Origin of the sequence: Salipaludibacillus agaradhaerens (assembly GCF_002019735.1) — a bacterium.
GTDB classification, from domain to species: domain Bacteria; phylum Bacillota; class Bacilli; order Bacillales; family Salisediminibacteriaceae; genus Salipaludibacillus; species Salipaludibacillus agaradhaerens.
In genome coordinates, this window is record NZ_KV917378.1 from 519043 (window position 1) to 615858 (window position 96816).

The following is a 96816-nucleotide window of genomic DNA, read 5'->3' on the forward strand; positions in this document are numbered from 1 at the left end:
ACAAAAGGAGACGATTCTTCATCCGCTCGATTTATTTTACGAAACAGCTAACACGTATCAACAACTTATTCTGGCATGTGACGAAGCTAATATAACGTCCATTCATCATCACCTTTTTCAGGAGAGTCAACGATTTAAAGCAGCGGGATTAAAACATCTAGAAGAACAGGGCGGGCGGCGTCCTGTCACCCCATCTTACTCACATGAAGGAATTAGAGTCATAAGTGCCGTGAATCGACGAGGTGAAGTGGAAAAGGTAGCGAGAGAAATTAAATCGTTAGTGCGTGATCATGGATGGCGGTATAAACAAATTGCCATTTTACTTAGAAATCCAGTTGATTATATAGATCATTTTGAGACCGTATTTTCGGATGAGAAAATTCCTTTTTTTATGGATCAAAAACGCTCAGTGCTTAATCATCCTCTAATTGAATTTATTCGTTCTGCATTAGAAGTCATTCAGAAAAATTGGCGATATGAGACTGTTTTCCGCATGTTAAAAACAGAGTTTTTATTTCCATTAGACTCTTCAGTTCGAGAGAAAGTTGACCAGTTAGAAAACTATGTCTTAGCATACGGCATCCAAGGGAGAAAATGGTATAGTGGTGACGTGTGGAGATATAGGAAAATGGCTACGACCGCAGAATACGAGTTAGATAAATCTGATGATGAAGTTACTATTGAAAAGGAATTAAACGAGTTAAAAAATAACTTATTAAGTCCTGTATTTTCATTTCAGGAGCGTCTTAAAAAAGCGAGTACGGTAGAAGATTATTGTCGACTTATTTTTAATTTACTTGAAGATATAAAGGCGGCAGACAAGCTCGAACAGCTTCGTCATATAGCTGTTTCAGAAGATCATTTACGTGATGCTCGAGAACATGATCAACTATGGGGAACACTTTTAAGTATTCTTGATCAAATGGTGGAAATGAGTGGGGAAGAAGACGTTCCTTTCGACTTGTTTATAAAAATGCTCGAGACTGGTTTTGAAGCGATGGAATTTACGATTATTCCGCCAGCATTTGACCAAGTAATGATTGCTAATATGGAAACGTCTCGACTAAATGACATAGACTGTGCCTTTATAGTTGGCACAAATGATGGGGTTATACCAGCTAAACCCGATGAAGGAAGTATGATATCTGAGGAAGAACGGGAGAACCTCGAAAAAACAGGTATGAAGCTAGCACCGGGTGCTAAGCGACAGTTAATAAATGAGAATTTCCTCATGTATTTAGCTCAAGCTATCCCTTCGTCTAAGTTGTATATTACCTATCCAATTGCTGATGAAGAAGGAAGAAGTATGCAGCCGTCCATGTATCTCAATTACGTGATGCAAACTTTTCCAAATCTTATAACTGAAATGGCATTTAACACGCCAATAGATGTTGAAGCAGAAGAGGAATTATCGTTTATTTCTCATCCTGATCGAACGTTAACACATCTTGCTTTTCAATTACAGCAATGGCGTAAAGGTTACAATATAACGCCCATTTGGTGGGATGCGTATAATTGGTTCGTTAAAAGCGACCAGTGGCATGATAAAGCAGCACGTATTCTTTCAAGCTTGACTTATGAGAATAAGCCGACACGTCTTTCAAAAGATTTAGCAGTCAAACTGTATGGTGATTCGTTGAAAACAAGTGTGTCTAGACTTGAACAATATAATGCTTGCCCGTTTTCACAGTTTGCTAATTACGGACTTAAGCTGAAAGAGCGGGAAACATTTAAATTGGAAGCTCCGGATATTGGAACATTATTTCACGCAGCTCTTAAGGAAATGGCAGAATTGTTAAGGCGTGAAGGGAAAGATTTTTCCACATTATCAAAAGATGAAGCCATAATTAAAGCAAAAACGATTGTTGAACAGCTGGCTCCTAAAATTCAACGGGAAATTTTACTAAGCTCAAGCCGATTTAAATATATCCAGCAAAAGCTTGAAGAAGTCGTGGCAACTGCCTCAACGATCCTAGCTGAGCATGCGAAAAAAACAGGATTTTCACCTGCTGGTTTAGAAGTAGGATTTGGTCCAGGGCAACAATTACCCCCATTAACTTTTAAATTAGATAACGGAGGTACTGTTGAGCTTATCGGTAGAATAGACAGAGTTGACCAAGCTAAAGATGAGTCAGGTGTTTACGTACGCATCATTGATTATAAATCGAGTAGTAAAGATATTAAACTTGATGAGGTTTATTACGGGTTAGCCTTACAAATGCTCATCTATTTAGACGTCGTAGTAAGCTTTGCATCCGATTGGTTAGGGACAGAAGTCTCACCGGCAGGCGTTTTATATTTTCATGTTCACAACCCAATTATCCAAACAGATCAAAAATTATCTCTAGAACAAATTGAATCAAAGATAATAAAAGAGTTTAAAATGAAAGGCTTGTTGTCATCACAACCTGAAGCGATTAAACAAATGGATACATCGTTAGAAAGCGGACGTTCAGATATAGTACCGGTCGGTTTTAAGAAAGATGGCGAAGTGTACTCAGATTCCAAAGTGGTGACACCTGACGATTACGAACACTTAAGGACTTATCTTAGACAACATGTAAAGCAAATAGGGGAGGCCATTTTAACAGGTGACTTAGCTATCTCGCCTTATATGAAAAACGGAAAGATTCCTTGCCAATTCTGTTCGTATAAAGCATTATGTCAGTTTGATGCATCGCTTGAGACAAATGATTATAGGTGGTTACCATCACAATCTAAAGAAACAATGATCGCTACAATACGTGAGAAAGGGGGCCATCGTTATGGAGATATCACCTAAACCTCCTGAGGCTTTTTGGACGGAAGATCAATGGAAAGCTATTGCTGCTGAAGGAAACAATATTCTTGTAGCTGCTGCTGCAGGCAGTGGAAAAACAGCTGTGCTAGTAGAACGAATCATTCGAAAAATTGGCGATGTGAATGAGCCGTGTGATGTGGACAGGCTCCTCGTTGTGACGTTTACCAATGCTGCGGCAGCCGAAATGCGCCAACGTATCGGAGAAGCGATTGAAAAAAAGTTAGAGGACAACCCGCGGTCTTTACATTTCCAACGCCAATTATCGTTACTTCATCGTGCACAAATTTCTACATTGCACGCTTTTTGTATGAATGTCATTCGCAAATATTATTATTTAGTAGATATAGACCCTAATTTTAGAATTCTTGATGATACAGAAGGTGAATTAATAAAAGAAGAAATACTAGATGACTTATTTGAAGAAGAATACGGGAAAGATCACAATCAATCCTTTTTTCGATTAGTGGATCAATATAGCGGTGACCGCAGTGATGATAAGCTAAAACAGTTATTACTGAACTTATATACCTTCTCACGGTCCCATCCGCAGCCATTTAATTGGCTGGAGGAAATAGCAAATAATTATCAAGTGACTGATGTGGCAAGTATTGACGACGTTTATTGGGTCCAAGAAGCTATGACACATGTGAAGCGTCAAGTCACTTTTGCAAAACAGTTACTGAATAAAGCTAAGTCTCTTACAGAAGCCGTTGATGGACCGGAAAAATATATGGCGCTCATAACGAATGAATTGGCACAAATTGAAAAGCTTAATGCCTGTGACACGTGGCAATCGCTATATGATATGTTTCAACACGTCACCTTTTCTCGCTTGCCTTCTATTACAAAAAAAGAGGCAGTAGATCCACTTCTGAAGGAAAAAGCAAAAGAGTTACGTGATGAAGCTAAAAAGGTCATCAGTGATTTACAAACAGCTTACTTCATGCAATCACCAGCAGACGTTATGGAGGATTTGCAAGCAATGGCGCCCTCGATGGATACGTTAACAAAGCTTGTAAAAGAGTTCTCCCTCCGGTTTTCCTATGAAAAAAAGGAAAAAGGCGTTCTAGACTTTGCCGATTTAGAGCATATTTGTTTAAAAATTTTTATTAACGAAGAGACGAGTACAACTAACAAATTATACCCATCAGAGGCCGCCTTAGATTACGTTCATTATTTTTCAGAAATTTTAATAGATGAATATCAAGATACAAATCTCGTACAAGAGACAATACTCATGTTAATTTCTAATGGTCACAATGCTTTTATGGTTGGAGATGTCAAACAATCAATTTACAGGTTTAGACTAGCAGAGCCAGCTCTCTTTATGCAAAAATATAAGGCATTTGATTTAACTGGGGACCAAGCGGGCTTACGTATTGATTTAGCTAAAAATTTCCGAAGCCGGAAAGAGATTCTGTCCGGGACGAACTTTATTTTTAAACAACTTATGGATGAAGATGTTGCCCATATTGCTTATGATGATGCAGCGGAGTTGAAGCTAGGAAATACGTCATATCCTGATTTAGAAGGTTATGAGACAGAGCTCATTTTAGTTAATAAAGGTGAATCAGTAGCTAATACGAGTGTAAGTAACTCAAGAGATACTGACCTTGATACAGAAGAAGATATAGAGACATCGCGCTTAGAAGCGAGAGCGATGATAAAAGAAATTAAGGAGCTAATAACGACTTCATACCCCATTTTCGATAAAGCATTGAACACCACTCGTCCAGTCACCTATCGAGATATCGTCATATTAATGAGATCGATGCCATGGGCAGATACGATTATGGAAGAGTTTAAGAAATCTGGTATCCCGGTTTACGCCGAACTTTCAACTGGTTATTTTGAAGCAGTTGAGATAAAAATGATGATGTCGTTGCTTAAGACGATCGACAATCCGTACCAAGATATTCCATTGGCGGCGTTGCTTAGATCTCCCCTTATTAATATGACAGAATCTGAATTAGCTATCATACGTCTTCATAATGAAAAAGGCAGCTATTATGAAGCATTGAAAGAAGTCATAAAAGAGAAGGATCAAGAACACCAAGCATTAAAGAAGAAATGCGAAGATTTTATCATTAATTTAACTGCTTGGCGTAATAAAGCACGAACAGGCTCTGTATCTGAACTCATATGGCAATTGTGGCAAGATACCGGATTTTTTGATTATGCAGGAGGAATGCCTGGAGGGAAACAGCGCCAAGCTAACTTGCGTTCATTTTATGACAGAGCAAGAGCATATGAAAAAACGTCTTTTCGTGGACTATTTCGGTTTTTAAGATTTATTGAAAGAATGCAAGAACGAGGGGATGATCTCGGTATTGCTAGAGCCCTCGGAGAACAAGAAGATGTTGTAAGAATAATGACCATTCATAAAAGTAAAGGACTTGAATTCCCTGTCGTATTTGTTGCTGGAATGAATAAAGCCTTCAATCGTCAAGATTTACGAGGAGATTACTTACTTCATAAAACATTAGGATTAGGTTCTAAAAGAATTGATCCTGATTTGCGGATCGCTTATCCAACAGTGCAGCAGCAAGTCATTAAACAACGTATTGCCTCGGAATCGTTAGCGGAAGAGATGAGGGTGTTGTATGTGGCTTTAACGCGAGCAAAAGAGAAGTTGATTTTAATCGGTACTGTTAAGGATGCAGATAAGGCGTTAACTAAATGGATGGAAAACAGTGAAACTTCCGACTGGCTTTTACCTGCTATAACCCGTGAAAAAGCGGCTAGTTTCTTAGATTGGGTGGCACCTGCTGTTTGTCGTCATCATCACGCTTATTCATTTTTAGTAGCTATGGGCTATGAGCCGTTTAGTCATGCGTCGGCTGAGGTAGCTAACGATCATTCAAAATGGCAACTTAAGCTTCTCAATAAAGAGGAAATAGGTGGCGTGGAAAGTGATACGTCATCTCAGGAGCATGATTTTAACGCTCTTGTGAATCATTTTAAAGCCGTTCCCGTAAAGTCAGAGGACCATTCTCACGTTATTAGTCAGCTAGAATGGACTTATCCATTTAGAGATGGCACAATCCATAAAGCAAAGCAGTCAGTCAGTGAGCTGAAACGCCTTTTGCAAGATGATTATAGTGAAGCCGTTATGTCAACAGGTTTTCAATCCAAATATGCAGAGCGTCCAAAATTTTTACAAAGAAAAAGCTTAAGACCAGCTGAATTAGGGACGATCATGCATACTGTGATGCAACATTTAACGTTTTCGCCTCATGCTGACAGAGACATGGTGATCAGTGATTTAGAACGAATGGTAGCCATAAATATGTTAACGACTGAAGAGGCTGAACAGGTGAATGTAGAGTGGATCTTAACATTTTTACAGTCAGATATTGGTACAAAGTTATGTCATTCCTCAGACATATATCGTGAGGTTCCTTTTAGTTATGGTTTGGCAGCATCTGAAGCTTACCATACATGGACTGAACAAGAAGATGCCATCGTGTTTGTCCAAGGTATGATTGATGTTATCTTTCGGGATGATGACGGCGAATTAATTGTGTTAGATTATAAGACTGATCGTATAGGCAAACGTTTTACGCATCTATCAGATGAACAGATTATCAACCATTTTAAAGAACGCTATCGTTACCAAATAGATTTATACAGTCGTGCACTAGCTGATACGTGGAGAGAACCCATTAAAGCCAGTTACTTGTACTTATTCGATGGCAATTACAGTGTTCCAATGTGAGGAGTGTAAGACAATGCGTTTACTTCATACAGCTGATTGGCATATTGGGCGAACAATCGAAGGAAGAGATCGTCTCCCTGAACATGAGGCTTTTTTTGATGAATTAATACAAATAACAAAAGACGAATCGATTGATGCTGTATTGATGGCTGGAGATGTGTTTGACTCGGTCAACCCGCCTGCAAAAGGAGAGGAATTATTTTATGAAAGCATGGCTCGTTTAGCGGACGGAGGTAACATACCGATCATCATTATCGCAGGAAATCATGACCATCCTGAACGGCTTTCAGCTGCTAGAACATTATTAAGGAAGCAAGAAATTTATATTCAAGGTTATCCAACATTGACACCACTTCGTGTTCCGGTACGACATAAGGATACGTATTTAAATATAGCAGCATTGCCTTACCCGTCAGAATCTAGACTTAAAGAAAGTTTCTCTCATGAAGAGGATGAGCTTGTTCATAGAGATGCTTATGATGCTAAAATACATCACCTTTTTAACACTTTAACACGCTCATTTTCATCAGATGAGATAGCGATTGCCATGAGTCACCTATTTGTAGCCGGAGGTTCAGGTACAGACTCGGAGCGACCGATAGAAGTGGGAGGTGCATATACTGTCCGAGCAACTCAGTTGCCAGATAACGTGCAATACACAGCTCTCGGTCACCTTCATCGACCTCAGAATATAAAGCATGCAAAAGCACCAGCCCGCTATGCAGGTTCACCATTAGCATTCAGTTTTTCAGAAACTGGTTATGCTAAATCAGTGTCTATCATCGACGTTGAACCGGGAAAAACTGCTACTATCAATGAAGTCCATTTAAGTGCAGGAAAGCCACTGGTTAAATGGCATGCTGAAGAGGGCCTTTCCCAAGTGCACCAATGGATGGCTGAAAAGAAAGATGCGAACGCATGGATTGAGCTTGAAGTACACGTAACGGATAGTTTAACAATGGAAGAAATCTATGAAATAAAAAAATCCTATCCTGGTATACTGACGGTTCGTCCAATCTTCCCTGAATTTGAATATGAGTATACAGTTAATCGGAAGCATGTGCCTATTGAAGAACTATTTAGCCAATTTTACAAACGGCAAACAGGGGGAGCTATGCCTGATGAAGCAGTCAGACGTCTATTCCTTGAGCTTCTTAATGAAGAAGGAGGCGAGCCTTCGTGAAACCTTTAGAGTTAACAATCCAAGGGTTGCATAGCTTTCGTGAAAAGCAGACAGTCGATTTTGAAACGTTATGTAAGAGCGGTGTATTTGGCATTTTTGGGCCGACAGGAAGTGGAAAATCGTCCATATTAGATGCCATGACATTATCTTTATATGGAAAAGTTGAAAGAGCTCCTAGTAATACACAAGGTATACTGAATCATGCCGAAAACCAATTGGCCGTATCTTTTACTTTTTCTCTAGGTAAACATGGTGTAGAGAGTATTTTTAAAGCAGAAAGAACATTTAAACGCACCAAGGATAATAGTTTACGTCAAGCAACAGCAAGACTGATTGACCTCACAAATGACTCTGTTGTTATCGCTGATAAAGCGCAAGATGTCACAAAAGAGGTAGAGAAGCTTTTAGGCCTTTCGATAGATGATTTCACAAGAGCTGTTGTGCTCCCGCAAGGTAAATTCTCAGAATTTCTGTCTTTAAAAGGAACAGAAAGGCGGAAAATGCTCCAACGTTTGTTCCACTTAGAAAAATACGGTGACGAACTAAATCATAAGTTGAAACAACGTTTAACAAATGAAAATCATAAGAAAGAACTAATTGAAGCAGAACAAACAGCTCTTGGGGATGCTTCTAAAGAAGCTGTTGAGAAAGCGAAAGAGCAGGTGGATATCCTTGATAAACAGATCGAGCTCGAAAAACACGCGTTAACAAAAGCTGAAAAAGAATATGATACGGCTAAAAAGTTGAAAGAACAATTTGAACAATTAACAGAAATTAAAGAAGAAAGAAACAAGCTTGAAGAGCGACAAGGTTATTATGAACAATTAAAATTAACAATATTATCGGCAAAGGAAGCTAATATCCTTTATCCTTATGTAAAAGAAGTTAAGGAAAGTCATCATATATTAAAAGGAATCCAGGCTGAGTTAGAGACAGTTAAAGAAGAAGCAGACACGCTTAAGCTACGAATGGATAAATGTCAACAAGCGTATGATGCTGCCTTGACATATCAGCAAAAAGAAGAGTTTTCTTTAAAAATGAAACTTGAAAATATGAAAACTTTATCTCGCAAGGTTGATCATTTAAATGAGCGTATATCTGAAAACAATCAATTAAGTTCAGAGATTAACGAGTTAGTACAGCAGGAAAAAAGTTGGCGCACAACGTTAGAGACGATGAAAAGTAAAAAAACGACCTATGAAAAAGCACAAGATGCATTAAAACAGGAGTTATCCACCACTAGACCGACTAGTGAGGAAAAGCGAGTTCTTTATAAAGCTAAAGATGCTAAACAGAGATTGAACTATTTAAAAGAACAATTAAACGAGTCCTTGTTAGAGCTAAATGAAAAGGTGGATCAGCAAAAACAGGCCGATAAAGAGAAGACAGAAACTGAAAAAAAAGCATTAGACTTAACAAACGAGTTAAGTGAGAGTTTTAAACAATTGCGTTTTTGGTATGATCAATCGCGAGATAAGAAAAAACAAACGGATACAATCATACAGCAAATTGAAGATTTGGAGCGATCAGTAAAAGATAAGCAACAAACTGAAGCTATAAAAGCACTTAGAAACACATTAGAAGAGGGACAAGCTTGCCCGGTTTGTGGCTCTCTCCATCACACGATTAACACCCAAAAGTTCGATGAGATTGCAGTAACTACAGACGTTTCTACCACACACGACATAGAAGTTGTTAAAAGGGATGTCAATCAAATAGAAAAACAACTAAATGAGTATTGCTGGTCACTAGATAAAGCCGCTCAACAATCACCGATTGTTCCTTCCCAGGAAGTCACTGACTATTATGAGAGTGGTCATGAAAATAAAACATTGCCGCATGTTAACGATCGAGCGTTTAATGATCAGTGGTCCCAATGGAAGAAGAGATGGGGAAGTGAGCAGGAAGCAATCGAACATGTGTTGCATCGTTGGCAGGAGAATTTAAATAAATTTACTTCTTATCACGAAAAGCTATCTGCCTACAACCAGCTACTTAACCAGTTCAATACTCAAGTGTTGGAGGCTCAGGAAAAAGTAGCTGACAAACGATCAGCATACGAAGAAGACATGCATGCGTGGGAAACAATATATCCACAGATCGTATTTACCGAGGTTGAGACAGAATTTCAAAAACTGCAAGAGCGCGAAGAACAGGCAGAAGTGATTCGTCAACGGCTTGATAAGAGTGTTTCACTTCTTGAAAAACTGCAAGAAGACATAGAGGAAACTTCAGATAAATTGCAACATGTGACAATTGAATTATCAAAAAAACAATCTATTCAAGAAGAAAAAAAGGCGTTGATTAAAGAAATAACAAATGAAATTGATATAGCAACTGGTGGAAAAGATGTGAAGGATCTGATTAAACGATATGAAGAAGACTTACACCAGATTGAACGGGCTACCATTATAGCAAAAGAAAATATGGATGAAGCGACTAAATTACATCAAAAAACGGTGGAAAAGGTCACACAGTTAACCCATTCGATTGAAGAGGCTAATAATCGTTTCGAACGCGCCAATGTCAACATTGAAAGGCAGTTAGAAGAATCGTCATTCGCAAAAGTTGAAGAGGTTGATAAGCATCTACGTGATAATTCTGCTATACATCATATGGAAGGCGAATTGTCCACTTACGAGCATAAACAGAGAGATTTACAGTTACAAGAAAAGCAAATCCAAGAAAAAATAAAAGACAAGCGATTTTCTCATGACACATTTCGCCTCTTAGAGGAACAATGTGCTGAATTAAAACAACGGCTAGAAGATTCTCGAACGGCTTATGGAGCAGCTAAGCATCATTTACAAGAACTGACTGACAAAATGGTTCGGTTTCAATCGTTGGAAACAAAACGGCAAGAAACTAGTGAGCTAGTAGAACAGCTTACAAAACTGGACAAAGTATTTCGAGGAAAGGAATTTGTTGAATTTATAGCAGAAGAACAACTTATCCAAGTTAGTAGACTTGCTTCAGAACGTTTAAAAACTTTGACACGTGGTCGATATGCGATAGAAGTAGATTCCACTGGTGGTTTTATTATGCGGGATGATTTAAATGGGGGCGTAAAACGTCCAGTTACATCGTTATCAGGTGGGGAAACTTTTTTAACCTCTCTTGCTTTAGCATTATCTCTGTCTGCTTCTATTCAATTAAAAGGTGAGCATAATCTTGAGTTTTTCTTTTTAGATGAAGGCTTTGGAACACTAGACCCTCATTTACTAGAAACGGTAGTCACAGCCCTGGAACAGCTGCATACAACACACTTATCAGTAGGCGTTATAAGTCATGTTCCGGAACTAAAAGAAAGATTGCCGCGTAAATTAATTGTCACTTCCGCTGAACCAGGTGGATCTGGTAGTAAGGTGAAAATTGAGAATTTATAAAACGAAGCTTCAATTAGTGAACGTTGAGTGTGAATCAGGACATTAGCCTCTGCTATCTCCAACCTAAATAGATTTGGTTTTTGGTGCTGTTCTCAATTTTGAGGCTGGGATTTTCGGACGGTTATCTATGATAAACAGCTTACACTAAATAGGGATCAGTTATAAGCACTTGTTCTTACCTACATCAATGATGAATTGTCATGTGATTGCCACTATTTTTGATCGAAAATTCGTTATAATAGTAGAAAAAGGGAACCTTGGTTAGTAATGCGAGGGGGAACGACCAATGATCTATTATCTTATAACTAAAGAAGAATGGGAATATGCCAAACAGGATGGAGAGTATTGGCCGTCTGACTTTGATGACAGAGGCTATATTCCATGTGCTGATTCAGGCCAAACAGAACAACTTGTAGAAGAACTAAATTTGCAAGGTGAGTCATTGATTCTTTTGTCAATAGACACACAAAAGCTGGAAAGTGTTGTTATTTATGAAGATGTGGCAGAAAGTGGACGGATGTCCCCACATGTATATGGTTATATTAATATTGATGCTGTCCAATGTGTGGATGAATATGACACTTTTCCTGTTACAAGTTAATTGGCTATACGCCGTTAGAAAAGGCAGTTGATAACACAAGACCCCGGGCTAAAAATGCCCGGGGTCTTCGATTACTTAGCCTGAGTTTTTAATGCAATGTACTCATCATATGTCATGTCTTTGTCGAAGACACTATCTTCACGAATTTCTATAATTCGATTCGCGATGGATTGGTTAAATTGATGGTCATGTGACGTAAAAATAACAGAACCTTTAAAGTTAATGAGACCGTTATTTAGTGCCGTAATAGATTCTAAATCTAAGTGGTTGGTTGGTTCATCTAGTAATAAGACATTTGCGCCGCTTAGCATCATTTTAGACAACATGCAACGAACCTTTTCTCCTCCAGATAGAACGCTCGCTTTCTTTTTTGCCTCTTCTCCAGAAAAGAGCATGCGTCCGAGGAAACCACGTAAAAATGTTTCAGTTTCATCTTCAGGTGAATATTGTCTTAACCAGTCGATCAAAGATAACTCACAGCCTTCAAAATAAGCAGAGTTATCTTTAGGGAAATACGATTGAGACGTCGTAATACCCCATTTGAATGTGCCACTATCTGGTTCTACCTCTCCCATGAGAATTTGCATTAACAATGTATTTGCATTTTCATTTGGTCCTACGAGAGCTACTTTATCATCTTTCTTTAAAGTGAAGCTGACATTATTTAATAAGGTGACACCATCCACTGATTTTGTAAGTCCTTCAACAGTCAGCAAATCATTTCCAATTTCCCGTTCTGATTTAAAAGCCACATACGGATATTTTCGGGACGATGGTCTTATATCATCCAATTCGATTTTATCAAGCAGCTTTTTTCTCGATGTAGCTTGCTTCGATTTAGAGGCGTTTGCACTAAAACGCGCCACAAAGTTTTGGAGCTCTTTAATTTTTTCTTCTTTCTTTTTATTTTGTTCTTGAGCCATCTTTAAGGCAAGCTGACTAGATTCGTACCAAAAATCATAATTCCCAACGTAAATTTGAATTTTACCAAAGTCCACATCAGCAATATGTGTACACACATTATTAAGAAAATGACGGTCATGGGACACGACAATAACAGTGTTATCGAAGTTAATTAAAAAATCTTCCAGCCACTGAATAGCTTCTATATCAAGTCCGTTAGTCGGCTCATCAAGAAGAAGAACATCTGGGTTTCCAAATAATGCTTGAGCAAGTAAAACTTTTACTTTCTCCCCACCAGTAAGATCAGCCATTTTTTTACTGTGTAAATCTTCATGAATACCTAATCCTTTAAGAAGCACAGCCGCATCAGATTCAGCTTCATAACCATTCATTTCGGCAAATTCCCCTTCAAGTTCAGCAGCTTTCATGCCATCCTCATCGGTAAAATCAGCTTTCATGTAAATAGCATCTTTTTCTTTCATCACAGCAAATAAACGTTCATATCCCATCATCACCACATCTAGGACAATCTCTTCTTCAAATGCAAAATGATCTTGTTTCAGGACTGCTAAGCGGTGATCTGGTGGAAGGTGTACATGGCCTGATTGAGCTTCCACTTCGCCGGATAATATTTTTAGGAAAGTAGATTTTCCAGCCCCGTTAGCCCCAATCAACCCATAGCAATTACCAGGTATAAATTTAATATTAACATCTTCAAACAGCTTTTTATCGCCATAGCGTAAGCTGACATCTGTAACATTTATCATGTATTATCCATCCTCTACGTTAAATTACGAAGAAAATTATAACATTTAAAGCGCTAAATTACGAGTACCTGAATTTTTTTCTTCTGAAAACAAAGATGCTGCATAAGCTATATAGTGTGATATTTTTGTTAACGCACGTTTGTTCGTCTAAATGTAAGGTGGCTTGAATGTCATGAATCACTCATTTATTTGGGAGGGAGTTAGTTGAAAAGCGAGATGGATCATCATTTCATTATACGTGTTGTCCATCCACTTAACCTCTTGTTTAAAGAATATGAACAAGATTTTAAGTGTGCCATTTTTAGTTAGTGATGAGGATGCTTAAATGGTAGTTAGAAACTATCTACATCGCTGGTGAAAGTAAATGGTTTATATTTTATGAAAGAAGGCTATTAAACATAATGGGTTGATCAAGATCCCACATAAGAAAGGAAGTTATCATGACAACCTTGGATAAAACACTATTTTTACTTAAAAAATATCCCGAAATAATGGACGATTCTTTTATTTTTATAAGTGCTCATACGTCCTTAAAAGATAACTATACAAGGTTAATTTTTGAAAATGACATGAGCGAATATTATTACGTCTACTTTTTCCATTCAGAACTTGCTCCAGCTGATGTAGGAGCATTTTTTGATGAGATGGCTAAAGAATTGAAACAAAAGGTTAATGCGCTTAATTTTATTTTAGCTTCATCTCATTTAAAAGATCGCTATAAACAACTTTGCGACCAATTGAATATACGGTGGTTTGAAATAAATGATAACCGATTGAAAAAATGGTTGCACGTAAATAATTTAAATCAAGGAAATGTTGGAAAAGGGGAGGGTATGCTTTATGACGACCTGCTTATGTTGGCAGAGGACATTTTAAGAATGGATTTAAACAGTAGCTGGGCTGACTTTTCTCTCTTAGTTGGGACACAAGAGACGGCAGTTGCACCACAAGATAATGTAATGAAAAAACAGCGGCTTATACAAGTTTATTACAGGCAACGTTTAACGTACGAAGGAGTCATTCAATTAGAATATGAAAAAGATAGGATAAATCGTCAATGGCCACGCTGGCTGTCAGTCACAGTGAATGATATATCGACAAATAGAAGAGAAACAGCAGAACCATTTACGCATAGTGTGGATTTATTTGATAATTTAGACTGGACAACTGGGAAGATGTACCTTGACATACCGATAAACCGTGATGATCTCGAGATGAATGACATAGAAAAAGTGTATTTTCTTTTGGAGAAGTGGGGGTTTTCCCAAAAACATTCTTGCCACATTCGCTCTTTTACAGCAGAAAATAGGGATTACTTTATAACAAAATTAGTCTCTTTAACAATCCTATTAAAGACAGTAAATAAAGTACCAAATAAGGCGGGGAAAGTAATTATTTAGTAAACACATTTTATCACAAATAACTGTCCGTAAAAATTTCGCGTCAAAATAGAGAGAAGAGGTAAATCTATTAGGCGGGAGTACAGGACGTCTATGTCCTGATTGGAGATTCGTATTATGTGTTTGTTGAACACTACTTTGCCAGTAGGAGTGATTCAGGAAGAAGCGATGGAAAGGTATTGTGCTTTACAGATTGATAAGTTTTATCGCATCTCATCTATTAGGAGGGGAAGTAAAGGGGAATTAGGATTTATTGTCGTGGTAGTGACCTACAAAGTAAACCACCTTTGCTTGCAGATAGTTGGGCAATAAAATATTAAAAGGGCTAACTAAGAAAGTTCCGACCACCAAAGATTGATGGTCGGAACCTTATTGATAATTATTTAGCATCTAAATGCCATCTTCAATTGTGTTTCTTCTTATAAGAAGAACAAGCCAGTGGCCACTCCTATAAGCCCAATAAAGAATAATGTGTAAACAGGTTTGACAGGCATGTGGCCATCCATCTCCATAGCCTTCCCGAACATAAAGAATACGAGAGGGTGAACGAGAAATGGCATAGAAAAAATAAACGGTATTAAAGCAGCAGCTTCTGTCCCAAACATACCACCTTGAATGGCTGCAAAAAGACCGAAATGAGAAATAGCGCTTGTTTGAGCCATAGCGCCATAGTCCATCGGAATAGTAGCGAGACTAAGAAGGACTAACCCACCAAATACGGCACAAATCTGCCAGCCAAAAGAAAACTGCATGAGGGCATTAACTTCTTTTCTATCGCTTCCATCTGCCCGGCGAAGTTGTCGAAGTGAAAAAATAGTCAATATAATGCCTACTGAGACTAATATTAAAGTAGGGAAGATCCAAAGCTCACCACGTTCAGCACTAATAGCTAAAATTGAGAAAACAAAAATGTGTCCAAAAAATGGGATGTTAATCATAATAGGAGCCCGTCTTGCGGCTATATCTCCAAAGTCACCAGCTGTACATGCTCCTGTTAAACCGGAGTGGGACAGTGCACCTGCCATCCCCGGCGCCAAGTTTCGAGTATGATTTGTTCGCGAAAAGAACATTAGTAGTGCGATACCACCGAACATCCACATTAACTGTCCGAAGAAGCCGTAAACTAAGACTGAGTTTATCCCATCAATAGTAAACGCTTCACCAATTCGCGATCCACCGATCATGAAGTTTCCAGCTAAAACGACAGGAATACCTCCGAATAAAAGTGCTCTAATAGTTGGACCAAATGACCAACGATACATTATGGCACCTAACCCGGCAGCAATCATCATAGCAAAGAAAATTTGTGGTAAAGCAATAAGCGGCTGGATAATTTGAGCTATATGATAGGAAAGAATAAGAACGACAAATATTCCTGCAATCTCTATAATCCCTTTGCTCATATAGTGACGCTTATTCATGACAATGGCCTTCGTATCAATGCATATAAGAGCGCCAACAAGACCTATATACCCAATAAGAGGGTAATATTTACTTAACGGTGCTTCTACCCCTGTCCCTAAAATAAGGCGTGTCAAACCTTCTAAACCAAGTAATAAAAAGAATGATCTTACAATAAAAATGAGCTGAGTACGATTTGTACCTAAGACTGTTTCTTCCTCAGAAGGAACGATTGATAATTCCGTGTCATCTTCTTTATTGCTGAGTATCTTCCTTAGCTCCTGCCCACCAACAAAGAAAGACACAGTTAGGGCAATAATTGTTGTCCCCGCCATTAAACTAACGAATGGGAATTCAGCTAAACCAGGAGTTGCCACATCACTGACAACTAAAATATATCCCATTGCTAAACCAAAAATAACAATAATTAAAATAGGAGAATACCGTGTTCCAGCAACGATCGTTCTAGAAATAAGGATCATTGGAATAAGAAAAAACAGTAAAATCCAAAACTGATTAAAAAGTTGAACATTCATCATTTGATCTGCCATTTACTAACCCCTTATCATTTATGTGTTATATACCTCGTAAAATATTACCCTATTTCATACTATTTCACAATATGAGCCAGTACAATTTTAACAGGTCGACAGTTTAAACTGGTTAAAATCAAGGCATAAAAATATTTTGTCATAAAAAAGTCAAAATGAATACGCTGTCATTGTGAATGTGAAATACTTCACAATTTGTTCATTTAAATTTTTGTCGTGAGAGGCTATAATCAAAGTGTAATATAAATTAAATAAGCGCTTAAAAAATTTAAAAACTCATGTGAATATTTTCACATATTGAAGGAGGCATTTATCATGGCTGTTGAAGAAAAGAAGTTAAAGAAAGTTAATGACACAACAAAAATGATTAACACGCTAGTTGAGCAAGGAAAGAAGGCCCATCAAACATTGTTGACCTTCGATCAGGAGCAAATTAACTCGATCGTACATGAAATGGCCCTTGCTGGTTTAGATCAGCACATGCCGTTAGCAAAAATGGCTGTTGAAGAAACAGGCAGAGGTGTTTACGAAGATAAGATTATCAAAAATATCTTCGCGACAGAATATGTTCACAATGCTATTAAGTATGATAAAACAATCGGCGTCATCAACGAGAATGAACACGAAGAAATGATTGAAATTGCTGAACCAGTAGGTGTAGTTGCAGGTGTAACTCCTGTGACAAATCCAACTTCAACAACGATGTTCAAAGCACTTATTTCTATTAAAACAGGTAATCCCATCATTTTTGCTTTTCATCCATCCGCACAAAAATGTAGTGCGAAAGCCGCGGACGTGTTACACCAAGCAGCGGTGAAGGCTGGTGCACCTGAAGGTTGTATCCAATGGATTGAAGCACCATCTATTGAAGCCACTCAGCAATTAATGAACCATCCAGGTGTTGCAGTTGTTCTGGCTACTGGCGGAGCTGGAATGGTTAAATCGGCTTATAGTACAGGTAAACCGGCGTTAGGCGTGGGTCCAGGGAACGTGCCTTGTTACATTGAAAAAACAGCTAACGTTAAGCAAGCAGTAAATGATCTCATTCTTTCGAAAACATTTGATAACGGGATGATTTGTGCTTCTGAACAAGCAGTTATTATTGATAAAGAAATTTACGAAGAAACGAAAGCGTTATTAATTGATAATAAGTGTCACTTCTTAAGTGATGAAGAACGTAAAAAAGTTGAAAAGCTTGTTATTAATGAAGATACGTGTGCCGTTAATCCACAGATCGTTGGTAAGCCAGCTGCTGAAATTGCGAAACTTGCTGGAGTAACAGTACCTCAAGAAACGAAGATACTTATTGCAGAACTGAAAACTGTAGGACCAGAGTCTCCGTTATCACGAGAGAAATTAAGCCCAGTACTTGCTTGCTATAAAGTTAAAAATCACGAAGAAGGCTTTAAGCGCGCTGAGGAAATGCTTGAGTTTGGTGGGCTTGGTCACTCTGCGGTTATCCATTCCGACAATGACGATCTTATTAGAGAATATGGATTAAGAATGAAAGCTGGCCGTGTTATCGCTAATTCGCCATCTTCCCAAGGTGCAATCGGAGATATCTACAATGGCTACATCCCATCTTTAACGTTAGGTTGTGGTTCATATGGTAGAAACTCTGTCTCTCAAAATGTTGGAACAGTTAATCTTGTAAACGTCAAAAAAATAGGGAAGAGAAAAAATAATATGCAATGGTTTAAAATTCCACCAAAAGTGTATTTCGAAAAAAATGCGACTCAATATTTAGAAAAAATGCCTAACATCTCACGAGCGATGATAATTACTGACCCAATGATGGTGAAAGTAGGTTATGTTGATAAAGTTCTTTATTATTTAAATAAACGACAAGATAAAGTTCAATACGATGTGTTCTCTGACGTAGAACCAGATCCATCTATCGAAACCGTTATGGCAGGGGCAGAAAGAATGAGAGCATTCGAGCCAGATGTCATTATCACCCTTGGCGGAGGTTCAGCGATGGATGCTGCAAAAGGTATGTGGGTTTTCTATGAGCATCCAGATTTGGAGTTCCATGGCCTTAAACAAAAATTCTTAGATATTCGTAAACGTGTATTTAAATATCCTAAGCTAGGCAATAAAGCCCAGTTTGTTGCAATACCGACTACTTCAGGTACAGGTTCTGAGGTAACATCTTTCTCAGTTATTACTGATAAAGAGAATAACGTCAAGTATCCGTTAGCTGATTATGAGTTAACGCCAGATGTGGCAATCATTGATCCGATCTACGTTAAAACAGTTCCACCTTCAGTGACTGCCGATACAGGTATGGATGTTCTCACTCATGCTATTGAATCTTATGTTTCTGTGATGGCTAATGATTATACTGATGGCCTGGCGATGAAAGCTATTCAACTGGTGTTCGAATACCTACCTAAAGCATACAAAAATGGTAATGATGAGTTAGCACGTGAAAAAATGCATAACGCTTCAACAATTGCCGGTATGGCGTTTGCGAATGCTTTCTTAGGTATTAATCACAGCTTAGCCCATAAATTAGGGGCAGAGTTCCATATTGCACATGGACGTGCTAACACTATTTTAATGCCACACGTTATTCGTTATAATGCTAAAAAACCGACTAAATTTACTAGCTTCCCTAAGTATAATCACTTCCGAGCTGATGAGCGTTATGCGGAAATTGCTAGAATGCTTGGATTGCCAGCTAAAGATACAGAGCTAGGTGTGGAAAGTCTTGCACAAGCTATCATAAAATTAGCAAAAGAACTCAATATTCCAATGAGTATCGAAGCATGCGGAATAGATAAAAAAGATTTTGAAGCGAAAGTTGATTTACTTGCTGACAGAGCATTTGAAGATCAATGTACAACAGCTAATCCTAAGTTGCCACTCGTGACTGAATTAGCAGAGATCTATCGTTTAGCCTATAAAGGTGTTTAAATCCTCACAAAAAACTTCTGTGGACCATCCACAGAAGTTTTTTACTTTACAGCACGCCCCATAGAGTGGTACATAAAATATTAAAGATTAAGCCTCCTTTTCGTGAAACGAATGACATGACAAGCTCGTAACTATATAAGGGAGGGATGAAGATGAAGAGTTTAAACGAAGAGATAATGGAAGTAAAAGAAAAGTTACGAAAAAAAGAGAAGTGGTCACACCATTTAGAAAGATTGAACGATCAGATACATATAAAAGAACAGAAGGTAGCAGAATTGTCGCAGAGGCTAACTGAAGAAAAAGAGGACGTAGAAAAGCTACACCATTTTTCTATAGAAAATATTTTTTCTACATTGATTGGTAATAAACAAGAAAAACTGCATAAAAGAGAGCAGGAAGTTATCACTGCTAAATTGAATTACCAAGATGCTAATCAAAAGTTACAAGAGTTAAAAAAAGAACATAGTGACTACTCAAACAGGTTAAAAGGGGTCATAAACGCAGGGATAGACTATGAAAACTTGTTTGATAGAAAAGAAAACTTAATCCACGATGAGGGGAGCATATGGAGCGAGGAATTATTTAAGATAACGGAAAAAGAGGCAGACCTTTCTAGTATGTTAGTGGAGTATGAAGAAGCGTTAGCGGCAGGGGATAAAGCTCTTAAAACACTTAAAGAGGCAGCTGTTTCTTTTGATAAAGCTAAAAACTGGTCGACAGTTGATATGATTGGAGGCGGTTTTATCACAACAGCGATCAAGCATAATCATGTAGATGGTGCAAAAGAAAAAATTCATGATGCAGAAGTTCAACTTAGACATTTTAAAGAAGAATTGTTAGACATTCAAAACCAACTAAACATTGAGCTGACAATTGGAGACATGTTAACTTTTGCAGATTATTTCTTTGATGGGCTGATTGTAGATTGGTTAGTGCACGATAAGATTTCTCAAGCTGCAGATCAAATTGAGAAAACAATCAGCTTCGTTGCGGCAACTTTAACTAGCCTTCGCGAAGACAATAAGCGTCATGCAAAAAAATTGCAAGAATTATCTATTAAACGAATAGAGATTATAGAACATGCTTAATTATTAATTTACGATAATTATATTATGTCAACTGAACGAGGAGATATAAAAGATTGATAGCTTTTTTGGAGGGGGATTTTATGCTTGGACATTCATCTGTCGTGTTTGTTTACGGTACGTTACGTGAAGGAGACAGTAATTATCATTATCTAAAAAATTCAGTGAAGCTATTCAACCAAGCGCGGGTAAGGGGCTCGTTATATGACACTGGGAATGGTTATCCAGCTTATATCGAAAAAGGGGAAAAGTGGGTTTATGGAGAACTTTATGCTGTCAGTCCGTGGACCCTGAAACAATTAGATAGATTAGAAGGATATAGTGAAGGGCGACCTGATAATTTATATAATCGCGTAAAGTTACCGATTGAAACAGACATAAGTATTATTGAGGGATGGATCTATACGTTAGATCATCAGCACGAAATATCACTTACTAACGAAATCCATTTCCAAGATTGGAGAGTACATCAATGGTTTAATAACTTTACTGAGGTTAAGTATTTTGCTTACGGTTCATGTATGGACACAGAACGTATTGAAAAAGCAGGTATGTTAACACCTTTTTCTCAGCGAGTCGAGACAGGTAAACTAACAGGGTATAGTATGTGTTATACGCTCCACAGAGAAGATGGGTCTAGAGCAGATATCGTTGAAACAGAAGACCCTTCCTCCTCTGTTGAGGGAATTATCTACACATTACCAAAGGAGGCCATTGACTATTTATTTTCTAGAGAAGGTGTCTTTACTGGCAGTTATCGTGCTACTTTTGTTAAAGTGGAGATAAACGGTGTTCTTCATCAAGATGTCTTAACATTTACCGTCATTAATAAACAAGCTGAGACTTGCCCACCACGTCATTATGGGGAAGAAATCTTGAGAGGGGCAAAAGGAAGATTGTCAGATAACTATTATGAGCAATTACTAACAAAACTGGCATCCTTAGGCTACGATCACATAGATAGAGACGATTAACGGTGTAAGTGATAGAAAGGCCCTCACTGTCTTAAAGAGGGCCTTTCATAACGTAATAGAATAAAAGGCTAAAAAGGCTGCCAATCGATAGTACCTTGCTGATTTTCATAATCGACAGAAACGGTAAAGTCATGTTTTTTATAAAAATGAAGTAAACGCTCGAGATGGTCCCAATCTCTCGGTGAGATATAGCCTGAAATTTTACGCATATTTTGCTCTTCTATATATTGTTTAAAATACGACATACATACAGAGCCAAAGCCTTGATTTTGCTCACCTCTTATATCATCTATTTGAATATGAAAATCTTCTTTGTAAGAAGCGTGAATCGAGAAGTCCCAGGTTCCATTAAATGGCGTTTCACAATCGTGTGCCATAATTTTACATACTTCTCCGTTATCGGAAGCATAAATAATCGTCCACTTTCCTAATTTTGTTTGTTCAATTCCGAGAATCGACCATTTTTTTGCAATCTGTTTCAGGTTTTCTTGCATACGTAATAGTTGGAATTCAAGTTTTTCATACTCGATTTGTAGTGTTTCTTTATTTTTATCCTGCCTCGTAATATAAGATGCAGGGGCAAACATAATAAAACTCCTTTCATCATGCTAAATCTATAAATGACTATGAGTTGGAAGAGGGCATTATAATTTATGAGACTTTACTACATTAATTAAGCAGCCTAACCTTTTAAATACTCACAAGTCCGGTATTTTACTAGAATCAGATAAAATAATCAAGACGTTTTAATAAGAAAAAAAGATTGCATCTTTTAGCAAATAACGTTATGCTAGTAACATCATCATATAGATGGTTCACCGAAAAATAAATCTATATATGGTATATATGATATTAAATTAAGAAAAACAGGTGCTTGTTAATCGAGCTTGAAAGGGAATCCGGTGCAAGTCCGGAACTGTCCCCGCAACTGTAATTTGCTGACGATATGAGAGACCACTGTTGAAGATTATTTTTAAATAGTCTAATATGGGAAGGCTCATAAAGGATGAGGCATAAGTCAGGAGACCTGCCTGTTTTTCTCAAGTTTCTGACCTTCGGGGGGTGAGTGTTTGAAACGGTAGAAGATCCTAGTAGCGATTTGTTAACTATCGTGAACAATGTCGCTTTTAGCTGACGCACTCTGCCGTTTTAACACCTTCCCGACTGGGAGGGTTTTTTTAATGACTAATTTGATTGATGGAAGGATGACAAAAATGACACAAGGGATAGCACAAAAGACAAATGAACATCACGTTAACAACGTCTTGCAAAATCGATTTCCTCATTTAACATGGGAGCCGTATTTAAGACGAATTGAATTGCACAATGACAAAACAGCCCTTATTACTGCAGCGTTAGATCAGCTTACAGCTGAGGAATCCGATTGGACATTCGTTGCGGCAAACTTATATTCTTTGCAGCTTAAAGAGGAAATAGCGAACAATCGAGGTATTCCTGCTTATGAACAATTCGGTTCATTAATTACAAAGCTTGTAAATGATGGTTTTTATCAAAAAGAGCTTCTCAACGTTTACACAACAGAAGATTATGCACTGATGGAAAGCTGGATAGATGAAACTAAAGATCAGCTCTTTACATATATTGGACTCAAAACATTAGCTGATCGTTATCTGGCTCGTTCTCACGATGGCCGTTTACTTGAATTGCCACAAGAGCGATTCATGGTAATTGCTATGAGCCTTATGAAAAACGAAGCTGAAGCTAAGCGACTTGACCTTGTTAAAGAAGCTTACTGGGCCCTGTCTAATCTCTATATGACTGTGGCAACACCGACGTTAGCGAATGCTGGAAAAACACACGGACAGTTGTCAAGTTGTTTTATTGACACAGTCGATGATAGTTTACGAGGTATTTTCGATAGTAATACAGATGCCGCTACAGTGAGTAAAAATGGCGGAGGCTTAGGTATTTATCTAGGTAAAATTAGAGCGAGAGGGTCATCTATTAAAGGGTTTAAAGGAACATCCTCAGGCGTGTTACCATGGATGAAGCAGTTAAACAATACAGCTGTTAGCGTAGATCAATTAGGTCAAAGACAAGGTGCTATTGCGGTTTACTTAGATGTTTGGCATAAAGATATTTTTCCTTTTCTAGACGCTAAATTAAATAATGGTGATGAACGTCAACGAACGCATGATTTGTTCACTGGTGTGTGTCTTCCAGATTTATTTATGGAAAAAGTTGAAGCGCGTGAAGACTGGCATTTGTTTGATCCACATGAAGTTAGAGAAGTTATGGGGTTCTCTCTAGAGGATTTTTATGATGAAGAACAAGGCAAGGGGAGTTTCCGTGAGCATTATGAACAATGTGTAGCGAATGAAGACCTTTCATCAGAGCGTGTTCCTGCCATCGACATTATGAAACGCATTATGATCGCTCAACTTGAAACGGGCACACCTTATATGTTTTATCGGGATACCGTTAATCGGATGAATCCTAACAAACATAAAGGTATGATTTACTCTTCTAATTTGTGTACAGAAATTATGCAAAATATGAGCTCTACTACTGTACAAGAAGAAATTAGTGCTGATGGTGAGATTATTACTAAAAAGCAAGCAGGAGATTACGTGGTGTGTAATTTAAGTTCTATTTCACTGGCTAAAGCAGTAAAGGATGATGTCATTGAAAGGCTTATAAACATACAAGTCCGCATGCTCGATAACGTGATTGAATTGAATACGATTGAAGTTCCACAAGCACAAATAACGAATCAAAAATATCGCGCTATTGGATTAGGCACGTTTGGATGGCATCACTTATTGGCCGACAAAAAAATAGCTTGGGAAACAGAAGAGGCTGTGCAGTATGCTGATGAACTGTACGAAGATATTCATTTTTATACAGTGAAAGCAAGTATGGAACTGGCGAAAGAAAAAGGAGCCTATCCTGCGTTTAAAGGCTCTGACTATGAAACGGGCGAATATTTTACCTCACGGGATTATAAGAGTGACCGTTGGACAAGCTTACAACACGCCGTCAGTGAAAATGGGTTACGGAATGGCTATCTTTTAGCTGTTGCTCCTAATTCAAGTACATCACTTATTGCTGGATCTTCCGCATCAATCGATCCTATTTTTAAGAAGGAATATGCTGAAGAGAAAAAGAATTATAAAATTCCTGTTACAGCACCTGGATTATCTAAAGAAAATACGTGGTATTATAAAGCAGCTCATACGATTGATCAACTTTGGAGCATTAAACAAAATGGAGCTAGGCAAAAACATATTGACCAATCCGTGTCCTTTAATCTATATGTCACGAATAATATCAGGGCTAAAGAATTACTAGAGTTACATGTGAGTGCATGGAAAAACGGTTTAAAAACGACTTACTATGTCAGGTCCACATCAAGTGAACTTGAAGATTGTGAAAGCTGCTCAAGTTAAAGAGAATACTAATAAGGGAGTTATTTGGGGAGGAATAGAGAATGACAAAATTAACAGAAAGAAAATTATATGATGTAACGGCACCTAATGCATCCACTGGGATTATTCTTGGTGAGAGTTCAAACGTATTAAATTGGGATGATGTCAGGTTTTCATGGGCGTATCCGCTATACAAAAATATGCTAGGTAACTTTTGGACACCTTTTGAAATTAATATGAGTTCAGATGTGAAGCAATTTTCCTCATTATCTGAAACAGAAGAAGATGCCTTTAAAAAAATCATGGGATTACTCGCTTTTCTCGACAGCATTCAAACGGATTATGCGATGCATGTATCTAAGTATTTGACAGACTCAAGTCTGAATGCCCTTATGACGGTACTTGCTTTCCAGGAAGTTGTTCATAACCAAAGTTACTCCTATGTGTTGTCAAGTCTCGTTAATAAAGATGAACAAGACCGTATTTTCGAATACTGGAAGCATGACCCTGTTTTAAGAGAAAGAAATGATTTTATTGCAGAGGGTTACGAAGCATTTGTACAAAATCCAACACCTAGAACACTTCTTGAATCAATTGTTTATGATGTGATTTTAGAAGGTCTGAATTTCTATTCTGGATTTAGCTTTTTCTACCATTTAGCACGAAACCAAAAAATGGTTTCTACATCGACGATGATTAACTATATCAATCGAGATGAACAGCTACATGTCTATTTGTTTGCTAACATTTTTAAAGAACTAAGAAACGAATTTCCTGAATTGCAAACACAAGAGGTGGATGAATTCGTACAGCGCACGTTTGTAAAAGCGGCTGAACTTGAAACGAAATGGGCGGAGTATATTATAGGCGATAAAATTCCAGATATACCATTCCAAGATTTAGCAGATTATATTAAATTTATGGCGAATAAACGGGTGAACGAATTGGGGATCGAACGTCCGTTTGAAGGTTACCGATCAAATCCGATGCGTTGGATTAAAGTATATGAAGATATCAACCAAGGAAAAACAGATTTCTTCGAACAAAAATCACGTCAGTATACGAAAGTTTCAGACGATAACGGATTTGACGACTTGTAATCTTTTTTGAGGGGGTATACCGATGAGGGAGTTAATCGAAACATTTGAGGGAATTGAGCAAGTAAGTAGTGAATCATTGAAGGAAAATGCGAATGTGGATGGTCATTCGCCTCTTGGCAAAATGAATACTTTTGCTTCAGAAGTATGTAAGTGGTATACGGATGAGTTTTTATTGTCCGAAAAAGTAAAGGAAGCTTTGGCAGATAATATATTGTATATCCATGATAAAGATTTTTATCCAACTGGAACAACAACTTGCAGCCAAATACCATTGGACAAGCTGTTGAAGAATGGCTTTTATACTGGACACGGCAGAATTCGGCCACCTAAGTCTATTCAAACAGCGTTAGCACTAGCGGCTATTATTCTTCAATCAAATCAAAATAATCAACATGGGGGGCAATCATTTCAAAAGTTTGATTATGACTTAGCCCCTTATGTTAGAAAATCATATGAATCTCATAAACTGCGTCTTACTGAGCTCTATAAAGAGTCATTTACGTCAGAGAAAGAACTGGAGCAAAGGGCATGGGAAGACACCCAGGAAGAGACATTCCAAGCGTGTGAGGCCTTTATCCATAATGCCAATAGTATGCATTCACGTGGTGGTGGTCAGGTACCATTTGTCTCAATAAATTACGGGACGGATACATCACGCGAAGGCCGTTTATTAATTCAAGAATTGTTAAAGGCAACGAAAAAAGGATTAGGCAATGGTGAAACACCCATTTTTCCAATTCAAATATTTAAAGTGAAAGATGGCGTTAATAGTCAAGAGGGTGATCCTAATTATGACTTATTTATTCAAGCGGTAACGACGACCAGTCGCCGTTTATTTCCGAATTTCAGTTTTCTTGATTCCCCATTTAACAGTCAATATGACGATGGGACACCTGAGAGTGAAGTGGCGTATATGGGGTGCCGAACACGGGTGATGGGAAATATTCATGGTGATGATACAACGGTTGGACGAGGTAATATTTCGTTCTCTTCCCTAAATTTAGTCCGTCTAGCTCTTATTTCTGAAGGGGATAGTGAGATATTTTGGCGTAAATTGACGCAATCTTTTCAAATAGCCATTACGCAACTGTTAGAGCGATATGAGTATCAGCGCAAGAAAAAAGCTGCTGAATTTCCATTTTTATTTTCTCAAGGTATTTGGACTGGGGGAGATACATTGCACCCAGATGAAGAGATTGAATCTGTTATAAAGCATGGGAGTCTAAGTGTTGGCTTTATTGGTCTTGCTGAAGCATTAGTCATTTTAACAGGTAAACACCATGGCGAATCAGAGGAATCGTGGGAGCTAGGAAAGCGCATTATTCAATCTATGCGTGACATGGCAGATGAGGCCACGCAAACATATAAAATGAACATCGGTGTGATTGCTACACCTGCAGAGGGCTTATCTGGTAAATTTGTTGGTGCAGATCGTGAAAAATTTGGCACAATTAAAGGAGTTACAGATAAAGACTTTTATACGAATTCATTCCATATCCCTGTCTACTATCCTATATCCATCTATGAAAAGATTCGCCGTGAGGCCCCATTCCATGACATGTGTAATGCTGGTCATATCACATACGTGGAAGTGGATGGAAATGCTAGCCAAAACACCGAGGCGCTCATTCAAATCATTAAACAAATGAAAAAAGAAGGGATTGGCTACGGGTCAATTAATCACCCAGTAGATCAATGTTTAACGTGTGGCTATCAAGGGGTTATGCATCATCAATGTCCTGCTTGCGGTGAAAATGATGAAAACAAGCTTCATAAAATTCGTCGAATCACAGGCTACCTCGTAGGTGATATGAAGCGATGGAATAAAGCTAAACGTCAAGAAGAAGCGAATAGAGTGAAACATGGGCGATGAAGATCCTTTCTCTTATGCACGATTCAATAGTGGATGGACCAGGATTAAGGACAGTCATCTTTTTTGCTGGCTGTCCGCATGCCTGCCCGGGCTGTCATAACCCTGAAAGCTGGTCACAAGCAAATGGACGTGGCTATTCTGTTGATGAGTTAATCACTATTATTGATGACTATCCCATGAACAATATAACGTTTTCTGGTGGCGAACCTATGATTCAAGCGAAAGACATTTTGCCCCTAGCAACATCTCTAAAACTAAGTGGCAAAACGATTTGGTGTTATACTGGCTACACGTATGAATGGCTTGTAGATTATGGAAGCCGTGAGCAACGTGACTTATTAAAACTTGTGGATGTACTCGTTGATGGGCCATTCATAGAACGATTAAAAGATTCGACACTTTTATTTAGAGGTAGCAGTAACCAGCGCCTTTTAACACTTGAAAATGGTGAAATAGGTAAAGTTAATCGTTACGCTTTCACCTAAAGGAGTTTGTTAGCGCCATAGGAAAAGAAGAACCTTCTTTTATGTAGTTCTAAATGCCTGCTACTAAATAAAAGCAATGTATAAGAATTAAAAAATAATTGAAAAAAATCGCCTCTTTTAATGTCTGTTCTAAACGACATTATAAAAGATCCGGCGATTTTTTTTGCTCTTTTCGTTAATATTTTAGGCTCTAAGAGAGCGCATGAGAATCGTTAAATTTCAACAAAAATAAGAAAGTTATTACTATAAAAACTGTTCTAATAGTACAAAAGTACTAGTCTTGATAACGTTTTAAAGGCTGTTAAAGTGGTAAATATTTATATTAATTGTATATTATTGACTATTAAAATAAATAGAGCTAGTATTCTAATAAAGATAAAAATCTCCTCTTATGTTAATTATTTCGCTCCTATTATTCACATCAATAACTCTGCTGGATGATGAATGACAAAATGTACAGTCATTTAACTATTAACATCAAACTTATCAACCTCGTGGTAGCCAACTAACCAAGTCTATTTAATAAGACCTCCTTTGTAGCATAAAAGATACTAGTAGAAGAATTCCCTAACTATATAGGAGAAATTATTGCCCATGAAATTCATCTTATAGGCAAATAACGCCATAGTATTTAAGCTAATAGTTAGGTTTTTAATAGCTTTGACGATAATTTTCTAGCAATCGAAGTAAGGCTGTTTTGTATAGTCATGTCCTATCCAGTCAATATATCTGTCTAAATGTTACTGTGAAGCTGAATAATTATGAAAACCTTTAAAGGAGGGAACTATGAAAACATTCCAGGATGTAAATTCTCTAAAATGTTTACAACAGCCTAGTCGTGACAACCCTTTTTTGCCAAGAGAATGGGTGCAAATGTATCATAAAATTGAAATCAGAAGAGAAAGTGATGGAGCTGCCATTATTGTACCTTGCACATCTGCTAATTTTTTTCTAATGGATTTAAACCCTGTTTGGTATGTTGATCAACTTGTTAAATCTGGCGGAAATACGTTATTTATTTTATATCTTGATACGACAAATTCCTGTACGGATAAATGCCCAATGTGTTTTACTGCATTAACTAGGGGGTTAGAAGGCTTTCAACAAAGTTTACAAGTTGATTTAGCTTTAAAACGTATAAAAGAGTTAAGAATAAGATATCCTTCTACATTTCGTATGGTAAGCCTCGCAGGTCCTGGAGAACCATTAAATCATAAGGATATTCATACTTTAATAAAGGGAGCGCATGATTTAGGGAGTGCCGTAAGAGTTTATACAGCTGGTAAACGACTTATAGACGAAACTATAAGGAGAACATTACTTGATTATACAAAATTAATAAGGGTTAGCATTGATGCTTCTAAAGAAGAAACATACCAAATAACCCACGGTGTAAAAGGCTTAAAAGAAAGGTTAGTAGGTATAGAAAAAATGGTTGAAGAGAAAGTCAGATGTTCAAATGATACTCTTATAGGCATGCATTTTGTCATTCAAAAAGCAAATATGAGTGAGATAGTACCTTTCGCAACACTAGCAAAAAATTTAGGTGTTGATTTTGTTGTTTACAGCCAAGAAACATTTGGAAAGGTAAACGGCGGATTTTCTAAAGATGACTTTGAAAAAGTGGTTCACGATTTAAAAACCGTTGAAATGATGCATTCTTATGAGTTTCGAACGGTTGTTCCTCATCTTGTGCAGCGCCAAACTTATACTGAATTTGATAAAACGTATTATTCAACACCTGATGTATTAAATAATTGTCACAATAGTAAACACAGATTATTTTTTGGTGTTCAAAATGATTTTTCTGCATGTTGGTTAGCAACATTAGATGCAAAATTTAGAAGAGAATCATTTATAGGCATGCTTGATAAAGATGATACGATGGCATCTCTATATAACGTGGTTGAAAATGGTGTGGGGAGTGAATTGACAGATGGAGCACAACTGAGTTGTAAGACGTGTGTGGCAGGTAATTATAATTCAATGATTAATCAAATTACCCACTTTTTAAATAACGAAACTCATTATACAACACGTTTAATAGAACATGCTCCTGGAACTCACAATGATAGCAATTACAAATTTATCTTAAAAAATTAAGGTGTGGTGATCGTGTGCCAAACGGAAAACTAATTGCGCTAGAAGGTTTGGATGGGGGCGGTAAAACCACTCAATGTCATTTATTAGTCGACTATCTAACATTAAACAACATTCCCGTCACTATATATCCATTATATCGTCACGACATTGTGGAAGTCATGCTTGAACGATTAGATGAAACGGATTATATCTCAAATATTGGGAGTCGGTATGCCGTTATTTCAAAAGTGTTATGCCGACAAGAATGGGAAATAAAAAATAAGCTAAGTAAAGGGGAATATGTAATTTTAGACAAGTTCCTATTAACATTTTTTGCGACAGAAATGGTCAGGGGATGTTCACTTGAAGAGTTAATGATGGCGACGAGTGATGTTCTGAGTCCTGATATTACATTTTGCTTTGATATTGATCCAGAAGTTGCTTTGAAAAGGAAAAAGAGAATAGGTTACAGAGAATCTGGATTAGATATAGCTAAGTATAAGGGGGAACGAGTGAATTACTCCCTTTTCAAAGAAAATGGTTACCCAAATGAGTGGTTACAAGAACAATATGTTGATTTTCAAACTAAATTAAGACAAATACTGATGAAATTAATAAATCACAACAAACATAAGTGGGGAAATGTTACTAATTTAGATTGTCATACTGACTCTTTGTTAATACATGAAGCAATTAAAAAGAAAATTATAGCTTTAACATTTAAATGAGAAAGGCCATGATATGAATAGTCAACATACTGAGAGAGATAGAACGTCTATTCAAAAAGAGGTTATTTGGAAAAACAAATCATTTGTATATATGTGGCTAGCAACAATTATGTATGATTTCACCTTTCATGTTTATCTATTAGCGTTACCTTTGATCATTTATGACATGAGCCAATCGACATTGGCTATGAGCACAATGAGAGCACTTGACTTTGCTCCTAATATTATTTTAGGTATTTTCATAGGGGTTATTGTAGATAGGACAAAGCGGAAAAACTTTATGAGGTACTCATTGTTAATGCAAACTCTTCTGCTTATACTATTAGTTATTTTGTTGAAAAACGCTACAATGTCTCTCTGGAATATTTATATTATAGGATTTTTAGTGTCGACATTTGGATACTGCTTTTGGAATGGATTCCACAGCTCATTACCACAAGTTGTCGAGAGAAATCAGTTAACAACAGCTAATTCAGCTATTTCACTAGGGTATCAAATTAACAACACAATAGGTCCAGGGTTAGCGGGTGTATTATTAGTTTCGCTGTCCTATTCTAATGGATTAATTATTACTATTGTTGGGCTTAACATAGTTGTAGGATTAATTAGCTTTTCGCACATTAAAGAAAATCATTTATTAAGAAGAAATGAAAAGTATCATAACTTAAATCCATTTTGGGTGGACATTAAAGAAGGATGGCTAGAAGTTAAACAAAATCATCGATTATTTTCTATGACGATAACGATTTTATGTTTAAATATTGCTTCTGGGGTTTCTAGCGCAGTCATCATTTTTTATGCGTTAGACAAGTTTAAATTAACCTCTGACCAGTTAGGAATGGTGATAGCCAGTACTGCAATTGGTGGTATTTTAGCAGCATTAAGTGCAAAAAAAAGTAGGGAAATGATTAGAAGAGGTAAACTTATTATTTTCGCCATTTGTGTAGGCGCAAGCGGACAGTTTTTATTGTTTGTTTCTTTTCATTGGAACATATTAATAATCGGCATGATGTTAATTGGTTTTTGTAGTGTATTTATTAATGTACATTATCAAACTTTAAGGCAAGAGTCGACTCCTGCACATTTACTTGGGAGAGTCTCTGGTACAACATCGATGTTAATGAAGGTTGCCACCCCAATATCTTTCTTAAGTGCAGGTTTGTTAGGAGAGATGATTGATGTACATTGGATCTTTCTTATGTCGTCTATGATCATGACCGCATTGATGATAGTTCTTATAAAGCTAGATGTTTTAACATTTGCCTAAAGCTTATAAACACTTATTTGTGTTTATAATAAATTATTTATTTAGATAAGGAGGTGTTAACATGGGACAAATGATAACGATAGGAAAAAAAGTAAAAGTTGTGGCCAAAAAAAACAAAAAGTAGCAATATTACAATGATGTATTTAAAACTTTGAAGAGGTGTTCCCTTGGAACTTCCTCTCTTTTTTTCAGAAAGGATTTGGCCCTTTCTATAAGCGATTCCAGTAACGGAAATATCGAGAAATTGATGGGGCCTTGACGTAATCAGATTAAAGTGTCTACCTGCTAGAGGTTGAGGCTGTATCCTTTATAATAAAACATTTAAGAGGAATTTTAGAAGGAGCATTCATATGGGTGATTTAAATAAGAAGCTTTTTTTCTTATGTACTGGCAGAATTGATGCAAAGGAATTTGAAAAATTAGAAGATAAAGCGTTTATTTATAAAAATGCCTTAGAACATAGATTGTTAGATTCTCTACTATCACTCAAACCTATGTTTTTCGATAATGATACATTGACTTCATTAAAAAGTGAAAAGGCAAATAAGCGCAGAAGTTTTCTAGATATTATGAACAGTTTTAATCAAGCAAACATAAATTATGTATGTTTGAAGGGTCTGGCAATGAAAAAATATTATCCGTCACATTTAGAAAGGCAAAGCAATGATTATGATTTATTGCTAAAAGATTTTAAAGACTTTTGGAAAGCTCATGACATTTTATTAGAAAAGGGGTATTCATTAGAGAACTATCCTTATGTAGCAAATCAAAAAAAATGTGGAGGGGCGCTTTACCGAAAAATAACTGACGGTTTAACAGTTGACATTGAAATTAATATCGGAGGATTCCCCTTAAGTGAATGTACGTGGTTAGTTGAACCATTAATATGGTCTACAAAGCAGATAATAGTAGTTGATGATGAACCTATTTATATACCAAGTGATGAATTTAATATGATTATATTAATCGCTGAAGTGGGGACTAATGGAAAAAAGCGTATACGAGATGCAGTGGATTTTTACTATGTATCACAATGCGAATATGATACACAATTTGTAGATACCTATTTAAAAAAACTAAAATTAAAGAAGGCTGAAAAAGTATTACTAAACATGCTCTTTCAATTAGAACAAAATGCATTTAAAAATTCTAAGAGAGGGTTAATAAATGAATTATATTACCGTTTTAGAACAGATCTCTATCATATTATTCCTACTTATAGGTCCAATCATGTCATATCTAGAATTGTCAATCATTATGTAAGATTAGTTTTAATCACTCTTGTTGAAAAAGATATCCTACTAAGTCAACTCATTTATTTTAATAAATTTGTTTCTCCATCTCTCTATTTAAGATTAGGTCTTCCTGTTTATTTAATTCAACTAGATATGAACAAGCATGCGTTTCACTGGCAAACAAAAGGGACAATTTTGATTGTTAAAACGCCTATTGGCACTTTTATGGCGAGTAGTCTGTGTCTAAATAGGGAAGAGGACTTTGAAATTGCACACAATATGGCAAACGCCAATAGTTAAACTTGACTGATTCAAATATAGTATAAACATCCAAGGAAATTTAAACGTCATACCTTAAGTAAAAATGCTACAAAAATGAGCGATGAGTGTTAGCATATCAATATACAATTGAACAAATGTTATCAGATGACATACACCTTTAAAAAAGGTTAAACTATACATCTCCGACGGAGACATCTTCAATCATTAATTATATTTAAAAGTGCTAAAATAAATATAAAAAAAGCTGGGATTTTACGCTGTCCCAGCTTTAGCAATTCTAAAACACCTCTATAGTGTGCGCTTTTGTATTAATCTTCCGGTAAATAAAGGTCAGAAGTACCTTCGGATACGAATCCAGAAAGTTCATAATCTAGTACCATGTAGTACATGTCTTCTTCAGAAAGTCCTACATCTTCGTGAGTGATCTCTTGATTTTCTATTGCTTCCATGAACTCCAACTCTTCATCTGTTAATTCATAATCGAAGAAGTCATCTTCATAATAATCTTCCTCATAATATCCATAATCCATATTTTCCATCAAATAAGTTTCAAACACAGATTGTAATTCAAAAGCTATATTTTCCATATCAGCTTCTGTTAATTCCTCACGATCAGCATTGTAGAAAGCAAACTCAGCATCATCACCGTATGAATAAGTAGAAGAAGTATCACCAGTCAAAGAAATGGAAACGCCATCTTCTGAGAGTGATAATGACATAGTCGATTTACTTTCTACTATTCTATCTTGTTCGATAAGGAAACTTGCTTCAATAGAGAAAGAAAGATTGTCTAAATCGTCTTTAGCGTCGCTTAGTTCCTCGATATGTGTCGCCACTTCTTCTTTGTAAAAATCTTCATATACTTCTTTTGCTTCGCTATCTTTTTCAACTTCTTCCAATCCGTAAATAAAAGCATCAAGTAGAAGATCTTCTCCCACGTTAACAACGATCCACCCGTTTTCTTCTGTTACAACCTCGTCTTCGCTATGTTCATTCAAGTAATCGAACATATGCTCTAATATGAAAATGTTAAGCGCTTTTCCATCTTCTTCATTATCATAAAACAAACTTTCATCAAAATCCATTGGTTCAGTCAGTTTTTTACCAGTAAAACCTTCTTCAATAACAGGGACAACTAAGTTATTAAGTTCATTAGCTAAAAAATCACTCACATCTTCACCGTTTGTATACATGGCGAGGGATTCTTCGGCATCTGGAATATTAGGGACGACGTTATAAGCTAATAGATCAATAACTTCAGGTAAAAATGTGGCATAAGGGTCCAAATCAATACCCATTTCATTTTCCTCTTCATCAAAATATAAGTGGAAAGGAATTTGTAGGTCGATCTCTTCGCCCTGAACATCACCAGTAATACCGAAAGAGGTACCAATTTCCATTACTTTATTTTCATTGTCGACAATTACTGAACTTGTACCTTGAATGTTTTGTAACATATCCATGAGTAAATCCATAGATGCTTGATCTTCATCAGTATAAACGCCTAATAACTCAGGATCAGCATCAATATCGACCGCTAAATTAAAGTCGCTTTCAGTTTGAATAACATCTTCTTCAATCATTTGCTGTAGTGCACTTGCTAGTTTTGCTTCTGGTGATGATAGAAGAGAATACACTAATATCCCTGCTATTACCACAACGGCTAATGCACCGATTCCTAAACCTAACTTAACTTTTTTTTCTTTCATTAGAACTAACCACCCTTAGCTGTAAATTATTTATAAAATCACAGGTATTATTATCGCATAAAAAGACTAGTCATTGAGATGCAATTTTAATAGGGACTTTTGACTTATTTAATTTGGCGAATAATGGTATATTAACGGTTTTATTGAGAAGAATTATTGTCAATTAACGGTTTTTTCTTATTAGGCCTTAAGAATGATGAATTCAAATGATTTATAAAAAAAGTTAAAATGACCCAGTTTTATACAAAAAATATTAAGTGATTTAACAAAATACTTGATAAGCTAGTGAGTATAATGTATGATGGCAAATAAATGACCGGATATTAATTTTAGTCAAGAAAGGAATGCGCATGGTTAAAAATAAGCGTCAAAAAATATTAGATGCGGCTACAGCCACCTTTTCTGAATATGGTTATAAAGGGACGACGATGGATAAAGTAGCAGCAGCAGCCCATATAGGTAAAGGTACAATCTATACAGCATTTAAAAATAAAGAAGAATTATTTAATGCTATTTTACAGAATATTATTGAGGATATGGCATATATATGTCATCAGTATATCGATCCCGCCAAAGGCGTAAAAGAAAATATTAACAATGTATTGTACGAGCTTCTTACCTATCGAAAAAAACATCAATTTTTGCAAAAATTAAGTGAAGAAGTAACTTGGTCAGGTACTATACACGCCCATAATGCTCTTAAAAGGGTGGAGAAGGCAATTGTTGAATATTTAAAACAATTATTAATTCATGCACACACACAGAGGAAAATTTATTTATCAACACCTGAAATTACGGCATTTTTACTGTATAAACAATATATGACTCTAGTAGTCGAATTTGAAAAAGACTATTATTCATTGTCAAAAGAAGAGATTATTCATATTTTTAATAATCATATCCTTTTTTCACTTATTCATAATAAGGAAATCTAGTTATTTAAATTATGTGGAGTTATTTAGTATCGCGCTTTAATTACTAAAATGAGCGTATGTTGGCAAGCTTGGCAACCAGCCAAGTTTTTCTATTTCATTGAAATGACCGGATTTAAATATTGGTCAAAATTTGGAGAGGTGACATGATGGACGGATTAAAGACAGAATTTAATGGTATATTTAAAAATAAAAAATTACTTATCGCACTAATAGGTATATGCCTTATGCCTTTACTTTATGGAGGTGTCTTAATATGGTCATTTTGGGATCCATATGGTCACATTGAAGAGCTTCCAGTGGCTGTCGTGAATAAAGATCAAGGAGCAGAGATTAATGGAGAGATGATTTACGCTGGTAATGATTTTGTTGAAGAATTAAAGAGAACTGAGACTCTTAAATTTAACTTTACGGATGAAGAAACTGCAAGGGCTGGAATGGAAGAGTTAGAGTATTACTTTTATGTAGAAATTCCTGAAGATTTCTCTGAGAATGTGACGTCCATTATAGAGGACAAACCGATTAAAGCGACGCTATATTATGAAGTGAACGCCGAGTACAATTATGTATCATCCCAAATTGCTAAAACGGCCCTTACTAATATGGAAACGAGTCTATCAGAAGCACTCACGCTTGCGTATGCTGAAGTAGGAAATGATACGTTTAGCGATTTTGTTCATGTGATGCTTGATATAGAAGAAGGGGCAGAAAAAGTAGCTAGAGGTAATGAAAATGTTTATACTAATATGTCCTCCTTATCTGATGGGTTGCAAGAACTAGATAATGGAGCCGAGCTATTAACGGCAGGATTGTTAGAGGCTCAAAATGGAACGTCATATTTATATTCGAGCTTAATGGATGCACGTGAAACGATTACGTCATCTGAAGAGTATGAACAAGCGATCCAAGGACATACTCAATTATTATCTTTAGTACAACAAGCTAAAAGGACGATGGATTCAAAAGATTTCAAAGAAGCGACGAAAGTCTTAAATGACATAAACACCATTTTATATGAGACCCATCTGTCGTTAGAGAAGTTAAACAACTATTCTCAAAGTGTTGAAAAAAATATTAAAGTAGTTTCCGATATGGTTATAGAATTAAATCAGGGTACAGAATCATTGTTGGAAGAATTAGAACAATTAGCAGCTAAACTCGATGAGCAAACGTCATTAGAAGAATTAAATATAGATGATGTTGATGAGCAAATTAATGGTGTTCTAAATGAGTTATCAACTTTTGAAGGGGAAGGTGAGCTGGAAAATCAACTAGCTTCTTTACCGCATATGCTCGATAATCTAGATGAAAATTGGGAAGAAAACGAGTCATTAGTAAGATGGGTAAACGAGACGGAAGATCTTATGGAAGATCAATCAACATCTCAACAAGAACTCACTGAATATTTAGAAACGTTTCAAGCTAACTTGCCAGACTATGGAGAGACAGTTGAAACTAATCTTGCCACAGCCTCCCTTGACATCGTGGATTATATCGACATACTCGAAACATCGCTTGCGACATCTGATGAGATTGAACAAGGAATCAAAGAAGATTTGGACTTGCTAAATGAAGCAATGACGGATTTTCAAGAGATGATTGATCATTTTCAAGAAACTGTCCCAGAAGCTATCGATCCTCAACTAGTAGAAAAATTTGAAGACGATATCTATGAGGCATTGAATAATGCGGAAACAAAATTGATAGGCGTGTCAGACGAGTACAAAACAGCTGTCGGAAAGCTTGATGACCTATTTCAAGGTGTCAGAGAGCTAGATGATGGTATGTCAGCGTTATACGAGGGTTCAGGAGAACTGCATGAGGGGATCGAATCAGCCTTGGAAGGAGCTCTTAAACTCACTGACGGCACGTATGAACTTAAAGAAGGATCAGGAGATCTCTTAGAAGGTATCCATCAACTTGCTTCAGTGATCCATGGCATTAACCCGACTCACGCTCATGAATTAATGGTATCTTCGCCTGTAGAAACAGTAGCAAATGATAATAATACGAGTTACTCTTATGGTGAAGGTTTAACACCTTATTTTCTGTCAATTGGCCTTTATGTGGGAGCACTGACATTATCGATCATTTATCCATTTAGAGAACCGTTAGGGGTTCACACGACTAGTAGCGCTTGGTTTACAGGGAAGTTAAGTGTTATTTACAGCATTGGCTTTATTCAGTCATCACTTATCGTTCTTTTTTTGTTGTTAGGTATTGGGCTTGATGTCCAGAACATACCAGGCTTTGTCTTTTTTACGTACTTTACAAGCTTTGTGTTTATCACTCTCATATTTGGTCTTGTAAGTTTGTTAGATAATCCAGGGCGTTTCATAGCGATTATCTTGCTTATTCTTCAATTAGGCGGTTCAGCAGGAACATTTCCTGTAGAACTTCTAGCCTCTCCATTGCAAACGTTACATGGGTGGCTACCAATGACGTATAGTGTTCTAGGGTTTCGCTCTATGATATTCATGAATTCGCCACAGCTGCTGTGGTCAAGTGTCCTTTTTTTATTGATAGTACCTGTTGTATTGCTTAGTGTAACTTTTTATTTTTTCAAACGAAACTATTCATTATATAACACACTGTCCATAGAGGATAAAGCATCGTAAAATTTAGAATCAAGGGATGTAGCCCAAGAGTTATAATAATTATGAATGTTTAATCATAGTATTTGAATGTTTAAAATCTGTCTCAATAGTGAACATAATAAAGGACAAAACTTTTAACACTTTAACAAGGAGGGAACAAAATGGCGGATACCATTTTAACAACTAAGGCAACGGCTTCTGGCGGGAGAGAAGGCCATGTAAAATCAGATAACGGGATCATTGATGTAAATTTATCAATGCCTAAAGGGAAGGATATACCATCAGACGCATCGAATCCTGAACAATTATTTGCAGCTGGTTATGCTGCTTGCTTTGATGGGGCTCTTAATCTGATGGCATCTAAACAGAAAAAAGATATTACGTCTACCATAACAAGTGAAGTTAGCCTTTTAAAAGATACAGAAGATAATGGATTCAAATTAGGTGTTACCCTTCATGCGGAAATTAGCGGTGTTTCGCAAAGTGAAGCTGAAGAACTCGTTCATAAGGCTCACGATTTTTGCCCGTATTCAAAAGCAACTAGAGGGAATGTGGACGTCGAGCTCGTTGTAAAAACAAATTAATTGTTTATAAAGAATCCGGATCGCATTTCTTATCCGGATTCTTTCATTGTGTTTAAATAATCGTCTTTGATATGAAAAGGATGGGAAAACAAGTATAATTAATAATGAATATGAAAGTTTGGTCTAAAAGAGCTGAAAGTACATAAGAAAACCATCATGAACATATTGTCGTCCGATATAAAAGGAGTTGTTAACAATGACAAGAACATATGAGAAAGCCACATTCGCAGGAGGATGCTTTTGGTGCATGGTAAAACCTTTTGATGAACAGCCGGGGATCATCAAAGTTACATCTGGGTATACCGGTGGTGATATCGTGAACCCTTCGTATGAACAAGTAAAAACGGGTGAAACAGGGCATTATGAAGCAGTAGAGATCACATTTGATCCCCAACTTTTTCCGTACGAAAAATTGCTTTCACTATATTGGCCTCAAATTGATCCCACTGATGCAGACGGCCAATTTTTTGATCGTGGCCCCCAATATAGAACAGCTATTTTTTATCATACGGAAGCACAAAAAAAGCAAGCTGAGAAATCGCGGCTTGAAGTTGTGGAAAGTGGTCGCTTTTCAAAGCCAATCGTGACAAAAATCTTACAAGCGGCTCCTTTTTATGAAGCGGAAGAAGAACATCAAACATTTTATAAAAAAAATCCTGTGAAATATAAGCAAGAACAAGAAGAATCAGGTCGTAAAGCATTTATAGAGACCAACTGGACGTAGAAAAAAGGATGAAAATAAAAAATGTCTCATCTATATGTTTTATGACGCCTTAAATGGTGAAGCTAATCATTTAATGAAAGGAAGATATATCATGAAACCTTTGAAAGGTATCCACCATATTTCAGCCATTACAGCTAATGCAAAAGAAAATCTTCGTTTTTATACTGAAATTATCGGGATGAGGCTCGTAAAGAAGACAGTCAATCAAGATGACACAAGCATGTATCATTTATTTTATGCAGATAAACATGGGAATCCAGGAACAGATCTAACATTTTTTGAAATACCGAACGCCGGGAGAACTTACCCAGGAACTCAAAGTATTAGCGAAACATCACTAAGAGTTGCGAATGATGAAGCTTTAAATTATTGGCTAAAACGACTAGCTAAATACGGTGTTTCACACGATAATGTACAAGAAGTCTTCAATCGGAAAGTACTAAAGTTTCGTGATTTTGAAGGCCAGCGTCTTCAATTTGTTTCCGATGAAACTAACGAGGGTGTGGCAGGTGGCGAGCCATGGCCTGATAGTCCAGTACCCGTACATCAGGGAGTTATTGGATTAGGCCCAGTAGAACTAACAGTGCCTCGGCCAGAAAAAACACACCGTGTTTTAACAGAGGTGATGGGGTTTAGAGAGGTAGGGACCTATGAAAATAATGTTGATAAAAAAATAACTGTTTTTGCTACTGGTGAAGGGGGAACGGGCGCTGAAGTGCATGTGAAAGCTAGCCATAATGCCCCTAGAGAACGTCCCGGTCGTGGTAGTGTGCATCACGTTGCTTTCCGTGTAGAATCTGAGGAGGAGTTACATAAATGGGTAGACTATATTAGTTCTCTCGGGATGACGAACTCGGGCTTTGTAGAACGATATTATTTCAAATCATTGTATTTTAGAGAAAGCAATGGGATTCTTTTTGAGCTTGCTACAGACGGCCCGGGATTTGAAACTGATGAGACATTGGAAAACCTTGGTCAATCCTTAGCCTTACCACCTTATCTTGAAAACAAAAGAGAAGAAATTGAATCAACAATAAAACCACTTTAAATTCTATCAACTTGTATAAGGAAGAGATAAACGCTTGTATGAAAATGAGATAGATTACGAATATAGTACTTCTTTTAAGGGGGGAGTTATGGATATTTTATCGCTTCTTCTCATGTTTTTATTCATTTTTAACATTTTATTCGCGAGCATTATAATATTTATCGAACGTAAAGATGCTTCTACCACATGGGCATGGTTGATGATTCTCTTTTTTATCCCATTTATTGGATTCGTCGTTTATTTATTTCTAGGGCAGAATTTGACGAGACGACGATTATTTGATTGGGAAGGGATTCGTAAAGTTGGGATTACTGATATCATCTCTAAACAAATAGCGCAAATTAGAAATCCCGCTTTTTCATTCCACGACGAAAATGTTGATCCTTATCGTGACCTTATTTATATGCATCTTATAAACAACGATGCTATTTTAACGAAAGATAATGAAATCTCCATTTTTACGGACGGTCAGGAAAAATTTGATCAACTATTTCGCGATATTCAACAAGCGAAGGATCATATTCATATTCAATATTATATTTTTAGATATGATGATCTTGGAAAGAAATTAATAGAAGAACTGACTAAAAAAGCAGAAGAAGGGGTTAAAGTTAGAGTTTTATACGATGAACTTGGTTCGCGAAAACTACGATTAAAAAACTTTAACTCATTAATAAAAGCAGGCGGTGAAGTAGGGGTTTTCTTCCCTTCAAAATTCCCTTTAATAAATATCCGTTTAAACTATCGAAACCATCGTAAAATAACGATAATAGATGGTCAAATTGGTTATGTTGGTGGTTTTAATGTAGGAAATGAATATCTAGGTAAGAAGAAAAAATTCGGTTATTGGCGCGATACTCATTTGAGAATATCTGGGAATGCAGTTGATCCGATGCAGACTCGCTTCATTTTAGATTGGAATCAAGCTTCAAAACACTTTACGATTAATTATGAGACACGTTACTTTCCCATGAAGAAAAATGGTGGAAATGCAACTATACAAATCGTCTCCAGTGGACCAGATTCAGAATGGGAACAAATTAAAAATGGCTACATGAAAATGATCATGGATGCAAATGAATCCATCTATATTCAAACACCGTATTTTATTCCAGATCAAAGTCTACTGGATGCTTTAACGGTAGCTTCCCTCTCTGGTAAAGATGTGAGGATCATGATTCCTAATAAACCTGATCACCCATTTATTTATTGGGCGACACTTTCTCATATTGGGAAGTTACTGAGGTCAGGGGCAAGCGTTTATATTTACGAGAATGGGTTTATTCATGCTAAAGCTCTCGTTATCGACCGCAAAATGTGCTCTGTTGGAACTGCTAATATAGATATGAGAAGTTTTAAACTGAATTTTGAAGTAAATGCGTTTATATATGATCAGCAAACAGCTGAAATGATCGCACAATCGTTTGAACAGGACATGCAAAATTCAACACGATTAACTGAAGAACTTTATCAAAAACGTCCGCGTTGGATTCGCTTCAAAGAGTCTATTTCGCGACTGCTGTCACCGATTTTATAATCAAATAGTAATACTATTCTTTAGACTGCTGAGGGGCTATCTCGGTAGTCTTTTTTGTATTCTTTTCTAAAATGTTTTGATTGTAGGTTCGTTTTATTAAATACATCTCTTTTATACATATTACGAAGCCTCTATAACAGTATTTATAAGCACAATTAATAAAATATCGTATAAAAATTAATTTATCTACATAAAAATGTTGCATATATATGTATGAGTGAGTATAATAATTAATTAATTCACCATAGTTCGGAAAGGACGCTGATTGCTTTGAAACAGGTTGCTATTGTTGGAGGGACCGGGTACGGAGCCATAGAGCTCATAAGGCTTCTTCAAGGTCATTCAAAACTCCAGATTACAAAAATAATTTCTCATTCTCAGGAAGGACAAAGATTAGAAGAAACATATCCACATCTCAAATCCTTTGTACCGACCCCTATGGAAGAGTTAAATATTCATGCACTGGATCAAGAAGTAGATATTGTGTTTTTTGCTACGCCACCTGGTGTTAGTAAACAATACATCCCTCATTTACAATCTGTGCAATGCATAGATTTGTCCGGTGATTTGAGGTTAGATTCTCCAGAGACATACAAAATGTGGTATGGACAAGAGGGAGCACCAAAAAGCCTATTAGATGAAGCTGTATATGGGTTAAGTGAGATTTACAGTGAGAAACTATCGACTGCTCGTATTTGTTCTAATCCTGGATGTTTTCCTACAGCTAGCTTACTAGGTTTGATGCCAGCTGTTCATCACGACTTAATTGATTTGTCATCTATTGTTATTGACGGGAAAACGGGTGTCTCGGGGGCGGGGCGTAAACAATCTGCGATGACACATTTTTCAGAAACTAATGAAAATGTAAAACCTTATAAGGTAGGCAAACATCAACATATCCCTGAAATTGAACAATATTTAACGAGAGAAGCTGATCAACAAGCCTATATTAATATGACAACTCATTTAATCCCAATGACACGTGGGCTAATGTGTACGATATATACACATTTAAAAAGTAGTGTTGAGCCCTCATATATTCATGAACTGTATTCAAATTTTTATCAAAATCACCCTTTTGTAAGAGTCAGGCCGCAAGATCATTTTCCAGCCACAAAAGAAGTCGCGGGGAGTAACTTTTGTGATATCGGCGTCCATATAAATGAACGGACTGGACAGCTTACGATTGCTTCTGCAATTGATAATCTCGTTAAAGGGGCAGCAGGTCAAGCGATCCAAAATGCAAATATAATGAATGGCTGGAATGTAGAGGAAGGATTACAGCTGATCCCTATGTTTCCATAAGCGAAAGGAGAAAATAACATGTTGGTGAAAACTAAGAAGCACCATATTGACATAATTGAGAATGGCAATGTAACAAGTCCGAAAGGTTTTTCTGCAGGAGGTGTCCACACAGGCATTAGGAAAGCTAAGCTCGATTTTGGTTGGCTTCATTCTGATGTTCCCGCAACAGCAGCAGGTGTCTATACAGTGAATGCTTTTCAAGCACCACCACTGAAAGTAACGCAGCAAAGTCTTAGTGTCGATCACGCTTTGCAAACAATTGTTGTTAATTCAGGTATTGCCAATGCCTGTACAGGAGAACAAGGCATGGAAGATGCTCTTCAAACACGTAAATGGGTTTCTGAAAAGATGCGAGTCAATGAACACCATGTGGCTGTCGCTTCCACAGGCTTAATTGGCGTCACACTCCCAATGGAAAAAATCGAAGCGGGAGTGGAGGCTATGACCCACAAGGATAACATGTCAAGTGATCGCTTTGAGCAGGCAATCTTAACAACAGATACCGTCACAAAGAAAATTGCTATTAAATTAAAGATTGATGGGAAAGAGATTACGATCGGTGGGGCGGCAAAAGGGTCTGGGATGATTCACCCTAATATGGCCACGATGCTCGCTTATATAACGACAGATGCGAACGTTGAGGCCGAAAGTTTGCAGAAAGCGCTCCGCATCGTAACAGATCATACGTTTAATATGATTACTGTGGACGGCGATAGCAGTACAAATGATACGGTACTAGTACTGGCAAATGGCTTACAAAACAATCATCCTTTAGAAGAAAACCACCCACAATGGCGTTTGTTCGTAGAAGCTTTGCAATTTGTAAGTCAAGAATTGGCTAAACAAATTGCAAGAGATGGGGAAGGCGCTACTAAGCTCATACAGGTTAATGTTAAAGGAGCGCCTACGATTGAAACAGCTAGACACGTCGGTAAGGCTGTTATTTCATCTAATCTTGTTAAGTCCGCTGTTTATGGGGCAGACCCAAACTGGGGGAGAGTAGTATGTGCTGTAGGTTACAGCAACCAGCCAGTTCATCCAGATAAAGTGGATGTTGCATTAGGCGATATTCACGTTGTTAAAGGCGGCTTACCGTTACTTTTTAGTGAAGAAGAAGCAAAAGCCTACTTATCGAATGATGATGTCCACATCACAATTAATTTGAATGATGGAAAAGAATCGTGTGCTGCGTGGGGTTGTGATCTTACGTATGACTACGTCAAAATAAATGCCTCGTATCGAACGTAAGGAGAGAGCGATGAAACACTTAATCTGTAAAATTGGCGGTAGTATCATTCAAAGGTTACCTGATTCATTTTATCGTACTTTCATAGCTTTAAAAGAAGCCGGGTGGCAGCCGATTATCGTTCACGGTGGTGGACCGGAAATTAATGAAGCTTTAGATAAATGGCAGGTTGATACCCAATTTGTTGATGGCTTAAGGGTCACGACACCAGAGGTTCTGCAAGTGGCTGAAACAATCCTAAGCGGAAGCATCAATAAAGTGATCGTTGGAAAATTACTATCAGCAGGTGTACCAGGCATTGGTATTAGTGGCGTGGACGGACAAATACTTAAGGCCTCCCCAATACACAACGATGGAAAGCTTGGGTTCGTCGGTAAAGTAGATAAGGTCAATACCGCTTGGTTAAACGTGATTATGAACGAAGGCGGTATTCCAGTTCTTTCTCCAATCGGTATTGATGACAAAGGGCAAAAATATAACATTAATGCCGATATGGCAGCAGCAGCAGTTGCAAAGACTTTCAAAGGAAATCTTGCTTTTATCAGCGACATACCTGGCGTCATGCAAACAAAAAAATCACAACAGATTATTCATGATAAATTAACGGAACGTCAAATACATTCTCTTATTGATGAAGGGGTTATATATGGCGGAATGATACCGAAAGTGACGGCTGCTATAAATGCATTAAACGAAGGAGTTCATAATCCTGTTATATTAAATGGCTATGAGCCGGAAGAATTACTCCGTTACGTAAAGGGCCAATCGGCAGGTACACAAATCATCAGAGAGAAGGAGGTTTATCATGCCTGATACAACGTCAATGAAAAAACTATCAGCAGTCATGTCTACATATAGTCGTTTTCCCATTACAGTTACAAAGGGCAAAGGAAGTTACATGTGGGACGATGTTGGTGAAAAATATCTTGATTATACCTCAGGAATCGCTACGTGTAATTTAGGTCATTGTCCGGACTCAGTTCAACTAGCATTACATGAGCAAGTAGACCAGCTTTGGCACAGCTCAAATCTTTATCATATCCCGCAACAAACACAGTTAGCAGAAAAGTTGACGGCTGTTAGTTGTTTTGATCAAGCGTTCTTTTGTAATAGTGGTGCTGAAGCAAATGAAGCGGCGATAAAATTAGCTAAAAAATATGCACATGATCACCAGCTGACACATAAAAATCAAATCGTTTCGTTTACTTCTTCTTTCCATGGAAGAACAGGTACGACGATGGCAGCTACTGCACAATCCAAAATTCATCAAGGCTTCGCTCCCTTGACGCCCGGTTTTCATTATTGTGAATTTAATGACCAAGAAGCGATAGAGGGGATCGATTATGATACGACAATAGCCGTGATTTTGGAACTTATTCAAGGAGAAGGTGGTGTACGCCAAGCTAATAAAGAATGGGTACAAACACTCGTCTCAAAATGTAAACAACATAATGTCCTCGTTATTATCGATGAAATTCAGACTGGCATGGGACGAACAGGGGCCATGTTCGCATATGAGCACTATGACATTGAGCCTGATATTATCACGCTTGCTAAAGGGCTTGGCTCAGGGATTCCTGTTGGAGCGATGCTTGCAAAACAACATGTCTCCCAATCTTTCCAGCCGGGCACTCACGGAAGTACGTTTGGAGGTAATCCTTTAGCGATGACAGCTGGCATTGCCACACTTAATACGTTGACAACGGATCATATCTTAGCCAATGTCGTGCAATTAAGCTCGATCCTATTTAAGGAACTTGAAAAAATGAAAAAAAGTATAGATCAAATAGAGGAAGTCCGCGGTCTAGGTTTCCTTATAGGTATTCAATTTTCTCACGAGGTTTCACCCCTCGTTAAAAAATTGCGCGATAAAAATATACTATGTCTTATAGCGGGCCCGAAGGTTTTAAGAATTCTTCCGCCACTTAACACAACGGAAGTAGAAATAAACGTGTTTGTAACTGCATTAAAAAACATTTTGACAGATCAGGAGGATGCATCATGAGTAAAGGCTATCTCATCCTTGAAACAGGAGAAACATTTGAAGGTGATTGGATTGGATCTAAACACGAAATGGCAGGAGAAGTCGTTTTTAACACGAGTATGACTGGTTACCAAGAAATGATGACTGATCCATCCTATGCAGGACAAATATTGACATTTTGCTATCCGATTATCGGTAATTATGGTGTGAACGATGAGGATGATGAAAGCTTTCGGGTATCCGTGTCAGCAGTGATTATAAACGACTTATGCGAAGAGCCAAGTCACTACCAAGCCACAGCAACATTATCTGAACAACTAGAAGGTATAGGCATTCCAGGTCTTAAAAATGTTGATACAAGATCTCTTGTAGCTACTATAAGAAAACACCATACTGTACGAGGCAAACTCGTTAAAAGTGTTGATCATCATAGTCAACGCCATTCGTGGGGGATAGAAGCTGACGGACAGTTAGTTAAACATGTGGCGGTTAAAGACGTGATCAAATATGACAACGATGGGCCACACGTCGTGCTGTTAGATTTTGGCTATAAAAAATCCATATTAAATGCACTACTTAACGAAAAGTGTCAAGTGACAGTAGTGCCTTACGATACACCTCTTGAACAAATAAACAGCTTACAGCCTGATGGGATCCTTATAAGTAACGGACCTGGTGATCCAATGGAAATGAAAGATTATTTTCCAAAAATAAAATCATTGACTAAAAAATATCCAACACTCGGGATTTGCTTAGGTCATCAGCTGATTGCACTTGCTTATGGAGGGAAAACGTCCAAAATGCCGTTTGGTCATCGTGGAGCCAATCATCCTGTCAAAGACGTATTGACAGGAAAAGTAAAAATGACGTCACAAAATCACGGCTACGAGGTGGAAGAAGCGAGCATTGATAGTCATGAATTTCAAATCCTTTTCAGAAATGTGAATGATGGTTCGTTAGAAGGCATGAAGCATCACACATTACCTATCCAATCTGTCCAATTTCATCCTGAAGCACATCCAGGACCTAGTGATACAGAATACATCTTTAGTGAATTTATTAAACAAGTGGTAACTTCAGGAGGGAAGTCGTATGTGGAAGTCTGATGGATTAACGAAAGTGCTTGTCATCGGATCAGGACCTATAGTGATAGGACAGGCAGCTGAGTTTGATTACGCTGGTACACAGGCATGTTTAGCATTAAAAGAGGAGAATATTGAGGTCGTACTCGTTAACAATAACCCGGCAACGATCATGACTGATGATGCCATCGCAGATAAAGTATATATGGAGCCACTAACCGTCGAAACGATCGAGAAAATTATCGTGAAAGAAAAACCTGACGGGATAATCGGTAGCCTTGGTGGCCAAACAGGCTTAAATTTAACAGTGCAACTCTTTGAACAAGGTATACTTGATAAACATGAGGTAAAGATTCTCGGAACGTCGGTAGCGTCTATCCAGAAAGGTGAGGATAGAGAACTTTTCCGTCAGCTTATGAAGGATATTGGTGAACCTGTTCCTGACTCTCATATCGTTGAAACAATGGAAGAAGGACTGGCGTTCATTAAGGAGATTGGTTTTCCGGTTATTTTGCGACCAGCATACACCCTCGGCGGTGGCGGTGGTGGCTTTGCTTATGATGAGGAAGAATTCCGCAATATTTTATATCAAGGTTTGAAACAAAGTCCTATTCATCAAGTACTTGTTGAGAAAAGTATTAAAGGCTGGAAAGAGCTTGAATATGAAGTGATGCGAGATGCTAATGATACATGTATTATCGTCTGTAACATGGAAAATATGGACGCAGTTGGCGTTCATACAGGTGACTCTATCGTCGTAGCACCTTCACAAACGTTATCAGATGTGCAATATCAAATGCTTCGATCAGCTTCGTTAAAAGTCATTAGAGCTTTAGATGTTGTTGGTGGTTGCAATATTCAATTTGCGCTAAATCCTGAGTCTAATGAATACGCCATTATTGAAGTGAATCCACGAGTCAGTCGTTCGTCTGCTTTAGCTTCTAAAGCAACCGGTTATCCTATCGCTCGAATGGCTGCGAAGTGTGCAATAGGTTATTCTCTCGATGAACTTAAAAATCCAATTACAGGTAATACTTATGCATCCTTTGAGCCTGCTTTGGATTACGTGGTTGTTAAATTACCTCGTTTTCCTTTTGATAAGTTTTCAGAAGCTGACAGAACGCTAGGCACACAAATGAAAGCAACAGGAGAAGTAATGGCAATTGACCGGACGTTTGAGGGGGCTTTAAACAAAGCGATTCGTTCCCTTGAAATGAATGTTCATAGCCTGGCATGGCCGTCAATGGCGAAAAAATCAGACGAGGCATTAACTTCGTTGCTCAAGAATCCAAACGATTTACGTTTATTTGCTATCGGTGAAGCCTTTAATCGTGGGTGGTCCATTGATCATCTTATAGCATTGACGGAGATAGATTTTTGGTTTTTACGTAAAATAGAACGTATTTTACTTTGTGAAAATGAATTAAAAGATTGGCCGTGGCCAAAAGTGAATCAAGAGGTGTTGTTACAAGCAAAGCGTATGAATATTAGTGATGAAAGGATCGCAAAACTGATAGGGACCGACTTAACGAGTCTTAGGAATGAATATAAACGATTAAATATTAAGCCTGCGTATAAGCTAGTTGATACGTGCGCTGGAGAATTCGATGCTGTGACCCCGTATTATTATTCAACATGGCATGGGAGTGATGAGGTTCCTGTATCATCGGCTAACAAAAAAATATTAGTACTTGGTTCAGGCCCCATTCGTATTGGTCAAGGCGTGGAGTTTGACTATTGCTCGGTCCATGCTGCACTAGCTCTCAAAAAAATCGGTTATGAAGCGATTGTCATGAATAACAATCCAGAAACTGTTAGTACGGATTACTCAGTAGCAGACCGCCTTTATTTCGAACCACTGGCTTTAGAAGATGTGTTGGCAGTCGTAGAGAAAGAAAATGTTGAGGGTGTTTTAATTCAGTTTGGTGGTCAGACGGCTATTAATTTAGCAGATGGTTTAAAAGAAGCAGGCGTTCATATTTTTGGAACGAAGCCTGAACATATTGATGAACTAGAAGACAGAGAAGCTTTCTATCACGTTTTGAACAAACTAAATATTCCTCATATCGCTGGTAATATCGCCCATGCCCCAGGAGAACTGCTAACGTCAGCAGAGTCCTTAGGGTATCCTGTCTTGATCCGTCCATCATATGTGATAGGTGGTCAATCAATGTTTATCTGTTATAACGAGAAAGAGTTAGCTCAGTATGCGAGTCGTATTCAAGAGGAAACAAATGATCGATGCTGGCCATTGTTAATTGATCAGTATATACCGGGTCTTGAATGCGAAGCGGACGTCATATCAGATGGAAACACAGTTATCGTACCAGGCATTTTTGAACATTTAGAAAAGGCAGGCGTTCATTCTGGGGATAGTATGACTGTTTTTCCACCTGTTACATTAACTGACACTCATAAACAAGGCATTGTGCGAATTGCTGAGAAGATTGCTTCAGCCGCTCCTGTAGTGGGAATTATGAATATTCAATACGTGATTCACGATGACACGATTTATGTTCTTGAAGTTAATCCAAGGTCATCGCGAACGGTACCGATTATGAGTAAAGTAACAGGCGTACCAATGGTAGAGTGGGCTGTAAGAGCACAATTAGGCTTTAACTTGACTGAAATTACTGACGAAATTGGTTTATTGCAAGAACCTGCTTATTATACGGTGAAAGCACCTGTGTTTTCTGCTAGTAAGTTAAAAGGGGTAGACCATGTATTGGGACCTGAAATGAAGTCTACGGGCGAAATTATCGGGTTAGGGCTATCAAAGAATGAAGCGTTAAAAAAGGTCGCATCATTTACTGATTTTTCACAGGAAAGTAATCACGACGAGCCACTACAAGCCTTCGTGTCTGTATCCGATCGTATGAAAACACTGAGCTTGCCAATTATTAAACGATTAAATGATATGGGGATAAATATAACAGCTACCCAAGGAACTGCTCAATTTTTAAAGAGTAAAGGAATTAAGACGACTGCCATGATGAAAAATAAAGCACAGCTTTTGGCACATTGGAAAGAGTCTGCACCACACGTCGTGTTAAACATTCCTAACCAGGGGCGTGAAAAAGAAAAAATCGGCTTTTATATTAGAGAATTATCTGTTAAATATCAAACACCGTATTTTACAAGTATTGAGACACTAGCATCTATTATTAGCTGGATGTCTGAAGGTACGATGTCCGAAGAAGTTAGAGCCTTACAAGAGCTTGTACATCCACAACCTACCAAAACAGAGGTGAAGGTATAATGACAATGGAAAGTATTCAGAAAAATAAAGACACTGATTGGACACTTCAAGCGAAACATCTTTTAAAAATAGCTGACTTATCTAGTCATGAAATAATCAATTTAATTGAGGAAGCAGCCTTGCTCAAGCAACAGTTGAAGGCGGGAGTTCCTCACCCTCATCTACAAGGGAAAACATTAGGCATGATTTTTGAAAAGTCCTCAACACGAACGCGAGTGTCATTTGAAGTAGGAATGATGCAATTAGGAGGGCATGCTCTATTTTTAAGCTCAAAAGATATTCAGCTTGGCCGTGGAGAAACGGTCTCTGATACTGCCAAAGTACTTTCTCGCTATGTTGATGGTTTAATGATACGAACTTTTTCACATGAGACAATTGAGGAATTTGCCCATTATGCCACCGTTCCTGTTATTAATGGATTAACAGACCCTCATCATCCAACGCAAGTACTTGCTGATTTACTTACAATATATGAGCAAAAAGGGTGTCTTAAAGGTCTTAAGCTCTGTTATGTGGGGGATGGGAACAACAACATGACGCACTCATTATTGGAAGGAGCAGCCTTGACAGGCATGTCTATGACCGTAGCGAGCCCTTCTCAATATGAACCGAACCAAGGTATATTAAAAAATGCGCAACTTCTTGCTGAGAAAAATGGGGCAACGATTTCATTTACTCATGACCCAGTAGAAGCAGCCCAACAGGCAGATGTCCTCGTGACGGATGTATGGACGAGTATGGGGATGGAAGCAGAAGAATCGGAGAGAATGAAACACTTCCAACCTTATCAAGTGAATAACGAATTAGCGGCCCATGCGAAAAAAGATTATATCTTTCTCCACTGTTTGCCAGCCCACCGTGGCGAAGAAGTAACAGCAGATATAATCGATGGACCTCATTCCGTCGTATTTGATGAAGCGGAAAATCGATTACATGCTCAAAAAGCCTTGTTAAAAAAAATAATGAAAAAATGAATTTTTTTGTAGACATATGCATGAATATACGTTAGGATAGATAAAAATACCACTTCTGAGGAGAGATCTACAATGAGTAAAGGAAAAGTCGTTTTGGCTTATTCAGGAGGACTTGATACCTCCGTTTCTATTAAATGGTTGCAAGAACAATACGATTACGATGTTATCGCACTTGGTTTAGAAATAGGTGAAGGTAAAGATCTTGAAGCTCTTAAAGAAAAAGCATTGAGTGTTGGGGCAGATAAAGCGGTTATCATTGATGCAAAAGAATTGTTAGCAGAAGAATATTTGCTTCCTGCATTAAAATCTAATTGCTTATACGAAGGCAAATATCCGTTGTCGTCAGCTCTTTCACGTCCCTTAATTTCAAAACTGTTAGTTGAAGTAGCTGAACAAGAAGGAGCAGTTGCGGTTGCTCATGGATGTACTGGTAAAGGGAACGACCAAGTTCGTTTTGAAGTATCGATTCAAGCATTAAATCCAGATCTTGAAGTTATTGCGCCAGTACGAGAGTGGGGAATGAATCGAGACGAGGAAATTGCATATGCTAAAGAAAAGAATATCCCTGTTCCTGTAAATTTAGAGAAACCTTACTCTATTGATGCCAATATTTGGGGTAGAGCTTGTGAAGCAGGTGTCTTAGAAGATACGTGGAAAGAAGCACCAGAGGAAGCGTTTGACTGGACGGCATCAATTGCAGACGCTCCTGATACGCCTGAATATGTAGAGATTGAATTCAAAGAAGGTAAGCCTGTGGCACTGGACGGTCAGGCATTACCATTAGTCACAATCATCCAGCAGTTAAATGAGCTCGGTGGTAAGCATGGTATTGGTCGTATTGATCATATTGAGAACAGACTGGTCGGCATTAAAGCCCGTGAAGTGTATGAAAATCCAGGCGCACTAATCTTAATTAATGCTCATAAAGAAATGGAATTTTTAACATTACCAAAAGAAGTAACGCAATACAAAACACAGATCGATCAAAAAATGACACAGCTCGTCTATGATGGCTTATGGTATTCTCCTTTAAGAACAGCACTTGAAAGCTTTATTAATGAGACACAGAAAAACGTGAACGGTAAAGTAAAAGTGAAGCTTTGGAAGGGGACACATATGGTAGTGGCGCGTGACTCTGAAAACAGCTTATACAATGAAGAGCTTGCCACATATTCAAAAGGTGATGCGTTCGATCATAACGCTGCCGTCGGCTTCATTAAACTTTGGGGTCTTTCCACAAAAACGTATTCGCAAGTAAATAATAAAAAGCCTGAACTTGTGAAAGCTGAGAAATAGTTTGAAACTGAAAAGCAACTAAGAACTCACCGCAGGTCTCTGGACTTTAACAGTAGCCTGCGGTGATGTATGCTTTTATTTAAGGGCAGTAAAAAAACCACCTCAAAACTTAAGAAGATCGAAAAGTTTAGGTGGGGGATAAACTGCTCCTAAAGGTCCGATAAGTTAAACTAACAATCAGTGGGGAGGAATGATAACTCCCACTGATTGAAGCTTAGCTTTATTAATGAGTCATAGTTATAAGGAGGCGTTTTCTATGTCCAAATTATGGGGCGGAAGATTTACGAAAGAAACGAACAAACTTGTAGAAGAACAAACTGCTTCTATTCATTTTGATAAAAAATTGGCAGATGAAGATATAGAAGGAAGTATTGCCCATGTTCATATGCTAGCATCCACAGGGATTATTTCGGAAGATGAAGGGGAGAAAATTGAAAATGGGTTGAAAGCAGTTCATGAAAAAATTAAAAAAGGTGAACTGACGTATTCAGTGGCCAACGAAGATATACATATGAATATTGAAAAGTTCCTCATTGATGAAATCGGCCCACTGGGTGGAAAACTGCATACTGGACGAAGTCGGAATGATCAAGTGGCCACTGATATGCATCTATATTTAAAAAAACATACAGAGACTATTATCAGTCTTGTAAAAGATGTCCAACAAGCAGTCATTAATCAAGCTACAGACCACGTGGATACGATTTTACCAGGTTATACCCATTTACAGCGGGCCCAACCGGTCTCTTTTGCCCATCATTTGCTCGCTTATTTTTGGATGCTTCAACGTGATAAAGAACGTCTCATTGATAGCTTAAAACGAGTAAACGGGTCACCATTAGGAGCAGGGGCACTTGCAGGGACAACGTTTCCATTGGACAGACAGCAAGTTGCTAATGAATTAGGGTTTGATTATGTTTACCCAAACAGTATGGATGCAGTTAGTGATAGAGATTTTATTTTAGAATTTATGTCTGCTGCCTCGATCTTAATGATGCATATTTCCCGTTTATCAGAAGAACTCGTTATTTGGAGCAGCCAAGAATTTCAATTTATCGAACTGGATGATTCGTTTTGCACAGGTTCAAGCATTATGCCACAAAAGAAAAACCCAGATGTGCCAGAACTTCTACGAGCTAAAACAGGGCGAGTTTACGGAAATCTCATGGGTCTTTTAACTGTTTTAAAAGGACTTCCACTCGCATACAACAAAGACATGCAGGAAGACAAAGAAGGTATGTTTGATACTGTTGAAACATTAGAGGGGTCCTTAGGTATGCTTGCTCCAATGATTGATACGATGGTCGTCAAAGCAGGTAACATGAAAAAAGCAGTCTCTGAAGATTATTCTAATGCAACAGATATTGCTGACTACCTTGTTAAAAAAGGATTGCCATTTAGGCAAGCGCATGAAGTGATTGGAAAAATAGTATTATATGGTATTGATCATAACAAATACTTGCTTGACTTGACCCTCGAAGAATACTATCAATTTAGTGAATTGTTTGAGAAAGATATTTACGAGGTCCTTGCCCCTGAACAAGTAGTAGCAAGTCGGCGAAGCTATGGAGGCACCTCCCAAGACGAAGTAAGGAATCAATTAGATCTTGCCCGTCAAGCCCTTCAGTAAATTGTTATTTTCAGATGAGCGTCCGTAAAACTCCCGTCTCAAAATAGAGAGGAGAGCTAGCTCTATTTAGGCGGGAGATAATGTCCTGATTGAAGAGCGTCTTATGATTGCAACATTATTCAGAAAATAAGTCTTTTCAAATTCGCTAATTGTGTTAGAATAAAACACATTCACTGATTAAAGCGGGGAAGCAACGTGGTGTATTCCGTTCGTTATCTTTGGATAGAACACCCTCCACCTGATAGTCATGGACAACTTTAACGAAAGGTGTGTTGAATGTGATCGAAGCGAAAGTAGATATTGTTGAAGCAAAAGAAAAGAAGGCGAAACCAGATCCAGAGAATTTATCTTTCGGTAAAATCTTTACCGACCATATGTTCACAATGGAATACACAAGGGAAAAAGGCTGGTTTAACCCTAAAATTGAACCGTATGCACCGATTGAATTAGATCCTGCTGCGATGATTTTTCATTATAGTCAATCAGTTTTTGAAGGGTTAAAGGCTTATTTAGATCCTGAGGGGCATATTCAACTCTTCCGTCCACAGGAAAACTTTAAACGAATGAATCGATCAAATCAAAGATTAAGTATTCCTTTAATTAACGAAGAACTTGTTTTAGATTATTTAAAACAACTTTTAACATTAGAAAAAGACTGGATTCCATCAGCGGATGGGACGTCATTATACATAAGACCGTTTATTTTTGCTACGGAATCAAGCTTGTCTGTAGCGCCAGCTCATTCCTATAAATTTATTATAATCTTATCCCCTGTAGGTTCTTATTATCCAGAAGGGATTCATCCTGTGAGCATTCAAATCGAGCATGACTACACCCGTGCTGTTCGAGGAGGTACAGGGACTGCTAAAACAGGTGGCAACTATTCTGCTGGTTATATAGCTCAAGCGAAAGCAGCAGAGCAAGGGCATGCTCAAGTAATGTGGTTAGACGGCGTTGAAAAAGAGTATATTGAAGAAGTTGGTAGTATGAATGTTTTCTTTAAAATAAACGGGCAAGTGGTAACGCCTGAATTAAATGATAGTATTTTAGCCGGAGTCACTAGAAAATCGATTATCGAACTTTTACACGATTGGAATATTGACGTCGTTGAACGAAAAATTTCTGTATCTGAGATCCATGAAGCGTATAAAGAAGGAACGTTAGAGGAAGCATTTGGCGCTGGTACGGCTGCGGTCATCTCACCGATCGGTGAACTAAGTTGGGGCGAAGAGGTCATGATCATTAACGGCAGACAAACTGGTGACCTTACGAAATCCCTTTATACAACATTAACTGGGGTTCAAACGGGCAAACTGCCTGATCCTTATGGGTGGACAGTGAAAATAAAGGTTTAAAACAATCATGCATCTCCTGGCATTAGCGCTGGAGATGCATGATTTACTAATTAATAACACCATATTATCTATCATCTTTTAAAATAGCATACAGCAATAAGTTTCTAGGCTTACCTTTTACAATCATCGCTTGACGCATCGTTCCCTCATAGCGCATCCCGACCTTTTCCATGACACGTGCTGACCCCCGATTAGTGTCAAAACATTTGGCTTCAATCCGCATAAGGTCCATGGACTGAAAACCAAATTTCACAACAGCTTTCATAGCTTCTGTCATGATACCATCTCCCCAGTACTTACGGGATAGAGCATAGCCAATTTCCGCAACGCGATGTGCAGGTGTCCAAGTGACAAAATCTATCGTTCCAATTAATTTGTTTGTCTCTTTTAGCACGATGCCCCAAGGTGCTAACTCATTGTTTTCATATTTTATGAGTATGTGATCAATGAATGCTTTCGTCTCTTTCAATGAAGGATGGGTGTCCCATGTTACATATCGACTGACTTCCTCATCTGATGTATAATAAAACATATCCTCCGCATCCTCTTCCGTTATCTTTCTTAACTTAAGTCGATCAGTAGTTAAAGTAGGTAAATCTGTATAAATCTCTTTAATACTCACCATATGTTTTCCTCCTTTCTTAACACTGTGGTCTAATACTACCTAGAAATTTGATAGTGCTGTATAAATACGTGGTTCATACATAAATTTGCATTTATTATAACAACTATTCTGGCTATTGTGTGAGGAAATTAGTGATATTAATCGACAATTTAAACGTTCGTTTAAAAATTTAAGGGATGATGTCGACTAAAACTCAATAAATATAAATGAATCTTCAATCAGGACATTAGCGTCCGTAAACCTCCCGCTTCAAATTGCCCGGGAGGTTTACGGATGTTAACTGTGATAAATTAATGAAAATGCTTTCTGTTAAGTGAACGAAGCTAATATGTGATAGGATAGTAGAGTAAATGTAGATAAGGAGCGTAAAATATGAGCGAATTGTGTATTATTCCATGTGGTAACAAAAAGATTTGGAGCAAACATCCTAACTTAGAGGCAGTACCAGCTTCTGATGCCTATATTAGCACGTTTCATCGCCTCTGTAGAGCTTATGCAGAGAGATTTTTTACCCAATACGTTATTTTATCTGCTAAACACGGCTTTCTTTTTGCAGAAGATCATGTTCCTGGGCCATACAATGTCAGTTTCTCCATGAAATCTTCCGAAGTTATCTCCACAGAAACGTTAAAAAAACAATTTGAAAATAAAAGATTACACAATTATGATCACTATATCGTTTTAACAGGAAAAAAATATGTACCAGTCATTAATCACGTTATGAACGATGAGAACAACGTAGAGTTTCCTTTATTAGATTATCAGGGAATTGGATTTATGCAACAAGCATTAAAGCATGCTCTAGAAACAAATGAACCTCTTCATGGAAAGAAGATAAAAAACCGATGAAACGCCAATCGATGCAACCAATCGTCGCTTCTGGAGCAAAAATTCTTTTGCTTGGTTCCATGCCTGGGGAGCAGTCTCTCATAAAACAACAGTACTATGGGAACAAGAGAAATCATTTTTGGCCAATCATAAGTGACCTTCTCAATGTCGATCTTACAACGCCTTCATATCAGTATAAATGTCAACAACTTATTGGACATGGTATTGCGTTATGGGATGTGATTGCCAGCTGTGAACGAGAAGGGAGTCTCGATTCAGCTATTCGTCATGAAAAAGCAAATGATATTAAAGGATTGTTGCAGCAATACCCAACGATCCGTTGGATTGGATTAAACGGGACCAAAGCCTACCAGTCGTTTCTAAAATATAAGAAAAAGGTTGATATCCCAGAGTTACCGTTTACGAAGCTACCATCTACTAGTCCTGTTCCAGGTAAAAATGTGAAGTCCTATGAAGAGAAGGTAGAGGCTTGGCGAGAAATAAGTCATTACTTATAATTTTAAAGGAGTACATCATGAGTGATAAAACATTGTTATTAATTGACGGATTCAATTTATTAAGTAGGGGCTATTTTGCAACTGCGTACGGAAAATCTGATGAGCAATTGTCTAAAAATGATCAAGGTCAGTACATTAATGCTGTGCGTGTTTTCTTTCAAAAATTATTTCAATTAACGCGACAATACCCGATTACACATATTTCTGTCGCATGGGATGGGAAACGTCAGGATACGTCACGTAATCAACAGTACGCGTTTTATAAGGCGCAACGACAAGATTTACCGGAGCCACTGATCGAACAGTACCACTTAACAAAAGAGTTGCTAGACAATTTAAACGTACATCAACTAGCCGTAGGCGGTTATGAGGCGGATGATATCATCGGTGCTTTTTCGACATTGTGGGCAGAAAGTGGCTTTGGACAAACGTATATTTATAGTAACGATAGAGATTTATTTCAACTGCTCAACCCTACGACCGCTCAGATTTTGTCTAAAAAAAAGCAGGAAATTGTCTATAGTGATGAAGCATTTCAAGCAGAGTACGATATTACACCTACTCAATGGGTTGATGTAAAAGCGTTGCTAGGAGATGCCAGTGACAATATTCCAGGTTGTCCCGGTGTAGGTGAAAAATCTGCGTTACCCCTTATCCGTCAGTATGGCGATCTTAAACAAGTGTTTAAAAATGTCGATTCATTGGATCCTACTTTTAATCGTTATAAGAAAAAACTTCGTGAAGGAGAAGAAACGACGTGGATCAGTTACGAACTTTCGCAAATTATCACAGATATTGAAGCCGTCACGGCGGTGAACCATTCTGAACTTGAATTTTCATGGGATGAAGCGAATGCGTTACACGCAATGGCTGCTAAAGGAATTAAAGTAAAAATAAGATGATCATGAGAGAGAAAGAAGGGTGATTAGTGTTTAACCTATTCAGGCGGGCAAAAAGGTGTACTTTTTGTGGGCGAAAAACAATGAAGCCAACAAGTTATTATAACGATCATGGAAATGAGCTCTTTGTGTGCTTTCAATGTGTGCCACAAGCAGAAAGGCGCTCATTACTTAAGAAGTGAAATTGGAAAGGATCATCATTCTGACCGTCAATCACTTAATTAATGCTATAAAAAGGGAGGACGCTTCATGCGTTTAGTATCTATTTGCCCGAGTAATACAGAACTTGCTACCTATGCGGGTTTAGTTGATCACCTCGTCGGTGTCGATAATTATTCGGACTGGCCTTCAGATAAATTGACGAATCTAGAGAGAGTGGGCCCAGACCTGAATATAAATATGGATAAGGTAGAAGCATTAAATCCAGATCTCGTGTTAGCCTCTGAGACGGTTCCTGGAATGGAAAAAAATATTAAAGAGTTGAAAAAGAGAGGCCTTCCATATGTGATCGTTCCTACGCCTAAGACATTATCTGATATTAGCAGTCAGTTAATATGGATCGGTGAAAAAACAGGCTATAAGGAGAAAAGTTTAAAAGCTCACAAGACATTTAATTATTGGATTAATTACTATAAAGGTTTGAGTAATTCCGTGGAAGAAAAGAAAACGATCTACTGGGAGTGGTGGGCTAAGCCTATTTTTACTCCAGGTCACTCTAATTGGCTAACCGAAATGTCTTAATTGGCAGGAGGGATCAATATATTTGCTGACAACCCTCAATCTAGTGTAAAAACGACATGGGAAGACGTGTATAAGCGTAATCCGGACGTGATGGCTATTATATGGGTCGGCGTTCATAAAGAAAAAGTTAATCGTAAAGTGTTGGAGAAGCGGCCTGATTGGCAATCGTTAAAAGCTCCCACATCAAACAATGTCTATATCCTTGATGAACCATTCTTTTGTCGGCCTTCACCACGATTATTAATTGGGCTTATGCAAATAGCGAACATTCTACACCCTCATATTTATCCTACGTTTGTCGAAGGCGTAGACCCGATGTTTACCGATTAGTCTAGAAAGCGCCGGCGCTGTGAAGGCGTCGGCATCATGCATTTTTCAGATTTTCCAAACCACGTGTATCTGTGACGAGCAATAAAGCGGTAGATAGGATCGCGAATAAAAACGGGGATAATAAGGAGAATGGCTGCTAGTTTCCATACTCCTTTTAACTCTTTTGCAATTCGAAGGGCGGCCGATGAATTTTTATATGATTTTCCGTTTGTTTTAATTAGGACAACGCTGTTAGACTCCTCAGTTATCTCCTTTTGTTCGATCAAATTTTTGGCGATTTCACTTTGTAATGAAGCAAAGGCGAAGTGATTTTGCGGATCGCGTTTTATAATAAATTGAACGCTTGATTGGCACAAATGACAAACCCCATCAAACAAGATAATATCTCTTTTTTCCATTTGATCAACTCCTTTTCTTTTTTTCAAAGTTTATGATTAAACTAATTTTCACATACAAAATACACGTGTAGGAAACGACTTACACAGTGATCTTACGCTAATGTGAGATAGCTGATTTATCATTGTTCCTATTGAAAATTTAATTGTGATACATTTTTCTGTTTTATAAATGAAAAAGAGCATAATTAGATAGGGCTAGTCACTTTTGGAGTTCTAATTGAGAAAAGAAGTGTTAAGTATTGTGTTAGCGAATTAATAAGTAAAGATAATATAACCGTTTTTGTAAAACGTTTAAGCAATTTTATTGCTATCGTTTATTTTTCGAGAAAAATACCATTTTAACGCACTTGGAGCAACTAAAACAATAACCATAACACGCATTAACTGTAACGACGTCACAATTGCTGGATCGGCGCCTACGATTGAGGCTGTTAATACCATTTCCACTAATCCTCCTGGTGCTGTGCTCAATATCGCTGTCTGTAAATCCATTGTTGTCATTGATTCAAGTAATATGCCAAAACCAACCGATAAAACTATTAACCAGCAAGCAAGCCCTATGTAAATAATGGCGTATTTTTTTGCAAGTTTAATATCTGTTAACGAAATACTCTTGCCAAGAGAAGCCCCTACGAATAGCTGGGCGATTAGAAAAATCAGGGGAGGAATAGAAGGAATATTAATTGAGCTGATACTTATAGTAGCCGTTACAGCTAACGGGATAATCATTATTCCCGCAGGCAAAGAGTGCTGGTATTTGATACCTAACAAAATCGGTAATATGAGCCATAATCCATGTAGCGATAATATGTTTGTGTCAGGAATCGTCATTACTGCTGATATGGCATTGCTGTCATGGGGGAAAAATTGGGTAATAATAAATGGAACAGTGAATAAAACGACTAGTAAACGAATTGTTTGAAAAACCATGACCAAAGCTGAATTTGCTTTAACATCTTCACTTGCTACAACCATTTCCGCTAGTCCACCAGGAATTGAACCGAAAACACTCGTTTTTTTATCAATGTTAATCCATTTTGTTATGAATGCACTATTAAAAATACTTATAAGAATGAGTATAACTGTAATGAGTAAGTACGGAATAATAAAGGGTCCAACTATTTTTAACGATTCAAACGTAAAATAAAATCCAAATGATATTCCTAGAATAATAAGGCCCAATTTTTTTAGGAAATCCGGCCAAACTAACGTCCTTGTAGTCAGTCCTTCCCATAACATGACACTAGTGAGCGGGCCTAGCATCCAAGCAAGTGGTAGAGACACGACGTGAAAAAGCCCTCCACCTATCACTGAAATAACGATCGCTTCAATAAACGGTTTTATTTGATAACTCATTGTATTTCATCTCCAAATAAGTCTAATCTTTATTGTAACATGAGAAAAGAGGAGAGAGGTGGGGGATGATGGATAATAAGGTAGTATTACAGAGAAAACCCTGCTGCATACAAGATGCAACAGGGAAGTGTTAGACATTTTAAGCAGTGTGGCAGATCATTTAATCTTCTTCAACTAGTTCATAAACGCCTTCTTCGTTATGAACTTCTTGACCTGTAATAGGTGGGTTAAATACACAGACCATTCTCATATCGGTATTTGCACGAAGTAAGTGTTCATCATGTTCATCTAAGGCATAGAGTGTATTGGCTGAAATAGGGTGGATTTTATTGTCAGACAATGTTTCCACTTCACCGTCACCCTCAATACAATAAACAGCTTCGAGGTGATTTTTGTACCAAATGTGCGTTTCAGTTCCAGCTTTAATGATCGTATCATGAACTGAATAGCCCATATTATCTTTTTTTAGAATAAGTCGACGACTCGTCCAGTTACCACCTTTAATTTCTTGATCTGTTCCAATAATATCTTCTAGTTTAACAACTTTCATGGATGTTCCTCCTTGTGTGTACAGTTGATTATTAATTGGTGACTGTTTCTTTTTCAAGTTTCATTTGTTTAATGGTATCTTTTATGCTTCGTTCAATGAGTTCAAAACCTTTTTCTAATCCTTCTTCGTCAATGTTAATAGCAGGGAATAATTTAAATACTTGATCATGTCCACCTGCTGTTTCCATAATTAGCCCATGATTAAAAGCATTCTCGCAAACTTTTTCACTAAAGCCATCAATGTCAGAAGAGATTCCTTGCATAAAGCCTCTTCCTTTAACGAACCCTTTCATCTCAGGATATTTTTCTACCATGTTAGTGAGGAAATCTGTGATTTTAACTGCTTTATCTTGAATACTCTTTTCAAATTTCGGATCTTCCCAATAACTTAAAGCCTCTGTGGCAGTAATAAAAGCATGATTATTACCACGGAATGTCCCGTTATGTTCACCAGGCTTCCACTTATCTAATTCAGGATTTATTAATGTTAATGCAAGGGGGAGACCATAGCCACCAATAGATTTAGATAAGCAAACTATATCAGGTTTAATATCCGCAGGTTCAAACGAAAAGAATGTTCCTGTCCGGCCAACACCAGCTTGCACGTCGTCAATAATGAGAAGAATACCCCATTTTTTGCATATAGCATCTAATTTATTTAGCCATTCAAAGCGCGCTGCATTAAGACCACCTTCACCTTGAACGGTTTCAAGGATAATGGCTGCAGGAATGGAGACGCCACTGCCGTTATCATCTAAAAATCTCTCGAGGTAGGCAAGTGTATCCATCTCATCACTTTCGTTAACAAACTGGTCGTATGGCATAGTGACGGAGTGGTTTAATGGGATACCAGCGCCTTTTCGTTTCATAGAATTACCTGTGACTGACAAAGCGCCAATCGTCATGCCATGAAAGCCATTTGTAAAACTGATGACTTCTGTTCTACCTGTGACTTTTCTTGCCAACTTTAGGGCACTTTCAACCGTATTCGTTCCTGTTGGTCCAGGAAACATGACTTTGTAATCAAGATTCCTTGGTTGAAGTATAACCTCATGAAATTTGTGAAGAAACTCACTTTTTGCTTCTGTTGCTTTATCTAAAGAGTGAGTAATACCATCATCAAGGATGTATTCTACTAATTTTTTCTTCATGTTAGGTTCATTATGTCCGTAGTTTAGAGCGCCTGCTCCAGAAAAGAAGTCAATATATTCTTTTCCGTCTTCATTCCACATCTTATAACCTCTAGCTTGGGTGAAAACTGTTGGAAAGCTTCTCACATAACTTCTTACACAAGATTCGTGCTCTTCAATAATCTCTAAATGGTTTTTAGTCATAATCGTCAAATCCCTCCGTCTTTTTTATTCATACTTGTTTAGCCAGATCATTTACTTGGAAAAAGGTCCAATACGATACGTATATTCAGCTTTTTGGCCTTCTTCAGGAAATATCTCTTCCGGAAAGCATTCTTTCACTTCATAAGCTGTATCGTGATCTCGTGCCAGTCGTTTAAATAAAGACTGAGAGGCTTTGTTCTCTTCAGTGATTGTCGCCTCAACGTAACGAACATTTTTACATGCTTTACGCTCAAGTAAGTCATTTAACATTTTTGAGGCAACCCCTTTTCCGCGTTGAGATGAATCCACACCAACCTGCCAGATAAAAATCACGTCTTGGTGTTCAGGTTGAATAAAACCTGTGATGAAACCAACGACTTCACCTCGTTCTTTAGCAACCACACATGTCTCAGAGAAGTACTCGGCCATCATAATGTACTTATAAGCGGAGTTCAAATCGAGAGTGGTGTTTTTGGCTAATGCCCACATAGCCTGCCCATCTTCTTTAGTTGGCTGCTCTAACGAAAATGTTTCAATTACTGCCGTTGTGCTTTTGCTCATCGTGACATTCCACCTTTGTTTTAAATTGTATTGAGTTGTTGTTCCACTCAACACGTTTCATCTCAACCAGTCAACATTATTAATGATAGGTAGTTCGTGTTAAATTATCAAACATGGTTAATCTCGATGAGTACGTATATATGTGTGTCTGTATAGCTTAGTGCTCCTCAGACCGTTCAGCTTATTTATTGCTCTTGTATTGTTAGAATTACAGCAGATTTGAATGTAGGTTTTTTGTAAATTGACGATATTAGAAGCATATAGAAAAGAGACCTCGCTGTTTCCAGCAAGATCTCTTCTAAGGCGTACATTTAGAGTATATTAATTGTTTTTAGCAGAAAGTTTCTTTCTTTTCTCTTCACGTTCACGCATACTTTTATCAAGAATTTTTTTACGTAATCGGATAGAGTGAGGGGTGACTTCACAATATTCGTCTTCGTTTAAAAATTCTAACGCTTCTTCTAGCGTTAAAAGACGTGGTTTTTTCATGGTAACCGTCTGTTCTTTCGTTGCAGAACGAATATTCGTCTGTTGTTTCATTTTTGTAATGTTAACAGTCAGGTCATTATCTCGATTATGTTCACCGACAATCATACCTTCATAAATTTCAGTACCAGCTTCAACAAAAAGGATACCGCGATCTTCTACTTGGAGCATGCCATAAGGCGTCGCTTTACCATTTTCCATTGAAACTAGAACACCTTGACGCCGTCCGCCCACATAGCCTTGCGCTACAGGCTGATAGCTGTCAAATGTATGATTTAGAATACCATAACCTTTTGTTTGAGCCATAAATTCAGTCGTATAACCAATCAAGCCTCTTGATGGCACTAAGAAGTCCATTCTTACTTGACCGTCACCTTTATTCACCATATTTAATAGTTCGGCTTTACGTTCCCCAAGCGATTCCATTACCGCACCTGTATATTCTTCAGGTACGTCCACTTGAGCGTTTTCAAATGGTTCACATGGCTTACCATCTACCTCACGAATAATAACTTCAGGCTTGGACACTTGTAGTTCATAGCCTTCTCGTCGTAAGTTTTCGATGAGGATGGAGAGGTGAAGTTCACCACGACCTGATACGGTCCAAATGTCTGGAGAGCTTGTATTTTCCACTCTGAGACTTACATCCGTTTCAACTTGTGTTAATAACCGAGCTTCAATTTTACGACTAGTGACATGATCACCTTCACGACCTGCAAACGGACTGTTGTTTACAAGGAAAGTCATTTGCAAAGTAGGTTCATCAATACGTACGAGTTCCATTGGGTCAGGATTATCAGAAGGACAGATAGTTTCTCCAACCATAATATCCTCAATACCAGCAATGGCAATTAAATCGCCTGCTTTAGCTTCATCAATTTCAAGTCGTTTTAATCCAAGAAATCCGAAAAGTTTTGATATTCTGAACGTTTTGATTGAACCATCACGTTTCACAAGGGAAGCTTGATCACCTTTTCGAATGGTCCCTCTAAATACACGACCAACACCAATTCTTCCTAGGTAGTCATTATAATCAAGCATCGTCACCTGGAATTGAAACGGTTCTTGTGAGTTATCAATAGGTGCAGGGACTGTTTCGATCACCGTGTTAAAGAGTACGCGCATGTTATCGTCTTGTTTTGTAGGATCAGAATCAGCGCTAGCTGTGCCGTTAATAGCAGAAGCATACACGACAGGGAACTCTAATTGTTCTTCATCCGCTCCTAATTCTATGAAGAGGTCAAGGACTTCATCCACAACTTCTTCTGGACGGGCCATCGGACGGTCAATCTTGTTTACGACAAGAACAGGTGTTAATTTTTGTTCCAACGCTTTTTTAAGGACGAATCGTGTTTGCGGCATACAGCCTTCAAATGCATCTACGACTAGTAAAACGCCGTCCACCATTTTTAAAATCCGTTCTACTTCGCCACCGAAGTCTGCGTGGCCAGGGGTATCAAGAATATTAACGCGAACACCTTCATAATCAACGGCTGTGTTTTTCGCTAAAATAGTGATACCTCGTTCCTTTTCAATATCATTATTGTCCATGGCTCGTTCGTTCACTTGTTCATTTTCTCTGAAAGTTCCTGATTGTTTTAACAGTTCATCAACGAGTGTTGTTTTTCCATGGTCTACGTGGGCGATAATTGCAATATTTCTTATGTCTGACCGTATAGTCATTATAAAACGCTCCTGTCTAACTTAAAATTGTTCAACTATACTATAATATCATAAAAAAGCAACCAGTTCATTAAAATTGTATGTTATTATGTTTATTTTACTAATTGAATCGATTTCATTAAGATGTTTTTACAACAATAACATGATTATGCGGATGATAAAAAGTGACTGACATATATGACGACGACTCCTGTGAGAGGAATCGACCTCTGAAAACATTCTGACTGAGCTTTGCAAAGGCAGGGTGAGTTGAGGATGAGCCCCACGGAAAGCGTTCATCAGTCATGCAAATATCGTTAGGAAATAACGATACAACCACGATTTATCAAATCGATTCAATTACTTATTTAAAATTAAAACTATAAATCCCAATTAAAAGTATATCCAGTGAATGACGCATAAATATCCCTGTGATTGTTACTATACGAAAAATAAAAGAACTGTATACGAAGAATAGTTTATTACTTTGAAAATGAACAACTAATTGCAAGTATTATCATACAAATTTGTGGTGTAAAATTCCAAAGTGTTTTTTAAATGGGGAATAGGGGAGGAGAAGAGATTAATGTCTAACTAAATAAAAAACCATCCAAAATAATAATGGACGGTAAAAATGATGGATGGCTTTATTTTTATTTTGTTTGTCCTTCACCATATACATGGTATTTCGTTGTTGTTAATGCTTCAAGTCCCATTGGTCCCCGTACATGCAGCTTTTGTGTGCTAATTCCTATTTCTGCACCAAAACCAAATTCAAACCCATCTGTAAACCGTGTAGAGGCGTTATGATAAACAGTAGAAGCATCAATTTTATTGAAAAAGAGAGCCACATTTTCTTTTGTCTCGGAAATAATCGCTTCTGAGTGCTTTGTCCCATAAATCTCAATATGATCAAGGGCTTCATGAATGTTCGGAACAATTTTAACAGCTAACGTTAAATCAAGGAATTCATCTGCCCAATCTTGTTCTGTTGCTTGACCAATCTCTGGAGATAATTGTTGAGCGACATGATCCCCCCGTAAGGTGACATCATTCATTTTTAATTCTTTGACGAGTGCTGGAAGGTGCCTCTTAGCCCAGTTTTCATGAATAAGGACTGTCTCACACGCATTACAGACAGAAGGTCGTTGCGTTTTTGCATTAACTACGATTGAAACAGCCATTGTCTTATCCGCACTTTCATCAATATACACGTGACAATTTCCGGCTCCTGTTTCTAAGACAGGAATACGGGCATTTTCTACAACTGTTTCAATGAGCTTTTTACCTCCGCGAGGAATAATGACATCGATAAGGTGCTTCATCGTATAAAGGCTTGATAATACTGATCTATCTGGGTTTTCAATAAGTTGCACAGTTTTTTCCGGAAGCCCGGCCTCGACAAGTGCTTCTTGAATGACTAACACTATCGCTTTATTTGAATGAATAGTGGAGGTGCTTCCTCTTAGTAAAATGGCGTTACCTGTTTTAATAGACAACGCTGCAGCGTCAATGGTGACATTCGGTCTTGCTTCATAAATCATCGCAATGACGCCTAGTGGGACAGCTATCTTTTTAATTTGCAAACCGTTAGGTCGCGTTGTTTCTGAAAGAACATTCCCTACTGGATCTTCTAACTTCATTAATAAACGAATAGCGTCTACCATGCCTGCTAATCTTTTTTCTGTTAGGGTTAAACGATCGATAATAGCAGAAGGTTGACCACTTTTCTTGGCGTTTGCCACATCTTCTGAATTTTTTTGTAAAATGTGATCTCGTTTTTCCCAAATCCGATCTGCTATCTCTTGTAATGCTACATTCTTTTTCTCAGTCGACATACCTGCCAAGTCAAAAGATATTTCTCTCGCTTTTTCGGCTTTTTCAACTACTTCATTCATGATAGTGCTCCTCTCCATATTATATTTATAGAATTGAAAACCATTGGTTGCGGTGAATCGCTTCTCTATGCTTTGCATCTGTATTATCAGTGCAACTGAGCAGCTCCAGCAAATCGCCAGCATCATAATTGATCTTGCCCCGGCCAATAAGCCGGCCGTTTTCATTAAAAACATCTACCACAGCCCCAGCTGAAAAGTGGCCTTCTACTTCTTTAATTCCTACTGGTAATAAACTTTTACCTCGCTTAAGCACAGCCTTTTCCGCTCCGTTATCAATGATGATTTTCCCTGAAGAAAGTGAGTGGAAAGCGAGCCATTGCTGTTTATTTTTCATCATTTTTAGCGTATGAGGATAAAGGTAGGTACCGTTACCATGACCTTTTATAATTTGAACTAACGAGTGCTCTTCTACAGCAGTACCAATGAAAACAGGTATCCCCATCATGTGAGCCGTTCTAGCAGCTTCAAGTTTAGACTTCATACCACCGGTCCCTACTTTAGATGATGAGCCAGAGGCACTGGTCATCAATTTATCACTCACACCAGTTAAGTGTGTATACTTTCTAGCATTAGGGTTTTCCATTGGGTTGGCATCGTAAATACCATCGATATCTGTTAAAATAATGAGTTGGTCAGCGTGGACAAATCCACTAACTAGAGCTGATAACATATCATTATCCCCAAATGTCAATTCATCAACAGCAATGGAATCATTTTCGTTAATGATGGGAATAACATGACGCCTTAAAAGCTCATCTAGCGTATTAAAAGCATTTCGATATTGCTCTTCTTCAACAAAGTCATGTCTTGTAAGGAGGAGCTGGGCTGCTACGAGTTGTTCTTTTGAAAAACAATCAGCATAAGCTTGCATTAATAGGTTTTGACCTACAGCAGCGGCAGCTTGTTTTCCAGCAACTGTAACTGGTCTGGCTGGGTAACCAAGCTTGGTGAAGCCTGCTGCCACAGCGCCAGAGGAAATTAATATAATGTCATGGTCGCACCGTTTTAGCTCGGCGATCATCCTTGTATAATGATTGATATTGTCTATAGATAATTGACCATCTTTAGTTGTTAACGAACTACTGCCGATTTTAATTACAAGTCGTTTTCGAGCCAACTGTACTCCCTCCTTAAAAATAAATCCTAAAACAACTACCTAGGTCTAAGCTTATACGTGAAAAGGAAAACACCCTAAAAAGGTTTATCGTTACAAAAAAACTTCCATCCTTATCATAAATGAAAGGACGGAAGTTAGGATCCGCGGTACCACCTTAGTTGACAAAAATGTCCACTTTACAACTTGTATCGTAAGTCAATCGTGCTTATATTGCATGATGAGCAGGTTCAACAAGCGTTAGCTAAGGAACCTTTCAGCCAATGGATTCCAGTCTCTACTAGTTCGGCCTTGCTTACTAATCTCATCTATAAGCATTTATATAAGATATCAGAAAATATCGTTTAAATATTGTTATATTATCCGACACTCCATTGTGGTTGTCAAGATAGCCAAACAAAAATCTTGTAAAAATGGGCTAGTTTTTGAATCGTGATTTTAACAGCGAGGGGAGAGCTAGGCGTAAATAAAGGGCTGCATATGACTGACAGCCCTAATAAAAACATTAATTAATGAGTGATTGTAAAGGTGCTGGAATACGACCAGATCGCGCTATAAGTTTCTCCGAGCTAAACGGATTCAGCCCCATAACAGGAGCTCTTCCTAACAAGCCACCGAATTCAACCATGTCTCCTTCTTCTTTCCCTGGAACAGGAATGACGCGAACTGCTGTCGTTTTTTTGTTGATCATCCCAATTGCCATTTCATCGGCGATAAGACCAGAAAGGGAAGCTGGTGAGGCGTCGCCACTGACTGCTATCATATCTAAACCTACTGAGCACACACATGTCATGGCTTCCAGTTTGTCGAGGCTTAACGACTTATCTTCAATTCCTTTAATCATGCCGTTATCTTCACTGACTGGGATAAAGGCACCGCTTAATCCTCCCACATAAGAACTTGCCATAGCACCGCCCTTTTTCACAGCATCGTTCATAAGAGCTAATGCGGCAATTGTCCCATGAGTTCCGACGCGTTCAAGACCAATCTCTTCTAAAATTTCTGCGACACTATCGTTCATAGCATTTGTAGGGGCAAGTGATAAATCCATAATACCGAACGGTAAATTTAAACGATCAGCTACAACTCGGCCTATTAACTCACCAGCCCTCGTAATTTTAAAAGCGGTTTTTTTAATAACATCTGACACGCCACCTAAATCGGCATCTGGATAACGTTTCAGAGCATTTAACACGACACCTGGCCCACTTACACCAACATTAATGACGGCTTCTCCTTCACCAGAGCCATGGAAGGCGCCAGCCATAAATGGGTTATCTTCTACAGGATTGCAAAAAACGACGAGTTTAGCACAAGCTATACCATTCTGGTCTTTAGTCAATTGAGACGCTTTCTGAATCACTTGTCCCATTTGTTTTACAGCTTCCATATTAATCCCACTTCGCGTGGTTGCAACAGAGACAGATCCACAAACTCTTTCAGTTTGACTTAATGCTTCAGGAAGGGCGTCTAGTAGTACTTGATCCCCTTTGTTAATAGCTTTATGTACAAGAGCAGAGTAGCCGCCTATAAAATCAACTCCGAGGACACGAGCTGCTTTATCAAGTGTTTTAGCTAGACGAACAGCTTCGTCTTTCGTGGCATGACCAAGAAGTTCAGCAATAGGCGTAATAGAAATTCGTTTGTTAATAATGGGAATCCCATATTCTTTTTCTACATTTGCTGCTACTGATGTTAAGTTTTTAGCATAGCTTGTAATTTTGTCATACACCCGTTGATCCATTTTTTCAAAATCTGGGTCAACACAGTCTTTTAAATTTATTCCCATTGTGACAGTGCGGATATCAAGGCTTTCCATTTGCACCATACGAATGGTTTCTTGTATCTCATTAAAAGCAATATTCATTATCTGTCTCTCCTTTTAAATACGGTGCATTGATTGAAAAATATCTTCTAATTGAATGTTGATTTTAAGACCTAATTCAAGACTTACTTGATCAAATTCAGATTGTAATTTATCAAGGTTTTCAGCTCTTGAGACGTCTACTAGCATCATCATGGTGAAAAAATCTTGTAAAATTGTTTGGCTTATATCAAGCACATTCATATGATTATCAGCAAGAATCGCTGTCACTTTAGCGATAATACCGACTTGATCTTTACCTACTACACTTACGACTGCACGTTTTTGTTCCATAATGTTCACCTCATTTTAATTAATGACTCAAGAAAGTAGCTTCCGTTTGAAAGTTTTGGTTAGTTAAAACGACTGCTATTTAGGGAAGGTAAAGGATGAATAAAGATAACTATCCCACTAAAACCTCCATCAATGAACGCCACATCATTTAACCTGCTATTTTATAGATAGAGAAACGCAAGAAATTTGTTTATTGTCACGTTGGAGAAGTTGATCAAAATCTAAACACTATTATCCTTCTCACAGAAGCTGTTCCCATTCTAGTTTAATCCATAACGCTAAGAACGTCTATAACAGTTGACAAAAGCCACTCTTTTAGTTAGAAAGGGGAAACGTGTTCAATCCATGGTATTAGAAGGTAAAAGCATGATATATTTAATCAAAATGGCTCGCCTCTTAAAGGATGTCGGTTGTGTTGTCTAATAAATTAAGTCTTTTACTAATGATTTTCTTAATATGTTTAATGATATTATTTATTTACGTTTATCTGTCGGATGATACGCCTAAAGAAACGACTTGGGAGTTTCATGTGGATATTGAGGCAGCAGGTTGGAATCTTGATGCGCTTGAACAAGCGAGACGTTATTATGAGTCAATAAATTCTACTGCGGTCATGGTTATTTACGAAGGGAAGGTTCTAATCTCATGGGGTGAGGTTGCTGAACCTACTAATGCTCATTCTGTGAGAAAAAGTTTTTTAAGTGCTTTGTTTGGGATTGAATTGGAAAAAGGGACCTTTCACTTAGAAGAAACCCTTTCAGACTTTGGGGTCGATGATCATACACCACTCACTGAAATAGAGAAAAGTGCTTATTTAGCGGATTTATTACGTTCCTCCTCAGGCGTTTATTTACCAGCAGGGGAAGAATCATGGGGAATGCGAAGAGCTAGGCCAACTCGTGGGGCGCACTTGCCAGGAACTTATTATTACTATAATAATTGGGATTTCAATGTTTTAGGCACAATATACAACGAGGGAACAGACAGTGATTTGTTTGAGGACTTCTATGAACAAATTGCCAGGCCAATCGGTATGGAGGATTTTGAGCTTAGCCATACAGAATATAAGTATGAAAATCGTCGCTCTCAGCACCCTTCTTATTTGTTTAGAATGTCTGCGAGAGACTTTGCCCGCTTTGGACAGTTATATTTACAAGAAGGGGAGTGGGAGGGGGAGCAGATCATCCCGAAAGAATGGATTGAACGAAGCACATCTCACCACGCTAGCGTACCTAACAATACACTTTTTGATTACGGATATCTTTGGTGGGTGGCGACAGAGTCTCCATTTCATGACCTGCAGATGTATTCAGCAGTTGGTCGATATGGCCAATCCATTGACATTATTCCTGAACTAGATCTCGTTTTCGTTAATCGTGTAAATTCAAATAGTTGGATGTTCCCCTTTACAAGAAGCAGTGTCAATGACCTGCAACGTCTACAGTTGTTACAACTCATTATTGATGCTAAGAGCTCTGATAGCTAAAAACCACGCTCTCAAATATGAGCGTGGTTTTTAACGGGCTGATAACGTAAAGAATAAGAAGACCCTACTACTAGCTTTCCTTTATTTTTACCCTTTGCGAAGGAGCAGCTTCAACATAAGGAACCCCGACCTTGCCAATAATCAGATAGCCGTAGCGCCATTTATTGAGCCAGTAAATTGTTACAATTGAACCTACTAAACTGAAGCCAAATAAAAGGAAGATATACATAACCCCTAGCTGTAAAGGATATAAACGAAATAGGTAATCGGCTACAAAAATATAAAAATAATGTAGCAAATAAATACCAAAAGAATATCTACTAATCAGAACGAGAAACTGGGGAAGCTTCTTAAATAAAGAAGTGAGATAGAATAAACAAAAACATATGAATGTGGTATGAAATAGAATATCTATTCTTTTGGAACTGTGAACGCCAATTATATCAGTATGATATAAAAAGAGGACGATACCGCTACTCACTAATGGGCCAATTAAAAGAACGTATCGCCATCTTTCTAGAAAAACGATAAGTTTCTCATAATACAATCCGGCATAGTACCCTAGAACAAAATAAAACAGCCACCCAAATAAGGGCATCCAATAAAGACGCTCCCATATGTATCCAGAGTATGGCAGGCTATCAGGAGGAGAGGTAAAGTTAAACGTCCATAAATAACTACCATTTATCAAAAAAGCGAGTAAAAAAACTACTTTGGGAGGCATTTTCCGTAAATAATGATTAAAATATTTATGAAACAAATAAAACTGGAAGATAATTAATATAAAGTATCCATGGTAGTCTCCTAATAATACATTCATTGCAAATTTAGTTAACCAATTAGTTGAACCTTCAAGAAGAGTTGGTAACGAGTAAAAAAAGGCCATACAAATAAAAGGAATCAAAATATAACGAAATCGCTTAGTTAAAAAATGATTTGGTAAAGGGCGTTCTCTATAAGAGTATGAAATTAAAAACTGCGAAATGAAAATAAACATAGGTGTTCCGAAGTAGAGCAGCAGTTGTAACGAATCAAACAACGACGCTGACAGAGCGCCAATTTCCCTTTCAGGAAGGGTTGTGAGGGCAATATAAATACTATGTAAAAAAACAATACATAAACAGCCAACACTGCGTAATACAAAGATTTCTTTCACCATTTGGATCCCACCATTTTTAGAAAGACATTCTATTTTATGCTGTAACCACATCATAAGCCACTTATTTTATCACGGATAGCTATGAAAAAGCGATTATTTCATTTGTTAAAACTTTTAGTCATAGGTCAGTGATACAAGTAAATTTAAAAAAGTGAGAGCATAAGATTCTTAAGTAAGTTAAACCAATAGATTGTCAAATAGGAATCTTCTTAACAAATCTTTAGTAACGCATTAAATAAATCTAAGGATAAGGTGTACTTGAGATCCCAATACAATGGACCGATTTAAAATCAATAAAATAAATAAACTAATCGAACATCACTGGTCTCAAAAATCTTCTGTTATTTAATATAACGTTTATGTATGATTAGTTCAGGAAAAATAAGGTAAATTAAGTGATTATATTTGGAGAAGTCTCGTTTAAATTTCATATTAATCCGCGCAATGATACAGATTAGACGACAATTTTTCAATCTAATTTCACGCCATAACAGGAAGCGTTTTCATATTTAGCATGTTATATTTTCTGACAAATTTATTGTTTCTGAATTTTCTGTCTGTATACTGAGGTCTATGATCAGTTGGTAAATAAACTGACAGATTAACCACAAGGAGAGTGATTTTCAATGGATGAGATTTTCTTAATGAATAACGTGTGGATTATTGTCTGTTTTGCTTTAGTCCTATTAATGCAAGGTGGATTCATTCTCCTTGAAGCAGGTTCTACGAGAATGAAAAACGCAGGGCATATTGCTGGAAAAACCATTTTCACAGTTGGTATTGCATCTCTCGTTTTTTGGGCCGTCGGTTACGGGTTCATTTACGGGGAAGGGAATGCTTTTATCGGCTTCTCTGATTTCTTCTACGGCGATTTTGATTCTGTGGTTGACGGATTAGCAGGCTCTGTAGATTTTATTTTCCAGCTTGCATTTGCGGCTATTGCTTTGACTATCGCTTTCGGTGGATTCGCTGAACGAGCTAAATTATCTGCTTACATTATTTTCGCCATTTTGTTTTCTGCACTTATATATCCTGTTGTAGCACACTGGATCTGGGGCGATGGATGGTTAGCAGGATTAGGAAAACAGGATTTCGCTGGCTCGACAGTCGTTCACTTAACTGGCGCAATGGCAGCCCTTGCTGCAACTATTATTTTAAAACCGCGTATTGGTAAATACAATAAAGACGGTTCTTCAAATGATCTAGCTGGTCACAACCAAGTTTACACAGCTCTAGGTGTGCTTCTCCTTTGGGTCGGTTGGTTTGGTTTTAATGGTGGTAGTACATTAGAAGTAGACGGTGCGTTCTTCGGTTATGTCGCATTAACTACCCAACTTGCAGCTGCTGCGGGGGCTATTGCTGCCATGTTAATCGTCACAATGTTTACTGGTAAAGCAGACGTTCCTACCATGTTAAACGGGGCTCTTGCAGGACTTGTAGCTATTACAGCCTCTACAGCTTTTGTTGACCCTTGGGCAGCCGTTTTAATCGGTATTATCGCTGGTTTCATTGTTTACTTTAGTATGTTGTTCTTCGATAAAGCGAAAATTGATGATCCTATATTCGCTCTTTCGGTCCACGGTGTGTGTGGTATTTGGGGGACTCTTTCAACCGGGTTCTTTGCTACACCAGCGTTAGCTGAAATGAATGGTGGTTTAGCTGGCTTATTTTACGGCGGCGGCTTTACACAGCTAGGGGTACAATTTATCGGGGTGACGGTTTCAGGTATATACGCTTTTGTAGTGGCATTTATTATCCTTAAAGTGATGGATAAAGTCATGGGAGGCATTCGAGTTACAGAAGAGGAAGAAATTATTGGCCTTGATTTAAGTGAACATGGAAGCTATGGTTATCCTGAGAATCTTAAGTCACCAGTTAATAAAGAAGAACAACCAGGTGCTTAATGACACATATGATGAATGACAGTCAAACGTTTCACACTTATGGCGACATTAAAGACTGGCGGTTTGACATTTTTCAAAAATCCTCCTTTACTCATGAAACATTAAATGACGTACATGATGACATCATGAGAGCTGTCGTAGACTTAGCTGTGAAGCAGATGGAAAGTGAGCGGGGGCAAATCCCTGCTCGCTTTGCGTTCATTGTAATGGGCAGCTCAGGGAGATGGGAACAATCACTTTTAAGTGATCAGGATCATGGGATCATCTTTGATGGCCATGATAAGCATAGAGATTATTTTTTACAGCTAGGAGAGGAGATAGTTAAAGGCTTAGATATCTGTGGGTACGAAAAATGTGAAGGGAAAGTGATGGCTAATAACCCTAACTGGACTAAATCCCTAAATAATTGGGAAGGAAAATTGAAAGAATGGCTTGACCACAAAAGCTGGGAGAACTTACGTCACTTTTCTATTTTTACAGATGCACGCGTATTAAGAGGTGATAGGGACCTTCTTAACCAATTAAAACAACCCATTTTAAATAAGATATCTAGTGATCAAGAAACACTGATGAGGTTGTGTGATAACGTTCAGTATATTAAAAAAGGGGTCGGCATGTTCGGACAATTATTAACGGAGCAGAAGGGACGAGGAAAAGGGTTGTTAGATTATAAAGATACTATCCTGTTTCCATATGTTAATAGCGCCCGATTGCTCGCTTATTCTGAAGCGATAACAGAAACGTCTACATCAAAAAGGCTCGATATGTTACCAAGGCACCTTCACGAGTTTAGAGCCTATAAAGACTCATTTGAAAAAGCGATTGCGTTTAGACTAACGTTAACAAATCCTGATCATGGATACGAACTCATTCATTACGTGGCGACTGATACGCTAACCAAACAAGAGAAGGAGACGTTAAAAACATGGATGAAGGAGGGCCAATTATTTTTGAAACGCGTAACAGCTATGCTAAAAAACTCTAAGAACAGAGGGATCGATGTATGAATCCGATGGGATCATGGCTCAAGCAATTATCAGGGATAATGGCGCCTGGTAGGTACACGGATGGTGTTAATGAAAGGGATCCGGCTAAGATTGCCTATATTCGAAGGCTGCAGAAAGCGATGAAGCAGCAAGATCATCTTCATATTCCGTTTTCCCAGTTGACAGTGACCGTATTTGACCTTGAGACCACCGGTTTTTACCCTTTAAAAGGGGACCGTATTTTATCAATAGGGGCTCAAAAAGTAACCGGTTATACATTATCAGAACAAGAGACGTTTTATTCGTTGATGAAAAGTGATAAACCTCCTTCAAAGGATATTACGGAGCTTACCGGAATTACAGCTGATGATGTGATAAATGCACCATCTCCTGAAGAGGTGATACACGATTTCTTGCAATTTACGGGAAAAGACACCCTTGTAGCTCATCATGCTAGTCACGAAACTCGTTTTATGCGTCATCTCACCTGGTCGTTATATAAAACTCGTTTTGAACATCGGATATTGGATACTTCTTTTCTTACGGCATTAATTAAATCAATGGAGGGGCTTGTATCCCTTGATGAATGCTGTCAGCATTATAGCATTGATATAGGAAGCCGACACCATGCCTTTCATGATGCGGTTATGACGGCAAAGATGTGGATAGAATGTATTAAAGAGGTTGAATCACTCGGTTTTCATTGTTTAAAAGATGTGTACTCACATTTAGCAGGAAAGCAGTAACCCTTGTAGCAGCAATCGTCGTTACAAGGGTTTTTGTATGTTTAAACTCTGATCATCCTTTAGTTTTTCTTTTCGTTATTAAGCCAACCTTCTTGAATAAGATGCTGTTCTACATCTTTAAAAGTATCGACCGGCACATGAGGTATATCTAGTTCCTCGAGAATAGAAATAAGTGCTTCTCTAGCAAACGTTTTATCAGCGTATTTTGCTGGGTGTGAATCAGGCTCGCTATCACCATAATAAAAGACATAGTCATATTTTTCTTTAATATGCTTTAATACAATCGCTTTGTCGATACCATAGCGCTTTGAATAATGCCAGTTGTCGCTCGCCACATCAAGGTGAATGTTATTGTTATTAAAGTAGCCTTTGTTTGAAAAAACGTTAATATGAGATAATCCTGAATAAGTAATAAGCTCTTTAATATAGTAATCTGTACCAGCACTTAATATATAAAAATCACCGCCTTGATATTGAACATTTTTGATAAAGGCTGTTGCATGCTCGTCTAAAGGTATTTGCCGAATATCTTCACGAATGGTTGCTTCAGGTTGGTTAATGGATCTGAAAATATGAGATAGAAATTCAATATCTTGCAGCTTTCCTGATTTCCAGCGTTTATACCATTCTCGGCCTTCTGCATAGTACTTTTCAATAATAATCCAGTAAAAATCTTGGAGTGATATCGTGCCATCAAAATCAGAAACAAAAGCCCACTTTTTCATTTTATCAGCCCCCTCGGTTCGTCTTTATTGAGAATAAATCACTTACTTCTATCAGCATACGCTATAATGATATAGGAGGAAAAGACTTCAGTTATATTCTTAGAGATTCATCGTATCTATAATGAAGAATTTAAAAAGTTTTATTAAAGAGCCTAACAATTCTAAAAACGTTGTTTTCTCAAGCGCTAGAGTATGGTACGATAAATTTTAATATTCTGAAGATAGGAAGGATTATTGACATGGAACGAACAGTAACGACTACTATTCAAGTAAAAGATATATTAATTGCTCACCAAGTATTAAAAGATATTGTCGTCAACACCCCATTACAACGGGACCCCATCCTTTCAGAGCGATATGGGGCAAACGTATTTTTAAAACGAGAAGATTTACAAGTTGTGCGCTCATTTAAATTACGTGGGGCCTACAATTTAATGCAAGGATTATCGGAAAAAGAGTTACAAAACGGCGTTGTGTGTGCTAGTGCTGGTAATCATGCCCAAGGGGTCGCCTATTCCTGTAAAGCTCTCGGAGTGAGAGGTCATATTTTTATGCCGAGCACGACGCCGAGACAGAAAGTTTCCCGAGTAGAGTTTTTTGGAGAGCCTTTTGTAGAAGTGATCCTAACAGGGGATACCTTCGATGATTCTTTTAATGAAGCCATGGCTTTTTGTGATGATAACAACATGTCCTTTATTCATCCTTTCGATGATCTTCGTACGATCACTGGTCAGGGTACGATCGGTATGGAAATCCTTGAAGCGATGGAGGAACCCGTTTCTCACGTGTTTATGAGTATCGGAGGCGGAGGGCTTATCTCAGGTGTTGGCTCTTACTTTAAACAAATAAGTCCACAAACTAAAGTGATAGGCGTTGAACCCGCAGGTGCTCCAGGAATGAAAACATCGTTACAAAAAGGGAAAGTGACTGTTTTAGATAAGATAGACAAATTCGTCGATGGGGCAGCTGTTAAAAAGGTTGGTAACATTACGTTTGATGTAGCAAAGCATGTCATTGATGACGTGGCGGTCATACCGGAAGGAAAGGTATGTTCAACAATGTTAAATTTGTATAATGAAAATGCCATTGTTGCTGAACCGGCAGGAGCTTTGGCCATTTCTGCACTGGATCATTACCGGGAAGAGATTAAGGGGAAAAATATCGTATGTATTGTAAGCGGCGGCAATAACGATATTGACCGTATGCAGGAAATTAAAGAACGGTCGTTAATTTATGACGGTTTCAAACATTATTTTATCGTAAACTTCCCGCAACGAGCAGGAGCCTTGAGGCAGTTTTTATCAGAAGTTCTAGGGGAAAATGACGATATTACTCGATTTGAATACACGAAGAAAAACAATCGGGATAAAGGGCCTGTATTAGTTGGAATTGAACTGAAAGATAAAGAGGATTACCATCCGTTAATTAAGAGAATGGAGAAGAATGGATTTTCCTATACTGAAATAAATAAAGATCAAGATTTGTTTAACTTGCTTATATAGTTTACTGTTAAAAGGGGGAAGAATTTACTTTCCTCTTTTTGCGTATGAGACATGTTTATGGTTAAATCAGTTAAGGTACTTACTTTACTAAACGGATGACATTTTAAGAAAAGAAAGCAGGTAATATATATGCCAAAATTAACACCAGGATCAATTGTTCGATTAACTGTTGACAGTGTTATAGCGACAGCTTACATATTAAAAGGAAGTGACGGCGACGTTATTTTGCCTAAACGGACAACTGAACAAGCATTTCAAGAAGGAGAAGAAGTTGAGGTTTTCCTTTACGAAGACAAACAGGGACGACTGACAGCTTCTGCGACACTTCCTACGGTTACCCTTGATGCATATGATTGGGCTGAAGTCGTGGAGAAGGTAGAACATTTAGGTGTTTTCGTCAATATCGGTATTGAAAAAGACATACTTGTGTCAAAAGATGATTTACCGTTCCATAAGTCGGTTTGGCCACAAGAAAAAGATCATCTATTTGTTTGTCTTATTAATGATAAAAAAGGAAAATTGATGGCTAAACCGATCTCAGAAGCCATTATCAATAAGGAAAGAGATAAGGCACCAAAAGACATGCTTCATCAGCCTGTCAGTGGCCATGTTTATCGCGCATCTAAAATAGGATCCTTTATTATTACAGAAGAAGGGTATCGTGGTTTTATCCATCATTCAGAGAGAAAGAAAGAGCCGAGAATGGGGCAGTTGGTGAAAGGGCGAGTTATTGATGTGAAGGATGACGGAACGTTAAATATTTCATTACGTCCTCGCCTCATTGAAAGCCGTGATGAAGATGCTGAACACTTGCTTCATTATTTACAAAATAATGATGGAGAAATAGCATTAACAGATAAGTCTTCACCTGACGAAATTAAAGAGGTATTACACATTAGTAAGGCCGCCTTTAAGCGTGCAGTAGGAAAACTATTAAAAGAAAAGAAAATTACACAGGAAAATGGTGTCACACGCTTGATTGAAAGCGAATAGTTGTGGCTATGTCAAATCATTGGCATTGTTGCCTATTCTATTTCCAATAATCTCGTTATAGTATGGAGGTAAAATCTTAAATAGATTTTGCCTCCATTTAGTCTAGCTGCTAATTTCCATAAAGAAGAACAGTGCAACACCTTGCTTTAATCGCCGCTTGGGACTACCCCCTTCTCTTATGAAAAGAACAAGCTTTCCAATAAATAAGATCGATTGCTGATTACCCGTCAAAATCCCATTCACTACTGAAACAATATTATATCAGCATCAGGATTTTTTTGACTAAAACTCTTTTTTGTAGGGGAATATGGTATGATGTTATAGAAACGTACGTTCTTACTACTGATATTTTTTTATAAAGCGAAACAGGTGATCCTATGAAGTTAATTCTTGCAGAAAAGCCCGATCAGGCGGCTAAATTAGCCTCACCTTACCCGTCACAAAAGAAAAAGGAATATATAGTGATTAGTCCGTGTGACACCTTCCCTAAAGGAGCTATTTGTACATGGGCAGTGGGGCATTTGTGTGAACTGTTGCCTCCTGAAGGCTACGAATCATCGTGGAAAAAATGGTCTCTTGAAGCCTTACCACTTATTCCTTCAATGTTTAAGCATCGTGTCACTTATTCAAAAAAGAAACGTTTTAACGTTATAAAGTCATTTATTCAACAACAAGATGTATCGGAAATCGTTATCGCTAGTGATGCCGGACGAGAAGGAGAAGCGATCATCCGGTTAATTCTTAAACTATCTCATAATGTTAAACCAGTCAAACGTCTATGGATCTCTTCTCTAACGGCTAAGTCAGTCAAAGCGGGATTTAATGCATTATTGGATGAATCAGCTACAAGACCCCTTTATGATGAAGCAGTTAGTCGCGCTTATGCAGATTGGTTAATTGGCATGAATGCTTCTAGAGTGTATACACTCTTACTGCAGAAGCACGGAGCAGGTGATGTCTTCTCAATCGGGCGTGTTCAAACACCCACATTAGCCCTAATTGTTGAAAGAGAAAAAGAGATTGAGAAATTTATCTCTGAACCATTTTGGGAAATAAAAGCTAGCTTTTCAATGAAGGAGCAGACATACGAAGGTATTTGGCATAAAGACGGAGACTCTCGTGTAACGAATCTTACTCTGGCACAAAAAATAACCGCGTTTTGTGAAAACAAACGTGCACAAGTTAGTCATGTTGAAACAAAGGAGAAGTCGATCCCACCACCTTATTTTTTCAACTTATCATCTCTGCAAACGACAGCAAACCGAAGATATAAATATTCTCCAAAGAAAACATTAGATATTGCTCAAAAATTGTATGTAAAAGGCTATATTTCTTATCCGAGAACAGATTCCGCTTTCGTAACAAAAGAGGAGGAAAGGGAGTTTCCAACCATTCTCCAAAAAATAAGTGCGTTATCTAAATTTAAACCATTTTTTCCGTTAGAACGAGAGACAAAAATGTTATCCAAGCGTTACGTTAATCAAAGTAAAGTAACTGATCATCACGCTATTATTCCAACGGATCAAGTAATAGACCCTTCTAGCCTTTCTACTGAAGAGGCTCGTGTTTATACGATGATTATTGAACATTTAATAGCAGCATACGATGGCGATTGCCTCATGAGCTATACTAATATAGAAACATTAGTGGACGATAGAGCCACATTCAAAACAACAGGGAAACAAATGCGCCACGCAGGGTGGCGGCGAATTATCCCATCACGAGCGGATGAAAAGCTAAAAACTGAGAAAAGTAAATTGCCAAATGTTAGACAAGGTGATCAAGAGGACGTTCTTAACGTCACTATGAGAGAAGGAAAAACTGAGCCACCTAAACGATATACCGAAGGCGAATTAATTACGGTTATGAAGTCAGCTGGTAAATATATAGATGATGAAGAACTGGTAAAGGTGTTGCAACATACGGAGGGACTTGGTACTGAAGCTACGCGAGCTGGCATTATTACCTTGCTTAAACAAAGGAGTTATATCGAGATAATTAAAAACATCGTTTATCCAACTGAAAAAGGAAAAATACTGATTGAAGCATTAGGCAATTCATTATTAGCTTCGCCTGAAATGACGGCTAAATGGGAGCAGAGATTAGCGGAAATTGGTCGGGGCATTGCTGAAGTCGACCCCTTCATTCTCCAAGCCAAAAAGCTGACTACGTCACTCATAAGCGATGCAAAAAAGCGTTCTGCCACATGGACATTTAATAAAGAGATTCTTAAAGAAATTCAACGATCCCCTAAAAATAAAACAGGGAAAGTAAGCCGTACCCGTAAAAGATTGCTAGGTAAATGTCCAGTCTGCCAAGGAAACGTGATAGACAAAGGGAAGTTTTACGGCTGTGCTAACTACAAAACTACACAATGTTCGTTTACTGTCTCAAAACGCATTCTTGGACGTTCACTGACCTCAACCCATATTAAAGCATTACTGTCCGAGGGTTGCACACCGATAATTGACGGTTTTCAACAAAAAAATGGGAAAACATTTAACGCAGCGCTGAAATGGGAAGCAAATGAGAATAAAATGAGCTTTTCTTTTGGTGAACAACAAACTTAACATTCATTAAAATGGACCTGCACACTTAAAATTTCAGAACGGCTGCCGAGGCGAATGGGAGGTCCCCAAAAGCCAAAGCCTGATGAAACAAATACGTGTAGCCGCCCTTTTTGTTTGTATCCCCAATCAACTTCAAATAATTTGGCGGTAATTAAATGGTAAGGAAAGATTTGCCCACGATGGGTATGCCCACTAAAAACCATATCTGTTTGAGCTTCCATAATGGCATGGAGATCTGTTGGCTGATGATCCATCATGATAAGTATTTTCCTTTTATCAAGTGGGTCAATTAATGCGCTCGCAGATTTCCGATTTTTATCTGTTTTGTCTTTCCTTCCAACGATAGTTATCATTTCATTTGGCTCCACAACGTCGTCTTGAAGGAGCTGAATGCCTGCTTCATCAAGCATAACCGCTAATTCTTCAATCTTTCCTCCGTAATATTCATGGTTTCCTGTGACCGCATACTTGCCATATACAGCATGCAAATTGGCTAACAGTCCATCCATTTTTTTCTCTTTAAACTGGGCAGGATCATCATCCACGATATCACCGGCTAATAAAATAATGTCTGCATTAAGCTTATTTATTTCTTTCACGAGTCTCTCCGCATGTTTTTTACCTGATAATCCGCCAAAATGCATATCTGAAGCCATCACAATTTTTAATGATGACTTATGGGACGTTGTTTTCGCAAGGCTAATGTCATGTGATCGAATGACTGGACTGTATGCCAAATAGAGGCCTACACCTATGTAAATAGCAAATAGAATCCAAACAATTCCCCCAATGACAACAATATGTGTGCGAGTTACTTCTTCAATAAAGAGTCCAAGCAGCCAACACGTTATATTAGCAAACGGCAATACAAACAAGCCAAATTGAAAAACAGCGAGCCATAGTGCCCCAATTTTTTTGAAAAGGGGACTAGAAAATAACTGACCAATTATATAAGCATAAGCAACACCTATTAACAGGGCAGTGAAAATAAGTGGATGATTTATACTAAATACAACGTGTAGCCAGTAATATAAATGCCAGCCTATGTAAGCTGTTAAGCCTGTATAAAGAATAATAAATAGACCTAAGCTTAATAAATATCGTAAATTCATTATTTTAGTCACCCACTTTTTGTTAGTCTATAGTTGCCCCTTTACTTTATCTATCTTATTATTAAGTTAAAGTATTAACAAAGGTTTTGCATATAAACTTCGTATCTTTTGACACGATGATGATAACTGACATACAGGAGGAGACGTGGATGGCAGGGGAATTGAAGGCAATATGGATTAAAAGGGAAAAAAGAGGGGTAATGGAACCCGTAGAATTAGGGACATTAATTAAACATAAAGGCTTGGTTCACAATGCTGATCAAGGTGGTAAAAGGCAAGTAACCATTATTTCTGAAGAAAGATGGGAGCAGCTAATGGACAATTTTTCAACTAGCTTGGATCCTTCTACACGAAGAGCTAATTTAATGGTCACAGGAATAGATCTAGCTCACTCTAAAGGAAAACGACTCAATATTGGTTCTGCTATTATAGAAATACAAGGTGAAACAAAACCGTGCTCTCGTATGGATGATGCTTTAGCTGGTTTACAAGATGCTATGAAGGTAAACTGGGGCGGAGGGGCTTATGGAGTGGTTGTAACAGGTGGCGATATTAGGCTTGGAGATCCCGTTCAGTGGCGTTGAAAAAAATGATTTACTTCCTCCTGCAAAAAAGCTTAAACTAGCTTTATGAAAACTTACAACTCCCTCATTAACTTTAAACGAATTGATATATCTTACGAAAAAAGGTGATAAACATGAAACGCATTGAATTTAAAGATGGGAAACTTTATACTGAAGTCCGATTCAAATTTCAAGGAAAAGTAACAAAAACGGCTAACATTATTATTGATACTAACTCAGCAGGGACAGTCATTTCTAAAAAGACTGCCATTAAACTAGGGATTGAGAAAGATGAATCTACTTTTTATGAAGTATTAGATTCGTTAAGTGTCGGCCCGTTAAAAGTGAGTGAATTTCAAGTCACAATTTCTGATATTGAGGAAGACGGAGTCCTTGGCCTCGATTTTATGAAGAAGGTCGGTGCTAAAATAAACCTTGATGCCATGACAATATCAAGCTCTCGTACATAAAAAGTCAAATGGTTGAAATTGGATTTTAGTTGTCTATACTCATTATATGGACCGAACCACCTAGATCGTTATTGAAGACAAAATATTTTTCTTGACGAACAAGCTTTCAACAGTTATTATCACATTTTGGAAGGTTATTAATCACATAACTCTTAAATAGGTAACGAATTTTGAAAGGGGAATAACGATGGCAGAACAAGAAGAGCCTCTATTGCAATCAGGAGATACTGTTAAAGTCATTGAAGGGGAATATAAAGGAAAAAAAGCAACAGTCATTTCCGCCTATACTAATTCTATCTCGGTGGAATTCGAATTGAAGATGGATGATGGCAGCAAGCCTCGGACAGTTTTGAGACATTCAGAATACGAAATCATTAAGTAACGCCGATACGAAGACTACCAGGGAAATGTGTGGTAGTCTTTGTTGTTGTTATGGTTAATGTTAATGACTGTTTATAAATACTAACCAATCCTTTTAATGTTAGAATATAAAATGTTAAAAAACGTTCATTATTACTTCCTCATAATAGCTAAAATTCATTCATAATAGAAGAACTCATTGGTATACGAGGAGGTATTCAGATGTCAGTTTTAATCATCTATTCCACGACTCACGGTACGACAGAAAAGGCTGTGTACCAGATGGCAAACCAGCTTTCATCAGTAACTGATTTAGTAAACATCATTAAAACGAAAAAAACACTAGATTTAACCATGTATGACACTGTTATTATAGCCACTTCTATTCATATGGGATCGATCCCCAAAAAGATGACGCAATTTCTGTCAGCAAATGAAAATGTGTTACTCACAAAAAAAATCGGACTATTCTTAAGCTGTATGCGTGAAGGTGAAGAAAGACAGGCGCAATTTAGAGCCGCTTTCCCAGAAACGTTACGCAATCATGCTGTCGCGAAAGGACTGGGAGGCGGGGAATTACTTATTTCAAAAATGACGCTACTTCAAAAAATGATTATAAAGAAAGTAGAAGGGACTACAACTGATAGATCAGCATTAGATAAGCAGGCTTTGGACCTATTCATTAAGGAGTTAAATCAAGTTGATTCCCATCCCTCTTCAAAATCTTCAACAAAGGCTTAACCTTCTAAAAGCTTCAAACTTGTCTATTGTCATGATAGGTTTGAAGCTTTTGCACGTTTTAAACCCACCCTAATAAATGAAAACTAAATAGGACACTCGATAATACAAAAAAGCAAATCACAATAAATGAAGCATTTTGTCTTATTATATGTGATCTGGGAGCTTTCATCAGTTTTGCTGCCATTAGCATTTGGCCGGAAAATGGTGAAAGCTGAGTGGCCATCGTCCAAGCTAGTAATAATGTAAGGGCCGCATACTCAGGTGACACACCAAACATCTCTGGAGATAGAGAACTGCCTATCCCGATAACGATAATGATAGGGTGAATGCCGATTTGTGCTAACAATAAAGCGATTAACATGATAAAAACAGTAAACAAATAGACATGGCCTAATGACACCGTATGAATGAAAGTGGACACGACATCACCTAAATCCGTATAAGAAATCGCAAGGCCAAAATAACCTGCTGTAATAAACACAGCTATTTCGTTTTTCAACCGGACAAATGAACCTTGGATTTGAGTAGCCACATCATGTAAATATGAGCGCGTTATTTTTGTGAAAATCGCCCAAATAAGAGGGTGTCCTATAGCTAATAGACATACAATTGTTAACATATTAATATTTGCTAGCCGATAAAAAATAAAGGAACACGCAACGAAAGAGCAACTAAAAATGAGCAAAGATGCAAATGAAGCAGGTGGCCTATATGTGACATCACTTTTTCGTTCCTCAATTTCCATGAGCGGATCCTCGGAGAAAGAAATGTAACGAAGCATAATCATACTTATAAGTCCATATATAATCGCTAACAAAAAGCCATAGCCACCAATACCAAACCATGACACATCAAATAATACTAGAACGAGCGCCACATTTACAAAATAAGGCGACCAAAGCATACAAAAGGCAAACGCGCGCATCATATGTAAGGTTAATTTTCTTTCTCTAAATGAATGAAAGCTTTCATCAGCAATCCGTTTGACAATGGCTAATGCACCAAAGTTTAGTAACGCGCCGATTGTGGCTACGAGAAAATAACTCAGCCGGTAAGGATGTTCGACTCCTCGTTTCTCTGCTTGTTGGACTTTTTGCTTTAATGCTGATAAGTAACCAGCCGTCGACATATATGTCCCAATTAAAGGGACTAATAAAAACAATGACAGCAAATTTAAGTTTTGTCCAAAACCATATAACATCTCTAGGTAAGGAACATCGTTAGTTATAAAAACAATGGTTCCCGCTATAAATAAAATACCTATTATGAGGCGATTCAATAACGTAATAGAGATAAAAGAAAAGAATAATAGACATCCCCCTAACAGACTGTAAATAGTCATTAATAAAGGGTGAGGAAAGATATGAGCGGCAAGATACACTAAAGATGCTGTATAGCACAATATGCCTAAGACGGTATAAAGATAGTCTCTCGTAATAAACACTCCTTTATTTAAATCGTTCTTTTTTCTTTAGCTAAATATGTATTATACTAAATGACAGGTTTACGAACAGTCTAGTCTAGTTAATGACTGTTAGTCGTTTGGAAAGACATCGCACTGAAATTACGACGCTGTATGATGAGAATCATAAAATCAAATCATACGAGAACTTTTTTTCTATCTACCACCCTTTTAACCAGATCATTTTTTATTATAACGAAAAATAGGACAAATCCGATACTAAACGGACCTGTTTTGTAAATGACAAGAGGATGTGTTTATTATGGAACGGTTGCAAGCTGTTATTTTTGATTTAGACGGTGTATTAGCGGACACTGTTCATTACCACTTTTTAGCTACGAAAAAAGTAGCTGATTTAGAAGGTGTCCCCTTTACACCAGAGATGAATGAAGCTTTTCAAGGCATGAGTCGAAAACATATGATTAAGGAGATTGTAAAAGAAGCTCCTAAGACTTATATTGAATCAGATTTAGATAAACTGGCTGAATTAAAAAATGACTATTATAAATCATACATTAAGAGTTTGAGCAGTCGCGATATTTTACCTGGTATGCTCTCTTTTCTTAACGAATTAAAAGAGGCTGACATCCCTATGGCGATTGCATCATCAAGTTCTAACGCTCGTACCGTAGTGGCGAGACTTGGAATCGAGCATTTTTTTCAGATTATTATTAATGCTAAATCTATAAAAAAAATGAAACCTGATCCTGAAATCTTTTTAACAGCGGCTGATAGGCTTAAAGTGCCTTATGACAACTGTGTCGCTATAGAAGATAGCTGGGCTGGTATAACAGCCATTAAAGCCACACCAATGTTCTCTGTTGGAATAGGTGAATCTCCCGCAGTAAGGGAAGCTGATTTGCATATAACGCATACACAGGACCTGACTTTAAAGCGGTTAAGAGATGCGTTAATTTAATAATATACCGTAATTCAATAGGCGAACTAACTTTGAGATTTTATTTTGATGATGACATTCATTCAGACTAATATTAAATAAATTCCCCTACATAATTTTATATTTGCCTCAATTTAAGATAAACTAGTAAGAAAGTTTAGCAAAAGAATAAAAATCGTAAATTCTTTATGACTATTATATGAGGAGGCTCTACTGTGAAAAAGCGAGTTGTTATAACAGGAATTGGCGCTATCACACCTCTTGCTAACGAAGTGGAAGCAACGTGGCAAAAAATAAAAGAAGGATTTTCAGGAATAGATCTTCTTACAAAGTTTGATACGTCTTCCTTTCAGGTAAAAGTAGCAGCAGAGGTAAAAGATTTCTCAGTGAAAGATTATTTAGATGTGAAAGACTCTCGTCGTATGGCTCGGTTCACTCACTTTGCTGTTGCAGCCAGTAAAATGGCACTTTTAGATGCAAAATTAAAACTAGGAGATAATATTGCTGCAGAACGAGTTGGCGTTTGGATTGGCTCAGGAATCGGAGGCCTCGATGAATTTGAATCACAGCATAAAAAATTTTTAGCTAAAGGCCCGAGACGAGTTAGCCCATTTATAATTCCTATGTTTATACCTGACATGGCATCAGGACAAGTCTCGATTGAAACAGGGGCTAAAGGAATGAATAACTGTTCGGTAACGGCATGTGCTTCTGGGGCTAATTCAATAGGGGATGCCTTTAGAGTCGTTCAAAACGGATATGCAGATGCCATGATAGCAGGTGGGGCTGAAGCATCCATCACGGAAATGACATTGGCTGGCTTTTCGAATATGACAGCCCTCTCTACAAATGAAGATCCAGCATCAGCTAGTCGCCCTTTCGATAAAAATCGAGATGGATTCGTGATCGGTGAAGGAGCTGGTACACTTATTCTTGAAGAATTAGAGCATGCTAAAGCCCGAGGAGCACACATTTATGGTGAATTAGTCGGGTATGGGGCCACAGGTGACGCCTATCATATGACGACCCCTGCTCCTGATGGCGAAGGTGGACAACGTGCCATGTCTCTTGCGTTGGAAGATGCTGATCTTGCTCCTGAAGATATTACATACATAAATGCTCACGGTACTTCTACACAGTATAATGACTTGTATGAAACAACAGCGATAAAAAAAGTGTTCGGACCACATGCCGCAAAACTTGCTGTCAGTTCTACGAAATCAATGACCGGTCATTTGCTCGGAGCTGCTGGAGCTGTAGAAGCTATTTTTGCCTTACTTGCCATAAGGGACCATACTTTACCACCTACAGTTAATTATCAAACGCCTGATGATGACATGGATCTTGATTACGTGCCTAACACGTCTAGAGAAGTAAAAACAGAAGTGGTTCTTTCAAATTCTCTGGGCTTTGGTGGTCATAATGCGTCTTTAATCTTTCGTAAATTATAACGGTGTAAAAGGTTTCCACTAAGTCACCTTTCATAAAGCGGACTCTCTGGTCCAAACCAACCCATTGGCTTTATTCTCTGTTTACAATGGGTTTTTTTGTGTCAAATATAGAGCGCTTACTTCTCATTTTTGTGAAATTCAGATATAGTAAAAGAAGTAAGGAAGGTGGATATGATGGAAACCCTTGAGACGATATATGATGTCATAGATACACAGCTTGAGCTTACTGTAGATGAAGCTGATCGTCTTCACAAGTTACGAAAAAAATATACTGCGAAGACATTTGAAATAGCTTTCTGTGGTCACTTTTCGGCCGGTAAATCCACATTATTAAATCGTTTGACAGAATCCGATGTTTTGCCTGCAAGCCCAATTCCTACGAGTGCTAATGTAGTAAAAATTTCGTATGGACCTCCTAAAATGACGTTAAAGGATACATCAAATGCCATTATACAGTCATACACGGACACTATCCCATGGGACGAGGTTAAGAAATGGGGGAAAGACGGACAAGCTATTTCATCTATTTCGTTACAATTCCCACTTGAATTTTTAGGTCAATCTGGTGTCATTGTGGATACACCAGGAGTCGATTCCACTGATGATACACATCAGTCTCTCACATTAAATCAGCTTATGACAACAGATGCTGTCGTCTATGTGATGGATTATAATCATGTAAAATCAGAGACAAACCTTCAATTTTTAAAGCAGCTATCCAATGAAGGAAAGCCATTATTATTAGTGGTTAATCAAGTTGATAAGCATGATAATACTGAGGTGTCATTAGAGAAGTACCGGAAAACGGCAGAAGCGACATTTAAAAATTGGCATATTCATTATTTACATTTGTTTTTTGCGTCGATGGTGGATGCCGATCATCCAGCAAACGAGTTTAAGCTTATTGAAAAATACGTTAAAGCCCTTTTATATAATAGCACCTCCTTTACACATCGTTCTGATATACGACTATTGAAAGAGTTTTTAAAAGCAGTTAAAGAAAGACAACACGATGAAAAATTAGCGGCTATGAAAGAGATAGAAGATGCTATAGTAGAAGCTGGATTTGACCCTGACATTATTAAAGAAAACGGCACGGTAGAAAAGCACTTACAAGATATTCGTCAATACGAGCAGAACGTATTTGAAGAATTTCAAAGTGACACGAAACGCCTTTTTAACAATGTGAATTTATTTCCTTATACAACGACCGAACTTATGCGAAACTGGCTTGAAAGTAAAGGAAAAGGGTTCAAAAAAGGGGTTATTTTCACGAGAAAAAAAACGTATGAGGAACAACGAAAACGCATTGACAAATTAATCTTGGAATTACAAGATAATATTAAAACTCAGTTGATTTTTCATTTGAAAACACATTTTAATACCTACAATACTAGCCAATTGACTAATAAAGAAATCTTTAAAGAGAAAATACATCACATGTCGTTCACGGTAACAAAAGAATGGCTTGAAAACCAAGTGAAAGAAGGCCCTGTAAATAATGAGTATGTTTATCAGTTAACGAAAGAGGTGTCTCATCACATTGTCAAAAATGTGAAACAGCAAGCAGAGGCTTTAGTGTCCCTCTATACAGAGGGAATGGCAATGGAAAAGAAAAGGGAGGAAGAAGATTTAGCTAGTAAACGAGACGACATTGCTACCGTTCACCACCTTCTATCGCAATTAACTGATATTGAGAATAAATGGGAAGTATCTTTACATAGCTTAGATAATATTCTTGGGCAATTACCAGGTGATCCAATGTTTTATCACGATTTGTCTCACGCCTATCAGTTAGATTATCCAAATACTAGTGAACTTCCTTTCCTTCCTGTGAAAAAAGAGCATCATCCTTTCACACTAGATGATAAAGTTATTAGCAACCAATACACGGAAACAACTAGTTTCCAGGAGCATGAAGCAGACGAAGCGATAGCAAGCTGGAAAAAGCCACTTACAAATAATAAAAAATCTCAGCTATTATTTAACGAGCGTCAGCAAATACTAAATAGAATAGAACGGTACGAAAACCAAACGTTTATTATCTCTCTTTTCGGTGCATTCAGCGCAGGAAAGTCAAGCTTTGCCAACGCGTTATTGGGGGATAACATTATGCCAGTTTCTCCCCATCCTACTACTGCAACAGTTAATACCGTAAAAGCACCTAATCATCAACATTTGCATCACACTGCCGTCATTTCATTCAAAACCGAAGTGGTATTAAAGGAAGATGTGTCGAGTATTGCAAAGAGCCTCGGATTACATGTCACTCTTGCATCGCTCAGAAAATGGCGCGCTCCTAAAACCACTGATATGTCACACTGGCAAAAGAACGGTATTAACTATTTAGAGACGGTGCAAAAAGCACTATCTAAATCTAAGTGGGCATTAGGATCAGTCCATACAGTTCCGCTTGAACAACTAGAGCATTTTACGGTGAATGAAGAAGTGGCCTGTCTTGTGGACCGGGTAGATATATATTATGATTGTAAATTAACAAGACAAGGAATCGTGATCGTTGACACACCAGGGATTAACTCGATACACGCCCGTCACACGAAAGTCGCATTCCAACATATGAAGCAGTCGGATGCTATTTTTTATTTAACATACTATCATCATGCTTTTTCTAAGACAGATCGTTATTTCCTACAACAGATGGCAGGTATAAACGATAGTTTTAACACAAATAAGTTATATTTTATTATCAATGCTTCAGATTTAGCGGCTAATGATAAAGAATTGACTACCGTGACAAATCACGTAGCAGATGCATTAAAGAAAGAAGGTATTAACGCTCCAAGACTTTTCAGTCTATCAAGTAAAGAGGGGTTAAAAGCAAAGCGTGGAGAAGGCTCACACTCTACAAGATTCTCACTATTTGAAGACACATTTTACAAAAACACGATATTAGAATTAAAAGCGTTATCTTTTCGGTTAATTGCTGACAAGTTAAGTGATTATAAAAATAAAGTATCAGATACATTAGCCGTGATTAATCATGACAAAGCAGCTCAACAGAAGTTGAAAGAAGATTTAAAGGCAACCGCAACTATTGAAATAACCCGAATTAAAGCGACATCATTTAACACTGTTGTGCAGGAGATTTTTCATGAATTAGACCAGTTTACTCTCTTTTTAAGACAACGAATAGTTTACGTCTTAAATGACCTTTTTCCTGAGGCTGTAAATGTATCAATACTTACAGGACCGACTAAAAAGGTGCTTCAACAACAGCTCATAACCGCTTTACAGGATTTGATTTTACATGTAGAAAACTTTCTTAATCAAGAGCTAGAAGCCCTTTTACTAAAATTAGAATACATTGTCAAACAGCGTGTAGATAGTTGGTTAGAGGCTGAAGTAGAGACCATTAAGGCATCACTGCCTCATTTTTCCTACGACAGTAATGCTCTTTCTGTTACGATGCAACATTCGCATGAGCAGGTGAAACTAACCTTCCCTGAAGTGGAGAACTACCGCTCTTATATAAAATCGAAAAAAGACTTTTTTGAAAATGGGGATATAAAAATTGTGAAAGAAAGTGTTATATCAGAAGTAAATGAGCGTGCGTCTGTCATTATTCAACAATTTGAGAATCTTGTAAGTAGTGAGTTGAAAATCCAATTACCAAAGATAGAAAAGGAAACTAAAGCACAATTAATTAACACTATTATTGAAGAAGGGAAGCGCTTTGATGCTATCCTTGATTCTAATGAGCAAGCACGACTTAACGATGAATTTGTAGGATTAACAGAGACTAAAGGATATTTAACGTTATAATTTTGGCCCACGTGGTTACACTGACATACAACTATAGGAGGTGACTATCATGACGGACAAACAAACTGCTCATAGTAGAAAGCGGGTAACAACAAGTGTAAACTCACTGGGGAAATCTCCAGATAGCCCTCATAAGGGAGAAATACTAAGTAAGGAACAAGAAAGAGCTAAAAATAAGAACACTAAAATTTAAAAAAGACAAAGCCACAACACACCTTTCGTCACAAAGCAAACGAAACCTTTGGAGGAGTTTTTGAACTGACCTAGAAAAATGAGATTTAAAAAAACACCTAGGCTGCCATACTCCTGAATTCTACTGGGGTATGGCAGTTTAACTTTTTAAATGGTCGTATATAATTGTAATAATACATGTACGTTTCTACTTTTTCTAGTACAATAGAATTTGTAAGGTGCACTCGTTGCTGAGTGCTGAATTCTTCCGACTTTAGTGAGGAATGGAAGGATTCAATGACGGCATTATCAAAGCAGTTGCCTTTCCGAGACATGCTTGTGGTAATGCCTTTTTCTTTTGCTTTTTCTTGAAATTTATAGGATGTATACTGAGCTCCTTGGTCACTGTGTAATAGGACGCCATAAGTCTCCCTACCTCTACAAGCATCTTCTAAAGTGTTTATCACGAGCGAGAGATCTTGTTTATCACTGATTCGATAGGCAATAATTTCGTTGTTATACAAGTCCATTATGGTTGATAAATATAGCATCTTTTCACCATAAGGTAAGTATGTAATGTCAGTCACCCACTTTTGATTCGAACTCTCTGCGGAGAAATGTTGTTCTAACAGGTTCCCAACCACAAGTTTACTTTCCCCAGCTATATAGGATTGTCGCTTTGGCTTTACGCGACATTGGATATTAAACTTCTGCATGATCTTCTGAACGGTGTTTCGATTGACGTTAATATGATGTTCCTTTTTAAGAAGATCCCTCACCATTCGATGCCCGACTCTATATTTAAATTCTTTACAAATAGTTAATACCAATTGTTCTAAAGGTTTAGGTTTCCAAGATGTCTTTCTCCAACGATAATAAGTTGACT

Annotated in this window: 74 protein-coding genes and 1 riboswitch (1 of these 75 only partly in view); of the genes, 54 read left to right on the forward strand and 20 right to left on the reverse strand. The window is 37.7% G+C overall.

All coding sequences use genetic code 11. The annotated features are described in order from the left end of the window. The 5 genes from addB to BK581_RS02480 all read left to right on the forward strand — a co-directional run. A protein-coding gene (gene addB / locus BK581_RS02460) for a helicase-exonuclease AddAB subunit AddB (protein ID WP_078576667.1) crosses the window boundary here: on the forward strand, nt 1-2782 show its 3' portion. Its footprint begins 725 nt before the window's first position; only the last 2782 of its 3507 coding nucleotides appear in the window; the start codon falls outside the window, past its left edge; it ends in the stop codon at nt 2780-2782. Beyond that, nucleotides 2766-6518, forward strand: a complete 3753-nt coding sequence (gene addA / locus BK581_RS02465; protein ID WP_078576668.1) for a helicase-exonuclease AddAB subunit AddA — start codon at nt 2766-2768, stop codon at nt 6516-6518. The genes addB and addA overlap by 17 nt, the downstream gene beginning before the upstream one ends. A 13-nt stretch (nt 6519-6531) precedes the next feature. Beyond that, complete coding sequence (locus BK581_RS02470; RefSeq protein WP_078576669.1) at nt 6532-7701, forward strand: metallophosphoesterase family protein; 1170 nt, start codon at nt 6532-6534, stop codon at nt 7699-7701. Continuing rightward, the gene (locus BK581_RS02475) at nt 7698-11087 is read left to right on the forward strand and encodes an AAA family ATPase (protein ID WP_078576670.1); all 3390 of its coding nucleotides are present in this window, start codon (nt 7698-7700) and stop codon (nt 11085-11087) included. The genes BK581_RS02470 and BK581_RS02475 overlap by 4 nt, the downstream gene beginning before the upstream one ends. A gap of 286 nt (nt 11088-11373) precedes the next feature. Further along, nucleotides 11374-11688 (forward strand): DUF952 domain-containing protein, encoded by a 315-nt coding sequence (locus BK581_RS02480; protein ID WP_078576671.1) that lies wholly within the window; start codon nt 11374-11376, stop codon nt 11686-11688. Between the two features lie 71 nt (nt 11689-11759). On the opposite strand, the gene BK581_RS02485 is transcribed toward BK581_RS02480, so the two are convergent. Then, nucleotides 11760-13358 carry an ABC-F family ATP-binding cassette domain-containing protein gene (locus BK581_RS02485; protein WP_078576672.1) on the reverse strand — a complete coding sequence of 533 codons (1599 nt, stop codon included), beginning with the start codon at nt 13356-13358 and terminating at the stop codon, nt 11760-11762. A gap of 440 nt (nt 13359-13798) precedes the next feature. On the opposite strand from BK581_RS02485, the gene BK581_RS02490 reads away from it, so the two are divergent. Both BK581_RS02490 and BK581_RS02495 read left to right on the forward strand, forming a co-directional pair. Next, nucleotides 13799-14758 carry a hypothetical protein gene (locus BK581_RS02490; protein ID WP_078576673.1) on the forward strand — a complete coding sequence of 320 codons (960 nt, stop codon included), beginning with the start codon at nt 13799-13801 and terminating at the stop codon, nt 14756-14758. A 117-nt stretch (nt 14759-14875) separates the two neighbouring features. Further along, complete coding sequence (locus BK581_RS02495) at nt 14876-15070, forward strand: hypothetical protein (protein ID WP_078576674.1); 195 nt, start codon at nt 14876-14878, stop codon at nt 15068-15070. Between the two features lie 107 nt (nt 15071-15177). On the opposite strand, the gene BK581_RS02500 is transcribed toward BK581_RS02495, so the two are convergent. Further along, the gene (locus BK581_RS02500) at nt 15178-16710 is read right to left on the reverse strand and encodes a hypothetical protein (protein ID WP_078576675.1); all 1533 of its coding nucleotides are present in this window, start codon (nt 16708-16710) and stop codon (nt 15178-15180) included. A 315-nt stretch (nt 16711-17025) separates the two neighbouring features. On the opposite strand from BK581_RS02500, the gene adhE reads away from it, so the two are divergent. The 3 genes from adhE to BK581_RS02515 all read left to right on the forward strand — a co-directional run bounded on the left by adhE (nt 17026) and on the right by BK581_RS02515 (nt 21688). Then, nucleotides 17026-19629, forward strand: a complete 2604-nt coding sequence (gene adhE / locus BK581_RS02505; RefSeq protein WP_078576676.1) for a bifunctional acetaldehyde-CoA/alcohol dehydrogenase — start codon at nt 17026-17028, stop codon at nt 19627-19629. A gap of 152 nt (nt 19630-19781) precedes the next feature. Continuing rightward, nucleotides 19782-20717, forward strand: coding sequence for an AAA family ATPase (locus tag BK581_RS02510; protein ID WP_078576677.1), 936 nt, complete (start codon nt 19782-19784; stop codon nt 20715-20717). Between the two features lie 80 nt (nt 20718-20797). Beyond that, on the forward strand, nt 20798-21688 hold the full coding sequence (locus BK581_RS02515) for a gamma-glutamylcyclotransferase (protein ID WP_078576678.1): 891 nt from the start codon (nt 20798-20800) through the stop codon (nt 21686-21688). A gap of 68 nt (nt 21689-21756) precedes the next feature. On the opposite strand, the gene BK581_RS02520 is transcribed toward BK581_RS02515, so the two are convergent. Beyond that, nucleotides 21757-22275, reverse strand: coding sequence for a hypothetical protein (locus BK581_RS02520; RefSeq protein WP_078576679.1), 519 nt, complete (start codon nt 22273-22275; stop codon nt 21757-21759). A 264-nt stretch (nt 22276-22539) separates the two neighbouring features. Further along, a riboswitch (cobalamin riboswitch) is annotated at nt 22540-22737 on the forward strand. Between the two features lie 165 nt (nt 22738-22902). On the opposite strand from BK581_RS02520, the gene BK581_RS02525 reads away from it, so the two are divergent. From BK581_RS02525 to BK581_RS02560, 8 genes are all read left to right on the forward strand, one after another. Beyond that, nucleotides 22903-25098 (forward strand): ribonucleoside-diphosphate reductase subunit alpha, encoded by a 2196-nt coding sequence (locus BK581_RS02525; RefSeq protein ID WP_407690343.1) that lies wholly within the window; start codon nt 22903-22905, stop codon nt 25096-25098. 41 nt (nt 25099-25139) lie between these two features. After that, the gene (locus tag BK581_RS02530; protein WP_078576680.1) at nt 25140-26177 is read left to right on the forward strand and encodes a ribonucleotide-diphosphate reductase subunit beta; all 1038 of its coding nucleotides are present in this window, start codon (nt 25140-25142) and stop codon (nt 26175-26177) included. A gap of 22 nt (nt 26178-26199) precedes the next feature. After that, nucleotides 26200-28050, forward strand: coding sequence for an anaerobic ribonucleoside triphosphate reductase (locus BK581_RS02535; RefSeq protein ID WP_078576681.1), 1851 nt, complete (start codon nt 26200-26202; stop codon nt 28048-28050). A 14-nt stretch (nt 28051-28064) separates the two neighbouring features. Further along, nucleotides 28065-28535, forward strand: coding sequence for an anaerobic ribonucleoside-triphosphate reductase activating protein (gene nrdG / locus BK581_RS02540; protein ID WP_245828858.1), 471 nt, complete (start codon nt 28065-28067; stop codon nt 28533-28535). Between the two features lie 786 nt (nt 28536-29321). Then, nucleotides 29322-30638, forward strand: a complete 1317-nt coding sequence (locus BK581_RS02545) for a radical SAM protein (protein ID WP_078576683.1) — start codon at nt 29322-29324, stop codon at nt 30636-30638. A 14-nt stretch (nt 30639-30652) separates the two neighbouring features. Beyond that, complete coding sequence (locus BK581_RS02550) at nt 30653-31345, forward strand: nucleoside/nucleotide kinase family protein (protein WP_169837494.1); 693 nt, start codon at nt 30653-30655, stop codon at nt 31343-31345. 13 nt (nt 31346-31358) lie between these two features. Continuing rightward, nucleotides 31359-32612 (forward strand): MFS transporter, encoded by a 1254-nt coding sequence (locus tag BK581_RS02555; RefSeq protein WP_078576685.1) that lies wholly within the window; start codon nt 31359-31361, stop codon nt 32610-32612. Between the two features lie 350 nt (nt 32613-32962). Further along, nucleotides 32963-34147, forward strand: a complete 1185-nt coding sequence (locus BK581_RS02560) for a nucleotidyltransferase family protein (protein ID WP_078576686.1) — start codon at nt 32963-32965, stop codon at nt 34145-34147. Nucleotides 34148-34437: 290 nt separating this feature from the next. On the opposite strand, the gene BK581_RS02565 is transcribed toward BK581_RS02560, so the two are convergent. Beyond that, entirely contained in the window at nt 34438-35838 is a 1401-nt protein-coding gene (locus tag BK581_RS02565) for a hypothetical protein (RefSeq protein WP_078576687.1), read from the reverse strand. A gap of 344 nt (nt 35839-36182) precedes the next feature. Here BK581_RS02565 and BK581_RS02570 point away from each other — a divergent pair, with 344 nt between their 5' ends. The 16 genes from BK581_RS02570 to BK581_RS02645 all read left to right on the forward strand — a co-directional run bounded on the left by BK581_RS02570 (nt 36183) and on the right by BK581_RS02645 (nt 57391). After that, entirely contained in the window at nt 36183-36773 is a 591-nt protein-coding gene (locus BK581_RS02570) for a TetR/AcrR family transcriptional regulator (RefSeq protein ID WP_078576688.1), read from the forward strand. Nucleotides 36774-36916: 143 nt separating this feature from the next. Next, complete coding sequence (locus tag BK581_RS02575) at nt 36917-39388, forward strand: YhgE/Pip family protein (protein ID WP_078576689.1); 2472 nt, start codon at nt 36917-36919, stop codon at nt 39386-39388. A 140-nt stretch (nt 39389-39528) separates the two neighbouring features. Next, nucleotides 39529-39951: an organic hydroperoxide resistance protein gene (locus BK581_RS02580; RefSeq protein ID WP_078576690.1), complete on the forward strand. Its 423-nt coding sequence runs from the start codon at nt 39529-39531 to the stop codon at nt 39949-39951. A gap of 196 nt (nt 39952-40147) precedes the next feature. Beyond that, entirely contained in the window at nt 40148-40675 is a 528-nt protein-coding gene (gene msrA / locus BK581_RS02585) for a peptide-methionine (S)-S-oxide reductase MsrA (protein WP_078576691.1), read from the forward strand. Between the two features lie 91 nt (nt 40676-40766). Continuing rightward, the gene (locus BK581_RS02590) at nt 40767-41723 is read left to right on the forward strand and encodes a ring-cleaving dioxygenase (RefSeq protein ID WP_078579828.1); all 957 of its coding nucleotides are present in this window, start codon (nt 40767-40769) and stop codon (nt 41721-41723) included. A gap of 88 nt (nt 41724-41811) precedes the next feature. Next, nucleotides 41812-43260 carry a cardiolipin synthase gene (gene cls / locus BK581_RS02595; RefSeq protein WP_078576692.1) on the forward strand — a complete coding sequence of 483 codons (1449 nt, stop codon included), beginning with the start codon at nt 41812-41814 and terminating at the stop codon, nt 43258-43260. Nucleotides 43261-43530: 270 nt separating this feature from the next. Further along, a complete protein-coding gene (argC, locus tag BK581_RS02600) occupies nt 43531-44565 on the forward strand; it encodes an N-acetyl-gamma-glutamyl-phosphate reductase (RefSeq protein ID WP_078576693.1) in 1035 nt (344 codons plus the stop codon). 21 nt (nt 44566-44586) lie between these two features. Then, nucleotides 44587-45813, forward strand: coding sequence for a bifunctional glutamate N-acetyltransferase/amino-acid acetyltransferase ArgJ (gene argJ, locus BK581_RS02605; protein ID WP_407690344.1), 1227 nt, complete (start codon nt 44587-44589; stop codon nt 45811-45813). A gap of 10 nt (nt 45814-45823) precedes the next feature. Next, on the forward strand, nt 45824-46624 hold the full coding sequence (gene argB, locus BK581_RS02610; protein ID WP_078576695.1) for an acetylglutamate kinase: 801 nt from the start codon (nt 45824-45826) through the stop codon (nt 46622-46624). Then, nucleotides 46617-47816, forward strand: coding sequence for an acetylornithine transaminase (locus tag BK581_RS02615; protein ID WP_078576696.1), 1200 nt, complete (start codon nt 46617-46619; stop codon nt 47814-47816). The genes argB and BK581_RS02615 overlap by 8 nt, the downstream gene beginning before the upstream one ends. Beyond that, entirely contained in the window at nt 47813-48901 is a 1089-nt protein-coding gene (locus tag BK581_RS02620; protein WP_078576697.1) for a carbamoyl phosphate synthase small subunit, read from the forward strand. The genes BK581_RS02615 and BK581_RS02620 overlap by 4 nt, the downstream gene beginning before the upstream one ends. Next, nucleotides 48888-52136, forward strand: coding sequence for a carbamoyl-phosphate synthase (glutamine-hydrolyzing) large subunit (carB, locus tag BK581_RS02625; RefSeq protein ID WP_078576698.1), 3249 nt, complete (start codon nt 48888-48890; stop codon nt 52134-52136). The genes BK581_RS02620 and carB overlap by 14 nt, the downstream gene beginning before the upstream one ends. A gap of 5 nt (nt 52137-52141) precedes the next feature. Further along, a complete protein-coding gene (gene argF / locus BK581_RS02630; protein WP_078579829.1) occupies nt 52142-53110 on the forward strand; it encodes an ornithine carbamoyltransferase in 969 nt (322 codons plus the stop codon). A 72-nt stretch (nt 53111-53182) separates the two neighbouring features. After that, nucleotides 53183-54406, forward strand: a complete 1224-nt coding sequence (locus BK581_RS02635) for an argininosuccinate synthase (protein WP_078576699.1) — start codon at nt 53183-53185, stop codon at nt 54404-54406. Nucleotides 54407-54662: 256 nt separating this feature from the next. Further along, nucleotides 54663-56036, forward strand: a complete 1374-nt coding sequence (gene argH / locus BK581_RS02640) for an argininosuccinate lyase (RefSeq protein WP_078576700.1) — start codon at nt 54663-54665, stop codon at nt 56034-56036. 278 nt (nt 56037-56314) lie between these two features. Then, nucleotides 56315-57391 (forward strand): branched-chain amino acid aminotransferase, encoded by a 1077-nt coding sequence (locus BK581_RS02645; protein ID WP_078576701.1) that lies wholly within the window; start codon nt 56315-56317, stop codon nt 57389-57391. Nucleotides 57392-57455: 64 nt separating this feature from the next. On the opposite strand, the gene BK581_RS02650 is transcribed toward BK581_RS02645, so the two are convergent. Beyond that, nucleotides 57456-58016: a GNAT family N-acetyltransferase gene (locus BK581_RS02650; RefSeq protein ID WP_078576702.1), complete on the reverse strand. Its 561-nt coding sequence runs from the start codon at nt 58014-58016 to the stop codon at nt 57456-57458. A gap of 372 nt (nt 58017-58388) precedes the next feature. Here BK581_RS02650 and BK581_RS02655 point away from each other — a divergent pair, with 372 nt between their 5' ends. The 5 genes from BK581_RS02655 (at nt 58389) to BK581_RS20510 (ending at nt 61332) form a co-directional block, all read left to right on the forward strand. Next, nucleotides 58389-58865 (forward strand): DUF6884 domain-containing protein, encoded by a 477-nt coding sequence (locus BK581_RS02655; RefSeq protein WP_078576703.1) that lies wholly within the window; start codon nt 58389-58391, stop codon nt 58863-58865. Continuing rightward, nucleotides 58862-59362: a DNA-deoxyinosine glycosylase gene (locus BK581_RS02660; RefSeq protein ID WP_078576704.1), complete on the forward strand. Its 501-nt coding sequence runs from the start codon at nt 58862-58864 to the stop codon at nt 59360-59362. The genes BK581_RS02655 and BK581_RS02660 overlap by 4 nt, the downstream gene beginning before the upstream one ends. A 17-nt stretch (nt 59363-59379) precedes the next feature. Then, nucleotides 59380-60264 (forward strand): 5'-3' exonuclease, encoded by an 885-nt coding sequence (locus BK581_RS02665; RefSeq protein ID WP_078576705.1) that lies wholly within the window; start codon nt 59380-59382, stop codon nt 60262-60264. A gap of 246 nt (nt 60265-60510) precedes the next feature. Continuing rightward, a complete protein-coding gene (locus BK581_RS20505; RefSeq protein ID WP_322788410.1) occupies nt 60511-61002 on the forward strand; it encodes an ABC transporter substrate-binding protein in 492 nt (163 codons plus the stop codon). Beyond that, nucleotides 61003-61332: an ABC transporter substrate-binding protein gene (locus BK581_RS20510; protein ID WP_322788411.1), complete on the forward strand. Its 330-nt coding sequence runs from the start codon at nt 61003-61005 to the stop codon at nt 61330-61332. On the opposite strand, the gene BK581_RS02675 is transcribed toward BK581_RS20510, so the two are convergent. The 10 genes from BK581_RS02675 to BK581_RS02720 all read right to left on the reverse strand — a co-directional run bounded on the left by BK581_RS02675 (nt 61329) and on the right by BK581_RS02720 (nt 72848). Beyond that, the gene (locus BK581_RS02675; RefSeq protein WP_078576706.1) at nt 61329-61730 is read right to left on the reverse strand and encodes a thiol-disulfide oxidoreductase DCC family protein; all 402 of its coding nucleotides are present in this window, start codon (nt 61728-61730) and stop codon (nt 61329-61331) included. The genes BK581_RS20510 and BK581_RS02675 overlap by 4 nt on opposite strands. 291 nt (nt 61731-62021) lie before the next feature. Further along, nucleotides 62022-63086 carry an AbrB family transcriptional regulator gene (locus tag BK581_RS02680; RefSeq protein WP_078576707.1) on the reverse strand — a complete coding sequence of 355 codons (1065 nt, stop codon included), beginning with the start codon at nt 63084-63086 and terminating at the stop codon, nt 62022-62024. Nucleotides 63087-63246: 160 nt separating this feature from the next. Then, nucleotides 63247-63636: an ectoine synthase gene (locus tag BK581_RS02685; protein ID WP_078576708.1), complete on the reverse strand. Its 390-nt coding sequence runs from the start codon at nt 63634-63636 to the stop codon at nt 63247-63249. 31 nt (nt 63637-63667) lie between these two features. Next, nucleotides 63668-64969, reverse strand: a complete 1302-nt coding sequence (gene ectB, locus BK581_RS02690; protein WP_078576709.1) for a diaminobutyrate--2-oxoglutarate transaminase — start codon at nt 64967-64969, stop codon at nt 63668-63670. Nucleotides 64970-65020: 51 nt separating this feature from the next. Beyond that, the gene (gene ectA, locus BK581_RS02695) at nt 65021-65530 is read right to left on the reverse strand and encodes a diaminobutyrate acetyltransferase (RefSeq protein WP_078576710.1); all 510 of its coding nucleotides are present in this window, start codon (nt 65528-65530) and stop codon (nt 65021-65023) included. 321 nt (nt 65531-65851) lie between these two features. Then, nucleotides 65852-67699: a translational GTPase TypA gene (gene typA / locus BK581_RS02700; protein ID WP_078576711.1), complete on the reverse strand. Its 1848-nt coding sequence runs from the start codon at nt 67697-67699 to the stop codon at nt 65852-65854. A 632-nt stretch (nt 67700-68331) separates the two neighbouring features. Further along, the gene (locus BK581_RS02705) at nt 68332-69576 is read right to left on the reverse strand and encodes a glutamate-5-semialdehyde dehydrogenase (protein ID WP_245828859.1); all 1245 of its coding nucleotides are present in this window, start codon (nt 69574-69576) and stop codon (nt 68332-68334) included. A 25-nt stretch (nt 69577-69601) separates the two neighbouring features. Beyond that, on the reverse strand, nt 69602-70693 hold the full coding sequence (gene proB, locus BK581_RS02710; RefSeq protein WP_078576713.1) for a glutamate 5-kinase: 1092 nt from the start codon (nt 70691-70693) through the stop codon (nt 69602-69604). 502 nt (nt 70694-71195) lie between these two features. Continuing rightward, nucleotides 71196-72557, reverse strand: a complete 1362-nt coding sequence (locus BK581_RS02715) for a PFL family protein (protein WP_078576714.1) — start codon at nt 72555-72557, stop codon at nt 71196-71198. Between the two features lie 15 nt (nt 72558-72572). Continuing rightward, complete coding sequence (locus BK581_RS02720) at nt 72573-72848, reverse strand: ACT domain-containing protein (protein WP_078576715.1); 276 nt, start codon at nt 72846-72848, stop codon at nt 72573-72575. A gap of 415 nt (nt 72849-73263) precedes the next feature. On the opposite strand from BK581_RS02720, the gene BK581_RS02725 reads away from it, so the two are divergent. Continuing rightward, entirely contained in the window at nt 73264-74334 is a 1071-nt protein-coding gene (locus BK581_RS02725; RefSeq protein ID WP_078579830.1) for a serine hydrolase domain-containing protein, read from the forward strand. Between the two features lie 70 nt (nt 74335-74404). Here the strand turns inward: BK581_RS02725 and BK581_RS02730 are convergent, their stop codons facing one another. Beyond that, nucleotides 74405-75493 (reverse strand): acyltransferase family protein, encoded by a 1089-nt coding sequence (locus BK581_RS02730; RefSeq protein ID WP_169837498.1) that lies wholly within the window; start codon nt 75491-75493, stop codon nt 74405-74407. A gap of 626 nt (nt 75494-76119) precedes the next feature. Between BK581_RS02730 and BK581_RS02735 the strand changes: the two genes are divergently transcribed. From BK581_RS02735 to BK581_RS02745, 3 genes are read left to right on the forward strand one after another with little or no spacing between them, the layout of a single operon-like run. Next, on the forward strand, nt 76120-77397 hold the full coding sequence (locus BK581_RS02735) for an ammonium transporter (protein WP_078576717.1): 1278 nt from the start codon (nt 76120-76122) through the stop codon (nt 77395-77397). Beyond that, a complete protein-coding gene (locus BK581_RS02740) occupies nt 77397-78404 on the forward strand; it encodes a DUF294 nucleotidyltransferase-like domain-containing protein (RefSeq protein ID WP_078576718.1) in 1008 nt (335 codons plus the stop codon). Before BK581_RS02735 ends, BK581_RS02740 begins: the two co-directional genes overlap by 1 nt. Beyond that, complete coding sequence (locus tag BK581_RS02745) at nt 78401-79129, forward strand: exonuclease domain-containing protein (protein ID WP_078576719.1); 729 nt, start codon at nt 78401-78403, stop codon at nt 79127-79129. The genes BK581_RS02740 and BK581_RS02745 overlap by 4 nt, the downstream gene beginning before the upstream one ends. Before the next feature lie 59 nt (nt 79130-79188). On the opposite strand, the gene BK581_RS02750 is transcribed toward BK581_RS02745, so the two are convergent. Next, entirely contained in the window at nt 79189-79854 is a 666-nt protein-coding gene (locus tag BK581_RS02750; RefSeq protein WP_078576720.1) for an MtnX-like HAD-IB family phosphatase, read from the reverse strand. A gap of 239 nt (nt 79855-80093) precedes the next feature. Here BK581_RS02750 and ilvA point away from each other — a divergent pair, with 239 nt between their 5' ends. The 3 genes from ilvA to BK581_RS02765 all read left to right on the forward strand — a co-directional run bounded on the left by ilvA (nt 80094) and on the right by BK581_RS02765 (nt 84919). Continuing rightward, nucleotides 80094-81356, forward strand: coding sequence for a threonine ammonia-lyase IlvA (gene ilvA / locus BK581_RS02755; RefSeq protein WP_078576721.1), 1263 nt, complete (start codon nt 80094-80096; stop codon nt 81354-81356). A 129-nt stretch (nt 81357-81485) separates the two neighbouring features. Continuing rightward, on the forward strand, nt 81486-82349 hold the full coding sequence (locus BK581_RS02760) for a CvfB family protein (RefSeq protein WP_078576722.1): 864 nt from the start codon (nt 81486-81488) through the stop codon (nt 82347-82349). A 377-nt stretch (nt 82350-82726) separates the two neighbouring features. Next, the gene (locus tag BK581_RS02765) at nt 82727-84919 is read left to right on the forward strand and encodes a type IA DNA topoisomerase (protein ID WP_078576723.1); all 2193 of its coding nucleotides are present in this window, start codon (nt 82727-82729) and stop codon (nt 84917-84919) included. Here the strand turns inward: BK581_RS02765 and BK581_RS02770 are convergent. After that, a complete protein-coding gene (locus tag BK581_RS02770) occupies nt 84916-86031 on the reverse strand; it encodes a metallophosphoesterase (RefSeq protein ID WP_078576724.1) in 1116 nt (371 codons plus the stop codon). The genes BK581_RS02765 and BK581_RS02770 overlap by 4 nt on opposite strands. Before the next feature lie 149 nt (nt 86032-86180). Between BK581_RS02770 and BK581_RS02775 the strand changes: the two genes are divergently transcribed. The 4 genes from BK581_RS02775 to BK581_RS02790 all read left to right on the forward strand — a co-directional run bounded on the left by BK581_RS02775 (nt 86181) and on the right by BK581_RS02790 (nt 88165). Then, nucleotides 86181-86615 (forward strand): MOSC domain-containing protein, encoded by a 435-nt coding sequence (locus BK581_RS02775; protein WP_078576725.1) that lies wholly within the window; start codon nt 86181-86183, stop codon nt 86613-86615. 113 nt (nt 86616-86728) lie between these two features. Further along, on the forward strand, nt 86729-87064 hold the full coding sequence (locus tag BK581_RS02780) for a pepsin/retropepsin-like aspartic protease family protein (protein WP_078576726.1): 336 nt from the start codon (nt 86729-86731) through the stop codon (nt 87062-87064). Between the two features lie 187 nt (nt 87065-87251). Continuing rightward, nucleotides 87252-87446 (forward strand): KOW motif domain-containing protein, encoded by a 195-nt coding sequence (locus tag BK581_RS02785; protein ID WP_078576727.1) that lies wholly within the window; start codon nt 87252-87254, stop codon nt 87444-87446. Nucleotides 87447-87646: 200 nt separating this feature from the next. Further along, nucleotides 87647-88165, forward strand: coding sequence for a flavodoxin domain-containing protein (locus tag BK581_RS02790; RefSeq protein ID WP_078576728.1), 519 nt, complete (start codon nt 87647-87649; stop codon nt 88163-88165). A 58-nt stretch (nt 88166-88223) separates the two neighbouring features. Here the strand turns inward: BK581_RS02790 and BK581_RS02795 are convergent, their stop codons facing one another. Further along, the gene (locus tag BK581_RS02795; protein ID WP_143709628.1) at nt 88224-89609 is read right to left on the reverse strand and encodes a hypothetical protein; all 1386 of its coding nucleotides are present in this window, start codon (nt 89607-89609) and stop codon (nt 88224-88226) included. A gap of 280 nt (nt 89610-89889) precedes the next feature. Between BK581_RS02795 and pgmB the strand changes: the two genes are divergently transcribed. The 4 genes from pgmB (at nt 89890) to BK581_RS20005 (ending at nt 95952) form a co-directional block, all read left to right on the forward strand. Then, nucleotides 89890-90546: a beta-phosphoglucomutase gene (gene pgmB, locus BK581_RS02800; RefSeq protein WP_078576730.1), complete on the forward strand. Its 657-nt coding sequence runs from the start codon at nt 89890-89892 to the stop codon at nt 90544-90546. A gap of 194 nt (nt 90547-90740) precedes the next feature. After that, on the forward strand, nt 90741-91976 hold the full coding sequence (gene fabF / locus BK581_RS02805; protein ID WP_078576731.1) for a beta-ketoacyl-ACP synthase II: 1236 nt from the start codon (nt 90741-90743) through the stop codon (nt 91974-91976). Nucleotides 91977-92147: 171 nt separating this feature from the next. After that, entirely contained in the window at nt 92148-95759 is a 3612-nt protein-coding gene (locus BK581_RS02810; protein ID WP_078576732.1) for a dynamin family protein, read from the forward strand. 49 nt (nt 95760-95808) lie between these two features. Continuing rightward, complete coding sequence (locus BK581_RS20005; RefSeq protein ID WP_169837502.1) at nt 95809-95952, forward strand: hypothetical protein; 144 nt, start codon at nt 95809-95811, stop codon at nt 95950-95952. A 97-nt stretch (nt 95953-96049) separates the two neighbouring features. On the opposite strand, the gene BK581_RS02815 is transcribed toward BK581_RS20005, so the two are convergent. Then, nucleotides 96050-96816, reverse strand: a 767-nt coding sequence (locus BK581_RS02815; protein ID WP_245828861.1) for an IS3 family transposase, incomplete at its 5' end; no start/stop codon positions are given.

Coding starts and splice junctions, on each gene's coding strand:
- addA (WP_078576668.1), top strand. CDS start 2,766: ATGGAGATATCACCTAAACCTCCTGAGGCTTTTTGGACGGAAGATCAA.
- BK581_RS02470 (WP_078576669.1), top strand. CDS start 6,532: ATGCGTTTACTTCATACAGCTGATTGGCATATTGGGCGAACAATCGAA.
- BK581_RS02480 (WP_078576671.1), top strand. CDS start 11,374: ATGATCTATTATCTTATAACTAAAGAAGAATGGGAATATGCCAAACAG.
- BK581_RS02485 (WP_078576672.1), bottom strand. CDS start 13,358: ATGATAAATGTTACAGATGTCAGCTTACGCTATGGCGATAAAAAGCTG.
- BK581_RS02490 (WP_078576673.1), top strand. CDS start 13,799: ATGACAACCTTGGATAAAACACTATTTTTACTTAAAAAATATCCCGAA.
- BK581_RS02495 (WP_078576674.1), top strand. CDS start 14,876: ATGTGTTTGTTGAACACTACTTTGCCAGTAGGAGTGATTCAGGAAGAA.
- BK581_RS02500 (WP_078576675.1), bottom strand. CDS start 16,710: ATGGCAGATCAAATGATGAATGTTCAACTTTTTAATCAGTTTTGGATT.
- adhE (WP_078576676.1), top strand. CDS start 17,026: ATGGCTGTTGAAGAAAAGAAGTTAAAGAAAGTTAATGACACAACAAAA.
- BK581_RS02510 (WP_078576677.1), top strand. CDS start 19,782: ATGAAGAGTTTAAACGAAGAGATAATGGAAGTAAAAGAAAAGTTACGA.
- BK581_RS02515 (WP_078576678.1), top strand. CDS start 20,798: ATGCTTGGACATTCATCTGTCGTGTTTGTTTACGGTACGTTACGTGAA.
- BK581_RS02520 (WP_078576679.1), bottom strand. CDS start 22,275: ATGTTTGCCCCTGCATCTTATATTACGAGGCAGGATAAAAATAAAGAA.
- BK581_RS02525 (WP_407690343.1), top strand. CDS start 22,903: ATGACACAAGGGATAGCACAAAAGACAAATGAACATCACGTTAACAAC.
- BK581_RS02530 (WP_078576680.1), top strand. CDS start 25,140: ATGACAAAATTAACAGAAAGAAAATTATATGATGTAACGGCACCTAAT.
- BK581_RS02535 (WP_078576681.1), top strand. CDS start 26,200: ATGAGGGAGTTAATCGAAACATTTGAGGGAATTGAGCAAGTAAGTAGT.
- nrdG (WP_245828858.1), top strand. CDS start 28,065: ATGCACGATTCAATAGTGGATGGACCAGGATTAAGGACAGTCATCTTT.
- BK581_RS02545 (WP_078576683.1), top strand. CDS start 29,322: ATGAAAACATTCCAGGATGTAAATTCTCTAAAATGTTTACAACAGCCT.
- BK581_RS02555 (WP_078576685.1), top strand. CDS start 31,359: ATGAATAGTCAACATACTGAGAGAGATAGAACGTCTATTCAAAAAGAG.
- BK581_RS02560 (WP_078576686.1), top strand. CDS start 32,963: ATGGGTGATTTAAATAAGAAGCTTTTTTTCTTATGTACTGGCAGAATT.
- BK581_RS02565 (WP_078576687.1), bottom strand. CDS start 35,838: ATGAAAGAAAAAAAAGTTAAGTTAGGTTTAGGAATCGGTGCATTAGCC.
- BK581_RS02570 (WP_078576688.1), top strand. CDS start 36,183: ATGCGCATGGTTAAAAATAAGCGTCAAAAAATATTAGATGCGGCTACA.
- BK581_RS02575 (WP_078576689.1), top strand. CDS start 36,917: ATGATGGACGGATTAAAGACAGAATTTAATGGTATATTTAAAAATAAA.
- BK581_RS02580 (WP_078576690.1), top strand. CDS start 39,529: ATGGCGGATACCATTTTAACAACTAAGGCAACGGCTTCTGGCGGGAGA.
- msrA (WP_078576691.1), top strand. CDS start 40,148: ATGACAAGAACATATGAGAAAGCCACATTCGCAGGAGGATGCTTTTGG.
- BK581_RS02590 (WP_078579828.1), top strand. CDS start 40,767: ATGAAACCTTTGAAAGGTATCCACCATATTTCAGCCATTACAGCTAAT.
- cls (WP_078576692.1), top strand. CDS start 41,812: ATGGATATTTTATCGCTTCTTCTCATGTTTTTATTCATTTTTAACATT.
- argB (WP_078576695.1), top strand. CDS start 45,824: ATGAAACACTTAATCTGTAAAATTGGCGGTAGTATCATTCAAAGGTTA.
- BK581_RS02615 (WP_078576696.1), top strand. CDS start 46,617: ATGCCTGATACAACGTCAATGAAAAAACTATCAGCAGTCATGTCTACA.
- BK581_RS02620 (WP_078576697.1), top strand. CDS start 47,813: ATGAGTAAAGGCTATCTCATCCTTGAAACAGGAGAAACATTTGAAGGT.
- carB (WP_078576698.1), top strand. CDS start 48,888: ATGTGGAAGTCTGATGGATTAACGAAAGTGCTTGTCATCGGATCAGGA.
- argF (WP_078579829.1), top strand. CDS start 52,142: ATGGAAAGTATTCAGAAAAATAAAGACACTGATTGGACACTTCAAGCG.
- BK581_RS02635 (WP_078576699.1), top strand. CDS start 53,183: ATGAGTAAAGGAAAAGTCGTTTTGGCTTATTCAGGAGGACTTGATACC.
- argH (WP_078576700.1), top strand. CDS start 54,663: ATGTCCAAATTATGGGGCGGAAGATTTACGAAAGAAACGAACAAACTT.
- BK581_RS02650 (WP_078576702.1), bottom strand. CDS start 58,016: ATGGTGAGTATTAAAGAGATTTATACAGATTTACCTACTTTAACTACT.
- BK581_RS02655 (WP_078576703.1), top strand. CDS start 58,389: ATGAGCGAATTGTGTATTATTCCATGTGGTAACAAAAAGATTTGGAGC.
- BK581_RS02660 (WP_078576704.1), top strand. CDS start 58,862: ATGAAACGCCAATCGATGCAACCAATCGTCGCTTCTGGAGCAAAAATT.
- BK581_RS02665 (WP_078576705.1), top strand. CDS start 59,380: ATGAGTGATAAAACATTGTTATTAATTGACGGATTCAATTTATTAAGT.
- BK581_RS20505 (WP_322788410.1), top strand. CDS start 60,511: ATGCGTTTAGTATCTATTTGCCCGAGTAATACAGAACTTGCTACCTAT.
- BK581_RS02675 (WP_078576706.1), bottom strand. CDS start 61,730: ATGGAAAAAAGAGATATTATCTTGTTTGATGGGGTTTGTCATTTGTGC.
- BK581_RS02680 (WP_078576707.1), bottom strand. CDS start 63,086: ATGAGTTATCAAATAAAACCGTTTATTGAAGCGATCGTTATTTCAGTG.
- BK581_RS02685 (WP_078576708.1), bottom strand. CDS start 63,636: ATGAAAGTTGTTAAACTAGAAGATATTATTGGAACAGATCAAGAAATT.
- ectB (WP_078576709.1), bottom strand. CDS start 64,969: ATGACTAAAAACCATTTAGAGATTATTGAAGAGCACGAATCTTGTGTA.
- ectA (WP_078576710.1), bottom strand. CDS start 65,530: ATGAGCAAAAGCACAACGGCAGTAATTGAAACATTTTCGTTAGAGCAG.
- typA (WP_078576711.1), bottom strand. CDS start 67,699: ATGACTATACGGTCAGACATAAGAAATATTGCAATTATCGCCCACGTA.
- BK581_RS02705 (WP_245828859.1), bottom strand. CDS start 69,576: ATGAATGAAGTAGTTGAAAAAGCCGAAAAAGCGAGAGAAATATCTTTT.
- BK581_RS02715 (WP_078576714.1), bottom strand. CDS start 72,557: ATGAATATTGCTTTTAATGAGATACAAGAAACCATTCGTATGGTGCAA.
- BK581_RS02720 (WP_078576715.1), bottom strand. CDS start 72,848: ATGGAACAAAAACGTGCAGTCGTAAGTGTAGTAGGTAAAGATCAAGTC.
- BK581_RS02730 (WP_169837498.1), bottom strand. CDS start 75,493: ATGGTGAAAGAAATCTTTGTATTACGCAGTGTTGGCTGTTTATGTATT.
- BK581_RS02735 (WP_078576717.1), top strand. CDS start 76,120: ATGGATGAGATTTTCTTAATGAATAACGTGTGGATTATTGTCTGTTTT.
- BK581_RS02740 (WP_078576718.1), top strand. CDS start 77,397: ATGACACATATGATGAATGACAGTCAAACGTTTCACACTTATGGCGAC.
- BK581_RS02745 (WP_078576719.1), top strand. CDS start 78,401: ATGAATCCGATGGGATCATGGCTCAAGCAATTATCAGGGATAATGGCG.
- BK581_RS02750 (WP_078576720.1), bottom strand. CDS start 79,854: ATGAAAAAGTGGGCTTTTGTTTCTGATTTTGATGGCACGATATCACTC.
- ilvA (WP_078576721.1), top strand. CDS start 80,094: ATGGAACGAACAGTAACGACTACTATTCAAGTAAAAGATATATTAATT.
- BK581_RS02760 (WP_078576722.1), top strand. CDS start 81,486: ATGCCAAAATTAACACCAGGATCAATTGTTCGATTAACTGTTGACAGT.
- BK581_RS02765 (WP_078576723.1), top strand. CDS start 82,727: ATGAAGTTAATTCTTGCAGAAAAGCCCGATCAGGCGGCTAAATTAGCC.
- BK581_RS02770 (WP_078576724.1), bottom strand. CDS start 86,031: ATGAATTTACGATATTTATTAAGCTTAGGTCTATTTATTATTCTTTAT.
- BK581_RS02775 (WP_078576725.1), top strand. CDS start 86,181: ATGGCAGGGGAATTGAAGGCAATATGGATTAAAAGGGAAAAAAGAGGG.
- BK581_RS02780 (WP_078576726.1), top strand. CDS start 86,729: ATGAAACGCATTGAATTTAAAGATGGGAAACTTTATACTGAAGTCCGA.
- BK581_RS02785 (WP_078576727.1), top strand. CDS start 87,252: ATGGCAGAACAAGAAGAGCCTCTATTGCAATCAGGAGATACTGTTAAA.
- BK581_RS02790 (WP_078576728.1), top strand. CDS start 87,647: ATGTCAGTTTTAATCATCTATTCCACGACTCACGGTACGACAGAAAAG.
- pgmB (WP_078576730.1), top strand. CDS start 89,890: ATGGAACGGTTGCAAGCTGTTATTTTTGATTTAGACGGTGTATTAGCG.
- BK581_RS02810 (WP_078576732.1), top strand. CDS start 92,148: ATGATGGAAACCCTTGAGACGATATATGATGTCATAGATACACAGCTT.
- BK581_RS20005 (WP_169837502.1), top strand. CDS start 95,809: ATGACGGACAAACAAACTGCTCATAGTAGAAAGCGGGTAACAACAAGT.